111 protein-coding genes and 2 pseudogenes (1 of these 113 running past the window's edge) are annotated in these 115343 nt (G+C 42.6%); 25 read left to right on the top strand and 88 right to left on the bottom strand.

Annotation, left to right across the window (positions count from 1 at the left end; translation table 11 throughout):
* A protein-coding gene (locus tag ACFP56_RS14655) for an S-layer homology domain-containing protein (RefSeq protein WP_379235765.1) crosses the window boundary here: on the bottom strand, positions 1-69 show its 5' portion. It extends 3651 nt beyond the left edge of the window; the window shows 69 of its 3720 coding nt (coding positions 1-69); its start codon is at positions 67-69; its stop codon lies beyond the left edge, outside the window.
* Between the two features lie 293 nt (positions 70-362).
* Between ACFP56_RS14655 and ACFP56_RS14650 the strand changes: the two genes are divergently transcribed.
* Positions 363-1160, top strand: a complete 798-nt coding sequence (locus tag ACFP56_RS14650) for a DUF2935 domain-containing protein (protein ID WP_379235915.1) — start codon at positions 363-365, stop codon at positions 1158-1160.
* 119 nt (positions 1161-1279) lie between these two features.
* Here ACFP56_RS14650 and ACFP56_RS14645 read toward each other — a convergent pair whose 3' ends face one another.
* Entirely contained in the window at positions 1280-1561 is a 282-nt protein-coding gene (locus tag ACFP56_RS14645) for a CD3324 family protein (RefSeq protein WP_379235763.1), read from the bottom strand.
* 434 nt (positions 1562-1995) lie between these two features.
* Between ACFP56_RS14645 and ACFP56_RS14640 the strand changes: the two genes are divergently transcribed.
* A complete protein-coding gene (locus tag ACFP56_RS14640; RefSeq protein WP_379235761.1) occupies positions 1996-2475 on the top strand; it encodes a pyridoxamine 5'-phosphate oxidase family protein in 480 nt (159 codons plus the stop codon).
* 821 nt (positions 2476-3296) lie between these two features.
* Here ACFP56_RS14640 and ACFP56_RS14635 read toward each other — a convergent pair.
* From ACFP56_RS14635 to ACFP56_RS14590, 10 genes are all read right to left on the bottom strand, one after another.
* Positions 3297-3671, bottom strand: a complete 375-nt coding sequence (locus tag ACFP56_RS14635) for a permease (protein WP_379235913.1) — start codon at positions 3669-3671, stop codon at positions 3297-3299.
* 25 nt (positions 3672-3696) lie between these two features.
* On the bottom strand, positions 3697-3957 hold the full coding sequence (locus tag ACFP56_RS14630; RefSeq protein ID WP_379235759.1) for a helix-turn-helix transcriptional regulator: 261 nt from the start codon (positions 3955-3957) through the stop codon (positions 3697-3699).
* A gap of 97 nt (positions 3958-4054) precedes the next feature.
* Positions 4055-4420 carry a hypothetical protein gene (locus ACFP56_RS14625; protein WP_379235757.1) on the bottom strand — a complete coding sequence of 122 codons (366 nt, stop codon included), beginning with the start codon at positions 4418-4420 and terminating at the stop codon, positions 4055-4057.
* Positions 4421-4519: 99 nt separating this feature from the next.
* On the bottom strand, positions 4520-5059 hold the full coding sequence (locus ACFP56_RS14620; RefSeq protein ID WP_379235755.1) for a hypothetical protein: 540 nt from the start codon (positions 5057-5059) through the stop codon (positions 4520-4522).
* Between the two features lie 150 nt (positions 5060-5209).
* Positions 5210-5926, bottom strand: a complete 717-nt coding sequence (locus tag ACFP56_RS14615) for a glycerophosphodiester phosphodiesterase (RefSeq protein ID WP_379235753.1) — start codon at positions 5924-5926, stop codon at positions 5210-5212.
* Positions 5923-6738, bottom strand: coding sequence for an HAD family hydrolase (locus ACFP56_RS14610; RefSeq protein WP_379235751.1), 816 nt, complete (start codon positions 6736-6738; stop codon positions 5923-5925). Before ACFP56_RS14610 ends, ACFP56_RS14615 begins: the two co-directional genes overlap by 4 nt.
* A 75-nt stretch (positions 6739-6813) precedes the next feature.
* Positions 6814-7671: a carbohydrate ABC transporter permease gene (locus ACFP56_RS14605; RefSeq protein WP_379235749.1), complete on the bottom strand. Its 858-nt coding sequence runs from the start codon at positions 7669-7671 to the stop codon at positions 6814-6816.
* The gene (locus ACFP56_RS14600) at positions 7661-8602 is read right to left on the bottom strand and encodes a carbohydrate ABC transporter permease (RefSeq protein ID WP_379235911.1); all 942 of its coding nucleotides are present in this window, start codon (positions 8600-8602) and stop codon (positions 7661-7663) included. Before ACFP56_RS14600 ends, ACFP56_RS14605 begins: the two co-directional genes overlap by 11 nt.
* 13 nt (positions 8603-8615) lie before the next feature.
* Entirely contained in the window at positions 8616-9962 is a 1347-nt protein-coding gene (locus tag ACFP56_RS14595) for an ABC transporter substrate-binding protein (protein WP_379235747.1), read from the bottom strand.
* A 157-nt stretch (positions 9963-10119) separates the two neighbouring features.
* A complete protein-coding gene (locus tag ACFP56_RS14590; RefSeq protein ID WP_379235745.1) occupies positions 10120-10662 on the bottom strand; it encodes a glycerol-3-phosphate responsive antiterminator in 543 nt (180 codons plus the stop codon).
* A gap of 341 nt (positions 10663-11003) precedes the next feature.
* Between ACFP56_RS14590 and ACFP56_RS14585 the strand changes: the two genes are divergently transcribed.
* From ACFP56_RS14585 to ACFP56_RS14560, 6 genes are all read left to right on the top strand, one after another.
* Positions 11004-11618: a DJ-1/PfpI family protein gene (locus ACFP56_RS14585; RefSeq protein ID WP_379235743.1), complete on the top strand. Its 615-nt coding sequence runs from the start codon at positions 11004-11006 to the stop codon at positions 11616-11618.
* A 280-nt stretch (positions 11619-11898) separates the two neighbouring features.
* On the top strand, positions 11899-12948 hold the full coding sequence (locus ACFP56_RS14580; RefSeq protein ID WP_379235741.1) for an ABC transporter substrate-binding protein: 1050 nt from the start codon (positions 11899-11901) through the stop codon (positions 12946-12948).
* Between the two features lie 54 nt (positions 12949-13002).
* Positions 13003-14007 (top strand): FecCD family ABC transporter permease, encoded by a 1005-nt coding sequence (locus ACFP56_RS14575; RefSeq protein ID WP_379235739.1) that lies wholly within the window; start codon positions 13003-13005, stop codon positions 14005-14007.
* Entirely contained in the window at positions 14004-15038 is a 1035-nt protein-coding gene (locus ACFP56_RS14570; protein WP_379235737.1) for a FecCD family ABC transporter permease, read from the top strand. Before ACFP56_RS14575 ends, ACFP56_RS14570 begins: the two co-directional genes overlap by 4 nt.
* Before the next feature lie 11 nt (positions 15039-15049).
* Positions 15050-15844 carry an ABC transporter ATP-binding protein gene (locus tag ACFP56_RS14565; RefSeq protein WP_379235735.1) on the top strand — a complete coding sequence of 265 codons (795 nt, stop codon included), beginning with the start codon at positions 15050-15052 and terminating at the stop codon, positions 15842-15844.
* On the top strand, positions 15841-16500 hold the full coding sequence (locus ACFP56_RS14560) for an IucA/IucC family C-terminal-domain containing protein (protein WP_379235733.1): 660 nt from the start codon (positions 15841-15843) through the stop codon (positions 16498-16500). Before ACFP56_RS14565 ends, ACFP56_RS14560 begins: the two co-directional genes overlap by 4 nt.
* Before the next feature lie 163 nt (positions 16501-16663).
* Here ACFP56_RS14560 and ACFP56_RS14555 read toward each other — a convergent pair whose 3' ends face one another.
* On the bottom strand, positions 16664-16792 hold the full coding sequence (locus ACFP56_RS14555; protein ID WP_379235731.1) for a hypothetical protein: 129 nt from the start codon (positions 16790-16792) through the stop codon (positions 16664-16666).
* Positions 16793-16937: 145 nt separating this feature from the next.
* On the opposite strand from ACFP56_RS14555, the gene ACFP56_RS14550 reads away from it, so the two are divergent.
* Together ACFP56_RS14550 and ACFP56_RS14545 are read left to right on the top strand one after the other, a co-directional pair.
* The gene (locus ACFP56_RS14550) at positions 16938-17732 is read left to right on the top strand and encodes a MerR family transcriptional regulator (protein WP_379235729.1); all 795 of its coding nucleotides are present in this window, start codon (positions 16938-16940) and stop codon (positions 17730-17732) included.
* Between the two features lie 54 nt (positions 17733-17786).
* Complete coding sequence (locus tag ACFP56_RS14545; protein ID WP_379235727.1) at positions 17787-19118, top strand: alpha/beta hydrolase family protein; 1332 nt, start codon at positions 17787-17789, stop codon at positions 19116-19118.
* A gap of 12 nt (positions 19119-19130) precedes the next feature.
* Here ACFP56_RS14545 and ACFP56_RS14540 read toward each other — a convergent pair whose 3' ends face one another.
* The 12 genes from ACFP56_RS14540 to ehuB all read right to left on the bottom strand — a co-directional run bounded on the left by ACFP56_RS14540 (position 19131) and on the right by ehuB (position 28420).
* Positions 19131-19838, bottom strand: coding sequence for an MBL fold metallo-hydrolase (locus ACFP56_RS14540; protein ID WP_379235725.1), 708 nt, complete (start codon positions 19836-19838; stop codon positions 19131-19133).
* Between the two features lie 312 nt (positions 19839-20150).
* The gene (locus ACFP56_RS14535) at positions 20151-21017 is read right to left on the bottom strand and encodes a cell wall hydrolase (RefSeq protein ID WP_379235723.1); all 867 of its coding nucleotides are present in this window, start codon (positions 21015-21017) and stop codon (positions 20151-20153) included.
* Between the two features lie 326 nt (positions 21018-21343).
* The gene (locus ACFP56_RS14530) at positions 21344-21823 is read right to left on the bottom strand and encodes a hypothetical protein (protein WP_379235722.1); all 480 of its coding nucleotides are present in this window, start codon (positions 21821-21823) and stop codon (positions 21344-21346) included.
* A complete protein-coding gene (locus ACFP56_RS14525) occupies positions 21824-22027 on the bottom strand; it encodes a helix-turn-helix transcriptional regulator (protein WP_379235720.1) in 204 nt (67 codons plus the stop codon).
* Positions 22028-22209: 182 nt separating this feature from the next.
* Entirely contained in the window at positions 22210-23082 is an 873-nt protein-coding gene (thpD, locus tag ACFP56_RS14520; RefSeq protein WP_379235718.1) for an ectoine hydroxylase, read from the bottom strand.
* Positions 23083-23144: 62 nt separating this feature from the next.
* On the bottom strand, positions 23145-23531 hold the full coding sequence (locus tag ACFP56_RS14515; protein WP_379235716.1) for an ectoine synthase: 387 nt from the start codon (positions 23529-23531) through the stop codon (positions 23145-23147).
* Positions 23532-23546: 15 nt separating this feature from the next.
* Positions 23547-24845, bottom strand: coding sequence for a diaminobutyrate--2-oxoglutarate transaminase (ectB, locus tag ACFP56_RS14510; RefSeq protein WP_379235714.1), 1299 nt, complete (start codon positions 24843-24845; stop codon positions 23547-23549).
* Between the two features lie 3 nt (positions 24846-24848).
* Positions 24849-25370: a diaminobutyrate acetyltransferase gene (gene ectA / locus ACFP56_RS14505; RefSeq protein WP_379235712.1), complete on the bottom strand. Its 522-nt coding sequence runs from the start codon at positions 25368-25370 to the stop codon at positions 24849-24851.
* A complete protein-coding gene (gene ehuA, locus ACFP56_RS14500) occupies positions 25367-26209 on the bottom strand; it encodes an ectoine/hydroxyectoine ABC transporter ATP-binding protein EhuA (protein ID WP_379235710.1) in 843 nt (280 codons plus the stop codon). The genes ectA and ehuA overlap by 4 nt, the downstream gene beginning before the upstream one ends.
* Positions 26206-26880, bottom strand: a complete 675-nt coding sequence (gene ehuD, locus ACFP56_RS14495) for an ectoine/hydroxyectoine ABC transporter permease subunit EhuD (RefSeq protein ID WP_379235708.1) — start codon at positions 26878-26880, stop codon at positions 26206-26208. Before ehuD ends, ehuA begins: the two co-directional genes overlap by 4 nt.
* A 2-nt stretch (positions 26881-26882) precedes the next feature.
* Positions 26883-27539, bottom strand: coding sequence for an ectoine/hydroxyectoine ABC transporter permease subunit EhuC (gene ehuC, locus ACFP56_RS14490; RefSeq protein WP_379235706.1), 657 nt, complete (start codon positions 27537-27539; stop codon positions 26883-26885).
* Positions 27539-28420, bottom strand: a complete 882-nt coding sequence (gene ehuB / locus ACFP56_RS14485; RefSeq protein WP_379235704.1) for an ectoine/hydroxyectoine ABC transporter substrate-binding protein EhuB — start codon at positions 28418-28420, stop codon at positions 27539-27541. Before ehuB ends, ehuC begins: the two co-directional genes overlap by 1 nt.
* Before the next feature lie 505 nt (positions 28421-28925).
* Here ehuB and ACFP56_RS14480 point away from each other — a divergent pair.
* The gene (locus ACFP56_RS14480; protein ID WP_379235702.1) at positions 28926-29762 is read left to right on the top strand and encodes a patatin-like phospholipase family protein; all 837 of its coding nucleotides are present in this window, start codon (positions 28926-28928) and stop codon (positions 29760-29762) included.
* A gap of 109 nt (positions 29763-29871) precedes the next feature.
* Here ACFP56_RS14480 and ACFP56_RS14475 read toward each other — a convergent pair.
* A pseudogene (locus ACFP56_RS14475) lies at positions 29872-29982 on the bottom strand (ATP-binding protein); the annotation flags it as partial.
* Positions 29983-30085: 103 nt separating this feature from the next.
* Between ACFP56_RS14475 and ACFP56_RS14470 the strand changes: the two are divergent.
* A pseudogene (locus tag ACFP56_RS14470) lies at positions 30086-30378 on the top strand (IS3 family transposase); the annotation flags it as partial.
* 46 nt (positions 30379-30424) lie between these two features.
* Here ACFP56_RS14470 and ACFP56_RS14465 read toward each other — a convergent pair.
* The 10 genes from ACFP56_RS14465 to ACFP56_RS14420 form a co-directional block, all read right to left on the bottom strand.
* On the bottom strand, positions 30425-32167 hold the full coding sequence (locus ACFP56_RS14465; RefSeq protein ID WP_379235700.1) for an ABC transporter ATP-binding protein: 1743 nt from the start codon (positions 32165-32167) through the stop codon (positions 30425-30427).
* A gap of 3 nt (positions 32168-32170) precedes the next feature.
* Positions 32171-33949, bottom strand: coding sequence for an ABC transporter ATP-binding protein (locus ACFP56_RS14460; protein WP_379235697.1), 1779 nt, complete (start codon positions 33947-33949; stop codon positions 32171-32173).
* Between the two features lie 33 nt (positions 33950-33982).
* Positions 33983-34303, bottom strand: coding sequence for an acyl carrier protein (locus ACFP56_RS14455; protein WP_379235695.1), 321 nt, complete (start codon positions 34301-34303; stop codon positions 33983-33985).
* Positions 34304-35078: 775 nt separating this feature from the next.
* Positions 35079-36713, bottom strand: coding sequence for an alkaline phosphatase (locus ACFP56_RS14450; protein WP_379235692.1), 1635 nt, complete (start codon positions 36711-36713; stop codon positions 35079-35081).
* A gap of 186 nt (positions 36714-36899) precedes the next feature.
* Positions 36900-37163: an HPr family phosphocarrier protein gene (locus ACFP56_RS14445; RefSeq protein WP_379235690.1), complete on the bottom strand. Its 264-nt coding sequence runs from the start codon at positions 37161-37163 to the stop codon at positions 36900-36902.
* Positions 37160-38881 (bottom strand): phosphoenolpyruvate--protein phosphotransferase, encoded by a 1722-nt coding sequence (ptsP, locus tag ACFP56_RS14440; protein ID WP_379235688.1) that lies wholly within the window; start codon positions 38879-38881, stop codon positions 37160-37162. Before ptsP ends, ACFP56_RS14445 begins: the two co-directional genes overlap by 4 nt.
* Before the next feature lie 29 nt (positions 38882-38910).
* On the bottom strand, positions 38911-40059 hold the full coding sequence (locus ACFP56_RS14435) for a mannitol-1-phosphate 5-dehydrogenase (protein WP_379235686.1): 1149 nt from the start codon (positions 40057-40059) through the stop codon (positions 38911-38913).
* A 1-nt stretch (position 40060) separates the two neighbouring features.
* Positions 40061-40495, bottom strand: coding sequence for a PTS sugar transporter subunit IIA (locus tag ACFP56_RS14430; protein ID WP_379235684.1), 435 nt, complete (start codon positions 40493-40495; stop codon positions 40061-40063).
* Between the two features lie 6 nt (positions 40496-40501).
* Positions 40502-42580 carry a BglG family transcription antiterminator gene (locus tag ACFP56_RS14425; RefSeq protein WP_379235683.1) on the bottom strand — a complete coding sequence of 693 codons (2079 nt, stop codon included), beginning with the start codon at positions 42578-42580 and terminating at the stop codon, positions 40502-40504.
* An 81-nt stretch (positions 42581-42661) separates the two neighbouring features.
* Positions 42662-44128 (bottom strand): PTS mannitol transporter subunit IICB, encoded by a 1467-nt coding sequence (locus ACFP56_RS14420; protein WP_379235682.1) that lies wholly within the window; start codon positions 44126-44128, stop codon positions 42662-42664.
* Positions 44129-44455: 327 nt separating this feature from the next.
* Between ACFP56_RS14420 and ACFP56_RS14415 the strand changes: the two genes are divergently transcribed.
* The gene (locus ACFP56_RS14415) at positions 44456-45142 is read left to right on the top strand and encodes a metal-dependent hydrolase (protein ID WP_379235680.1); all 687 of its coding nucleotides are present in this window, start codon (positions 44456-44458) and stop codon (positions 45140-45142) included.
* A 70-nt stretch (positions 45143-45212) separates the two neighbouring features.
* Here ACFP56_RS14415 and ACFP56_RS14410 read toward each other — a convergent pair whose 3' ends face one another.
* The 5 genes from ACFP56_RS14410 to ACFP56_RS14390 form a co-directional block, all read right to left on the bottom strand.
* Positions 45213-45491, bottom strand: a complete 279-nt coding sequence (locus ACFP56_RS14410; RefSeq protein WP_379235678.1) for a YfzA family protein — start codon at positions 45489-45491, stop codon at positions 45213-45215.
* Between the two features lie 51 nt (positions 45492-45542).
* Positions 45543-46034: a PCYCGC motif-containing (lipo)protein gene (locus ACFP56_RS14405; RefSeq protein ID WP_379235676.1), complete on the bottom strand. Its 492-nt coding sequence runs from the start codon at positions 46032-46034 to the stop codon at positions 45543-45545.
* Positions 46035-46121: 87 nt separating this feature from the next.
* Entirely contained in the window at positions 46122-46730 is a 609-nt protein-coding gene (locus tag ACFP56_RS14400) for an ABC-2 transporter permease (protein ID WP_379235674.1), read from the bottom strand.
* Positions 46711-47592, bottom strand: a complete 882-nt coding sequence (locus ACFP56_RS14395; protein ID WP_379235671.1) for an ABC transporter ATP-binding protein — start codon at positions 47590-47592, stop codon at positions 46711-46713. Before ACFP56_RS14395 ends, ACFP56_RS14400 begins: the two co-directional genes overlap by 20 nt.
* The gene (locus ACFP56_RS14390; protein WP_379235669.1) at positions 47592-47969 is read right to left on the bottom strand and encodes a GntR family transcriptional regulator; all 378 of its coding nucleotides are present in this window, start codon (positions 47967-47969) and stop codon (positions 47592-47594) included. Before ACFP56_RS14390 ends, ACFP56_RS14395 begins: the two co-directional genes overlap by 1 nt.
* Before the next feature lie 259 nt (positions 47970-48228).
* Here ACFP56_RS14390 and ACFP56_RS14385 point away from each other — a divergent pair, with 259 nt between their 5' ends.
* Complete coding sequence (locus tag ACFP56_RS14385; protein WP_379235667.1) at positions 48229-48903, top strand: stalk domain-containing protein; 675 nt, start codon at positions 48229-48231, stop codon at positions 48901-48903.
* A gap of 125 nt (positions 48904-49028) precedes the next feature.
* Positions 49029-49475 carry a CHRD domain-containing protein gene (locus ACFP56_RS14380; RefSeq protein ID WP_379235664.1) on the top strand — a complete coding sequence of 149 codons (447 nt, stop codon included), beginning with the start codon at positions 49029-49031 and terminating at the stop codon, positions 49473-49475.
* 119 nt (positions 49476-49594) lie between these two features.
* Here ACFP56_RS14380 and ACFP56_RS14375 read toward each other — a convergent pair whose 3' ends face one another.
* Positions 49595-50029, bottom strand: a complete 435-nt coding sequence (locus ACFP56_RS14375) for a CBS domain-containing protein (RefSeq protein WP_379235662.1) — start codon at positions 50027-50029, stop codon at positions 49595-49597.
* A 136-nt stretch (positions 50030-50165) separates the two neighbouring features.
* Between ACFP56_RS14375 and ACFP56_RS14370 the strand changes: the two genes are divergently transcribed.
* Entirely contained in the window at positions 50166-51668 is a 1503-nt protein-coding gene (locus tag ACFP56_RS14370) for an FAD-dependent oxidoreductase (protein ID WP_379235660.1), read from the top strand.
* An 85-nt stretch (positions 51669-51753) separates the two neighbouring features.
* On the opposite strand, the gene glpX is transcribed toward ACFP56_RS14370, so the two are convergent.
* The 3 genes from glpX to ACFP56_RS14355 form a co-directional block, all read right to left on the bottom strand.
* Entirely contained in the window at positions 51754-52764 is a 1011-nt protein-coding gene (glpX, locus tag ACFP56_RS14365) for a class II fructose-bisphosphatase (protein WP_379235909.1), read from the bottom strand.
* 221 nt (positions 52765-52985) lie between these two features.
* A complete protein-coding gene (locus ACFP56_RS14360; protein WP_379235658.1) occupies positions 52986-54125 on the bottom strand; it encodes an ABC transporter permease in 1140 nt (379 codons plus the stop codon).
* Entirely contained in the window at positions 54119-54856 is a 738-nt protein-coding gene (locus tag ACFP56_RS14355) for an ABC transporter ATP-binding protein (RefSeq protein WP_379235656.1), read from the bottom strand. The genes ACFP56_RS14360 and ACFP56_RS14355 overlap by 7 nt, the downstream gene beginning before the upstream one ends.
* 702 nt (positions 54857-55558) lie before the next feature.
* On the opposite strand from ACFP56_RS14355, the gene ACFP56_RS14350 reads away from it, so the two are divergent.
* From ACFP56_RS14350 to ACFP56_RS14335, 4 genes are all read left to right on the top strand, one after another.
* Entirely contained in the window at positions 55559-55954 is a 396-nt protein-coding gene (locus ACFP56_RS14350; RefSeq protein WP_379235654.1) for a hypothetical protein, read from the top strand.
* 83 nt (positions 55955-56037) lie between these two features.
* The gene (locus ACFP56_RS14345) at positions 56038-57264 is read left to right on the top strand and encodes a hypothetical protein (protein ID WP_379235652.1); all 1227 of its coding nucleotides are present in this window, start codon (positions 56038-56040) and stop codon (positions 57262-57264) included.
* 37 nt (positions 57265-57301) lie between these two features.
* Positions 57302-59764 (top strand): hypothetical protein, encoded by a 2463-nt coding sequence (locus tag ACFP56_RS14340; RefSeq protein WP_379235650.1) that lies wholly within the window; start codon positions 57302-57304, stop codon positions 59762-59764.
* Positions 59761-60630, top strand: a complete 870-nt coding sequence (locus ACFP56_RS14335) for an ATP-binding cassette domain-containing protein (RefSeq protein ID WP_379235648.1) — start codon at positions 59761-59763, stop codon at positions 60628-60630. The genes ACFP56_RS14340 and ACFP56_RS14335 overlap by 4 nt, the downstream gene beginning before the upstream one ends.
* A 135-nt stretch (positions 60631-60765) precedes the next feature.
* Here ACFP56_RS14335 and ACFP56_RS14330 read toward each other — a convergent pair whose 3' ends face one another.
* From ACFP56_RS14330 to ACFP56_RS14295, 8 genes are all read right to left on the bottom strand, one after another.
* Positions 60766-61485 (bottom strand): YwaF family protein, encoded by a 720-nt coding sequence (locus ACFP56_RS14330; protein WP_379235646.1) that lies wholly within the window; start codon positions 61483-61485, stop codon positions 60766-60768.
* An 89-nt stretch (positions 61486-61574) separates the two neighbouring features.
* Entirely contained in the window at positions 61575-62186 is a 612-nt protein-coding gene (locus tag ACFP56_RS14325) for a response regulator transcription factor (RefSeq protein WP_379235644.1), read from the bottom strand.
* A gap of 1 nt (position 62187) precedes the next feature.
* On the bottom strand, positions 62188-63279 hold the full coding sequence (locus ACFP56_RS14320) for a sensor histidine kinase (protein WP_379235642.1): 1092 nt from the start codon (positions 63277-63279) through the stop codon (positions 62188-62190).
* A gap of 16 nt (positions 63280-63295) precedes the next feature.
* Complete coding sequence (locus ACFP56_RS14315; protein ID WP_379235640.1) at positions 63296-63982, bottom strand: ABC transporter permease; 687 nt, start codon at positions 63980-63982, stop codon at positions 63296-63298.
* Positions 63969-64712 (bottom strand): ABC transporter permease, encoded by a 744-nt coding sequence (locus ACFP56_RS14310; protein ID WP_379235638.1) that lies wholly within the window; start codon positions 64710-64712, stop codon positions 63969-63971. Before ACFP56_RS14310 ends, ACFP56_RS14315 begins: the two co-directional genes overlap by 14 nt.
* A complete protein-coding gene (locus tag ACFP56_RS14305; RefSeq protein WP_379235636.1) occupies positions 64712-65656 on the bottom strand; it encodes an ABC transporter ATP-binding protein in 945 nt (314 codons plus the stop codon). The genes ACFP56_RS14310 and ACFP56_RS14305 overlap by 1 nt, the downstream gene beginning before the upstream one ends.
* Positions 65657-65929: 273 nt before the next feature.
* Complete coding sequence (locus ACFP56_RS14300; RefSeq protein WP_379235634.1) at positions 65930-66970, bottom strand: FecCD family ABC transporter permease; 1041 nt, start codon at positions 66968-66970, stop codon at positions 65930-65932.
* Positions 66970-68010: a FecCD family ABC transporter permease gene (locus ACFP56_RS14295; protein WP_379235632.1), complete on the bottom strand. Its 1041-nt coding sequence runs from the start codon at positions 68008-68010 to the stop codon at positions 66970-66972. Before ACFP56_RS14295 ends, ACFP56_RS14300 begins: the two co-directional genes overlap by 1 nt.
* Positions 68011-68197: 187 nt before the next feature.
* On the opposite strand from ACFP56_RS14295, the gene ACFP56_RS14290 reads away from it, so the two are divergent.
* Positions 68198-69799, top strand: a complete 1602-nt coding sequence (locus ACFP56_RS14290; RefSeq protein WP_379235630.1) for a helix-turn-helix domain-containing protein — start codon at positions 68198-68200, stop codon at positions 69797-69799.
* A gap of 135 nt (positions 69800-69934) precedes the next feature.
* Complete coding sequence (locus tag ACFP56_RS14285; protein ID WP_379235628.1) at positions 69935-70936, top strand: ABC transporter substrate-binding protein; 1002 nt, start codon at positions 69935-69937, stop codon at positions 70934-70936.
* Positions 70937-71118: 182 nt separating this feature from the next.
* Here ACFP56_RS14285 and ACFP56_RS14280 read toward each other — a convergent pair whose 3' ends face one another.
* Positions 71119-71553: a GNAT family N-acetyltransferase gene (locus tag ACFP56_RS14280; protein WP_379235626.1), complete on the bottom strand. Its 435-nt coding sequence runs from the start codon at positions 71551-71553 to the stop codon at positions 71119-71121.
* A 282-nt stretch (positions 71554-71835) separates the two neighbouring features.
* Between ACFP56_RS14280 and ACFP56_RS14275 the strand changes: the two genes are divergently transcribed.
* Entirely contained in the window at positions 71836-73029 is a 1194-nt protein-coding gene (locus ACFP56_RS14275) for a lysophospholipid acyltransferase family protein (RefSeq protein WP_379235624.1), read from the top strand.
* 322 nt (positions 73030-73351) lie between these two features.
* Here ACFP56_RS14275 and ACFP56_RS14270 read toward each other — a convergent pair whose 3' ends face one another.
* Positions 73352-74344, bottom strand: coding sequence for a cell wall hydrolase (locus ACFP56_RS14270; RefSeq protein WP_379235622.1), 993 nt, complete (start codon positions 74342-74344; stop codon positions 73352-73354).
* A 111-nt stretch (positions 74345-74455) separates the two neighbouring features.
* Here ACFP56_RS14270 and ACFP56_RS14265 point away from each other — a divergent pair, with 111 nt between their 5' ends.
* Both ACFP56_RS14265 and ACFP56_RS14260 read left to right on the top strand, forming a co-directional pair.
* On the top strand, positions 74456-74695 hold the full coding sequence (locus tag ACFP56_RS14265) for a hypothetical protein (protein WP_379235620.1): 240 nt from the start codon (positions 74456-74458) through the stop codon (positions 74693-74695).
* A gap of 144 nt (positions 74696-74839) precedes the next feature.
* Positions 74840-75271: a GreA/GreB family elongation factor gene (locus ACFP56_RS14260; RefSeq protein ID WP_379235618.1), complete on the top strand. Its 432-nt coding sequence runs from the start codon at positions 74840-74842 to the stop codon at positions 75269-75271.
* 148 nt (positions 75272-75419) lie between these two features.
* Here the strand turns inward: ACFP56_RS14260 and ACFP56_RS14255 are convergent, their stop codons facing one another.
* From ACFP56_RS14255 to ACFP56_RS14095, 33 genes are all read right to left on the bottom strand, one after another.
* Positions 75420-76016 (bottom strand): hypothetical protein, encoded by a 597-nt coding sequence (locus ACFP56_RS14255; RefSeq protein WP_379235616.1) that lies wholly within the window; start codon positions 76014-76016, stop codon positions 75420-75422.
* A 684-nt stretch (positions 76017-76700) separates the two neighbouring features.
* Positions 76701-78896 carry an alpha-galactosidase gene (locus tag ACFP56_RS14250; RefSeq protein ID WP_379235614.1) on the bottom strand — a complete coding sequence of 732 codons (2196 nt, stop codon included), beginning with the start codon at positions 78894-78896 and terminating at the stop codon, positions 76701-76703.
* Between the two features lie 20 nt (positions 78897-78916).
* Positions 78917-79948, bottom strand: coding sequence for a LacI family DNA-binding transcriptional regulator (locus ACFP56_RS14245; protein WP_379235612.1), 1032 nt, complete (start codon positions 79946-79948; stop codon positions 78917-78919).
* A gap of 325 nt (positions 79949-80273) precedes the next feature.
* The gene (locus ACFP56_RS14240) at positions 80274-81161 is read right to left on the bottom strand and encodes a DUF6612 family protein (RefSeq protein ID WP_379235610.1); all 888 of its coding nucleotides are present in this window, start codon (positions 81159-81161) and stop codon (positions 80274-80276) included.
* 278 nt (positions 81162-81439) lie between these two features.
* Entirely contained in the window at positions 81440-81907 is a 468-nt protein-coding gene (locus tag ACFP56_RS14235) for a hypothetical protein (RefSeq protein WP_379235608.1), read from the bottom strand.
* 64 nt (positions 81908-81971) lie between these two features.
* Positions 81972-83003, bottom strand: coding sequence for a CobW family GTP-binding protein (locus ACFP56_RS14230; RefSeq protein WP_379235606.1), 1032 nt, complete (start codon positions 83001-83003; stop codon positions 81972-81974).
* Between the two features lie 110 nt (positions 83004-83113).
* Positions 83114-83248: a sporulation protein YjcZ gene (locus ACFP56_RS14225; protein WP_379235604.1), complete on the bottom strand. Its 135-nt coding sequence runs from the start codon at positions 83246-83248 to the stop codon at positions 83114-83116.
* A 382-nt stretch (positions 83249-83630) separates the two neighbouring features.
* Positions 83631-85160, bottom strand: coding sequence for a methyl-accepting chemotaxis protein (locus ACFP56_RS14220; protein ID WP_379235602.1), 1530 nt, complete (start codon positions 85158-85160; stop codon positions 83631-83633).
* A gap of 140 nt (positions 85161-85300) precedes the next feature.
* Positions 85301-86011 carry a hypothetical protein gene (locus ACFP56_RS14215; RefSeq protein ID WP_379235600.1) on the bottom strand — a complete coding sequence of 237 codons (711 nt, stop codon included), beginning with the start codon at positions 86009-86011 and terminating at the stop codon, positions 85301-85303.
* Positions 86011-86463 carry a VanZ family protein gene (locus ACFP56_RS14210; RefSeq protein ID WP_379235598.1) on the bottom strand — a complete coding sequence of 151 codons (453 nt, stop codon included), beginning with the start codon at positions 86461-86463 and terminating at the stop codon, positions 86011-86013. The genes ACFP56_RS14215 and ACFP56_RS14210 overlap by 1 nt, the downstream gene beginning before the upstream one ends.
* Positions 86463-87338, bottom strand: coding sequence for a UTP--glucose-1-phosphate uridylyltransferase GalU (gene galU / locus ACFP56_RS14205; protein ID WP_379235596.1), 876 nt, complete (start codon positions 87336-87338; stop codon positions 86463-86465). The genes ACFP56_RS14210 and galU overlap by 1 nt, the downstream gene beginning before the upstream one ends.
* 11 nt (positions 87339-87349) lie before the next feature.
* Entirely contained in the window at positions 87350-88351 is a 1002-nt protein-coding gene (gene galE, locus ACFP56_RS14200; RefSeq protein ID WP_379235594.1) for a UDP-glucose 4-epimerase GalE, read from the bottom strand.
* A gap of 23 nt (positions 88352-88374) precedes the next feature.
* On the bottom strand, positions 88375-89613 hold the full coding sequence (locus ACFP56_RS14195; RefSeq protein ID WP_379235592.1) for an O-antigen ligase family protein: 1239 nt from the start codon (positions 89611-89613) through the stop codon (positions 88375-88377).
* A gap of 25 nt (positions 89614-89638) precedes the next feature.
* Positions 89639-90841 carry a glycosyltransferase family 4 protein gene (locus tag ACFP56_RS14190; protein WP_379235590.1) on the bottom strand — a complete coding sequence of 401 codons (1203 nt, stop codon included), beginning with the start codon at positions 90839-90841 and terminating at the stop codon, positions 89639-89641.
* 45 nt (positions 90842-90886) lie between these two features.
* Positions 90887-92056 carry a hypothetical protein gene (locus tag ACFP56_RS14185; RefSeq protein ID WP_379235588.1) on the bottom strand — a complete coding sequence of 390 codons (1170 nt, stop codon included), beginning with the start codon at positions 92054-92056 and terminating at the stop codon, positions 90887-90889.
* Between the two features lie 68 nt (positions 92057-92124).
* Positions 92125-92649: an acyltransferase gene (locus ACFP56_RS14180; RefSeq protein WP_379235586.1), complete on the bottom strand. Its 525-nt coding sequence runs from the start codon at positions 92647-92649 to the stop codon at positions 92125-92127.
* 21 nt (positions 92650-92670) lie between these two features.
* Entirely contained in the window at positions 92671-94068 is a 1398-nt protein-coding gene (locus ACFP56_RS14175; protein ID WP_379235584.1) for an oligosaccharide flippase family protein, read from the bottom strand.
* Entirely contained in the window at positions 94055-95038 is a 984-nt protein-coding gene (locus tag ACFP56_RS14170; RefSeq protein ID WP_379235582.1) for a glycosyltransferase family 2 protein, read from the bottom strand. Before ACFP56_RS14170 ends, ACFP56_RS14175 begins: the two co-directional genes overlap by 14 nt.
* 1 nt (position 95039) lies before the next feature.
* Positions 95040-96359, bottom strand: coding sequence for a nucleotide sugar dehydrogenase (locus ACFP56_RS14165; RefSeq protein ID WP_379235580.1), 1320 nt, complete (start codon positions 96357-96359; stop codon positions 95040-95042).
* 2 nt (positions 96360-96361) lie between these two features.
* The gene (locus tag ACFP56_RS14160; RefSeq protein WP_379235578.1) at positions 96362-97537 is read right to left on the bottom strand and encodes a glycosyltransferase family 4 protein; all 1176 of its coding nucleotides are present in this window, start codon (positions 97535-97537) and stop codon (positions 96362-96364) included.
* Positions 97537-98436 (bottom strand): NAD-dependent epimerase/dehydratase family protein, encoded by a 900-nt coding sequence (locus ACFP56_RS14155; RefSeq protein ID WP_379235576.1) that lies wholly within the window; start codon positions 98434-98436, stop codon positions 97537-97539. Before ACFP56_RS14155 ends, ACFP56_RS14160 begins: the two co-directional genes overlap by 1 nt.
* Positions 98437-99021, bottom strand: a complete 585-nt coding sequence (locus ACFP56_RS14150; RefSeq protein ID WP_379235574.1) for a sugar transferase — start codon at positions 99019-99021, stop codon at positions 98437-98439.
* Positions 99022-99091: 70 nt separating this feature from the next.
* Complete coding sequence (locus tag ACFP56_RS14145) at positions 99092-100945, bottom strand: polysaccharide biosynthesis protein (protein WP_379235572.1); 1854 nt, start codon at positions 100943-100945, stop codon at positions 99092-99094.
* 22 nt (positions 100946-100967) lie between these two features.
* Positions 100968-101666 (bottom strand): CpsD/CapB family tyrosine-protein kinase, encoded by a 699-nt coding sequence (locus ACFP56_RS14140; protein ID WP_379235570.1) that lies wholly within the window; start codon positions 101664-101666, stop codon positions 100968-100970.
* Positions 101647-102393 carry a YveK family protein gene (locus ACFP56_RS14135; RefSeq protein ID WP_379235568.1) on the bottom strand — a complete coding sequence of 249 codons (747 nt, stop codon included), beginning with the start codon at positions 102391-102393 and terminating at the stop codon, positions 101647-101649. Before ACFP56_RS14135 ends, ACFP56_RS14140 begins: the two co-directional genes overlap by 20 nt.
* Positions 102394-102509: 116 nt before the next feature.
* On the bottom strand, positions 102510-104930 hold the full coding sequence (locus ACFP56_RS14130) for an S-layer homology domain-containing protein (protein WP_379235566.1): 2421 nt from the start codon (positions 104928-104930) through the stop codon (positions 102510-102512).
* Positions 104931-104963: 33 nt separating this feature from the next.
* Positions 104964-105959 (bottom strand): stalk domain-containing protein, encoded by a 996-nt coding sequence (locus ACFP56_RS14125; protein ID WP_379235564.1) that lies wholly within the window; start codon positions 105957-105959, stop codon positions 104964-104966.
* Between the two features lie 24 nt (positions 105960-105983).
* Positions 105984-106739 carry a tyrosine-protein phosphatase gene (locus ACFP56_RS14120; protein WP_379235562.1) on the bottom strand — a complete coding sequence of 252 codons (756 nt, stop codon included), beginning with the start codon at positions 106737-106739 and terminating at the stop codon, positions 105984-105986.
* Positions 106740-107061: 322 nt separating this feature from the next.
* Positions 107062-108015, bottom strand: a complete 954-nt coding sequence (gene trhO / locus ACFP56_RS14115; protein ID WP_379235560.1) for an oxygen-dependent tRNA uridine(34) hydroxylase TrhO — start codon at positions 108013-108015, stop codon at positions 107062-107064.
* A gap of 151 nt (positions 108016-108166) precedes the next feature.
* Complete coding sequence (locus ACFP56_RS14110) at positions 108167-111220, bottom strand: hybrid sensor histidine kinase/response regulator (protein ID WP_379235558.1); 3054 nt, start codon at positions 111218-111220, stop codon at positions 108167-108169.
* Positions 111221-111371: 151 nt separating this feature from the next.
* The gene (locus ACFP56_RS14105) at positions 111372-112004 is read right to left on the bottom strand and encodes an FMN-dependent NADH-azoreductase (protein WP_379235556.1); all 633 of its coding nucleotides are present in this window, start codon (positions 112002-112004) and stop codon (positions 111372-111374) included.
* Positions 112005-112142: 138 nt separating this feature from the next.
* Positions 112143-113180 carry a Gfo/Idh/MocA family protein gene (locus ACFP56_RS14100; protein WP_379235554.1) on the bottom strand — a complete coding sequence of 346 codons (1038 nt, stop codon included), beginning with the start codon at positions 113178-113180 and terminating at the stop codon, positions 112143-112145.
* Between the two features lie 260 nt (positions 113181-113440).
* Complete coding sequence (locus tag ACFP56_RS14095) at positions 113441-114994, bottom strand: glycoside hydrolase family 43 protein (RefSeq protein ID WP_379235552.1); 1554 nt, start codon at positions 114992-114994, stop codon at positions 113441-113443.
* Positions 114995-115343: the final 349 nt, after the last annotated feature.

The raw sequence follows: 115343 nt of genomic DNA, 5'->3' as shown, positions 1-115343 counted from the left end.
TACTACCATGAAGCATATCAAAAACATAGCCACGTTTCTTTTTACGATTAATCCAAATCTACTATTCACTCTGCTTTCATCTCCTCTAAATAAATTAAAAAATACTAAATTGTGACAATATACCCCGTCAATAATACCTAATAACCCAAGTTTTGTAAATCAAAAGATAAAACTATCAGAAAGTATAAGGAAGGACTCCTTATCCGATGAGGGTACAACTGCCTATCTCAAATGTGCGATATCTAAACGCCAACTACGCTGTCGCCTAGTCAAGCACAGCAGCATATAGTAAAAAAACGGTAAGTTGGGCATTTGTCTTATAAGATCATCTTGCCATCGTCATGGAGGGAAAAGAAGTGAATATGTCACAGTCTGCATTATTTGAGCATCGATTTTGGCTGCAAATTTTAGGGGATCATGCACGGTTTATTTTCAATACGCTATCACCGTTGGAAAAACAAGACATACAAGCAGCAGCCTCGTATATCGAAGCATTTGATCAGCTGCTTGGCACTGCCAGAAATATTCAGATGGAGGCAGAATTACAGGAGCTGGCTACTCAAGCACATACGCTGACAGAACAGTTCAGAGCATTTAAGCTTGATCTATTAAGCAGAGCTTTGCTTGGAAAAGTGAAGATTGGCTTGACACCTACCTTTATTAATCACATGGTCAACGAGCTTGAGGAGTATTTACGTATACTAAATGAGCTCGTACAGGGTAAGCCTGTGCCTGTTTTCGATCCTTTACATCATGATTTTTTGTGGCTTCCTGATGCGGCTGGCCACGCAGCAGCTATTGCAAGTGATTTGGATAGTGTGGAGAAACGGTTAATCAAGCAAAGTGAAGCCTTCCAAAAGCATTTTGAGCAGCTCTATATGAAAAGTATTGAAATGGCAGGATACATGAGAACGAACCTTAAGGATTTCCCAGCATTCCGAAGACTCCATCATGAGGTTGATATTGAGATGAAACTATTTGTAGGTTTCCTCAATGAATTGGAGGAAATGCAATTCTCAGCTGAGGTGTTAGACAGAATTAGTCCTTTAATGCCCGACCATATGATGCGAGAGGAATGCTATTATTTAACGAAGTTAGCGCAGCATGGTTTAGTTTCATCTCCTGATTGCCAAGCAAATAAACCACGGGTAGAGGATTAATGAAAGTAGTAATTTTGTAGGTATGAACGTTTGAAAAAAAATCCCCCTACATGAACGAGCGCTCGCGCTGTAGGGGGATTTGTCATCCTATATAATCGCATTACAGCTGTCAGGAAAGCTCAGCTCGTAACGCGAGAACATTTACTAATAATTTTCCGAATGCTTTCGCCGGAAAGATAATACATACGTTCTAGCTCAACCGTTGACGTTCCGCTGCAATAAGCCCGGTAGATCGCTTCATTGCGATCCTTGAGCCGTTCCTTGGAGCCACTTAGCTCTCCCCAGCTTGCCCGTTGCTCATCCTGCTTCGGAATGTACAGAAGCTCACCGTCAATGTATTTCTGAACCTGCTTCAATAACGTGGGGGGTAGCACATCTTTTCCATTTTTGTAGATCCCCATCGATGCCCTCCTTACTCTTTTTTGTTGTCAAGCAATCGCTGGTTTTCAATGCAATCTGCATGTACATGGCTTACCCGCCTCCTTTCAATTAATTGAATATCAATCATTAGCACTTGAGACAACTGCACTCATGAGAATTACGAAGTGGGGAGCCAAACTTGGCTCCCCTTTATGAACGGGTACTCGTTAAACGAGTACCACCTCTTGGTTCTGAATCATTTCACTCAGCCTCCCTTCCACACATTTCGTCGGCCCGACATCTATATTAAGCCATAAAAGGAAGCATTTGTGCAAGTGATAGAACAGATTAAATTGTTTTTTACCATTTACTAACCACAAACTCAACGAATCATTTGTAGATAAGCATAATTTATATGTCCTATGGTCAACCTAATGTACAAGAAAATATTAGAAATGGAGTGCGATTACCAATCATGAATGAACACGATAAAGCTCTGGAAACGGTACGCAGCTTAATTAAGGGAATCGAAATCGCAATGTTAACTACTGTAACAAGTGAAGGATTAGTGTCTCGTCCAATGAAAACACAAGAGGTTGAGTTTGATGGGGATCTATATTTCTTAACCATGAAAAGCACTGGAAAATATGAAGAGCTACAGCAAAATCCACATGTTAATGTCGTCTATGCTGGTGCATCCTACGTTTCAATCCGAGGTACTGCACAACTACTCGATGATCGAGAAAAAATAAAAACTTATTGGAATACTGCCTATGAAAAAATGCTTAAAACGACGAGCGATGACCCTAATCTAATTTTAATAAAAGTTCATGCAGAAACAGCAGAATATTGGGAAACTGGCAATTGGATGAAATCGATATTAGAATTAGTTTACCAGCTAACAGGTAAAGAATCCAAAGAAACTAACATTAACAATCAAATTAATTTGGACTAGGACCAATATAATCCCCTTTTTAAAGATTTTCTGACAACCTCACGTTTTTATTAGCTTAAAGATTCTGCGCTCGAATAAGATTTGCCCGTAGATGCTGTGCCATTTTAGCTTTAGTTCCTGATTCATTGTCTTCTGTCCCACCTTTACTGCGTTCTTCCGGCTCCGTTTTTACCGAAGTAACGTAAGCCATTCGCTTCTCGCTGCATTCAAGTGTTCACACCACGAGGTCGCTCCGCCCATGTTTGGTCATGAACATACTCCCAGCGTCTGACTTCTAAGTAACGTGACTGCTGTCTGTATTTATAGCTCATGCGATTATGAGCATAGATACGACTGCCTATTTCATACAAAAAATGCCCCTGCAATAAGCAGAGCACGAGTGAAAATTTTCATCTCATTATGATATTTGTACTATTCCCTGAAAAACTGCATTTGCTTACGGTCCGCACTGACCTAAGCAATAATCAATCGTAGTTGCAAATACAAGACCGCTTCCTCGAATGCAAATTACACAACTTGTTCCAAATGTCACAGCACAAAGGGCTCCAGAAAGAATTCCCAGGCCTGCTAATGCCCAAGCGGCAATTCCTTGATCAGCTAAACAATCATTCATACAGCTCCAGAAAGAATAGGTTTGAAATTGGGATGCTTTTTCTATTCGTTCTTCAACAAGCAAATTACCATCTAACTATGCTTTTACATTCCCAAATTCCTCATCGACATCAATGAACTGTGTTTCGATTGTTCTTACTAAATCTTCATCAGTTGAGTAAACAAGGCTATAAGAACTACCTTTCTAAAGCTGTAGCATAACTAAAAGTTTATATCTGCCTTGCTAGTATTACCCAAGAAAGAAAAACAGTGATGATTGTTAGTGAACATAAAATGTAGAGGACATCCATGGCGGTTAAAGTGAGGAGCTCAAATTGTATAATCGTCATTAATATAAAATAATAAAATAAAAGAGCAAAGTACGAAATGAACATCCCCTTTTGACGGATATATGTTGTTCGCTCGTCTTTTTGTTTAAATTGAGGATACAAGTATGCCAAACAAAAGCACATTACAGTAAGAGAGAGTATAATATAAACCATAGGAGCAGGAGCGGCTTTGGCCATAACTGCAAGCAAAATCATCCCCCCAGTAAGAAGAAGCCCTAAAACACCCATAACAATGTACATTCTTTTTAGCACCATCAATACATACCTCCTTGATGTTTTCTTATCTTTCTTCTTCAAAAAAAAATATACTTTCTACATTCGTTTCAAATAATTTTGCTATCTGTAACGCTAATGGAAGTGAAGGGTTATACTTACCTTTTTCAATTGAAATAACAGTCTGTCTGGAAACTCCAAGCGCTTCCGCCAAACTCTCTTGGGAATATCCGTGTAGTTTTCTAAACTCAGGTAATCTATTCTTAAGCAGCGTACGTCCCTCCAATTTATTTAAAGTATACTGTAAAGGAAGTTTTACGTAAAGCATCCTTTACGTAATATTATCCGTAAAATAAAGCGATTGATATTAATAAGCACAAGGAATAATAAAATCAATCTAAAGGGATCCATCCAAGCCATGATCATTAAAAGCCATACTCAAATCGACAGTTCTTTTCCAAATCATGCAGAGTATAATTCCAAGACTCCAAGACGCTGTTATATAATTCAAGACCTGTTCCATTACCAGTTGCTATATGATCAAGTAAAAATATATATCCTTCCAGATTGTGCGTTGATTTGCTTTTATCTTCGGAGAGATAGCAAAAGTTTCTGAATTCGTTATTCCGCATTGAATACCCCAAGTCTTTAAATACCTTTAATACCAACTCAATTTTTACTAACTCATTTTCACTTACCAGCTGCCTCAACTGTATCCCAGATGATTGAACTAAAGCTACACTAGCTACTATTTGTTCTCTATTGGTTTGTAGAATGGCAGATTCAGTCATAATATTATCACTTGCTAATGTCCTCGCCTATATCCTTAAAAAATAACCAAAACAAAAAGCCCACCAACCAAAAGGCTGGTGAGCTTTGCAGTAACTGAATTATTGTTGTTGCTTCTCAATTAAAGCAGCAACATCGTCTCCGAAGGCTTCACTGTATTGTTTAAACAAACCTGTGTCAAAGCCAGAATCACCAGATTTTGCTTCTGGCTTGTTTTGGCTAGCATATTCATACAAGCTATCAATCTCTCCTGAAAGCTTGGACCAAATGTCCTTGATTTGTGCATAGTCATCACCTAGCTCATTAATAACCGTGTCATACTCTCGCTTTTTCTCTATGGACTGTCCAAGACGCTCCAGTGTCAAGTCAATGTCTATCGTTGCCCCTGTGCTGCTGGTGCCTGAATTAATGTACCAAGAAATATCTACAAACCCCTTATTCCAAATGTCTCTTGTAATAAAATTGTCAATTTCTTGCAAAGTTGCTTCTGGTGTTCCTTCTTCAACAGTCGTAATGCTTGAACCAAAAACATTTTCTAATTCCTCGAGCAGTTTCTCTTCCTCGCTTTTCCCGCATCCAGCAAGCAAAGCTGATAATGCCCCCGCAATTACTAACAGTACTAGCCATTTTTTCTTAAACATCTTCTCCTGACTCCCTTTCTATTTTTTACATCATATTACAATTTACTAGAAATATTATCCAATTGCAAATCTACCTGCAAATAAAAAACAGATGGAAAGGACTGACTGCTCGTCCCCCTTTCCATCTGTTCCATTACAGCTTCAAACCTATTAACCTAGCTTGCCGCTTTTATACACTTCAGCCCAGCCTTCAAGATTGTTCGTGCATACCAGCACATCGGGATAAGTCGCTTTCAGGTAATGCAGCTCTTCCTCACGGTCTGGCGTCCAGGCAATAAGCTGGATGCTGCGCCTCTTGGCCTCAGTTGCAAACTCAGGCGTCAGATACACGTATTTAAGCGACAAATACTTAGCGCCCAGCTCTTCCATATAAGGAAAAATAGCTGGCGTCGCTCCATAGATGACAAGCCCCATTTCAATATCCGCACTCAGCTCACGCGATCGAGCGATCGAATAGTGATCGAAGGAAGTTAAAAATATCTGATCCTTCATGTCTACGCGATCAATAACATCAATAACTGCTGCTTCAAGACCTGGATAAGTGTTTCCTATTTGCTTGAGCTCAATATCAACCTGCATGCGATCCTTAACCAGCAGCAGCACTTCCTCAAGCGTAGGAATGAATTCACCGCCGCCAGCATCCAGCTTTAGCAGCTCATCCAGCGTATATTCCTTCACCGCACCTGTTCCATTCGTCGTACGATTTACTGTTGGATCATGAATAACAACGGGAACACCGTCCTCCGTCAGATGAACATCAAGTTCAATATGACTAAAGCCTAGCTCGATAGCAGCTCGAAAGCCGCGAAGCGTATTCTCTGGATGCTTTAATGGATAACCTCGATGGGCTAAGCCTCGTATTGTCATAAATTCGTGCTCCTTCCGTAAGCTAACTGATTTATGGCCTCTATAACGCCCGTACCGTATGATGCCGTGCACACATAATGTGCAGCAGACTTGAGCTCATCAGGACTATTGGCAACTGCGACACCAACGCCCGCAGCCTGCAGCATCGGCAGATCGTTCATCTGATTGCCAATCGCCATCATGCTTTGGCGATCAATGCCTAGCAGTTCCGACAAACGCTCTAACGCCTTCCCTTTACTTGCCTCTGCCGATATAAGCTCTACATAATGCGGCTCGGATTGAAACTTCTCCACGACGTTGTGGAGCTGAGAGGCCCAGTGACTCCATAGCGCCTCAATTCTATCCAGCTCGCCTAACAGGATCACCTTTTCCAGCTCTCCTGTCCTCCAGTCTGAGTCTGTAATCGAGACAAGCGTGCAAGTTACAGATTCCTTATGCTCGAACGCCTCAATATCCTCGTTTCTAGCAAACACTTCAATACTAGCTTCACGAAAAAGCAACACCATAAGCCCACGTTCATGAGCTTCAACCAGCATATCAGCCAGCACTGCCGTATCCAGGCTTTTCCGCTCAATAACTTCGCCTGAGGTTGCAAGTACGGCTCCATTGCACAATATAACCGGCAGTTCTATGCCAATTTGGTCAATAATCGATTGTGCTGTGAATAGAGGGCGGCCAGTTGCGATCGTAAACAGGCCACCCTCCTCTGTATATCTTCTAATAGCCGTAACGACTTCGTTAGACAACGAATGATCTGGCATCAGCAAGGTGCCGTCCAGATCGCTGACAATACAACGAATGTTGCTGATCATCATATCCTCCTCGGCCCGCTGCCAAGGAACACAGGCTTTCTCCAGTACTCAACCTACTCCCTATTCTGCGGTGTTTTATTTAAATGTTGAGTTAGCCATTGCAGATACAATGTGCTTCTGCATAAAGCTGTAGACGATAATAATCGGCAGAACCGCCATGACGCTCGCTGCCATAATAATGTGGAAATACATTGCCTCATCACCTGCGATAGAGTCGCGAAGGAATGCAATTCCGATCGTCAAAACACGCATATCGCTCGAATTGGTCATAATAAGCGGCCAGAAATACGAGTTCCAGGACGATATGAAAATCAGTACGACTAGCGTCACGACTGTAGGCAGCGCCATCGGCAAGAGCATTCTATAAATGATTGCAAATCTGCCTGCGCCATCGACACGCGCTGCTTCAAGCACATCATTATTCAATGATTTGAACGCCTGTCGCAGCAGGAAGATACCAAAGGCGGATGCTCCGTTCGGTACAATCAGTGCCCAGAATGTGTCCAGCCAGGAAAGATTGGACATCATGACATATACCGGAATGAACGTCACCTGATCCGGCACGATTAACGCTGCAAGAATAAGCAAAAACAATACTTCCTTGCCCCAGAAGCGTCCCTTCGCGAAGGCATAAGCCGCCCATAGTGCGACGTTAATTTGCAATAAAATCAAACCAGCAGACATAATTAGCGTGTTGGCAAAATACCTGGCATACGGAATAACGCGAAATGCCTCCTTGTAGTTCTCCCACGCCAACCCCTCAGGCCATAAGGTAGGAACAGCCAAGCGCATCTCAGACTGTGTCTTGAGCGAGCTGACAACCATCCAATACACAGGAAACAGAACAATCAGGGTCACTACTGCGGCAATTATAAACCGTAACGCACTAAGGAAATTATTGTTTTTATGTCCAGCCATTCTGTTATCCCTCATAATGCACCTTCTTCCTGCTGATCAGCCACTGCAAGGCTGTAAGCAGCAATATGATGACGAAGAAAATCATAATAAGCGCCGAAGCTCTGCCCGTTCTGAACTGAGAGAATGCCATCGTGTAGATCCAATACACAACTGCATTCGAGGATTGCAACGGTCCACCGTTCGTCATAATATCAATCGATTGGAACACCTGCATCGAAGATATAAAGGTTGTAATAACAAGGAATAATGTCATTGGCGACAATAATGGCAGTGAAATATAACGGAATAACGTCCATCGGTTCGCCCCATCAATTGCAGCAGCCTCATAATAGTCGGTTGGAATGCTGCGCAGACCTGCAATGAACAGGATCATGGCAAAGCCGACTCCCTTCCAGACGGACACCACGACAAGCGCTGGCAATACCGTTTGCGGATTAATGAGCCATTCCACTGGATCAATGCCGAACAAGGACACAACGCGATTAAGCAAGCCGTATTTACCGTTATATATCCATACAAACACCATCGCTGCAATAACCATGGAAATATAGTACGGCATAAAGATGATGCCGCGCATAAAAGCATACATACGGGTTGATACGTTAAACATCAACGCGAGCAGTAGTCCGATTGCCAATGTCAACACGACATCCATGACCGTATAGGTGAACGTTATTCTGAGCGATTGATAAAAATCCTCATGGCCTAATAAATACGTGTAGTTATCGAGCCCCACAAATTTTTTATCGGGTCTTGTCATGTTCCAGTTTGTTAAACTAATGTACATCGAATTTCCAAGCGGATAATACAAAAACACGCCTAGCAATGCTAATGCGGGAAAAGCGAACATAAAATCCTTCCACTTTTCCACTACCGTTCTCCAGCTTCTTACAGAAGCAGGCGTCCGCGAGGACGCCGCCTGTTTAAGTTTCTGTTGATCGCTCATACTCATAGGTCGATCACTCATAATCCGCTAATACTTCGTTAATTTTCTCCGCTGCCTGCGGCATTAACGTCGTAGGGTCCACATTATTAAGTGCAAGCTCGCCCACTACCTCGATATAATGGCTTCTGAATTCTGGATAGGCTATATGCTGCAAACGAGGGGTCACATCATCGAAATGCTCCAGAACAGCACGGTATTGCGGCCATCTTTCAAAGTACTGCTCGCCGTCTGCTGATTCGATTGCAGATTTGCGTGTTGGCAGGTAGCCTACAGATTCTGCCCACTTGATGTTGTGTTCAGCCGATGTCATAAACTCGATAAACTTCCAAGCTGCTTCTTTTTCTTTTTCGTTCGCGCCTTCCATCATCACGATACCTGCACCGCCAATGTTGGAAATTCGCTTCACATCGCCAGGGATAAAGGAAACACCGATTTCGAAGTCCGCATTTTCTCTGTACATCTTGATGTTGGCAGATGTATGCTGAACCATTGCGATTTCACCATCCAGGAACATTTGGCGCATCGTGTTGGAAGCGCCTTTACCGTACCCAATATGCATCGCACCATCAGTTTTCCACTTATAGAAGTTCTCGATATAGCGCATCGATTCCGGAGTTTCAACCGCTGACGCAGATAGATCGTCTGTTAGAATCTGTCCGCCGCCGTTGATCATCCATGGATCAAAGTACCAAGCGTCCCAGCCTGGAACAGAGAAAGCATAGCGCTTCGTCTGACCGTTTTCCTTCACCGTTACCGCCTCGTTGAACGCTTCGATATCATCCCATGTTTGTGGCGGCTGTACGCCTAGCTCGTCCAGCAATGTTTTGTTGTATACGAACACGCTCGTACTGACGATTAGAGGAAAGCCGTATTGCTTGCCGTTGAACGCATAAGAATTGATCATACCTTCCGAGAAATCATCGATTGCTACTTCATCGCGCAGGATCCACGGCGTCAAGTCTGCAAATACGCCGCCTTCACCAAAGGTTGGCAAAGAAGAAACCTCAACATTGGTCACTGCTGGAACATCTTTTGCTGCTACTGCTGCTTGAAGCTTTTTGTGAAGATCGTCATATCCGCCTTGGAAAATAGCTTCGACTGTAATATGAGGATATTTCTTCGTGAACTCCTCAATCATGTAGTTCAAGCCTTCCATTTGCGCTTCTGCATGGGCGTGCCAATATTGAATCGTAATTGGCGACGTATCCTCCACCACTTTAGCTGGTTCTACTGCTACAGGCTCATTGTTAGCACCTGTATCTGACTGACTTCCGTTAGATGCTTGACCTCCGCCGCATGCCGTTACGACAACTGCCAGCGCACCTGCCATTAAGGTTGCAGCTGCTTGTTTCTTGTTCATTGCTTGTCATGCTCCTCTCACGTTTATTGAATGGTTTGGTGTTAATTTGTGGGTTTTCTCATCATCTCCACCCGTATTTGAACCGTTCCACCCTGTTCTTGATGTGAACTTCCTACCTCATCCCTGCCTGTTCAATTAGCTTGTTCCTCTAATTTCCCTACCAGTAACGCTTATCTCCGATGGACACATAATCTGCGCCATTTGCCAACGCTTCGCGAATTTCTTCCTCATGCCGAATTAGGCCGCCTACAATCAACGGGCTGTTGATCTTTTGCTTCAAGTCCCGTATTACCCTTGGCATCAACCCTGGCATCAGTTCAACCTCATCAGGCTGAACTTGTCCGATCATTTTAATCGCTGTCTCAATCGCAGCAGTATCGATGCCAAATATGCGCTGAATCGAACGAATGCCAGCTTGCCTTGCTGCTGCTATCATGTTTGATTTCGTAGAAACAATTCCATCTATACTGAATGTTTTACTTAGATATTGGACGGCAGAAAGATCTCTTCCAAGACCATTGACCATTTCAACATGCACATGCACCTGTTTGCCGGACTTGTGCAGGTCTGCGATGATTGAAGCTAGTGTCATCATATCTCCCGTCATCAGGTTTACTCTCTTCACCTTGCTCTCTAGTACCGCTTCAATCTGCTCTGGCTTCGTAATTGAAGCTATAATCGGAAGCTCGCCATTTGTCACGTTATCTCCCCCTTCGCTTCTCTTACTCTACAGCGGTCATATTTTTTCGATGTTAACGTGGTATGAATTTTGTGTAAATAAAAAGCCCAGCTAGAACAAAACATTTACAACTCGCATATGTACAGCACATGCGTGTAACGTTTAGCTAGTTTGGGTTTTCTCATCGTCTCTACCCGAATATTTGATTAGTTATACAATAATGTCCAAGTATTCACGCAGTATTAATGGTACGTGAATATATTGTAAAGCGATGTCAGAATGCATTGGTGTGGGTTTGTGAAAAGGAGTACTTGCATTTTATACCTTACGGGGGTATAGTATATTTATCAAGGAGGTGTAACATGCTTAAGCAATATAAGGTTGGAATTTTATTATTTGATTATGTAGATGCGTTGGATTTTGCTGGTCCCTATGAAGTATTCAACTTAACGACTTACAGCAGTAACGATGTAAAAAAGCTTTTTACTAACCAATTAAAGGACAAACCGTTTTCGGTTAGCACGGTCTCTCAAGATGGTAGGCAAATAACTGTACATAACGGGTTGCAAGTAACTCCCGATTACAGCTTTTCTAATGCACCACTTTACGACATTGTCATTATTCCAGGAGGCCCCTTAAAAGCATTGAAGCTGGTCGAAGGTAATAAGGAAATCATCGCCTGGATACAAAGCTACAGTGATAAACTTATCGCCTCGGTATGTACGGGAGCATTTTTCTTGGCACAGGCAGGCATCCTTAATGGAAAAAAAGCGACTACCAATCGTGTAGCCTTAAATCTGTTAGCGAGAAGCTTCCCGGAAGTAGAAGTGATTAGCGGAGTTAAATTTGTGGATGAAGGAAATGTGATTACTGCAGCAGGTATATCTGCAGGAATTCAGATGGCTTTGCATGTTGTTAGCAAATTATTTGATGAAGAGACCGCGAAACGAACGGCTCATACAATCGAGTTAGATTGAGACTACGAACAAAGGAAAAATGAACAAAAAAAGTTAGGCTGCGTGGGACTGCCCCGTTTTGCCTAACTTTTTTTTGAAATGGAGTTATTCGATAGCCCTACTTAAATCTCAACCGTTCACTGCAGCTTCAATCGCACGCTTCGTATCCGCACTTGGTGTCACGTTATAGAATCGTTTCTCAAGATGGAAAGCAAATAATTGTACATCAAAAGCTATTGAGAATAATTTTCAATAAACCTATTGCTAAATAACGGTTTCTATACTAAAATCTTAAATGATAATGATAATTGTTATTAATAGAGGAGAGAGAATATTGAAGAATAAGACACCGCTTGTTTTACTAGTAATGTTAACCGTAATTTTACTATTGGCAGCGTGCGGTAACGCTGGGAGCAATACACCTGCGAACGCTGATTCATCTAATGCGCAATCAGCTGCTAATACGAGCAACAATACAGAAACAGCTGCAAGCAATGAGCAGTTCGCTACTAGAGAAATTACACACGCGCTTGGAAAAACAACAATTGAAGGTGCACCTGAACGTATTGTCACGCTATTCCAAGGTGCTACAGATACATTGGTACAGTTTGGTGTAACACCAGTTGGCGTAGTAGAATCATGGGCGCAGCAGCCAATGTATGAATATCTGATCGACAAATTGCCAGATGTAACGTATGTCGGCTTGGAAACTCAGCCGAACCTAGAGGAAATCTCTAAGCTGAATCCGGATCTAATCATCGCAACACTGATTCGTCATGAGGAAATATATGAGCAGCTTTCTCTAATCGCACCAACTGTTGTGACCGAGATACTTTACGATTTCCACGAGACCGCCGATATCATTGGTCAATCTATTGGAGCAGAGGAACAAGCGGAAAGCCTTATTGCGGATTGGGAAGCTCGCGTAGCAGATTTCAACTCGAAAATGGCACAGGTCGAGGGCTGGCCGCTTAGCGCTTCCGTTGTTAATTTCCGTGAGGATCATGCACGTATTTACTTTACCGGCTTTGCTGGCTCCATTCTGAAGGAGCTTGGGTTTAGAGGACCGAAAAATATCGAGGGTGACGATCAGGACATTATTAGACTGACAGATAAGGAAAGCATCCCTTCAATGAATGCCGACGTTACCTTTGAATTTTTCGAGGATAACGAAGCAGTGAAAAAAACACATGAAGAATGGACCAGTCATCCGCTTTACCAAAACCTGGACTCTGTTAAAAACAATCAAGTAACTGTCGTAGACCAAATCACGTGGAACTACGCCGGGGGGCTGCAATCAGCACATATGATGCTGGATAGCCTTTACACCCATTTCGGACTCGAACAGTAAATAAGCGAGGGGGGCGCTGCGCTCCCCTTTGTCTATGGAAGTTGAGGATATGCTATGCTTAAAACATCATTTTCTAAAGCAATCGGATTAGGCGTGCTGCTCCTTTCCATCATTGGTTTAGTTTATTGCAGCTTGGCGATGGGACAATTGTCGATCTCCTTTCGTGCCGTATGGCAAGTCATAACGAATTATGATCCTAACAATACAGAACATATGGTTATTGCAACAAGCAGATTGACTCGAGCGATCATTGCCGTCGTCGTAGGTATGACGTTCGCAGTGGCGGGTGTTTTAGTACAAGCTCTGACAAGAAATCCTTTAGCTGCTCCAGACTTGATTGGCGTAAATGCAGGAGCCATTTTTTTTATTGTCGTTGCCATTACATGGCTTAATCTTCAATCGTTAGACCAGTATATGTGGTTTGCCTTTCTGGGAGCTGCCATATCAGGAGCTGCAGTGTTTTTTCTGAGCAGTATTGGTAGAGATGGCTTGACGCCAATAAAAATTATTATTGCGGGCACAGCGCTGTCGGCTCTATTTGTTTCCTTTACTCAAGGCTTGCTTGTTATTGATGAGCAATCGCTTCAAACCGTGCTGTTCTGGATTTCAGGTTCGATAGCAGGACGAGATATGACGTTGCTCACTTCTGTATTGCCGTTTCTGCTGGCTGCTCTAGTTGTAAGTCTGTTTATCGGCAAATCTATGAACGTCTTCAGCTCGGGAGATGATATTGCCAAAAGTGTTGGGCAAAACGTCGGGCTGCTTAAAATCGTGCTGGGTGTGCTTATTATTGTTCTGGCAGGAGGCTCGGTGGCAGTTGTCGGCTCTGTCGGATTTGTCGGACTTATTGTTCCCCATATTGCGAAGCGACTGGTCGGGACAGACTATCGGTGGGTGCTGCCTTATGGAGCACTTATCGGGTCCTGCTTGCTGCTGACAGCAGATATTTCTGCACGCTTCATCATTATTCCCCAGGAAATGCCGATTGGTGTAATGACAGCGATGATTGGTGGTCCTTTCTTTGTTTACTTAGTTAAAAAAGGAGTGAGGAAACAATGAGGACGTGGACCATTCGATTGCTTCGCGGAAAGCTGTCATTCCAGCTTTCCGTAAAATGGCTCCTAACAACGACAAGCTTATTTGTCGTGCTGCTGCTGCTGTTTATCCTAAGCCTGGCTTCAGGCAGCACATGGGTCCCGCCATCTCAGGTAGCGCTGCAACTGCTGGGGAAAATCGACGATTATACCTTTATCGTGGAAACACTGCGCTTGCCTCGTGTGCTGCTGGCTATTCTTGTCGGTGCGAGTCTAGGGATTGCCGGACTTATTTTGCAAACGATGGTACGCAACCCGCTTGCGTCGCCAGACATTATTGGAATAACAAGCGGAGCATCACTTGGTGCAGTTACGTTTATTACATCAGCTACTGGCGTTATTAGCATGAGCTTCCTTCCTGTTGCTGCTATTGTAGGCGGTCTTCTGACCGCATTGCTCATCTACATCATATCGTGGAATAAAGGGGTTACGCCGATTCGTCTTATTTTGATTGGGATTGGCATATCTGCAATTCTTAAAGCCGGCATTACGTTTATGCTCGTGTTTAGCAACTCCTTTATTACAACAAAAGCCTATACTTGGCTGACTGGCAGTATTTATGCCGCAAAATGGTCTGAAGTAACGGCGATGTCGCTATGGATGCTAATTCCATTGCCGATTCTGCTAATTTTGGGCAGAGGCATGAATGTTACCGAGCTGGGCGACGAAGCGGCTGTCAATGCTGGAATACGCGTTCAGCTCCAACGCTTTGTCTTCTTAATGTGCAGTGTGGTGCTTGCGGGAACAGCCGCAGCTTATGCTGGCGGTATCGAATTTGTTGGATTAATGGCACCGCATATCGCGAGAAGGATTGCAGGAAGGTCGTTTCTTGGACTTATTCCGATAACGGCTATTATTGGAGCTGGTCTCGTTTTAATTGCAGATCTTATTGCCCGAACGATGTTTTTGCCGTTGGATATTCCAGCAGGCGTGTTTACAGCAGCGATTGGCGCACCGTTTTTTATTTATCTGCTGTTTCACAATAGAAATCGCTAGGAGAGATGATGATGAGCGGATTACAAACACAAAATTTGACGCTAAATTATGGAGAACAGCCTATCATTCATAATTTAAACCTCGATATCCCTCTTAATAAAATAACGGTGCTGGTTGGAGCTAACGGCAGCGGGAAATCCACACTGCTGCGCTCCCTCGCTCGACTGCTGAAGCCTTCTTCAGGACAAGTACTGCTCGATGAGAAGGCGCTTCACACCATTCCTACCAAGGAGGTAGCCAAGCGTATCTCCATATTGCCGCAAGGTCCTGTGGCTCCAGAAGGAGTTACGGTGCAGCAATTGGTCAAGCAGGGACGCTATCCATACCAGCGATGGTATCAGCAATGGTCGGTAGAGGATGAGCGTCTTGTCGAGCAGTCGCTTGCTGCTACAGGGCTATTAGAATTGAAAGATAAGCCGCTGGACTCCTTGTCCGGAGGGCAGCGGCAGCGTGCATGGATTGCGATGACGCTGGCTCAGGAAACGCCAATTATTCTGCTTGATGAACCAACCACCTTTCTCGATATGACGCATCAAATCGAGCTGCTTGATTTTATGTTTGAGCTGAATCGAAACGAGAAACGAACCATCGTCATGGTGCTGCATGATCTCAATCTGGCATGTCGCTATGCTGATAACCTAGTAGCCGTTCACAACCGGACCGTCGTCTATCAGGGCGCACCAGAGAGCATTGTTACGACGGATATGGTAAAGCGCATATTTGGCATGGAGGCAATAATTGATAGAGATCCGTTGTTCGGCACTCCGCTATGTATTCCAAAAGGAAAGGGACGAGTAATAAAATGATTCTCGAAGACTACGGCGTTAAACCTCGTACCGATGGTGGGGGCATCCCTGTTGCTAGTTTGTTAGAGAAGGACGTTTTACTTTCCTGTATTACTCAATATGCACAGTATGTTGACACCGCATCACTCCCTATTGCATGCTCCCTTTTTATTAAGCGCTATGCGGTTCTAACAGCAGCGGCCGCACTAGACTATTATGGCTTTCATCAGCAGAAGAAGGATTGGCTGTCGAACGCTTACTTTGATGTGAGCAGCTTCAAGCTGCTCGTAGAGGAGTACTCATCTGAAGAGGTGGATTTGTGCTGGAAAACAGAAATATTCGCCAACCATTTAACACCAATCATCAAGCTGGCAGCGAAGATATGCAAAGTTCCTGAAGCGATGCTATGGGAAAATGTTGCCGTGCGCTTGAACTCCGTATTTCGCAGCTATGATAGCAGCAGTCATTTGCAGCAACTGCATGCCCTTCATGCTGAGCTGTGCAGTGAGGAAAGCGACTGGCTTGGACTAGCGAATAATCCATTCCGTCGTTATCTTCACTGCACCTTTCCCGATCCTGAAAATCCGAAGCGCAAGACCTGCTGCCGGTATTACGAGGTAAGCAAGCCCGGAGAGCTTCCATATTGCAATGTATGCCCGTTGAAAAAATCAGGATAAGTGACGATATCTAGGGCGTGTCTGACAGTGAACACGCCTTTTCCCCCCTGCTTCGCTTTTGTTTGCTTGACGTGCCTCAGTTACGTCTTCACAACCATGCCTTGGTTAATCTTCGGCAGCATTGGCTCTCCTCTTAGACAAGCCATAAATTGCTTATCGTTTTTTACTGGTTCGTCGTTAATGGTCCAATCCATTCCATAATTGCAGATACGACAGCATTAAGCTGCACCTGCTCGTCAACAGCAGCCTCGTTATCCCCCTTTTTGCATCCCATACGATCCATACTGCCCATGATTGCTCCCATCAATGCTCACAAAAACAACATCTTCAGGTAAATTTGTGTCACTCTCTTCCCGAACTCCCTGATTTCTTGGTTATGTAGCGCTTGATCCTACAGCTACTGTAGGATGTACAATAACAGTAAAGGAGGAAGTTACATGCTGCAAGAAACGTATTCGATTGGTGCGTTTTCCAAAATGACGGGCTTATCTATCAGAACGTTACATTATTACGATGAAATTGGGCTGTTAAAACCTCAGCGACAAGGGGGCGGCCACCGACGTTATGAAACAAAGGATGCGTTAATCTTACAAAAAATTGTAAGCTTGAAAACACTAGGGTTTAATCTTGAACGGATTAAACAATTGCTGCAACAGCAAAAATACGATCTTACTATGGTTGAAATGCTCAGGTTGCAACAGCAAACGCTGGAGCACACACGAGCAGAATTAGACAAATCGCTGGAGATGATTGCTCGCATGATCACGATCGTCGAGCGCGAAGGGGAGCTAGATCATCAATTGCTGTTCAATTTAATTCGCAATATGAGCCAAGAAAACAATCAGCGCAAATGGGTAGAAGAGCATCTTTCGGAGCATACTGCAGAGCTAATCTTTGATGGTTCTGCGGATAGAATGAAAAAAATGGACGAGGATACGGTTCGGTTGATCAATGATGTCAAACGACTGGCGCATGGTCCAACGAACTCTCCTGAGGTTGAGGAAATCATTGGCGGCTACATTAAGCAAGTTACTGATTATCTTGATACGGAATCCATCCATAAAATAAGCAATTTAAACGAAGCGGATTATGGCAGTCTGGAGCAATTAGTTGATTTACCGTTTAGTGAAGAAGAGCTGCTGTGGCTTGATGAAGCATTGGCCCACTGCCTGACCAACGACCCATTATTAGCTAATACTCGTTCAGCCGCAAGCAAACGAAAGGAAGATTAATATATTTAGCCATGTGATGGAACATGCATTCTAAGGCTTTGAGGAGAAAACACAGTGCAAATCATTGAAATTATGATACTGCTTGTCACCACGATCTGCTGGGGCATGCAAATCTGGGCTAGTCATCGTCAGCGCTTTGTAAAAAATATAGAGCATGTATTAATAGCTGCTTTACTAGCTATGTTATTGCTTCATTTCCTAATGGAAGGCTATCGTTGGATGAGCATTCCAATCTATATCCTACTATTATTAGTTATCGCCAACTATTTGTTCAGAAACAAAAACCGTCAGCTCACACGTCTGAGATCTGTTCTGTTCAGCATCTTGATCGTTTTTGCAACGGCCCTCGCATGGGCAGCCTCAGCTATACTGCCTGTCTTTCATTTTGAAAAGCCGAGCGGACAATATGCTGTTGGTGTGATCGATTATACCTGGACCGATTCTTCTCGCACCTTGAATAATGGGGATGCTCGTAAACTCAATGTCCGTATATGGTATCCCGCAGCTAGTCCATCAAAGCTGCCTGTCAGCTACATTCCCTCGCCCGATGCATTCATTGGAGCATTAGAGCAGCAATATGGGGCGTGGTTGAAACTGCTGAAGGACTATCGCCTAGTGCACATTCCTGCGAGCTACGCCCCATCCTTTAGCGTGCAGGCTAGTCCTGCTCCAGTCGTTGTTTATTTGCATGGCAATCATCTAGGAACTGGATTCACCGGCACTTTTCAGGCGTTGGAATTAGCCAGTCATGGTTATATTGTGATGGCGGTTGAGCACCCTGGAACTGCTTTTATTAGTGCCTTTAGTGAAAAAGAGTATGTGCTTTTCCATAATGAATTCCAGGATCTTGCTGAAAGCTTCTCAGCCCATAATGCTGCTGCTATTCCTATTATTAACGAGCAGCAGGCAGATGTTGAATTCACACTACATTATTTGCTAAATATTAAGGAATACGAGCCTGACTCACCGCTTTCACAGCAAATGGACAGTAATCGGATTGCAATAATGGGACATTCCTTTGGAGGTGCGACCGCTGCTAATATGCTTGTCCACTCACCTATAATCAAGGCGGCCATTAATCTGGATGGTTACTTGTACGGTGAATATCCGGCTACTCCAAAAAACAAGCCGCTGCTCATTATAAACGGCGGGCTACAATTAGAAGAGCTGGAAGAAACGATGACAGATCTTGAGGTGGAACGCAAGCTGCGTGAGCAATTATTAGCTGCAGGCGGTATTGAGCTGGAGCTGCCCGAAGCAGGTCATCTCAGCTTTACTGACTTGCCGCTCTATTCTCCATTGCTTATGCCGCTTGCTCCTAACATTAAAGAGCAGCATCGCTTAATTAATCAACATACATTGCAATTTTTGCACAAGCATCTATGACAGACAGGCAGATTAAATAATTTGGACGATATGCTCGGAAATGTTAGGATATCGATTGAATAGTTCTATATCATGAAAAGGCAATGGTTCCAGTCCTTGCTTCAATCCTTGTGCCAGAAACGCCGCATTGTGATGCGTATTGTAAAACACCCCGATTGGACGCTGATCGGTTAAATTATTACATGTATAGCACTCGTCTCCAGTGATCACATATTTTTTGCCTTGATGCTGAAAATAAATGACTGAGGAACCAATCGTATGTCCGCCAATTACCTTGTAGGTAAATCGATTATAAAAAACAGCCTCATCCTTAATTGTGCTTACATTGTTGCTGAGCAGCCTTTCCTTAACTGATGGACTCGCATCGTTCATGGCACGCTCATATTCTTTCTCGCTTATTATGACAGGCACTGAATTCGGAAATAAATCAAGGTTATCAATATGGTCAAAATCACTATGTGTTATGACAACAAGCGAATGCTGCGCTTCTCCTATTAGCGCAGCAAGCTCCTCATTAATATCGAATAATGTTATGCCCCATTGCTTAGCCAAGGCTTGATCGCGAAAGCCAACATCGAAAAAAATAACATCAGTGCCAAGCTTCGCTACATAAAATGACCATGATATACGCAAGCTGTCTTCACAGTCAGGCTGAAGATCCTGATATATATACTTTGACTTTAACGACGATTCACCAAACCGCACAGCAAATAGCTGCATGAGCTTCCCCCCAGGATATCATAATAAATGAACAGAATTCGCTTACAATCTTTGCGTTGTTTGCGTCCTTGTCCACACTAGACTCTCTGACGATCATTCTAGGCTCGAACTGAACTCTCTCGTATAGGTACAAAATCGCTCTCCCAATAACCAGCTTGCCTTCTTGCGTAGACATGCTTACGATATCAGCCCTTACATCAACAACCATCTTTTTTCCATCATTAATGATGGAAAAAAGATGGTTGCTTTTATTAATTAACTCCTTCAAAGTCTTTGAGTAGGCTAATGGTAATAATACGCACTGCTCTTATTTTATTTTGCAAATACATGATTGCCAATTTTCGTTGTAACCGGACGGCTTCTTACCCAAGCATTATCTGTTTTACCCGGATTGTAAAAAACAACAGCTCCAAGGCTTGGATCTGAACCGTTCACCGCTGCTTCGACAGCACGTTTTGTCTCTTTACTTGGTTTTACGTTATAAATCCGTTTATCAAGAACAGGCGAAAATTGATAGTATGACTTTCCATTGTAAACCTCGACTTGAAAAATTGTATCAATAATCGTTTGGGGCCATTCTGGATCAGCAACTCGGTTCAAGATTGCCGCCGCAACGGCTACCTTTCCATTAAAGCTCTCTCCCCCTGCCTCAGCTTCTGTAATCTGATACAGCCAGTACATTTCTTCCGAAGTTGGCTTAGTTTGTTTTGGCTGTGCTAAGGCAGTCATACTTCCAGTCGAAATCTTCGCTGCGCGAGCCTTGGCATCGTATTGAACATTGAAGCCAAGCTTATTCGCTGTATAAGAAAGTGGGACATAGCTCACTCCGCCTATCAATGTTGTACGAGTATCCACATTATCTCTAGACCATGTCTCTCTGGTTATCCAACGGTAATCCGTATGACGTTCACCTACAGGAAATCCAATCTCTACCGATCCATTTCTCAATACTGCAGCCCGGTAACGTGTACTCCACTCAACAGATACGCCCATTTGACGAAAAAATGAAGCGGGTACTAGCTGATAACCGTTCTGATTAATCGCAGTTGTCGTGATCGGTTGACCGTTAATATATACGGTCGTGCTTCCAGGCGTCTGTGCTGAAGCGCTAAGGCTTGGCCAAGCCAGAACCAACATCATCAGAAGCGCCACAGACACTTTCCAACGTTTGCCTAACATCTACTCTCCTCCTTCACTTGCATCATTATACGATAATCATGCAGAACAAAAGTGTGGAAAATCAAGGAAAATGAGAGACATAGATTCGCAGCAAAAGTATAAACGTTGAAAATATGCGGTTTACTAGATAGTAGTTAGTTGAATTATGATAATAATGAGAGGTTTTTAATGGTTATAAGGGAGTTTTTTTCCTGCAAAGTAATGGCCTACACCGTAAAAGGCTGGATAAAAGCGAGCTAGTTAGAATAACGTTCTCGCTCGAAAATAGCGGTCACCAGAAACCCAAAGTCATCGGTGACCGCTAACGAGCTGCAATAAGCACAACATCAGGTCTTAGGCTCTGCATTCTTCGCTCTGTGCATCTGAGTTGCCGTAATCACAATATTCATCACGATTGGCGGTATAGCTGCCAGAAGGAACTTCCAATTATCCGTAAGCAGTGAAACGATAATAAAAAACACGATAAAAAATGCCGCAATAATCGTAGATAACACAAAGGATTGGTTTACCGTGCTGTTGGTCGTAAGCTTGCTAGCATACACAGCACCAGTAATTGCCCAGCTGGATAATTGAACGAACAGCAGAATCGATAAGGCAGGCATCAAGTTAATGGTAATGCCTGACACGTGCAGCGTCATAAGCAAGTAAATAGCCGTAATTACAGCATACCAGGAGGCAGAGCGTGCCTTGTTCCAAATGTAATCATGCATTTCATCCAGGCCTCTGTTTTTACGCGCTGCTCTTCGTCCAAAGTACCATCCCAATAACCCAAAGATTAACCCACCGTAAATGCCTACGTACACCATCTATGATCCCTCCTCATCAAATATAAAAACGTCCTCAATGCTTTTGTGAAAAGCTTTAGAAATTTTATACGCTAGTTCCAGAGAAGGGTTATATTTCTGACTTTCTATAGCAATGATGGATTGGCGCGATACGCCAACCATTTCTGCAAGCTGTTCCTGCGTCATCTTGAATTCAACCCGCAGCTCCCTGATATGATTATTCATACCATTCCCCTTCCATGTAAAGCTAACTTTACATAGAGTTTAGTATACATCCAGTTCAATGTCAAGCGCACTTTACATAAAATCTCACGATTTAACAATAAAAAAAGATGAGAACCATCACGGTTTTCATCTTTTTCATTTCGATAGAACAGTTATCGCTGTACAATTAAAGTCGATCGGAGTTACCGTGCTGCGATATAATTCGGTCTAGGTTTACTGCTTGAGAATGGCTCCTGAAGCTTGTTTTCTACGCTATTGTACACGAAGAAGGCATTGCTGCGCGGATAAGGTGAAATATTCGCACTAGAGCCATGCATCGTATTGCAGTCGAATAATAGCACAGAGCCAGCTTTGCCAACGGGCATCTCTATACGGCTCTGGTTTACAAGCTTGGTTAAGCTTTCTTGATCTGGCACACCATACTCCTGACGACGAAGCGATTCCTTGTAATGATCCTCTGGCGTTTCGCCGACACAGCTTACAAACCAGCGGTGAGAACCCGGGATGACCATTAATGAGCCATTATAATAGTTGTTGTCCTCAAGCGCGATTGAGCAGCTGAGTGCTCGCATGCGCGGCATGCCATCCTCTGCATGCCACGTCTCAAAATCCGAATGCCAGTAGAACTCCTTGCCCGTAAAACCCGGCTTGAAGTTGATTCTGGATTGGTGCACGTATACATCACTGCCTAGAATTTGCTTGACGATCGCTAATAATCGCGGTGAATTTGCCAGCTGCTGAAAAAAAGCATCCTCGCTATGAACGGAGAAGATTGATCTAACCTCTTCACTTTCGGGCTCTAGTATAACCTCTGGACGCTTGGAACCATGCGCCTCTGTCAGCAGACGTTTCGTTTCTGTCTTGAAACGCGCAACCTCCTCATCTGCAAAGAATGACTCTAAAAACAAGAATCCGTTTTGCTCATAAAAATCAAGCTCTAACGATCCAATCTCGCTTTGATTCAGCGTTTTTTCATATACGACAGGGTCCTTGCGCTCCAAAAGTGCAGGCACCGCTTGCTTACGAGTAGGATAATCATCGACTAATTGCTTCATTAGGCAAAACTCCTCTATTCGAATATTTTATAACATTTATATACGTGTTCAAGCTTTCCTCTTTACGAATGAGTAGAGACGTAGGCCCCCTCCTCATCATGAACCTCGAAACCCGTGCAAGCCGGGTTAAATACACATATCATTCGCATATCCGTCGTTCCTCTAAGCAGGTGCTTTTCATGTCCATTGAGTACATACATCATACCCGGTTCAATGCGGTATATCTCGTTGCTGTCAACAAGCTCAATTTCTCCCTCGCCTTCGATGCAGTACACGGCCTCCACATGATGCTTATACCAAATTTGTGTTTCGGTGCCTGCTTTAATGATCGTATCGTGCAAGGAGAAGCCAACATCATCCTTCTTGAGCAGTAGTCTTCTGCTGTTCCAATTTGGCGTGTCTACATCATAATCAGTACCAATAATGTCGTGTAAATGTCTTACAATCATCGCTTTCGCCCTCCTCTACACTTTCACTGGCTTTCGCGTCTCGCTCATCACTTCATTCACACATTCCTCAAATCGTTGAAATCCAGCTTCCAGACCCTCGTTATCAATCGTTAGCGGAGGCATGACTTTAATAACCTCGCTATTGGTCCCGGATGTTTCCATAATGAGACCTTTTTCAAATGCAAGCTGCGAAATCCGTTCTGCCTTCCCTTGCTCCAAGGCAATGCCCTGCATCAAACCAATTCCTCGATGCTCGCCATCCAGCTCGGGGTAGGCTTGAATAATATGATCAAGCGCTGTCTTCACCTTATCAGCCTTAGCCGCGATCTCTTCCATGAATTGCGAGCTTTCCCAATAGCGCAGCGCTTCAGTTGCTGTCACAAATGCTAGATTGTTCCCTCGGAAGGTCCCGTTATGCTCTCCCGGTGACCATTGATCAAGCTCAGGCTTCATCAAGGTAATCGCCATCGGCAGCCCATAGCCGCCAATGGATTTGGACATGCAAACTATATCTGGTTGGATGCCGCTGCGCTCAAAGCTGAAAAAGCTTCCCGTGCGTCCGCAGCCCATTTGCACATCATCCACAATAAGCAGCATCCCATAACGTCGGCATAATTGCTCTAACCCCTGAAGCCAGGCTGTGCTCGCAACATTAATGCCGCCTTCTCCTTGAACCGTTTCAACAATCACTGCTGCAGGCAGGGATACGCCGCTTCCGCTGTCTTTCACATAATTCTCGATAAACTCCAGTGTATTGATGTCTTTTCCCATATAACCGTCAAATGGCATCGAGATCGCATGATTCAATGGTACGCCTGCGCCAGCTCGCTTGAATTTATTGCCTGTCACAGCAAGTGCGCCCAGCGTCATGCCGTGAAACGCATTGGTAAAGCTCATAATCGTTTGCCGTCCTGTTACCTTGCGTGCCAGCTTCAATGCACTCTCCACCGAATTTGTGCCTGTCGGACCAGGAAACATCACTTTATAATTCATATTTCTTGGCTTCAGTATGATTTCATTGAAGTCGGTCAAAAAACGCTCCTTCGCTTCTGTTGCCATGTCCAGACTATGCGCAACCCCGTTGCCAGATAAGTACTGAATGAGTGCTTGCTTCATACGCGGCTCATTATGTCCGTAGTTTAAAGCGCCCGCTCCAGCGAAAAAATCAATATAGACGCTGCCCTTCGTGTCCCATAATTGATAGCCGGAGGCTTTCTGAAACTTTGTCGGAAATGATCTGCAATAGCTTCTAACCTCGGATTCTAATGCTTCGAATACATGGAGCTCATGGTTAAGACCTGTCAGATTGGACATGTATTATTTCTCTCCCTTACTCTCTTTTAGAGGACCGATCAGGTACAGATCCTCCTGTTCGTGCACATGATCGGGGAAATCAGCTTTCCCAAAGCATTCTGATTGAACAATGTCAACGTTATTCGCAGCTGCCCACTTTTCAAATAAGCGTCGTGAGGAGTGGTTGGATGGTGAGATCGTTGCCTCAAGATAATCAATATCTGTTGATTGATCTGCCAATTGATCGAGCAGTTTCAGCGCAACGCCCTGTCCTCTATATTGCTCATGAACAGCTATCTGCCAAATAAAAAGCGTATGTGGGCGCGATGGCTTGCGAAATCCGATCACCATGCCTACAAGTTGATCCGTTGTTATATCCTCTGCCAGCATGCAGCTCTCGGAAAACCAATGACTCATCGCCAGGTAAAAATACGAAGAATTCAAATCAAGCTTGCCGCTATCCCTTACCATTTCCCACAGCTTGGCACCGTCTGATTTGCATGGTGTGCGATATCGCAGCTTTTCCTTCAACGTGGCACGCATCATTGCACACCTGCTGCAGCGGTTTCCGAGGCAAGCTCGTATTGGCGTTCCTTCAAAAACCTTGTTAGAAATGCTCGAAGTCTGGGGCTTTGCGGATTTTCGAATATTTGCTCAGGCGTTCCTTGCTCTACAATGACTCCGCCATCTGTAAACAGAATTCGATCCGCCACATCTCTTGCAAAGTCCATTTCATGCGTAATCAGCAGCATGGCAGTATCCTTTTTGTCTGCAATTCCTTTTATTACATCCAGCACTTCCCCTACCAGCTCAGGATCAAGGGCAGAGGTTACTTCATCGAACAATAAAATTTGCGGCTGCATCACAAGTGCTCTGGCAATGGCGACTCGCTGCTTCTGACCTCCAGACAACTGAGCAGGATAATGCTTCGTATGGTGCTGCAATCCTACTTGATGCAACAATTCCAATGCCCGCTCCTTCGCTTGCTGCTTTGGCATTTTTCGTACATGTACGAGCGCCTCCATTACATTGCGCAAAATCGTCATATGAGGAAACAGATTAAAATGCTGGAAAACCATTCCGATGCTGCTTCTCATACGATGCAGATGCTTCTCGTTTGCTGGAACAAGCTTGCCTTTATGCTCCATATGCCACAGCATTTCTCCGTTCACTTCAATGGTTCCAGAGGTTGGCTGCTCAAGCGTCATCAGCAGACGAGCAATTGTCGTTTTGCCCGATCCGCTTGGACCGATAAGCGCAATTTTCTCGCCCGGCATAATATCGAGATCCAATTGCTTCAGTACTACTCGATTGTCAAATGCTTTCGTTACGTTGCGATAACGAACGATTGGCTCTGGTAAAGAAGTTTGAATATTCTGACTCATTTTACTGCTGTACTCCCTTCTCTTGCTTGCATTCTTCTTTCTAAAGCTCGCACCATCAAAGCCGATGGATAGCTAAGTGCTAAAAAGATCGCCCCCACTAATGTAAGTACTTCAACATATTGGAAGGAGGTTGAGCCTAGCGTTTTAGCGGTCATCAGCAGCTCGACCAGCGTGATCGCTGATAGGGTTGGGGTTTCCTTGAACATCACAATGAGATAATTACCCATAACCGGAATCGTAGGCGGTATTGATTGCGGCAAGATGATTCGCAGCCACGTATTGGCTTTCGTAAAGTTAAGCGCGATGGAGGCTTCCCATTGTCCTTTTGGCACTGCTTCGATGCCGGACCGATACACCTCCGACAAATACGTACTGTAATGAATGCCAAGCCCAATCATCCCGGCGACAAACGGTGATAAAGTCAGACCCAAACTCTTTGGCAGGACAAACACTAGCACAAACAGCTGAATGATAAGCGGTGTTTTTCGGATGAAGTCAGCAATCGCTGATACAGGTAGTGACAACCATCTGTTTTTGGATTGCTTAGCCAACGCTAGCGGCACACCTAGAACACTAGCAAGAATAAAAGCTGCTATCGTGACCGCGATTGTAATCGGAACGACCTTCAATAATTGCGGAAGTATCTCCCACGTGTAATTCCAATCCCACATGTTTATCCCCTCCCTACAGCAGCTTTACGCTCGGCTAGGCGGATCACACAGGTTAATAGTGAGGCTGCAGCATAATAAAGAATAAGAATCCATATAAAGATGGCGGTTGTTTGCGAGATATCATAGGTACGAAGCATCATACCCTGATACGTGAGGTCGGTTAATGTTATGAGATAGACAAGCGATGTTCCTTTCAGCAGCTCAATCTGCAAGTTGCCGAAGCTGGGAAGCATCATTGCCCAAGCCTGTGGAAGAATAATATTTTTCATACGTTGAAACGGTGTAAAGTTGAGAGCAATAGAAGCTTCTACCTGGCCTTTTGGGATCGCAACGACGGTGCTCCTAACAACCTCGGAGCCATATGCGCCATAATTGAGTCCAATCGCAATGACAGCTGCTGTCATGGCAGGTACGCGAATATCCAGCAATATAGGCAGTGCAAAGTACATCCAGAATAACTGCACAAGCAAGGACGTTCCCCGAAACACCTCAACGTAAATCGCTGCAGTGCTTCGTATAATGCGAAAACGTGATAGTCTGGCAAAGCCCGCTATAAAAGCCAGAGCTAAGGCGAGCAGCGTGCTGTAGATCGTGATCAGAAGCGTAACCTGAAGTCCTTTAAGCAGCGGAGGCAATAATTCAAGTGAAAAGAAATCCATCAGTTCAACAGCTCTTCCGTCGTCATGTCACCAGGAAGCTCCTGTTCAGTGAATCCAAACGACATTAGGATGTCAAGCAGCTCTCCAGAATCTTGGAGCTTCTGCAGTTCCTGATTAAAGGCTTCACGAAACTCGTCATCGTCCTGTCTGAAGACAGCTGCGCCATAGCCGCGAACACTTTCTCCATCTATAATTGGCTGTTCAAAGTCCATTACACGCTCGATATCGCTATCCTTAGCCGAATCCAGCACCGCCTGCAGCGAAGGCCCCGTCATCGTAATGACATCAGCACGACCGGATTGCAAGGCAGATATGGCAGATGGCTGATCAGGCACCGTAACAATTTGACCTTCTGCAACTCCAACACTTTTCAGATAATCAACCTCGATCGCTCCCACCATTACAGCTACCTTTACATCCGGATTATTTTTAATATCTTCATAGCTGTGAATGTTGAGAGGATTCCCCTTTATGACCGCAATTGCTTCACCAATACTATATTCAGGATTCGCAAAGTCAACCTGCTCTGCTCGCTCCTTTGTTATGAACATTCCCGCAGTAATCAAGTCAAAGCGCTGTGCCTGCAAGCCGGGAATGAGAGAGCCGAATTCTGTAAGTACACCATCCATTTGCTCAATGCCCAAATTCGTCAACACTTTACGTGCTACCTCTACTGAAGCTCCGGTCAGCTTGCCATCAGGTGTTGCATAAGCATACGGCATTTCATTGGCAAATCCTACAGTAATGAATCCTTGACGCTTGGCTTTGTCCAGTGTTGTCTCAGGAGACTCTGCTTGATTAACGTTATTCCCTCCATTACTGCAACCAGCCAGCAGCAGTAGTGCAATCAAGCAAAGTCCAACGTACTTCATCCATTTCATTTCATGTTCTCCCTTCCGTTTTTTGAATACGGTTATTAGGGTAACATACTGCTGGAATCGTCTCACCCCTGATATATTCCCATATCCTGGGTTCTCCTTTGCTAAGCTAGTAAGAGAAGAGGTGACCTGAGCGATTCAGTATTATCCTTCCACATCCTCCCAAATGCTACAGGATACAAATTATTGAAAAATCGCTTCTTATATAGAGAAATAAAGAGAACGTAAGATAATAAGTTTAATTTTAATTAAAACAGCCCAAATTAGCCTAAAACCACTAAAAACCTACGAAAAACGACAAAATTATAATCATGTCGAATCGTGTAAATTCGCATTAGATTCCATAGAGGCCGTCCCCTTTTCAGAAACACAAGCATACACTACTTTTCGATCCCTTGATGAATTTACACGCTGGGACTTCCTCTAAAATGATCTCTGCTATCATTCAATTCAATCGATTTGTCATGGGATAACGTGTTATCCTTATATTAGGAAAGGAGATTTTAGCATGCCAAGTTTGATTTTAGAAGGCGGAACATTAAGACCTATCTTCAGTTCTGGCGTTATGGACGCTTTGCTTGATCACGATATTATGTTTCCCTATGTCATAGGAGTTTCTGCCGGAATTAGCAATGGGATCTCTTATGTATCCAAACAAAAACAACGCAACCTGCAAATTATGAAGCAATTCCGCAATGATCCGCGTTATATTGGATATCGCAATTTCTTGCGCAATCGCAGTTTGTTCGGGCTAGACTTTATATTTGATGAAATTCCTAACCAGCATATTCCCTTTGATACAGATACGTTTCATCGCTACACGGGACAAGTCCTGGTCGGAGTTACGAATGCGCATACAGGCTTGACAGAATATATGGATGGCCAGAAAGCGGATCGTGCCTGGACGATGATGCGCGCTACTTGCGCGATACCCGTTTACTTCCCTGCGATTGAGATCAATGGCAATCACTACTATGACGGCGGAATTACAGATCCAATTCCGATTCGCAAGGCAATAGCGGATGGCCATGAAAAGCATCTTATCGTATTAACGCAGCCAAAAGGCTATATTAAGCCCGCCAGCAAGGCGAATAAAGCCGTTGCACAGTTGTTAAAACGCAAGTATCCGATGCTCGTAGAACCACTGCTTACCAGACATCTCAAATACAACGAAACGGTCGCCTTTTGCGAGCAGCTGGAGCGTGAAGGGAAGGCTGTTCTCATTCGACCAGAATATAAGCTGAACAGCTTTGAGAAGGACTACGCCAAGCTGGAAGCTAGCTGTAATCATGGCTATGAGCTTGCTCAAAACAAAATAGAGGACATTCGCTCGTTGTTTCAGTAATTCGAAGAAAACAACCATAACCGTGACATTGAATGTAAATAGACCGCCAAGTTGTAATCATATCGAAAGACAAGATTACAACTTGGCGGTATTTTGATGGTTCACATAGTTTCTTGGCAGCTGCGATGCCAATGGCTGTAGCTAGATGGGTCTTACCAGCCCCACTAGGGCCTAAGAATACGATGTTTTCGTTCCTTTCAATAAAACGTAAGGTCGTAAATCTTGCATTTACTGCTTGATGTAGGCTCTAAAGGTGGAACTACCACAGCTCAAACCATGGTTATCCGTGAGATATTGCCACAGTACACGTTTGTAGTAAAATACTTGCGTACAGTGATCAAGGCCCGGTCTATACTTCTCATATGTATCAAGAGACCGTGAAACGAAAAGGCATTATCATGAGCATGTCCCGTAAAGGCACACCCGCTAATAATGCCCCCATCGAATCGTTTCACGCCTCTCTTAAGAGCGAAACATTCTATCTCGACCAACCTGTTCGACGACGGCAATCGTTGAACAGACAGTCAGAGATTACATGGATTATCATAACAAGTTTCGTATTCAAGCGAAACTAAAATACCAGTCCCCGATTGAATATCGAGAACTGGCTTGTTAGAAGGTGTTTTGATCCCTGTCTCAAAAATGGGGGGCAGTCCCCTTAACTACTCACTTTTTTCTTGCGCGCTGTGCAAGCGGCTATAAATTCCACATTGCGCGAGCAATTCATTATGATTTCCTTGTTCCAAGACTTTGCCGCCGTCAATGACGTAAATTTTATCTGCTTGCTGGATAGTGGAGAGTCTGTGTGCAATGGCTATCGTTGTCTTACCCTCCATTAAGCGCTGCAGTCCTCGTTGTACGGCTAATTCTGAATTCGAATCAAGCGCCGAGGTTGCTTCATCAAGCAGTAAAATTTGAGCGTCCTTTAACAATGAGCGTGCAATAGCAATTCTTTGCTTTTGTCCTCCGGATAGCCTTGCTCCTCGCTCACCGACTATTGTTTGGTATCCATCTGGCAACTCGCAAATAAATTGATGAGCATTTGCCACTTTGGCGGCTTCAACGATTTCCTCTAACGTTGCATTTAGCCTGCCATAACGGATGTTTTCTTCAATCGTCCCTGAAAATAAGTACGAATCTTGGGAAACGTAGGCAATGCGATCGCGTAGTTGTTCTAATGAGTATTCTGAGATATTTCTACCTTCAACTATTATTTCGCCTTGCTCAAAAGGATAATATCCTAGCAATAACTTAAAAATGGTGCTTTTTCCTCCGCCACTAGGTCCTACAAAAGCAACCATCTGTCCTTGTTCTACACGGAAATCTAGCCCGTCAATGATTTTCTTCTGCTTGTAACCAAAAACAACATTTCGAAACTCAATCGTTGCTTGTTCAGTTTCGATTTTCTCATCTGGTGCCTGAAGTAAATATCTCTCAGGTTCCTTCTGATGATCCATAAGCTCAAATATTCTAGAAGCACCTGCAAGTGATGATTGCAAGTTTGCCCACATACTCCCCATGTTACGGAATAAATTAGCAACATGATCTAGTAATAAAACGAGTGATAGCAGTGTTCCCAGAGTCGTTTGACCATTTAGGAGCATAAAGGACCCTAATGCAAACGCGCCCATATTGTTAATCCAAATCAATATATAGTTAGTTCCATTTAGGGCTGCATATCTCTTCGTACGTGCGATTTCTAATTTTGCTAGAAGATGATTCGTATCCCTAAACTTCTCATTCATTTTGTCAGTTAATTGGAACATGCGACTTACATGCATTCCAGCTATCAAATCAGTTAATCGTTCTGACTGGACCGCTGTATGTTTTTGAATCTGATTACTTATTACTCTTAATGGCTTTGCAAATTTAGAATTAATAAATGTGCTCAAGATTCCCATCGCTATCAATGCTAATGCGAGTCGCCAATCGAGAAAAAACATAATGATTGCCGAGCCCCCTCCAGTTATAGCCTGGGTTACAATGGGACGTATGTCTCCGGTAAACGCATGCTCAACAACCGATAAATCGGTGTTTATTCTTGATAGGCTATCTGCACTATGCGTGTTCTCGTAATATGAAACAGGAAGTCGAATCATATGACGAAAAACCATCATCCGAAAGTCAACCATTATTTCTTGAACTGTCTTACCAAACCAATACTGGAAAACACGCGTCAATATAAACAAGCAAATAATCATGAGCGCCAATACGATGCATAACTTTAATATTTGACTCATGCTTTCCTCAACAACAGAATCGAGAATAAACTTTAACATGACAGCCATCACAATTGGTACGCTTGATTCGACCAAACTGCTGCTGAATAAAGAAACCAGATAAGAAGCTCGCCTTTGCTTAATATAACTGGCAAGTCTTGCAACTTCCGAATTCCGTAAATTCATCGATTATGGCACTTCCCCTCTCAACTGCAATAAATCGTCGTCTTCTCCAAGAAGTTCTTTCTTAAACAATTGAAAATAAGCACCTTTCTTTTCCAATAACTGTTTATGATTACCCCTCTCAGCGATCTTCCCTTTGTCTAGTACGATGATTTCATCTGCTTCCACAACGGTAGAAAGTCGGTGAGCAATAATTAATACTGACTTCTCTAACGAGATTTTATGGATGGACTCCTGAATCAATGCTTCTGATTCGGTATCCAAAGCTGACGTTGCTTCATCTAACAAAAAAATAGGTGCATTGTTCATAATTGCACGTGCAATAGATATCCTTTGCTTTTGTCCTCCAGATAGCTTTCCACCACGTTCTCCTACAAGCGTTTGATAGCCATCAGGCATGGATTCTATTGCTTGGTCAATATTTGCAATCTTCGCTGCTCTATACACCTCATCCATGCTGTAATCCGTTTTTCCGCATGCAATATTTTCCTCAATAGAGTTAGGAAATAAGAACGTTTCCTGCGATACAAAAGACATTAATTTCCGAGAAGATGATAATTTCCAGCTTGATAACGAATGGTCAAATAATTTAATATCTCCCTCTTGAACTTCATAGAAGCCTGTGAGCAATTTAAAAATTGTTGATTTACCTGATCCACTTGGTCCAACTATAGCAATCGTCTTCCCCTGCGGTAACGCAAAGCTAATGTTATCCAGTATCTTGGTATTGCCATCATACGAGAAAGTAACGTCTCTAAACTCAAGAGCAGGTGCTGTTTTAGAAATTGTGTAGTCACTCCCGTTTGTGCGTTCCGTTGGCTCGTCAAGCACTTCATATAGATGGTCTGTTACACCAGCAGCAATACTAAATTTATTAATGTGGCCAGGCAAAGCCCCTAAACTTTGAACAAGAAAATTTATCAGTTGCGCAAAAGCAACTAAACCACCGGCCGTAAAATCACCATATATAACGAAATATCCACCGATAAGAAAGAAGATGAGGAACGGCCACGTCTTAGCCAATACGTTCACTGCACCTGTCATTGCCTTCTTCTTCTCAACAGCTAATGAATCGGTGAATAAACGATGAAGAACGGCATCAAATTTTTTCTCAATTGCTCTTATAAGATTGTATGGACGAATAACATGTATGCCATTTAGAGTATCCTGTACAATCGAATAAGTAGCAGCTATACTTTGCTGAAGTTTAGAGGAATACTTTATTAATGGACGATTCACTATATTCGTTAATATGAACATGATTGGAAGAATGATCATAATATAGAGAGTCAGCTGCCAATTTAAAAACAGCATGACAATTACACATAGAATAAGGCGAATAAAATGAAAGAGTATGCCTACAAGATCATTTTTCAAGAAATCATGTATGGAATTCATCCCGTTTGTCATCCTGGACACTAAATCACCCGAATGATGAGTTTCCAAATAAGAAACAGGTAAACGATTCATATGATCACTTAGTTTATCTTTCATATCTCGAACCGTATACGCACTAAAACGACCAGAAGAGTAAGACTCTAAGAGATTAGCTATTATGCCAAAAACAACAAAACACCCCATTAAGGAAATTGTTTTCAGTAACTGATCCTTATCTCCAGTCAGAGAAAAATCAACCAATTGATTGAGCAAGTAAACTAAATAAATATCATTAACTGCATTAAGTACTGTGCTCAATAACCGGACCATAACCCAAAAGCGGTAAGGCTTCAGATATGGGAATAATCGCCGTACACTAGCATATGAAGACTTGCGCAATTCTCTCAAAAAAACACCTTCCATCAATACAGCTTAGGGTATCTAGCCATTGTTAGCCCTCGATTCATACACCATTCTCTCCGTATACTCTCTTAACTGTCTTAATGACGAAAAGTTTTCTACATCCAAACCCATGTCACCAAATTCTATGTTAAACTCATTTTCAAGAGCTATAATCATTTTTACGAATGCGATGGAGTTGATTCCAATTTCCTTAAATTCTGAATCCAATATATGCTCTCTACTTGGATTCATCATAGTTTCTGCTAGATTATCACCGGTGTACTCTCTGAAAAATGCGATCAAAACACGATAAAAAGAATCGTCGAATTCTTTTACTGCTACAGCGTTTTGTTCATTCACTACAATCTCATCCTTCCTAATCATAGGTCTAATACTGAAACTAGTTTTAAATCATGCCTCCATCGACGACTATTGTCGAGACATTAACACGAACAATTAACAATTAAATACAAAAATAAAATAATGTAAATAAAATATAGTCTAAAGACCACCGTAAAAAACTTACCTATGTAGCTGCTGTAATCAATAAAGAGGATAATTATATATCTTTCTAGCTTTTGTTATTATCAAAGTTCTAAACAGACTTATGTGTGAAATTGACTTGGATGGAATACATGTAACTTTATGTAGAGTATTGGAGTTATTCTTTTTCTTGGAGGATGGATTTTATGAATAAGTTGTTCAAATTACATGCTTATTCTTTGAATAGGAATTAATATTGTAGTATTATTCTAAGGAATCCAATCAAACGCTGATTATTTTAGTCACGTCATAGTATATATAAAATTTTTAGTAAAGAATCGACCCCCATTTAAAGCATTATATAGATAATAATTTTAACTAACACAAAAAAAGGATAATCTACTATCATTGGTGCTCATTCCAGTTTAAATGAATGCTGCAAAAGAGTAACATAAGAAAGTATAGGTTTTACTTCAAAAATTAAACAATTCTGTTTTTTTGACGCAATATTTGTCAAATGAAAAAATATGCAAGCGCTACTCTTTTAAAAAGATTATTAGCAAAACGAGCTGGCCTCGGTTCATTCCCGGCACCAGCTCGTTCTCTTTCACTACGGCATAAAAAAGATCACACTATTCTTAACGTTATAACGTTATGGAAGCAGATCAACAGCAGATTGCGGAACGTACGTTTTTTCTCCGTTAAACACGACAACCCCATCCAGCTGATGCTCCTTGCCATTTAAGATCGCGATGCTTTTGTAGATTGGCAGCTCCAGCGTATCGTTTCCTTTCGTAATCACAACGATAGGATTGTACAGATCCTTATTATTCCACGATACTTCTGCACCTTTTTGCTCAAAAGCTTCACGTGCCGATACAAACAGCTTTTTGGAAGCTTCATTAAGATCAACGCCAAGCTTGCGCGCCATATAGAAGGCTACATCTGTATTTTCAACGACGCCAGTCAGATTATCTCCATCTGGTGACCATGAGTACAGTACAACATCCTCTCCTGTGTGACCGCCAGTTGTCCAGCCAATGCCTGAACGCTTAGAGATCATTGGCCCAACCGTGTAGTTCATAGAGCGCGATGGCGTGCTCTTAATCGCAGCCACCTCTTCATCTGTTAGATCTGTAATGCCGTAATATTGTGCCATAACCTCATTCACATTGGAAAAATCTTCATTGAACTTTCTCGCTACCCCTTCACCCGTTAAAGAAGCTTTCTTTAGCGGATCAATAAAATAGGACAACGGCAGCTTATCATAATTGCTAGACGTCGCAGCATTCCCAATCGTTATGCCGCCATTGCCGTGGTCCGTTACGGAGATAACCGCTGTATCTTGGTGCTTCTTCGCATAATCGAGTGCAACTCCTACAGCTTTATCGAACGCAGCTACATCACTAATAATACCGATTGGATCATTGGCATGAGCTGCCCAATCAATCTTGGAGCCTTCAACCATAAGGAAGAAGCCCTCTTCATTACGTGATAGAACGTCAAGCGCCTTAGCCGTCATTTCTGCAATGCTTGGCTGTTTTGATGGATCACGATCCATATCGTAATCCAGAGCAGCAGGAGCAAACAATCCCCATAGCTTGTCGCTTGTCGATCCGCGCATTGCTGCCGGTGTAGTTACATAATCGTAGCCACGATCCTTTAGAACCTGGATTAAATCCTCTTTATCCTTGCGAGCATCCGGCTGCAGATACTGGTAACCAGAACCTAGAACAACATCCAGGTTAGCATACACCTGCTGCTCACTAAGCGCATCATAATTGCTGCGACCAGGATAATGTGCTGTGAAATCCGCAGGGGTCGCATGCATCACCTCTGACGTTGAAATAATTCCTGTTGATTTGCCAGCAAGTCTAGCTGCCTCCAACACGGAAGCAACAGGCTTGCGGCGATCCTCTTCAGCAATAATAGGAAGGCCGGGCATTGTATATTCATCAGGCAGAACACCTACGAATCCTGTATGGCTTTTGTGTCCTGTCGCAAATGCTGTACCAGCTGGTGCAGAGTCTGCAATCGGCGCATCAGCAGAATATGTACGTACGAGGCCTGAAGCCATCTCATCAAGCGCTAACGGCTCTCCTCCTTGATACCAGCGCGTCAGTGTCGTAGCACCAACACTCATGCCATCCGGGATTAATATAATTACATTTTTGACTTGACCTCCACTCGTCTCCTCTGCAGAGGTCTGTGGAACTGCTAAACCAACCGCTAAGGCAAGAGTTGAAAGCCAAAGCACTGCTTTTTTACCTGCTTTTTTAATTGTCATTAAACGATCCCTCCAATTCGTTATTTACAATTGAAGTTTAGATACATAGTGTTAACACAATTCATAGAATTCATGGATATTTTGTAAATGAATGATTTGTAATGTTATGGAAAAGAAAACACATAAGGCCGATTATGGAGGCTTTCCCTCCACAACCGGCCTTATTCGCCATAGAAATAATGTTAGCTATTCTTCAAAAATTTGCGTCAGCAGACCGCCAAGCTCCTTTAGCGCTTCTTCCTCGCGCTCGCCATCAACCTCTAGAAGCACCTCATCGCCTTGAGCCAGACCTAACGTCAGCAGGCTCAACGAGCTCTTGCCATTCACTTTTTTCTCGCCTTTGGTCAAACTTACTTTGCATGGATACTGAGATGCCGCTTGAACGAAAATTTTCGTTGGACGCGCATGAAAGCCTTGCGGGTGAATAATCGTATACGTTTGTGATATCATCGGGAAGCACTCCTTTGTTCGACTAATTGTTTTACTTCTTCCTGTGTGCCTAATTGCAACGCTTCTTCAGCAATCGACTTCCACTCTGCCTGTGACAGCCGACTAATTTGCTCGCGTGCAGGGAGAACGGAGCTTGCGCTCATGCTGAACTCATCTAGCCCAAGCCCTAGCAGCAGCGGAATCGCGATCTGATCGCCAGCCATCTCGCCGCACATGCCGCTCCACTTGCCAGCACGCTTAGCTGCCGAGATCACCATCTGAACAAGACGCAATATACTCGGATGATAAGGCTGGTACAGATAGGAGACCGATTCATTCATGCGATCAGCTGCCATCGTGTACTGAATGAGATCGTTCGTGCCGATGCTGAAGAAATCCACTTCCTTGGCAAATGCATCCGCATTAAGCGCAGCTGCAGGAATCTCGATCATCATGCCTACCTCGATATCGTCGGATACAGCTATTCCCTCTGCGATCAGCTTTGCTCTTTCCTCTTCCAGTATACGCTTCGCTTCGCGAAGCTCGCTTAGGACAGCAATCATCGGGAACATGATGTTCAGCTTGCCTGCTGTACTTGCACGCAATAGCGCACGAAGCTGCGTGCGGAATACATCCTCACGCGTTAAGCAGAAGCGAAGCGCTCGCAAGCCCAAGAACGGATTGCTTTCCTTCGGCAGCTCCAGGTAGTCTAGCTCCTTATCGCCGCCAATGTCGAGTGTACGAATGACGACACGCTTGCCGTCCAGCTTCTCTAGCACATGCTTATAAATCTGAACCTGCTCTTCCTCTGTCGGGAAGCTTTTACGACCCATATAGATAAATTCTGTACGGAAAAGTCCTACGCCGTCGGCACCATTCTCAAGCACCTTGGCCACATCCTCTACGCTTCCAATATTGGCAGCAAGCTCGACATGCACGCCATCTGCTGATACTGACGCTTGTGTAGCAAGCTTCTTCAGCTGCGCTTTGCGCTCTTCATAGCGAATTTTCTTCTCCTGATACGCTGCAAGCTCCTGCTCACTTGGGTCGATAATGACTTTCCCTTCGTTCGCATCCATAATGATGATCGCACCGTCCGTAACGCGATCAAGAAATGCCTGAGCGCCAACGACAGCCGGCAGCTCCAAGGAGCGCGCCATAATCGCGGAATGCGAGGTGCGGCTTCCAATTTCGGTAACAAAGCCGCGTACATATTGAAGATCAAGCTGAGCCGTGTCCGATGGCGTCAGATCGTTAGCTACAATAATCGTTTCTTCCGAAATACCGCTAAGCGTTGCATAAGGCTTGCCTGTCAGATGCGCCATAACACGGCCTGACACATCCTTCACGTCTGCTGCTCGCTCGCGCAGCATTTCATTATCCATTTCCTGCAGCATTTCAACTATGGCAACCGTAATCTCATGCAGCGCATATTCTGCATTAATCTGCTCATCTGCAATTTTATCAATCGTATTATCAATCAAGTCAGGGTCCATTAGCAAAAACAAATGCGCTTCAAATATTTCAGCCTTTTGCGCCCCTAGCTTCTCTTCTGTCATCTGACGAATGGCTTCAATCTCTTGCTTGGCTTTTTCTACAGCCTGACGAAAACGGTCTGTCTCTGCTTCAATATCCGTGATCGATTCTTTTATCGGACTATAATTCACACTAGCAAATTTGAATGCTTTAGCGATCGCTATACCCGGAGATGCTGCCACACCTGTTAAGTATTGAGTCATGATTTCTCTTCCTCCTCCGTCCACTTCGCTTATTTTGCAGAAGCGGCCTCGTAGCTTGCTACTACCATACGATGAATAGGATGGTCTGCCTCCAGCGAAGTAACCTTTGCAACCGTCTCGCTGACACCTGCCTGCTGCATTAGCTGCTGCAGCTCAACAGATTCAGGATCATCCTTCACATCAAAGCGCAATGCTGCTGCCATAACCTTTGCCAGCTGCTTCGGCTCAATCCCCGCCTCATAAGCGAGCAATGCAGGGCGAACCAAGCGATCATTCGGAGAAAGCTTGCGCAGCGGAGAACGACCGACACGTGAAATTTCGTCTGTCAGCTCCGTATTGCGAAAACGCTCAATAATCGTATCGATATAGCGCTGATGCTCTGCCTCATCGAACTGATATCGCGCAATCAATGCACCACCAGATTCAGCGAGTGCCGCCCTTACTTGATCTACAACCTGCTCGTCAGCCATCGCTTGCTGAATCGTTTCATAGCCAAGCAGATTGCCAATATACGCTGCGGATGCATGACCGGTATTTACCGTAAACAGCTTGCGCTCAATGTACGGCTGCAGCTCCTGCACATAATGAACGCCTTCAATGACGCGATAGCCCTTAAGCATCTTCGATTCATCAACAACCCATTCATGGAAAGGCTCAACCGTTACGGCTAGACGGTCCTCATGGTGCTGGATCGGCACGATGCGGTCAACCGCGGCGTCAGGAAACGCAGCAAATTGATCCAGCTTGGCCTTCGCTTCGTCTGACAAATGCTCCAGCACATGCGCTTTCAGCTGCGAGCTGCCGCCGATCGCATTTTCACATGCGATTACATGTAACGGCGCTGCTCCTGCCGCAATACGCTGCTCAATGCCTTGCGCAATACCTTTGGCGATATGCTTTAATATGTTTACGCCTACTGCTGTTGTGACAAGCTCCGCCTTGGCAACTGTGCTGGCTACCTGCTCAAGATCTGTTCCATCTATTGCCGAAACGCCAGTTACAACAACTTGATCGTGGGTTTCATTGGCAAGCGTTACGGTATATTCACCACGCTTTTGCAGCTCTTGGACAAGCTCTTGATTCACATCAGAGAATATGACATCGTACCCAGCCTCAGATAGCAGCAAGCCAATAAATCCGCGCCCGATGTTCCCTGCTCCAAAATGCAAAGCGATCATATTATTCCATCTCGCTTTCAAAAATATCGATTAGTTGTTGAGGCGTTTCTGCTTTCACAATCCGATCCAGATTTTCTTCATCTGAGCATACCATTGCCACACTCGTCAGAATATCCATATGGTCATCACCTACTGCTGCAATGCCGATGACTACATAAGCGGTATCTCCATCACCAAACGCTACACCATCAGGAATTTGTACGATGGATAGACCAGTGCTTTTAATTTTGCCTTTGGCTTCATTCGTACCGTGCGGAATCGCAAGGCCACCGCCCATATAAGTAGACAGAACCTGTTCGCGCTCAATCATGCTTTCCACATAATCCGCTTCTGCGTGTCCAGCTTGCACAAGCAGCTCGCCTGCGATGCGGATCGCTTCGAATTTGTCGCTAGCCTTAACATTCAATTTCACTTTATCCGTTGATAGTATACTCATCTGATGTCACTCACCTTTTTGTTTAGTTTTATAAAATGCGTGCAGTTTTGTCGTTAGATAATGCCTAATTGACTGCTCTTCTCCGCGATGCAGCAGCTCAATCAACTCGTCCTCAAGCAGCAAAGCGCTAATTTCACTTAGAACCTCAAGGCTTTCCCACGGAAGGCTTTGTGGCGCCAGCATTAACAGGAACTGATCCAGGCGGCTCTGCTGCTGCTTATCGACCTCGATAGGCTTGCTCAGTCGATACAGCGTCAAGGAAGAGGTAAGTATCGAAGTACTGCGAGTATGGAACAATGCTAGATTCGTGCCCGGGATCATCTGTGTTCCTTTTTTTTCTCGATCAAGCAAGCGTTGCTTGACCAGATCAGGCTCTACGATCAGCTCCTTCTGCTGCACATCAAAACAGGCAGCCTCCAGTACTGAAGGTAAATTCTCATATTCCGCCTCAAGCTGAACAACCTCAAATTGCTCTAGTATCCACAGAATTTGATCAAGCGTTATTTTATGGCTCATAAGCTGGTCAAGCTCGGCTTCTGCACTATGAGCAGAATTGGCATGGAGTTCGTCAGCATCCGCATAAGGCTTGCTTGCAATAGCAGTAGTTCGAATATAGGCTAACAGGTGATCGGCATCCTCCTGTGTTATTAAGGGACTAACCTTCAAATAAGAGGATGGATTGATCGGCAGATCAATCGTCGATATGATCATGTCGTACCGTTCCTTCGGTATACGAGAAGCCTCATACCATGAGACACGATCTACAATGCGTATTTGAGGAAATTCCTTTTGCAGCCGCACCTGCAGCAGCTTGGATGATCCGATTCCCGTGCTGCATACCAATATCGCATGCACATCAGGCTGGAGCTGCTTCGAGCGCTCCAGTGCAGCGCCAAAATGAGTGACGATGAAGCCAATCTCCTCATTTGGAATATCAATATTGGGCAAATGTCTGGCTGCTGCCGTTCGTACCGTAGCAAACAGCTCGTCATAATCCTTCATAATATGCTCCAGCAATGGGTTTCGTATCACATGCCCGTCGCTAAGTCGCTGCAGCGACACCTTCATATGATGAAACAACCCGTCGCGCAACGATCGATCCTCACTAAAATCAACCTTGAACGTGCGTTCTACCTCTTGCGTGATTTGCCCGATTGCCTGTGTAAGCATCAGATCATCACCAAGCAATGATTGCAAATACTCCTCATGAACCTTCGCAATAATGAAATAAATGTATGTTTTTTCTTCATTCGTAAATTCAATAGCAAAATGCTTTGACAGCAGCTCAATTAATAGCTCGGTTGTAGACTCATGAAGGTCATGGCGAAACCTAAGCTTCTTCCATTCCCCTTGTTGAATGCTTCGCCGAGACCGTATTCTGTTTATGGCAATTGACAATCTAAGCAACAGGTCGGTATACGCCTCTTCACTTAAGTGGCTTTCCCACTGCTCCTCCCATAGCCACAAGGTGCTCTCAACATCAGACATGATGGACTTGCCAGCAAGCTGAAACAATCGTTGATACAGCGGATGCTCCTCTAATCGAAGAGGATCGGTAATGAGCTCTGTTGGATCTAGACGCAGCTTGATAAGCTGACGGATCAACTCTCTTAGCTGTGTTTCGGTGCCAGATAATACGACGCCAAGACCTCTTTTTCGAACGAGCATGACACGCCATTTCTTGACCCACTTTTCAAGCATGTTCAAATCATTTGTGATCGTCGAGACCGCAACCTTAAGATCGTAGCCCAGCGCGAAAAGCTTGATTGGTTCATCTGCCGTCAGCAGTAAACACAAGATAAGCAGCTGTCGATCCTCAGCGGTATAGTCCACTTCCTTTATGGACGACAGGCTTTCCACCAGCGCCTTCTGCTGCTCTGGGCTGCCGCTTAGCTTAATGCCAGAACCAGATTTTCGGATTAGCTCCATATGAAATGCTGTTAAGTATTGTTCGACATTCGTTAATTCCCGATGGATCGTTCTCGCGCTAACATCAATCTGCTGGGCAATCTCACCAACCGTTAGTTCACCTTCTGCCTGCAACAGAATTTCAATGATCTGACGAGTGCGATTGGACATATTCATCTTATTACCCGCCTATCCATAGAATGACCACCTTGCTGCAGGAAAGTCCTTCAGCAAGAGTGGCCTAGTAAAAAACATAACTTATTTGGTTAAGCGTTCGATGAGCTGATCATATTCAGGAGCTTTAAGGAAGTTGTCGATTGAAATATGCTCGGCTTCAGGCTGCTTTTGTTTCGCACGGTCAGTTAACGTTTTATGTGTAATGACGATATCCGCATCATTAGGAATGTCACTGATCGCCGTATTCGTAACTGTAATATCAGACCCTGCCGCCTTCATTTTCTTGCGTAGAATCGAAGCGCCCATTGCGCTTGAGCCCATTCCGGCATCACAAGCAAATACGATTTTGTGCACATCCTCAGCCGTTTTTCCAGCACCCTGCTCAATGATGTCAGCAGCCTGTTGAACCGCGTTAGCGTTAGATGATGGATTGGAGTGTTGTGCCGTTTCAATCTTTCCTGCAGCCTTCATTTCCTTCATTTTTTCAGCTGCAGCTTCCAGATCCTCTTCCTCCGCCTTGTCCTTTGTTGTTTTCAACAGAAGAACGGAAATCACAAAGGATACTACCGTTGCAACAATGAAGCCGGCAAGCACTGGGAACAAGCCGCCTTTTGGCGCCATTGCAATCAAGGCAACAATACTACCCGGTGAAGGCGTTGCCACCAAGCCAGCACCTAGTATAGAAAATGTAAATGTACCCGCTACACCACCAGCAATAACCGATACGATCAGCTTCGGATTCATCAGGACATACGGGAAGTAGATCTCATGAATACCACCGACAGCATGAATCAACACCGCACCTGGTGCTGTGTTTCGCGCAGAACCGCGACCCACAATCATATAAGCAAGCAGTATGCCCAAACCAGGACCTGGATTCGATTCAAGCAAGAATAGAATCGATTGACCGAGCTGAGAGGCTTCATTCAGTCCGATTGGACCAAGCACCCCATGGTTGATCGCATTGTTCAAAAATAAAATTTTCGCCGGCTCAATAATGATATTGGCAAGCGGTATAAGATTATGGTTGACTAAGAATTCAACACCTGTTGTTAAAACTGCTGTTATTTTCTCAATCAGCGGACCGATTCCTAAGTAAGAGACGATCGTTAAAATTCCCCCAATGATACCTAGCGAGAAGTTATTAACGAGCATTTCAAAACCTGATTTAATTTTGCCTTCAATCAGCGCGTCAAATTTTTTCAAGATCCATGCTGCCAACGGACCACACACCATTGCGCCTAGCAGCATTGGGATTTCAGCACCAATGATAACACCCATCGTCATTAATGCCCCAATTACGCCACCGCGTTGTTTGTGAACCATCGTACCGCCTGTATAACCGATAAGTAGCGGTAATAGATATTTAAGGGTTGGACCAACAAGCTCTGCCAAACTCTCATTCGGCCACCATCCTGTTGGAATAAATAAAGCGGTTAACAGCCCCCACGCAATAAATGCGCCGATATTGGGCATGACCATACCGCTTAAGAAACGACCGAACTTCTGAACGGCAACACGAACGCCATTCTGCTGCTCCATTTCCATACCTCCTAATTTTCAAATGGAATATCGTATTTGATACGTTTACATCCTAATCCATTCCCTTAATATCAAGCAACAAAAGGAAAATGACATTTTGTCAGTCGTATTGTTGCCACAAATGAATTTAATTATTTACAAATCGCCTATAGCCCTTGATAGTAAAGCGCTTTCATAGATACGTGTATTTTCGACCACTGATTCAATAAAGCAAAAATTTTCTCTTTTACATGCCTGTTTTTGCGTATCGAGAATTGTTATTTAGGTTCACCTGCATGATATACTTAAAGGCGGCAAGGCTATCTCAATCGTATTGAAAGGAGTTCATCTTCTATGAAAATCACGTTTTTAGGTCATGCCTGTTTATTGGTGGAGGGCTCGGGAAAACGAATCATTATCGATCCTTTTCTTAGCGGGAACCCTGTTGCGCCGTTGAAGCCAGAAGAGATTCAAGTCGATGCTGTTGTGCTAACGCACGGTCATCAGGATCATTCCAGTGATGCGGCCTCTATCGCACTTTCCAATGAATGCCCGGTTGTTGCAGTAGTTGAGCTCGCTTCATTAGTAGGTCTGTCCGGCGCTCAAACGATCGGAGTAAATACCGGAGGCAGATATCAGCTTGGTGATGGGGTATCTGTGAAATTCACTCAAGCCTTCCACAGCTCATCATATGAGGTTGATGGTGTTGCACATTATGCTGGACAAGCTCAAGGTGTGATCGTCTCGATGGGAGATAAGGTCCTGTATCATATGGGGGACACTGCGTTATTTTCCGACATTAAATTAATTGGCGAGCTACATAAAATTGATATTGCAGCCGTACCAATTGGAGATCATTTTACGATGGGACCAGATGAAGCGTTGCTGGCTGCACAATGGACTGGCGCTGAACACATTATTCCGATACACTTCAATACATTTCCGCCAATTAAACAAAGCGGTGAAACCTTCGTTGCTCAGTTGGAAAAGCAACATCAGCAAGGACACGAGCTGGCTCCCGGACAGTCCATTACAATCTAAAATACAGCAGATAGAACAAGCCTAAGCCGGCATAGGATAACAGAAAGCTATCCATGCCGGCTTTAATCGTTTATTTTTCACGTTTTGATTGTATAACACTCATCATTGCAGACAGAAAAAAAATAACAAAGAGAAGCACGGTAAGCAAATTGAATTCAGGCGTTTCATATAGTGCAAACCTCTCGGTAAACCATTGTGATTCAGCAAGACGAGTAAACAGGGTTCCCTCTCTAAATTTTGGAGGGAATCGATCAAAAATAATAAAAAACAGGTGAATAATTGCATAAGCACCAAGGTAATGGACCCAAGACTGCTTTAAGATTGTCGGCTTACGATTAGTCGTCTCCATATCTTCAACTCCTTACCATAGCTTTCGAATTAGCCATTCATGTTGTTCAGGCTAGGATAACGGTGTAGGTTCACCAAAGCCTTCTCCATACATCTCTTCGATGATGCTGCGAATTTCATCTGGCTCGTAGCCTTGCTTCACAAGACTTGCAGTTGTTAATGCGGTATCGACACAAATGCCGCAACGTGTTCCGTGGTCATCCCATATCACTTCATCTTCCCTCATCTCGGCAATAAAGCAGTTGAAATTGTTTTTATGTCCTATTTCACTGCAGCCGCAATAGCAGGGTACTTGCTTCAAGGCTTCAGGCAGCAGTGCAGCTGCTTGATAGGCTACAATTGTCTTTTCTGAAGCTCCATCCAAAAAGGAAGGCAGTATCGCTCCGGACGATGTGCTTTCTTGAATATCTGCGCTTGACGTAATATGATGGCCGTGATCATGATCGACTTCATTATGATTTTGATTCATTGCATTTGTTCCACAGCCAGTCAGCAGTACGCCTGCAAGCACTACGTGTGCTGCTAGTGTTAGGGTTCGTTTCACTGCGAGTTCGCTCCTTTATGTTCACTTTATATCACAATACCCCTTCTGCCTGTCATTTGTCCATATTACGCCAATTTCCCAAAAAGATTACGCTGCTTTCTTATAATAAATACGCAAGGATAACAGCCATGACAGCACATACACCCCAAACACAATACAGCCAGCCATCGTGTAAAGTTGACCTGCCTGCATCGCAAGCAGCTTGCCTACCAGTTCTCTAATCAGATCATTCAAATTTGGAACGAACAGATTGATGACGACAAGATAGGCTGCAAATGCTGCAAAAAAAGCAATCATTAGGTAGCTGCTTTTGAATTTATAGGATACCGGAAAGCTAAAGGAAACGTACAGCATCACCAAGTACAGCATAAGCAATAGCTCTTTCCATGAGAAAAGCTCGCCGTGTATGATGAGATGTCCCAGCACCACTGTAAGTGCGATAATTATCGTAATGACCAATGCTCCCAGATATTTCGCGCTAACGATTTCTTTTTTCGTATAGGGCAATGAATTAAGCAATAAATGAATTTGCGACTTCTCGTCTGCTGCAAAAGCTTGCATCGTAAAGGCGATGCAAAATATAATGCCAATAAAGAGGGAAGGTGAATTCAATAGCATATAGACGACCAAAAGTGGCAGTAAAATGAAAAATGTATTTCTTTGCAACACAATATCCTTAACAATTAAATGAAGCAACCGACCCAGCTCCTTTCTTTGTGTAGAACATGATGTCCTCCAGTGTAGCCTTCTCCATCAATACCATATCTCCAAATGTCTGGACTACGCGCGCTTTGTTGGCTGTTAACGCCTCAAAGCCATGATTGGATCTACGTATGGAGATAAACTCCTTCTCAGTGTCTCGATCCAATAGCTCCACTCCGCCCTTTACAATTGCGTACTCCTCTTCAATCTGAGTCAATTCCTTCGTAAACATAAGCTTGCCGTTGTGAATAAATGCGATATAGTCGGCGATACGATCCAGATCCGTCGTAATATGTGTAGAAAAGAAGATCGTTTTATCTCCGTCCTCCATAATATCGTGCAAGATGTCAAGCAGCTCTCTGCGAAATATTGGATCCAGTCCTGACGTAGGCTCATCCATAATAATCAGTTCTGCATGATGCGACAGCGCCATCGTTAAAGATGCCTTCATCATCATTCCTTTTGAAAACGACTTGATCTTTTGCTTTAGTGGCAGCTCGAACAGCTGCACGTAATGATGGAATAGCTGATCATCCCACTTCTTATAAGCAGACTTAATAATTTGCTTCATCTCCGCCAGCGTCAGCTGCTCATAAAACACATTCTCATCATATACGAAGCCGATACGCTGCTTAATCTCCTTTTCATGCTTTGCATAATCCAACCCGAACAATGAGATCGTTCCGGAATCAGGCTGAAGCAAATTCATCATCATTTTAATTGTCGTAGATTTTCCCACGCCATTTCCTCCGATAAAACCGGTTACGAAGCCTTTTTTGACAGACATGGAAAGATCCTTTATCTGAAACCTTTCAAATGATTTATTAACGTTATTCAGCTCTATGACGTTTACCATCATGCTTCCTCCTTATACAGCAGCGCTAGCAGCTCCAGGCACTCGCTTAAGCTCAGTCCAATTTCCTTACTATTCTGAACAGCGGCCAGCAGTTGCTCTTCAATCACCTTCATTTTTCTTTCCTTAATCATTTCATTGTTTTGCTCTGAGACAAAGGAGCCCTTACCGACAACAGAATATATAAACCCATTCCGCTCCAGCTCCTCATAAGCCCGCTTCGTTGTAATTACGCTAATATCAAGCTCCTTCGCCAATTGACGCATGGAAGGAAGTGCTTGACCCGGCTGCAGCTCATTCATCAGTATCTGCTTTTTTATTTGGCTGTAAATTTGCTCATAGATCGGTTCATTCGAATGATTCGAGATAATAATTTGCATGCATGATCCTCACCCAACGAAATATTGTATATATACTCTATATACTTTATATACAATATACACAATCCATATGTCATTCGCAACCTTTTTTTGAACATAGACTGATCGAGTTTCTTCGACAAGCTAATATTCAAGCTATATCTATTAAAATAACCGTTTATGAATTGCGAGAATTTTCTCATAAAAAATAGGAAATCGGGGTTATATGTTATGATTAGACCAAGCAAGGGGACTATCTATCGTAAGGAGTGAAGCAAGCTTGAAGAAAAAAATGTTCGCCACTGTTCTTATAGGTACTATCATTGCAAGTATGGCTACAGGTGCATATGGAGCAACGAAGCTTCAGGAAATAAAGGCATATCTGAATGCCGGAATTTCCCTAAAAGTAGACGGCAATCCATCCAAGCTTCAAGACAGCAACGGCAATCCTGTACTGCCGATCACTTACAATCATACAACCTATCTTCCAGTCCGCGCTGTGTCCGATGTACTAGGTGTTGCTGTGAATTATGACAGCAAAACAGACACGGTGCACCTCGGTGAAAGGATCGAAGGCGTTGCGATTACGAGTCAATTTAACAGCGTCTATCATACGAAGGACCCGGATAGTACCGTTTACAAAGGCAAGGATTATAAAGAAGTATTCTACGATGATGGCCTGCCTGACCGTCCTTCTGGCTTCATGCTGTTTCCAAAAGGACAGTATCAAACCTTAAGTCTGCAAATTGCAGCGATCAACGAGCCGATTCAGCAGCTCACAATAAAAGACTCTGACAAGAATATTATATTGAAGCGAGTAGCAAGCATTGCTCCTGATGACGGATTAATGACGATAGAGGTCGATATCGGCGGTGTAGACAGTATTTATGTTTCGGGAGACGTGAAAAAGGGTGGACAAGTGTTTGTTCCCTTGACCACTTCTTATTACAAATAATTCTAACTATTGAATCTAGCTTGTCGCGTTGATTAACCTAATTTTCATAGAAATAGACTTGCATACACGCTCCTTTCTTTGGATTGAATACATTAACGTATCTTCCAAATAAAGGAGTGGTTTCATTGAGTAAGTGGTTATTCAAAGCTAAATTAAGAGGTTCTCATGAGGTGCCATCTGTAGAAACTGATGCAAGAGGTCTTGCTCTATTGAAATTCAAACGTCATAACAACCATCTAAAGCTTGCTTACCTGGTTAAAATACGTGACATTGAGAGCTTAAGAAAAATCGATCTACATCTCGGCAGAAGAGGTCAGGTAGGCCCAGTTGTTGCAACACTGTATGGTCCAACAACTCCTGGAATATCTGTTTCAAGAGGTAAAGTGTTTGGCGTTCTTCGCAGCAGCGACCTTGTAGGCCCACTACGCGGTCATTCCCTTATCAAGCTTCTTAAGCTTATTCTTAAGGGCAAAATCTACGTTAATGTTCATACAACAGAGCATCCAAGAGGCGAAATTCGTGGTCAAGTTCACAAAAAGCACCGTCATCATTGTGGCTGCAACGAAGCTTAAAGCAAATTAAATAAACACAAATGAATGAAGCAGCCGGTCACGAGGACCGGCTGCTTTTTAGTTGATGATAAAGCATGTATCTGATTGTTAATTGATACATGGGCTAATGAATCATCTGGCTATTGCAAATACTGCTGCTCATGTTTTGAAATATCATGAAGCGCATGAGTGGCATCCGAAGTATTTTTCAATGCCATGTCTCCAAGTGCTACAACACCAACCAGCTTTCCTTGTTCTACAACTGGCAAGCGGCGCACCTGATAATGGGCCATTAAATCCGTTGCTTCATCAGCGAGCTCCTCAGGTGAAACCGTAATCAATTGATCGCTCATAACCTCCGTCACCGCAGTAGAGCCTGGTTTCTTCTGAGCATAGCCGCGTCTAACAAGATCTCGGTCCGTTACGACACCGATCAGCTTCGTACGATCCTGCTCATCTACGACCGGTATAAACCCTACCTCATGCTTCGCCATAAGCACTGCAATTTCATAGATGTTATCTTGTGGTGTAACTGTTAATGGGTCCGTCGTCATCATATCTTTTACTTTTTTCATGCTTTTACCACCTTTATTATGTTGTGCAACGCACTTATCATATACGGCGGCATCTACTTTTATCCCTTATTATCATACATAAATGAACACACGGAGGATAATGCTAACAAAAAAAGCAAAGAAAGGTGCTCCAGTGATGAATCTTCCACAATTTCCACAATCCTATTGGCTTAACTCTGCCGAACTTCCTCAGTTTCCTTCTTTAAAAGAGGATACCAAGTCCGATGTTGTAATCGTCGGTGCCGGAATAACAGGCATTACACTTGCTTATTTACTTGCTAAGCGCGGCAAATCAGTCATTATAATCGAGGCTGGCGAGGTTCTAAGCGGAACAACGGGCCATACTACTGCAAAAATAACGTGTCAGCACGACGTTATTTATGATGAGTTTATCTCTCATTTTGGCAAGGAACGAACCAAGCAATACTATGAAGCCAATAAGGAAGCCTTGCATTTCGTCAAGCAGCTGATTGATGAACACTCGATTGAGTGTGATTATAAGGAGCAGGATGCATGGCTGTATACAAAATCGGTAGACGAAATCCCAAAGCTGAAGCAGGAATATAGCGCTTATGAAGCACTTGGCATTGACGGCGAATTAACCGACAGCTCTCCCCTTCCTTTTACCGTTCGAGCGGGGCTTAAGATGCCGAAGCAGGCTCAGTTTAACCCAGTGCAGTACTTAGTGAAGCTGCTTGATCTTGCCATTCAACAAGGGGTTAAGGTTTACGAGCACACAACAGCTGCTACAGTAGATAAACCCTCGTATGTAATAACTAAGGAAGGCAAAAAAATTGAAAGCGAGCATATCGTCAGCTGCTCTCACTTTCCATTCTATGATGACCAGCAATTTTTCTTCGCCAGAATGTATTCAGAACGCTCCTACGCCATCTGCTTCAAGCCGAAGCAGCCTTATCCAGGAGGCATGTATCTTGGCATTGATGATCCGAAGCGCTCCCTTCGTTCGGTTACGATTGACGGAGAAGAATACGTGATCGCTGGCGGTGAAAACCACCCAACTGGACAAGGCATATGCACCATCAAGCACTATGAAGCGGTAGAACAATTCGCGGAACAAGCCTTTGGTATCGAAAAGATCATGTATCGCTGGTCTGCTCAAGATTATACGACGCTAGACAAGCTGCCGTTTATAGGTGCCACTGACCATAATCCAAAGCTCTATGTAGCTTCCGGTTATAAAAAATGGGGGATGACGACAGGAACGCTTGCCGCACTATTGCTGGACAAGACGATAAGCGGTGAGCAATCTCCTTACGAGGAGCTGTTTAGCCCGAAACGATTCTATGCTGATCCGACAGTAAAAACCTTCCTCACTTATGCGGGCAATATGGTCAAGCATATGGTCAAAGGCAAGCTGGAAGCTGTTACTAGGCAGCCAGAAGAGCTGGAGGCTGGTCAAGGCTCAGTCGTATCGGTAGATGGTAAACGAGCTGGGGCTTATCGCGATCATGAAGGACAGCTGCATATTGTCGATACGACCTGCACGCATATGGGGTGCGAGGTCGAATGGAATAGCGGAGATTTGTCTTGGGACTGTCCATGTCACGGCTCACGTTTCTCTTATCTAGGAGAAGTGCTCGATGGACCAGCCGACAAACCGTTGAAACGAATTCAATAATTGCTTCGATCCGACATTACGCAAACTCCCCTTCTGCCACGATGACGAAGGGGAGTTTGCCTTATCATAATTAGTCTGTTACATGCTATAGCAGATGCTCGATTGCCGCAGACTGAACCGCAGCTGGTTGAGCTGCAGAAACAAGCGGTTTATTCGGCAAGTAATGTGATGTTTTGATATAACGAATCGTTTTTGTTTTCGCACGCATGACAATCGAATCTGTCTCCGCGCGTTGATCGCCCAAATAACGTACGCCGCCTAGAAATTCACCAGGCGTTACGCCAGTTGCCGCAAAAATAACATCCTTCGTTCCAACCATATCATCCATCGTCAGCACGCGGTAAGGATCTGATATGCCCATAGCAATGCAACGCTCGTACTCTGTTGCATCTGCCGGCATCAAGCGACCTTGAATTTCACCGCCCAGACATTTCAACGCAGCCGCGGCAAGTACACCCTCAGGCGCACCGCCAGAACCGACATATAGATCGATCCCTGTTTCAGGGAATGCAGGAGCCATCGCACCAGCTACATCGCCATCTGGAAGAAATTTAATACGTACGCCTGTTTTGCGAAGAATTTTATTCAAGGATTCATGTCGTGCTCGATCCAGAATCATAACTGTTAGATCAGATACCTTTTTGTTAAGCGCGGAGGCAGCCTTTTGCAGCGTAATCTCCATCGGATCTGTAATGCTGACTTTTCCAACCAGCTCAGGACCGTATGCCAGCTTTTCCATATACATATCTGGCGCATGAAGCAATTGACCGCGATCGGCTACCGCAATAACTGAAAGCGCATTGTTTAAGCCTTTGGCCACGATCTCTGTGCCTTCCAGAGGATCAACTGCAACATCTACTTCTGGTCCTTGAAAGCTACCGACCTCTTCTCCTATGAACAGCATCGGTGCTTCGTCCATTTCTCCTTCACCAATGACTACTGTACCGTGTATGGATACCGAATCGAACATCTTTCTCATCGCGGTAGTCGCAGCGCCGTCTGCGCTGTTTTTATCTCCACGACCCATCCAAGGCGCAGAAGCAAGTGCAGCCATTTCCGTAACACGAACGATCTCCAATGCAAGTTCTCTCTCCATCATTAGCTCCCCCATCAATAGAATTATTGCAATTTTCCTTTCCTCTTCATATGTAACATAGATTGGAAATAAACCGCAATACGTCCGGAGCTATAAACCACATAAAGATATTAGATGTTACTTCTAAAAACTTTTTATACCTCTTATTTTTTGTTGTTTTGCACTTGAAATCTCCTATATTTTGTGATCTTACTGCCATACGCTTCCTAATCCGAGCTGAATTATAAACTGCAGATGAGGGCAACGATAATCCAGACAAGAAGATCAGGCACGGTTAGCACATGCTGAGAAAGCTTATACGCACCACTCTGATTCTTCACATATAATGCTAGATATTCGCTGCTCACCCATTGCTCCCATTGCAGCTTAAGCCACGTTCGCTTTAGAATTAAAAGTCCCGCTACTACTACCCATCCGCCAGAGCCACCAACCAGGATGATCGCATAGCTTCCTGCTGCAAGCATCAGCAGCCAAACTTGAAGCAGGGGCAACGATCGCAGCAGCGCCTTTACGCGCAGCTCCGTTATTACAGCAGCAGCATGTGATGACTTGAATAAGCGCTGAGATGAACGAAATACCCACGGGCGCTTCAAGCGCTTCGATGCTCGTTTCTCCTCTACCTGGCTCAGCAGAATTCCAGTAAATCCAGCACGCTTGGACTGTTCCTCCTGCAGCTGCTGCGGATAATGAAAGGGAGTAGTCATATAGCGATAGAGCATAAGTAGTGTTAGAATCAATAACGCAGCAAAAACTGCGAGCATATAGGTCTGGCCCCAAAACAGTGCGATGTAACCATATACGGGAAGCACATAGACAGCTCCAAGCAGCATGGACCGCTGAAGGGCTCGTACTAATTTGCGCCGCCATTTACCAGCTTGTACGAAATAGTGATTCAACGTCAGCAGCAAGAAACCAGCCACTGCGCTATAGAGAAGCAGCAACAGCATGTCCGTTTGCTGAATAGCAGATGTACCGAGCAAAAATGGCAACAGCAGCAAAAACACCAGCAATAGTCGTATCATCATAATTAGTGCACTGTACATATAGCCATATCGCTTCAACCGAATCATCCAGCTTCGATGCTGAAGAAGAACGAGACGGTCTGCTTCATCCACTCCAATATGCACCTGAGCGCTAAAAATGAAGCTGAACATAGCAATTAATATGAAGTCCCACCGCAAGGAGTATGACCAGTTCGGCAGCTTCGTCCACAACTCAATGTATAAGCCAGAAAAAATAAATAGTGCTGGAACAATAATATACAGCCATACGGTCCAATCCGTCGTCGTACGCAGAGACTTTCCTATGTACACATAATGCTGCTTCAAGCGAATCCAAAACAGCTTGGCGGGCGTTAGCATTCGATCACATCCACAGCTTCAGTCGTAAACACATGGAAGCAGTCAAATAACGTATGATCTTCGGTAAGCCCTGCTTGTTCACGCAGCTGCTCTATATTGCCTGCCGCGACAATTGTACCTTTGTGCAGACAGATAAAGGTATCGCACAAACGCTCAGCACTATCCAGTACATGCGTGCTCATTAGCACCGCTGCACCACCAGAGCGCGCTTCATTCAGCAAACTGATGAAATCAAGTGTAGCCTGCGGGTCCAAGCCAATAAACGGCTCGTCTACAATGTACAGATCCGGCTCCAGCATAAATGCGATAATCAGCATCAGCTTCTGCTGCATCCCTTTGGAAAAGCTGCTCGGGTAATGATGCTTTTGCTCCGTCAGCTTGAACTTTTCCAGCAAGCGATCAGCACGCTGTTCAAACTGTTGCTTATCAATCCCGTTCACAGAAGCGGCAAGCCATAAATGCTCCCAAAGCGTGAAATAATCATAATAGACTGGCTGCTCTGGCACATATGCGTAAGTGCCATTGTTGCCTTCTGTCCCTAGCTTTACTTCTCCTTTTCGATACGGCGTTAGCGACATGATTGATTTGATCGTCGTGCTTTTTCCAGCTCCATTCGGTCCAATTAGCCCGACCAGCTTTCCCTTTTCGACGCTGAAGAAAATATCGCGTATTGAAACCTCGTCAGTTTTATAGCCTGCCTCCTCGAGCTGAACCTCAAGCTGCTTTTCCATGTTTTCCACATCCCCTGTCTGTTCTAGTTGTTCAATTTCTACGTGTTAGCTTGTTAAATGTTCCAGCCTTCCCTTGCTATTCATAAAAAGCTATGCTATTATTGTGATAATGATTCTCAATATCAGGTGTGAGGCACTCACCTCCTTCATGATAACGCTATGTCTTTCATGCACGTCAACTCGTATTGTGAACAATGAATGGTGCGCTGCTGCTCTTGTTTACATCGTGCTGGAATGAATAAGCTGTGTTATGAAGAAGCTAACTCACAGATGTGCAGTAGTTGTATCAAGGGCCGCCAACTCTTGAGCTAGCTGCCATCACAAACCATGTTTCAGCTCATATCTAACCCCATAGCATGATGAGCCAAAAAACTCTTGCATTGGAGCCGCTAGTACAAGCGTCCCCTGCAAGAGTTTTTTGTTTCTCTCTTTCCCCAAATGAACTATATTTCATAGGGTTGTAGGAAATTGGCAAAAAAGTTAATTTATTTAATAGAAAGCAGAACTTGAATGGAACGAGCATTCAGTAGCATTTGCTGACCTCAGAGTTCTCAGACACCTACAAAAATGATAATACCCTACTATAAAATTTAATCACTCAAATAATTTACAATACTTTACATCAAAACCTTTAAATGGTATATTTTGATAGTACATAACACTTATGTACTATCAAACAAGCTGAGATTGGAGGTGAATTCAATGAAGAAATCGAAGAAATTATTCGTTTCATCCATGCTATCTCTTAGTCTAGCAATGCTGCTTGCAGTATCCGTTAGTGCCGCTCCTTCTTCAATCAGTGGAGGAGTTGCCGGATATAACACAAGCGGAAGCATTTCGATGGGCTCATCATCTGCAACAGGAACCACTGGCACGCATGCACCAAATGGCATTGTTAGTGTTAGTGTATCTTATACGTATGCATGGGGATTGGTAACTGATTATTACACAGTAACAGGTGGAAACGGCAACGCAAATAGCGGTGTATCCTTTACTGCAAGCGCGAGTCATGTGAATCCTAAATCAGTCCGTGCCTCCGCTTCTCATTCCGTGTCCTACAATGGACAAACATGGACAGGCTCTACTTCAACACCTTAAGCAATGATTTTTTTATTGGCAGGAGAAAACAACTCGTTTTCTCCTGTTAGTCTTTTCATATATGAGTTATGGGGGAATAGAATATGAAGCTAAAATTAAAATCTATCATGATATTCGCCTGTATGATCGTCCTGACAACAGGATGTACAGCCAAAAATAATGAATTAATAATAGAAAACCCAACACAATACAATCACGGAACAGATTATCAATATTATTGGCATCAACAGGGCCAAGGACAAGGGATTACGGAGTCCGAGGATGGCTATTATTTTATTAACGGTTCGTATTTATACTATATGGACAAGCATTCGATGGAGCCTGTTTTATTAGATAACAACCCAAGTAATGACTGTTCTCCAGATAAGGAAGACAGCATTCCGCAAAACTGCAATGCGTATATTAACAACAGTTTTATACATTTTCAAGGAACGATTACCTATTACGATAATCATTTATATGTTTTGCATACAAGTGAACGAACAGAAAAGGACGTATTTGGAACGAATCAATATGAACTAATTCGAATGAACAAAGATGGTACTGGGCGTAAAATGGTTAGACAATTTGATACGAAGCCTACTGTCGTTATACATCGGAATCATATTTATTTTACTAAAAACCCGATGAAGGAGATAAATGCCGAAAACCCATCTATTCTTTCTGTACCGCTAGCTAATCCTAAGCAAAAACCGACTACACTGTACACAATTGATTTGTCGGATCTACACTTTATTGATCTAATCGCATATGGCGATCATTTGTATGCTGTTGAATCCGGAAGAAATATGTATCGCACCATCAAGCATAATTTGAGTTCAGGTGAAAACGAAATCATGTATAGCGAATATGAAGGGAATGCCTATATTACTGGCATGTTAAAGGATAGCTTAGTTTTTAACATTTTCACTGGTGATCCTGAGGACGAGAAATCATGGGATCAATATCGCTCTAATTTGGAAGGAACAGATGTCTCTTTACTGCCAATAAAGCTCCCAGTTCTTAGCAAACTATATGTTGATGAAAACTATTATTATCTTAACCCGTTAAGTATGTATATTAAGGAATATCAATTAGATCATCTGAAGGATGAAATGATTATATATGATTTGAACTATGAAGAAGTAGAACGTGTGGATATGTCGATGAGAGAATTATACGCGGTAGAAATTGTAGGAAACAGTCAGCATATGTTTCTTCGAACAACTGCCGGTTCTAACTATGAGCGGCTCTATTATCTGGACAAATCAACTATTGGCAGCGGCAATGCCAAGCTCGAGCTATTGGTAGAATCAGCTGCTCCTCAGTGATGACAGATTGCAATCTATGATGAAGTAGGGATATCCAATGAAGCTACTACTTTATGAGCTATTAAAGCTAGGCAAGAAGAAGATTATTCTTGTGCTTATTCCGATTCTACTATTTAGCAATTGCTTGATTTATGTTCAGCAGGAGTTGAAAATGAATCGAGCGATTATTGAGCATCGTGAAGAGTATACAACCTTCGAGGCACAATTCCGTGATCTTCCGCTCGAACAGGCCTACATTCAAGCGACAGAGAATCGTGCTAAGCTAAGCGGCTTTCAGTCTTATCTCGCGATTCAGCAAGCGAACGATCCAGAGCTGGCGCGCATATTTGAAGCCGATATCAATTATCAACAATATGGTTCGTTATTTCCTGAAAGCGAGTATTGGAATGATGAGGCGAAGCTGCTTCGTCACACTGCATTCAACTATACCATCCTTGAGCATCTCGAAGCGCTTATCGAGCATCCGGAATATGTCACGCAAATAGAAGTTCAGGCTGAAAACATGCTCAAGCACTCGATATTTAACAAGCCGGATAGCTTTTCATATCGCAATATCGTGAAAACCCCGAAGGATTTTGCTGATGTTAAAAATCTGCCGCTGCAGCTTAGCCTGGATTACGGTGTAGTTTCCAGTACGAAGTTTCGCAATACAGACGTAATTATGCTTACTATCGTGCTTATGCTAAGCATCTTTCTATTCAGCACCGAGCGTGAACAAGGCCAGCTTATGCTGCTGCGCAGTATGAAGCGCGGTCGAGCACAATTGTTCACAGCTAAAATTCAAGTACTAACAGGTGTTACGCTAGTCCTTTCATTCTTGTTTTATGGCTCAATTATGCTGCTTGCTCATACGTTGTATGGCTTTGGCGATGACTCACGCTATATTCAATCAATTGGCGCCTTCAAGTTTGCACATCTGCCCTTAACGGTTCATGAATATTTAATATCGTTTCTCATTGGCAAATTAATAATATGTATCATGCTATCCTTATTGGTCGCGATGTTCTTCCTTCTGTTTCAGAATCTTAGCCAATCCGTTCTCATTCTAGCTCTAGTGTTTAGCTTCAGCTATATGGCCTACCGATTCATTCATCCTGCATCCTACTTGAATGGGTTGAAGTACATTAATATCGTTTCATTTCTGGATATTTCACATATGCTCACGAGCTATGTGAATTTAAACGTATGGGGATATCCTGTGAAGCGCGAGGTTGTGGCTATTGCTGTAGTCGGATTAGCAATCATCCTGTTCACGTTTGCTTCTTACGTCGCTTTTGTAAGGATGAATGTCCAGCTAGGCAGCGGCTTCTTATTCGTGAGAACCATACTAGAGAAAATCACGAAGCTGACGGATCGCAGCAATCGAAGTGTTTCAAATAGCTGGCATGAAATGAAGAAGCAGCTGCTGTCTGCTAGAGGCTGGGTGATCGTGGCTGTCGCCATATTCATATGTATACAGGATATGAACGGCGCAAAAATGACTATGACTCATGACCAGTACTACTACAACGAATATATGAAGCAATTAGGCGGCCCGCTTACAGAAGAGAAGATCACGTTTATTGAGCAGGAAATGCATCGTTTGCAAACGACTGGGCTAGAGTCAGAGCGAATCAAGAAGCAGTATGAAGCTGGTGAAATCAGTTTTGAGCACTATCTGGACGCACAATACGAGCTGGATCAGCTTTCATTAAAAGAACGAGCCTTCTCTGACATCTATTCTCAGTATCGCTATTTACTCACCCTAGAACAGACGAAGGATATCGAAGGCTATTTGGTTAATCTGATCTCTGCTGACTATTTATTCAAAAATGTAAATCGCGATCAAATCAATGCCATGATTGTCGTCCTGCTGCTAACCTTGTATCTGGCAAGCAGCTATACAATCGATCAACGCAATCAAGTCGTGAACCTGCTCAAAACAACCAAGCGAGGGAAAAAACAATGGTTTCATCTCGTTTGGTTGTATGGACTAGCTATTTCAAGCATACTGCTGGCATGTATTTATATTCCCCAATATGTAAATACATGGCGTCATTATCCACAGATCGATTGGCAAGCTCCGATTCAGAGCTTAAGACAATATGGTGAATTAGATATAGCGATCACCTTAAAGCAATTAGCAATTTTAACAAGCATTACGCAATGGTTAAGCGTTGTTGCAATTAGTCTGGTCGTGCTGCTTCTTTCCCATTTACTTAAAAAATTTTCTCTCACCTTGCTCGCTGGTCTCGTTCTCGTGCTTTGTCCGACCTTCGCTACTTGGCTTGGCTATTACGAGGTTGCAACGTATACCCTGCATTACCCGCAGGTTTTATATGTTACGCTACCTTATCAGCAAATCGGTGAGTTGGTTGGGTATATGGCAGCACTCGTTCTGTTCATCACGCTTTGCTATGCAGCAGCTTGGAATTATTATGTAGATGGTAAACTGTGGAACAGCAGATTATTCAGTAAACATATAAACAAGCATACCGTGAAGGAGGCTGAGCTGGATTGAAGCTGCATATTGACGAGGTAAGCAAAAGCTATCAAAAAGGAAAGATTAAGGCGCTTGATGGCATTGAGCTGGAGCTGACACCTGGGGTTTACGGCTTGCTCGGCCCTAATGGTGCTGGAAAATCAACGTTAATCAATTTACTAGTTGGAAATTTGAAGGCTGACCGCGGGACCATCTCTTATAACGATGTCGATATTACGAAGCTTGGACGGCAATACCGTGAGGTGCTTGGCTATATGCCACAGCAACAGCAGCTGTATGATGATTTTACCGGAACAAGATTTTTATGGTATATGGCTGCGATGAAAGGGTTGTCTAGAAAGCAAGCTCAAGCCTCTATCACTACCCTGCTGAACGTTGTAAATTTGCAGGAGCATGCACATAAACGGCTGTCTTCTTATTCTGGCGGGATGAAGCAGCGAATACTCATCGCCCAGGCTTTGCTTAATGATCCGGCGATACTCATTTTAGATGAACCAACAGCAGGGCTTGATCCGAAAGAGCGTATTAACATTCGCAACTTTATCGCTACCATTGCACTCAATAAAATTGTACTCGTAGCCACACACGTTGTGACGGATATTGAATGTATTGCGAAGGAAGTCATTTTATTAAAAAAAGGCAAGCTGATTATGAAGGATGAGCCTACGCATTTGCTGAAATCGATGGAAGGGCATGTGTTTGAGGTGAATGTGACAGATTCCGAGGCAATCAACAAGCTGCAGGAAAAGTACCGCATCAGCAATATTTCCAACGACAGCCGCGGCATTTGGGCCAGAGTGGTAAGCGATCAGGCGCCAGAGGGCTACCAGGTGCAAGAGGCGAGACCTAATTTGGAAGACTTGTATCTGTATCATTTTGATTAAAGCTTATTTCAACTAGCCGTGATCACAACGTTCACCCTATCATTACAATTGATTCGATTGACGTAAGAAGCGTTCATATCGGATCAATTCGAGCAATAATGATTCATAACGTGACGATTAAAAACTGTCGATCGCCTAGCTATTCGACAGTTTTCGTCTATGTTTATACGCTGCTCGTACCATCGCATAACCGCCGTACAGAATAACCCACATTATAGCAGCTACAAGCACCAACCCCCATATATAGCCGCGCTCTCCGAACGTTTCATAGATGAGCATAAGCGGTGAATTGGCAATCGGACGGTTTAGAAACATATAGTTCGTGCCGACAGCGGCATTAAACTGGTACGTTAGCGGAATGACAACGAGCAGAAATAGGCCGACCTTCCACAGCTGCCTTGCCTGCGGCTTCAGCTCGCCAGATGCAAGCAGCATAATCGGGTATGCCGTAATAATGCCATGATACACAAACGAGTGAATATGCAGAAAGCCCATTGCAGTCTCGTCGGTCCAGCCTGGAAACAGCAGTGCAATCAGTGCACCAGGCAGCGTCAGGCTGAACAAGATTTCATTAACCAGGGCAAATGGACGATAAGCATGAAGCATAAGCAAGACAATCGCAAGACCGCAAAGATGGATCGGAATGTAAAACAGCAGCGGCTTGCCGAGCTGCCATACAACAAGCAGCTTCACCCCTTCTGCAAGGAGAATTGAATAAGCTAATACTCGCTTGATCCAAGCGCGTGCTGATTCCAATGCCTTCACATAGCCATATGTTACAGCAGCTACTCCTATGGCAATCGCAAGCAACCAGCTCACATGCAAGGCATCAAATGCGATAAACCCTTGATCCATCCTATCTCCCCCTTTTATCCCCTATGATGCAGGCTACTTTCTCCTTAACGGCATGCCCTCACATTGAACGCGTTAAGCCGCAATGCAATCTATGCTTCATGCCTCTGCCAATAATAGATGGCGAGCTGCGTCCGATCCCGAAGCTCTAATTTATCCAAAATAACGGTTAGCATATTGCGTACCGTGCCATCGCTTAAGGCGAGCTGCTCTCCGATTTCTTTATTGGACAAGCCCTGTGCTACGCACTCCACGATATCCAGCTCTCTTTTGGTCAGTCCTTCAATCATCTTTCGCTCAGGCTCAATAATTGTTTTCAAAACATCTGGATGCAATACCATCATCCCCGACATTAATGCTCTAATCTGAGCAGCCATCTTATCAATCGAAGAAGACTTAAGCAAGTAGCCTTCGGCGCCCGCCTGCAAGGCTAGTCGAATATTTTTTTCATCCTTGAACGTCGTTAGCATTAAAATGTGAACGGAGGGCTGCTCGTGTTTAATTATTTTCGTGCTTTCGATACCGTCCATCACGGGCATTTGAATATCCATTAATACGATGTCTGGCGATTCTCTTCTGCAAAACGCAACTGCTTCTTCTCCGTTTCGTGCAGCACCAATCACCTCGAAATCTTCTTCCTTGCCCAGCAATAGCCTCAAGCTTTGGCAAACAAGCGGATCATCATCGACGATTAACAGCTTCATACTACCCCCCCTTTTCTAAAGGTATAACCATGACGAGCATGAAGCCATCCTCTTGATTAATCGATAAACTGCCACCCATCGCACGCGCCCTCATCTTCAGACCTCTCAGCCCGCTTCCCGTATGATTGCGTGTCGCGGCAGAACCATTATCGTGAATCAGCAGTCTTGCAATCGATTCTGTTACCTGCAAATTTATTTTGACGCTCGTCGCATTGCTATGTCTCGCCACATTCGTCAGCGCTTCCTTCAAGCAAGCCTCAAGCAGCGCCCATATATGCGCTGAAATAAGCAGCATGTCGCCTGACTTCTGAAACCCGATATCCAGCGGCTGAAAGTTTCGAATAATATGTTCCAGCCGTTCTATGCCAATGTATGCTGTAGGCGTTACGTTATGCACGGCTTCCCGCAAGCTGACCGTACTACGCTCCAGACGATGCTTCACATCATGCAGAAGCTGCTTGCCTTCCTCCGAATCCTGTGCATATTCATAGGCCTGCAAGGCAAGCAATGCACCTGTTAAGTCATGCCCGAGATGATCATGAAGCTGCCTCGATATCCGATATCGTTCCATTAGTTCTGCATGCTGAACAGCCGTATGATTGGCCTCAAGCAGATCCAGCTTAATCCGCTCCTGTTCTGCCCGCGCTTTGCGCTGTTCATCAGCCTCAGCCAAATACATGTGCCGAGCCTTTAGCATGCTGCAGGAAAACATGCCAAAAAAGAACGCTGTTACATATACCCATATAACCAAGCTTGTTGATGAGGCAGGATAAGGAAACGACAGGTACAAGAGCATGGAAGCGATGGCAAAGATCCACCTGCCTCTTACGGCAAGCTCGAAGATAGGCAGCGCCAAGCCATAAGCATGAATGTCTGTATAGGGGAGCAATAATAAGCAGACCAGCATGTCCAGCAAAACCGTCCATATCGGTAGACTGAAACGCCAGCGCAGGCTCGCCATCACGAGCAGCACGAGAATCAATATAAAGGAGCTGATTGACGATTGACCGACGCTCCAGAAATAAACAAGCAGACCGATAGATAGAAAGCGCCAGCCATGTATATAGAAGTTAGGTTCCTTGATCGTCTTCATCAGCTCCTTCTCATTATTAATGGATTTTTCTTGTACTTCCCAGTATAAAAAAAACAATAGCGTATAACCATAGCACGCCATTAATCAACATAAATTCGCTAATCTGCTCGCCGCGGGCCACCCATGCAAGTCCTTGATCAAGCCAATAGGTGGGAAACAGAATCGCAATACGCTGCAACGCTTCAGGAAACATGTATAGCGGAATGAGCTGCCCGCCTAATAGAGCGAGGAGCACAACCGTAGACATATAGACAAGAAATGCCGCTTCCTTACTACGATAAACAGAAATCCAAGCCAACGCAATAGCTATCGAGGTCACACTATAGGAGACATAGAGCAGCATAAGCCAGTTCGGCTTATATAGCTCTACACCGATTAGTACGCCGCCATATACGACGATTGCACATTGAATCACCATAATCACGGCATAAGCTGCAAGATTTTGAGACAAGTACTGCCAGTGGCTGAGCGGCGCAACAGCGAGGCGTTTCACCACGCCTTTGGCCCGATCCTCAAGTATAACGGAGGCTAACCGAATCCCAACGAATAATAGCAGTATGCCAAAGTATTGATAGCCATAAGGAAGCAACGGCCAATACTCTCCTTTAGGCAACCATAAACAGGCTAATGGGAGCAGCGTGAGGAAGATTATATTCGTTTTATTGCTAAAGCTTCTTTTTAATGCAAACCTAAAAATGGTCACGCGCCATTCTCCTCCTCCCAACAACGAGCATGACGATGAACAGCACAACGATGGTGATCAGCAAAATATTAGCTTGAAGCCACGCCTCTCCTGTATGGCTGCGACTCATTTCACGAATGGCTCCTGTTGATAGCGTTAGAGGATTTCCATACGAGCCCAGGAAGTTAAACACAGGATGATCCGGCAGCGGGAAAAACAATCCCGCCAGCACAACAAAGCCAACCCCGTAGATTTCGCTTAATCGTTCCGCGAGTTTGAAGCTTTTGACCATAAATGTGAAGATTAAGCACACAATGCTAGATAGCAGCGACATCAGTGTGATCAGGTACACCATCCACAGCCAGCTATGCCACTGGACGCCTAGAACAAACTCGGTATACGCCATCTGAATTACGCCAAGCATAACCGAATATAGCGTTCCGCATAGCATGATAGAAAAGGCATATAGCGTATGATTGAAGGGCAGCACATGTATTCTGATTCTATTCTCCGTGAAGAAGTCACTATGGATCATAGACATCACCACAGAGCCGCCAAACAGTTGAAAGCAAAGCACCAGACTGAGCGCTGTATCATTGATATAAGGCTCTCCATTATCCATGACAGCTCCCGAGAGAATCCAAGAAAAGAACGTAAGAAGCGCAATCGGAACGACCAGCAGCAGCAATAACACGATATAATATCTCATCATTCTAAGCAGTGTAAATCTAACCGTAGATAGAACGCGCATTACGCCCCCTCCTTATCTCTAAGCCTTTTGCCAGTTAGCGTGAAAAACACATCCTCCAAATTAGGTCGATCTGCCTGTATGCCCATTACACCCGCATGCTCCTTCACAAGCGAGAGAATGCGATCCAAATTACCCGAGCCCGCTGCTGAAATGATCGTTACGCTGTTGCCCGTTGCAATCACCTTTTTCACGCCAGCTATGTTCTCCAGGCTTGCTACAGGAATTTTATCTGGATCCGTTACGTCGATTTTCAGTTTTTCCTCATGCTGAATCGTCTGGATAAGCTCCTCGATTGTACCCTCCTTAATAATTTGGCCTTGGTCCATAATGATTACTCTCGAAGCAATCGCCTGAACCTCCTCCATGTAGTGGGTCGTATATAAGATGGTTGTGCCCTGATCGCGCAGTGTCTTCACGCCTTCGAGTATATGATTGCGAGACTGCGGATCGATCCCAACGGTAGGCTCATCCATAATGAGAAACTGAGGGCGATGCGTTAGCGCACAGGCAATGTTCAGCCTGCGCTTCATTCCCCCAGAAAACTTGGCAGGCAGCTTGTTCGCCTGATCTGACAAGCCCACAAACTCCAGCGCTTCAGCAACTCTCTGCTTCTTCTGCGTTCCTTTGAGCCCGTACACACCAGCAAAAAACTCAAGATTTTCTTTTGCGGTCAACTCGTCATAAACCGTGATCTCCTGCGTCACGAGTCCGAGCTTTTCCTTATTCTGATTGGAAAAAGGATTTTTCGACTGACCAAAAAGCTCCACGCTCCCACGATCAAAAGCCTTCATGCCTGTAAGCGTTTGGATCAAGGTGGTTTTACCTGCCCCGTTAGGACCAAGCAACCCGATCACTTCGCCTTTCTTTATGTCAAGATCAATACAATCAAGCGCTACATATGAGCCATATCGTTTCACTACATCTCGCATCGCTGCAATCGTCATCGTACACACCCTTTCCTTTTGCTACCATTATGCCATACTCATTGTTCAAAAATAGTTACATTTGTCATTCAACATAAAAACCCCTGAAGCACGAACGCTATCCGCTTGTTGGACTCTCACCCAACTCATAGATTCGTTCTGTGCCCAGAGGCTTTATACGGGTTTTTATACTGGTTTTATACGCGCAAGTGCACGTTTATTCACGAATTAAATTCACAAGTTAAGTCGCGTTGATGTAAGCGTCGAGCTATAGAGGCTTGTAATCTATGCCGCTTATACTCTGGTTTTCGCAAGCAAATACAAGAAATAAGGCGCACCAATGATCGCCACAACAACACCTGTTGCCAGCTCAGTTGGCTGTAAAATCCAGCGTGCAAGCATATCTGCTGTCAGAACGAGCAGTGCGCCGATACATGCTGCAACAGGAAGCTGCAGCTGATGTCTCGGTCCTACGAGCTGCCGGGCTAGATGCGGAGCAACCAGACCGACAAAGCCTATTCCGCCGCTCACTGAAACCGAAGATGCTGCAAGTCCTACGGCCGCGGCAAGCAGCATTATCTGCTCCCGCGTAACAGAAGCACCAAGACCGGTTGCCATCTGCTCCCCCAGTGACAGGATATTCAACGTTTGTGATTTGCTATACACATATGGCAGTAAAATCAGCAGCCACGGCAGCAAGGCTAGCACAAAGGTCCAGTTCGTTCCCCAGATGCTGCCAGCGAGCCATGACACGACAAATTGATATTTATCCGGATGCATGCCAAGCGTTAGAAGAAGCATAACCGCACTAATTGCAGCAGCAACGCCAATCCCGACAAGCAGCATGCGCGTGGTCAGCAATCCTTCGCTTCTTGAATAAGACAGCCCAAATATAATAGCAGCTGTCACGCCACCACCAGTCAGTGCCAATAATGGCAGTGCGTAGATCGGCATGCCGCTGGCAACAGGAAAGAATGCTACGAATAACGTCACCATTAGGCCTGCTCCTGCATTGATCCCTAGAATCGCAGGCTCAGCCAGCGGGTTGCGCGTAATGCCTTGCAGCACCCCTCCCGATACAGCGAGTCCAGCACCTACGAGCATAGCAATGACGATGCGCGGCAAGCGAAACTGGAACAGCACAAGCTCTTGTCTGTCCGTTCCTTGTCCAAGCAGAGTTTTCAGCACTTCCACTGGTGTCAGCGTTACAATGCCCGTGTTGATGCTGGTTAGCAGCATAACGACAATGAGCGCAAGTACTGTAAACAGAACAATCATAAATCGACGCTCTATGCCTGGTGATGATGGATCTTGCTTATTCAGTCCATGCTTCATTACAGCCCTCTCCTTTCCTTACGTGCTAAGTACAGGAAGAAAGGGACGCCAAGCAGCGCAGTAATCGCGCCAATTGGTGTTTCGTAAGGAGGATGAATAAGCCGGGCAGCAAGGTCGCTGCCGACCACCAGCACTCCGCCCAGTATTGCGGAGCAAGGGATAATGAGACGATAATCCACCCCAACGAGCGCGCGGGTCACGTGCGGAATAATCAGCCCGATAAAGCCTATTGCACCAACGATAGATACGGATGCCCCTGCCAATATGAGCACAAGCAGCATCGCAACCAGCTTGATCCGCTGCGTATTGACGCCAAGTCCTGCTGCAACATCCTCTCCCATGCTCAGAATCGTAATGGAGCGCGACAGCACAATGGAAGCCAGTAAGGCTCCTATCATCCACGGCGCCATGTGCACAAGCTTCTCCCAGCTTGTATTAGCCAGCCCACCAGCATACCAATAGGATATATTTTGGCCGATCTGAAAATATAACGACACCCCTTCGCCAAGCGCCCCGAATAAGGCGCTGATCGTCGTCCCTGCCAGCACCATACGCGCCGGGGTCAGACCTCCAAGCGAAACGTTGCCAATGCCATATACGATAGCAACACTGATCGCTGCTCCTGCGAAAGAAAACAGCATAATGAGAAAGGAGGAAGTCGCTGGAAAGAAGGCAAAGCATAGCGTGAGCATAAATGCCGCTCCGGCATTTATGCCTAAAATGCCCGAATCTGCCAACGGATTTCGCGACATTCCTTGCATAAGCGCCCCCGCTACTGCGAAGCTTGCGCCAATCAACGCCCCTGCAAGCACACGCGGAATGCGAAGCTCACGGATAATTTGATGATGGTTGTTTTCTGGTTGAAAATGAAATATTGCATCCCATACGCCTTGCAGCGTAATATTCGCTACTCCAAGCGATATGGAGCTTATTAATAGAACAATCAATAGAAAAAATCCGCCCAGCATGACAAGAGCCGCTGCCCTTGGTCGGCGCTTAAGCTGCTGCTGAGCCTGATGCAATGCCTTATAATCTGACATCTCTTGTTCTCCAATTCGTTAACAACTTAATCAATCTAGCAATATGTACAGTCGTTTAATTGTGTTATACTCTATTTGAGAATAATTATCAATACAATTTTAGGTAGCTGAACGCCAAACCGCAATACACAAAAGTGCTGTGCATGATGCACAAACGATCATGAATGAATATAAGAAGGAGATTACTATGAAAACGCTGCTGTATTCTTATGACAAGATTGAGCAAATTACGCTGCTTGCCGCGGACAAGCATCTTCGCCGCTGGCTTGATGCCTACCATATCCTGCACGTGATTGAAGGCAAGGGAGAGCTAAGCATTAATGAGCAGAAGGTTATGCTTGAGGCTGGAGCCATCTATGTCATCAATAGCGGTCAATTAATTGAAATCCACAGCATCGCACATGCGGATCTGTATTTTTATCTGCTATCGTTTCACATGATCGAGCGAATCAAGGATCAGGAGCACGGCACGCGTTACCTGGACTACGATCAGGTTTGGCTTCCCGATGGTGAAATATACCCTTTCTCCTATTTGCCAATCAATAGCATTATGAAGAAGCTGTGCGCACTAGAAGATCAAACCTATGAACAGGAGTGGAAAGAACTAGAGCAGCAGCGTCTCTTGTACGAGCTCCTTCCTGCCTTAATGCATCAGCAGTCAGAGCAAACCAGCTCGCCAGCCGATCATCGCAATCGGATTGCGTATGTGATCAGCTACATGCAGGAGCATTATAAGGGAGAGCTTTCTCGCGATGCAATGGCGAAGCTGGCTGGCTTCCACCCTCGCTTTTTTACGAAGGTGTTCAAGGGAGAAACAGGCGAAAATTTCATTGAATACCTGACGAATATACGTATCCGCAAGGCCAAGGAGCTATTGCTGCTGACTACGATGAATCTCGATGCGATCGCGCAGCAAATCGGCTATTCGAACGGCTTGTACTTAAGCCGCAAATTCAAACAGCACACGGGTATGTCACCAACGCAATATGCGAAATCCATTAAACGAATCGTCGTCTATGATTGGGTAGGTAACGTCCTTGCACTCGGAATCAAGCCGATTGGCGCCTCTTACTTTTACAGCCTCGGTCAATTGGAGCTGCTGCAGCATCAGCTCGGCGGTGTCACGGACGTTGGGCGCAGCAATATTGATGCTGTCATTGCACTGGAGCCCGAGCTCATTATTGTACCGAAATGGCTAGAGCCTGGCATAATCAATGAGCTGCAGAAGGTCGCACCAACTATTATTGTGCCGTACGGCAACCCCTTCGAACGCTTCAAGCATCTTGCTGAGCTGCTTGATCGACGCCAGGAGGCCGATGCTTTTATGATGAAGTATAATCAGCGCGCAGCAGCGATTAAAAAAGAGCTGGCCACTATCATTAAGCCCCACGAAACGGTAGGCCTGTATGAATTGTCTGAGCAGCATATTTGGGTGTTTAACGAGTTTCATGGTAGGGGAGGATATAATTTATATGAAGGAATGGGCTTCAGCCCCCCTCCTTCTGTGCAGCAGGAAGTGATCGGCAAAGGACATATCCTTCGAATCAATCCTGACCAGCTCCCTGATTATGCTGCTGATCATATGATTATAAGCTATAACTTTGATGAAGAAGGTCAAGCGCTTGCTCATCGCTGGCTTGCTCATCCGATCTGGTCGGAGCTTGCAGCTTATACGAACAACCGGATCTATATGATTGATCGCCGTGTCTTTCACGCCAACGACGTATACTCTCTATATCAGCAGCTTGAGCTTCAGCGTCACATGTTCTTATCACAGCAAGTGAAATGATGCGAAGATGTCTAATTGTGCATGAAACTTATGACTATATGACATAGACATCTACCTGCTGCAATACTATGATGTTTGTGATAATGATAATCCTTATCACTTGTATCAACAACACAATAGGGGGAAATAAAGAAAATGCATGCTCAACGTTTACTCATTACACTTAGTCTCGTTCTTATGCTGTCATTGCTTGCTGCATGCGGCAGCACGAACGATACGAATAACGCTACCAATGGTGGAGCGAACAACTCCACAGGACAAGAAGCAACACAAGCTCCAGATGCTAATTCTGACGAAGCAACAGAACGCACACTTACCGATCCGCTTGGACATACGGTAACCGTGCCTGCGCAGCCACAGCGCATTATTGCTACATATTTGGAGGATTACCTTGTCGCATTAGGCATTAAGCCAGTCGCGCAATGGTCTGTATCAAACTCACCGATGAGATATCTGCAATATGAGCTTGAAGGCCTGCCGCTCGTGCCGCATGATATTCCTTTTGAGGTCGTAACAAGCCATGATCCTGACCTGATCATTATTGGCGATGAAAGCTTGATTGCCAGTGATAAATACAATTCCTACAATATGATTGCTCCAACCTATGCGCTTGGTGCGGAAATCAACGCGGATTGGAGAAAGGCTCTGCTTGAAATCGGTAAGGTTGTCGGCAAAGAAGCCGAGGCTGAAGCCGTACTTGCAGATTACGAGAACAAGGCTAAGGCTGCAAAAGAAAAGCTGGCTGCGGCTGGTGGAGCGCCATCTGCTGCCGCGATATGGCTAGTTGGCGGTACATTCTGGATGGTTAGCGAAGGCGAATCCAGCGGTGCGGTGCTGTATAACGAGCTGGGCTTTGCAGTACCAGAGCTTGTAAAAACAATATCACAAAGTGAGGGCGGCATCTGGAAATCTGTATCTATGGAGGCTTTGGCAGAGCTTGATGCTGATCATATTTTCTTAGTTAATAGCGATGTGCAAGCAGGCTCCGAAGCGCTTAAAGATCCGATCTGGCAAACTATCGAGGCTGTTAAAAATGGCAACGTACACGAGTTTGGTCCAGAAAAAAGCTGGCTCTATACAGGTCCTATTGCCAATAGTCAAATTATTGATGATGTGCTGGAAAGCCTAAAGCTGTAATTAAGCTCGCCTTGTACTGCATGAGCAGTAGACAGTAAAAAACAAGAGCCTAAGCGTGAATCCTATCGCTTGGGCTCTTGTTTGTAATTCATTCAGAGTTATTCACTCCAATTTATACAGAGTATTCCTCTCAGCACAGCACTTAGACTACCTGCTTAAGCTGCGTTAGACCTATGCTCGGTTTACAACGTCTTGCTCATCATCACATGCATAATGCCAGCATCCTCGAAAGGCTCAGATATTTGCTTATAGCCGAGCTTTTCATAGAAGCCCTGTGCCTGAACCTGAGCACCCAGCTTCACCGTTTGCAATCCTTGCTGCTTCGCTAGTGCTTCCAGCCCGTGCATAATAATGGCGCCCGCTCCTTTTCCTCTCGCTTCCTCCAGTACGCAGATCCGCTCAAGCTTGCCAACCTCCTCGCTAACGATGCGGATTCGACCTGTACCGACGAATGTATCATCATCACGCAGTAGAATATGTACACATTGATCTGAAAGTGTGTCATACTGGTCGTGCTCGAGCTCCTCGCTTACGCCCTGCTCCAATACAAATACTTGATGACGAATAGCCTTCGCTTGCTTCAGCTCGTCCATCGTCGTTACTTTTATCCAGTCCATGCTGCTATGTGACTCCCTTCAATGGTCATACGAAAACAAAATGCTTACGTTTAGACTTGCTAATCAATGATCAGAATATGCGCCGCTCGAATAGCAATGTGGTGGTTGGATACGCTGATCTTAACTTCTATCTGCATGTAATGGTAATATTAACATAATACCGCATTAGAAATTGAAGCGAGCAGCTTGTTTCACAAAAATAAGTTTCGAGGTTTCTCGACACAGCATCAATTTGTTTGATATCATCTTAGCTAGTTGATTCCAAATATCAGTGGTGATGACATGAGTATAAAACGAAAACCAAGCTGGCTTGAACGGATGTTGGTTTTATCGCCAATTAAAGCTTATCTCAGGCGTAAGTATCGAATCGAGGTTGTTCGCAACGATACCCTTCATCTAAAGCCCCCTTACATGATTCTATCCAACCATACAAATCATTGGGACCCCCTCATTATAAACAGCTATGTTAAGGAGCCTATATGCTTTGTTGCAGCAGCTCCATTATTTAAGCACCCGCTGCTAAAAAAAGTACTGAATTACACTGGCGCTATCCCAAAAACAAAAGCAAGAAACGATACAAGCACGATGCTTGAAGCTAAAAATCATAATCGCGTAATCGGTATTTTCCCCGAAGGCAACCGCTGCTGGGATGGACAAACCGAGTCGATCGTATACGCTACAGCCAAGCTTGTCAAGCTGCTCAATATTCCGGTTGTAATCGGGATGATAAAGGGCGGCTATCTGACTCATCCCAGGTGGGCAGATTCAGACCGTATCGGTAAAATTACGCTGTCTCTCGAAAAAAAGTGGGATGTCGATGACTTCAAGGATGTTTCCATCGAATCGGTTCATCAACACATTACGGCAGCACTTGCCCATGACGAAATGGCTTGGCAGCAAAAACACAAGCTGGCATTCCAAGGCGAGCGTCTTGCCAACTATCTGGAACGGCTCCTCTATGTATGCCCGTCCTGCAAAGCGATTGGCAGAATGTACTCAGAAGCTTCCAGCTTTAGCTGCAAGGCCTGCGGTTACAGCGTCATTTATAATGAATTCGGATTTTTTGAGCCAAGCCATAAGCCGCTTTACTTTCAATATGTGCATGAATGGAATATATGGCAGCTTCAATTCACGAAAAAAAATCTGCTTGAACCAGCCGTTCAGACTGCTTGGCATAAGGCGCTCAGAACAGAGGTTAAGCTGCTTGTGTCCGACGAGCATGACAATCCGTTCATGAAGCTGTCTCGCGGATATATTACCTGGCATAAAAGCTATATGCTCTACACCCCTAGCGAGGACAGCGATCCGATTTCATTCACGATTGATAGAATTGAAGAGCTTAACATTCATATGAACAACAAGCTTGATTTTCGTTACGATGATCATATGATTCGTATGGAATTCTTCCGTCCAAGGACATCCGTCTACATGTGGTACCACATCTTGAAATTTTCCAATGCGCACACTGAAGGCTAACTGTGACAGCTTGTGATGGATTTTGTCATAAGTTTCTACGAACAAGGAACCTGACACTACATTGTCCCGCAATGATCAGATCCGTATCCGATCATTGCTTTTTTCTATTTCCACTCACTTGTACGATTACACATGAGCTAAGAGACGCTATAAGGCGATTCTAGACATTGTACACTTGTTGCCGCATTGTTTTACGGACATCTGGTTCTGCGTCTTAAAACGGCGTATAACGACTCCGATCCATGAACAACAAAAAAGCAGCATCGCAGATATGATTCAACATACCGCGATCCTGCTAGATTATCATTGCAAATGCGTATCATTACTTGGCAAAACGATGATTGCCGATCGTTGCGACAACCGTCAGGCTGTTCCAGAACGAGCCTGTAGAGTATTTCGGATTGAAGAAATATACCGCACCCTCAACGTTGTTTTTGCCATTGAGTGCATCCTTCGTTGCTTTTAATACACTTTTGTTCGGAGTACTGCGATCTAGCAGACCATTGTGAGCTGGCGGGAATTGCTTGCCCGAATAGATCACATCCCGAATCGTATTTGGAAAACCAGAGTGTGCGACACGATTCAAAATAACATTGGCTACAGCCAATTGACCTTCATAGGATTCATAGCCTGATTCAACCTGAACGAGCTTAGCAAGCAGCTGATATTCTGCATCTGAAAAAGGCTTAGCCTTGTTTTCGAGCACAGACGGTATAATAACAGCCAGCTTCATCCCATTATTAATCGATTCCTTCGAAGAGAAACCGTTGCGTTTCACGACCTGAGCCTGCGACAAGCCATGTCTAGCGGCAATGTCGGCTAATGTGTTATCCTCACTAACCTCTTCAAGCGGTACGCTATTCAAGGTCAATGTTTGCGTCTCTGAATCCCAAGCGAATTCTGCATGTAGAAACTCAGCTACATAACGGACTGGCACATACAATCTACCATCTACCAAATAAGGCACCGCTTCTAAAACATAACGTTGATCATTGAAATATACAGTCGGTACACCGTCACCTAAAATGACCGTATCTGAGCTTTTGGTTGTAATCACAGCTTCTTGCGCTGCTGCATCCCATTCAACAGATGCACTCAATGCTTTAGCAACCACGCTCACTGGTATAAACAATCTACCGTTCACCATATGTAGTGGTGAGCTAAGCTCAATTGAGTTATTGTCTAGTACAACTTTGGAATTATCAACTTCACGTGATGCCGTTGCGAATGCTGATAACGGAACTACGGTAAGTAGAGTCATCACTAGCACCGCTAGCACGCTAAATCTGCTTACTTTCATCATCATTTTTAACATAAGTCCTCCCGATCATTTTACTTGAAATTGCTCGAGGTCTAGGTCTGTTAAGCATTATAGCACAGCATTTTTGCTAATTTTCATTAGGGTTATCTCATAGATGAAGTTTTCATGAATTTTTCAAAGTGTTACAATCGCTATATTTTTTGCTTGGGAATTTCAGGATTAGTATTGCAATCCCTTGATAGAATTGAGTTTGTCGCCATTCATCCATGGCTAAAAAGGACTAATTTTCTGCTTGTACAAAATCCCGAAAAAAATTTCGAAAAATTGAGCGTTTTCATAAAAATTAGAGGGGATTTTAGCCTTTCTGAGAAAAAAATGAGAAAAACATTGGATAATGCTGGATGAGATGGACTTATTTTTTTTCCATGTTAAGATGATGAGAGACCCAGTCGTTCGGCCAGGGTCTATTATGCTAAGGAGGGATTTCTATGACAGTATGCAATCCAAGCTTCATCCTCTATCGGGTAGAGATCGGGGGTGAAATCTACTATGAGCCATAGTTCCGATTGGAATGTAGAGAAGCGCCATATGCATGAGCAGCTCCTTCAACTGGAGGAGATTCGAAGCCATCACGTGGAGCAATATATGCTTATGCATGATATCGAGCACAAGCGGCTGGAGCAGCTGCTTGATCAATATATTCGGCACATTAAAAGCCTTCTTGCACTGCATGAACCGCCGAGTCAGCAGCATGTCCTGCTGCATCATATGATAGAAATTGAGTACGTAGATGATGGTTTCATTGATCAGTATTGCATCGTCCTGCCGCACGAAGCGAACCCTGAGCAGGGAAAAATTTCACTGTTATCGCCAGTCGGTCGCCAGCTGCTGCTCACTTCACTACACAGCGAGCTTGATCTGGAGACTCCTGCTGGAACGGTCCGTATTAGGATTGTTTCGATTCAGCAAGCGGCGGCTTAGCTCTTGAACCACTAAAAACTAAAAGGGATCACAGTGATTGTGTCCCTTTTAGTTTTTAGAGTCCACTATCGTGCTGGCCCCCAAAAGTTAGTTTTATTGCTCTAACTTTTGGGGGCCAGCACGTAATAAGGGCGTTTTTTTCCAACTACTACAATTGCACAATGTGCTGTTCATTAGTTTTAATCATGGGCTGCAGTAATCTGATCAATTTTCGTGTGTGCCCATTTGAAATATCATCTTGGAATACAATGGCCGCTATTTCCCCTGATGAGTTTTTGAAATTGAGAATTAAGTAATTTTCGACAGTTCTGACCTTTTTACTAGTTGCGCGCGAGCCAACGACTGCACCCACTGAACCAAACAAAAGCCCTCCAGCAATACCTTTTGCTGCACTACTATGAACTTGATGTGCAATTTCTATGTCTGTTTTAATTTCAACAGCCAATAGTTGGGATAGCAGGATATTAAATGTTGTCCCCCCACCCTCTATTGACACGCGGTCATTATACAGTGTAATAACACATTGTGACTTTTCGGCTATAGGCAATCCATGTAAATGGTGCGCACTGCTCGTCTCCAGTATTCCTCTTTCAGAATAAAATTGTTGCCGTTTCTTTTTCGCATTTATGGAAATTCTTATTCCAAAAAAAATTATTAATACAACCACAGCTAAAAATCCGAGCCCTAGAGGCAAACCGATTGATATATCCAATTCACTTGAGCCGTTAGATGCCACCACCCACAAAGCACGTCCCCTCCACACCACATTTTAACATAGTTTACCATAATTTTAGGGATACGGACTATTCATTTCCCTTAATTCTGACGGTGATAGCTCCATTGTCTCACATCAGCCATGTTCCTATTGGAAAGTGGTACACCTGCTAAAGCAGTTGCCGAACGCTTAGGCAACAAAAATGAAAAAATGCTCCAGACCACGCATAGCCACGTGATCGAGAGCATGTCAGAGCAGGTAGCCTCAGAATTTGATCGATTAGGAGATCGACCAAAAACCATATCTAGAAACCGTCCACATTTCGTCCCCAAGATGATCTCGGGACGTTAACTAACCCTTTAAAAACCCCATTCTATCAAGGCTTTCTACTCATAGTAAACCATAACATTGGCACTCGCTTGGAGTGCGACATCAAACACACCGTCATGACTAAACACTCGAAGCCTTTCAAACCACGCACTCGCATGGAGTGCGACTGCCCGCACATTTCGCCCTGTTCTAGCAAGCATTTGCAAACGCTTTAGTGCGGATCGTTTTAAATATACCATATTTTAGGGTAAATAACGCTTCAATTATGCAGAAATCCCTTATTTTATACGGGGTGCGGATCTCCTAGGGATTTTATATTCACTTCCGATCCGCACCAATTTGAGAATTAATTTTGCTAATGCTATAAGGAGTAAACTACAACAATTACTCAACAGCCTTCAAGCGATAGATGCAGCTTTGGAAGTCGCCATAGATGGGAGGTATCGCTAGTCCTGCATACATTAGCTGATCTCCGCTGCACTCGCCAGTCCTACCTCCAGCGCTAACCTCATACAGTACACTCGGATCAAGCCCTTGCAGACGGAAGCGACCAATCGCTTCATTCGGCTCCTGCAGCACTTTTGCATACATCACAACGGCTTCCTTCTTATCCTGCGAAACGAACATCCACGCTGTCTCATTGCCTTCGAACGGGCTAAGCAAACGGTAGAAATCGCCAAACTGTACAATATGACGAATTTCCTTGTACAACGCCACTTGCTGCTTAACCAGCTCTTCCTCCTTATCAGTAAACCCGGAAAGATCAAGCTCATAGCCAAAATTGCCAGACATTGCGACGTTGCCGCGCGTTTCGAGCGACGTTACACGATTAACCTGATGGTTTGGTACAGCGGATACATGCGCTCCCATCGAGCTAACCGGGTACACGATGCTAGTGCCGTACTGAATCTTCAAACGAGAGATCGCATCACTGTTGTCACTGGTCCATGTCTGCGGCATGTAATGCAGCATGCCTGCATCGAAGCGTCCGCCACCGCCAGAGCATGATTCGAACAAGATGTGCGGGAAGCTCGAAGTAATTGTTTCAAGCACGCGATACAAGCCAAGCATATAGCGATGAGCAGTTTCACGCTGACGATCCGCTGGCAGCAAGGCAGAGCCGATTTCCGTCATATTGCGGTTCATATCCCATTTGACATACGTAATTGGTGCGCTGGACAGCACATCTGATATTGTCGAAATAATGTATTCCTGCACATCTTCGCGAGAAAGGTCGAGAATTAGCTGCTGCCTTGCTTGTGTACGACGACGCCCTTCGACATGCAGACACCAATCTGGATGCTTGCGATACAGCTCGCTATCAGGAGAGATCATTTCCGGTTCAAACCACAGTCCGAACTGCAAGCCAAGATCACGCACCTTTTGCACTACGCCCTCGAGTCCATTCGGAAGCTTATGACGATCCACGAACCAGTCTCCCAGCGAAGTCGTATCATCGTTGCGCTTGCCGAACCATCCGTCATCCAACACAAACAGCTCAATGCCAAGCTCCTTGCCTGATTGCGCGATGTTCATAATTTTTTCTTCATTAAAGCTGAAGTATGTCGCTTCCCAGTTGTTAACCAGAATTGGACGCACCTTGTCACGGAACTCCCCACGTGCCAAACGACTGCGGTACAAACGATGAAAACGGCGAGACATACCGCCAATTCCTTCATATGAATGAACAAGCACGACCTCAGGCGCCTGGAATACCTCTCCCGCTTCCAGCTTCCAGCTAAAGTCAAACGGATTGATCCCCATGAACAGGCGGGCATGCAGATACGGATCAACCTCGACTCCTGCGATAAAGTTTCCGCTGTATACGAAGTTAATGCCATATACATCCCCATGCTCCTCGGTTGCTCCCTCGCTTACAAGTGCAAGGAAAGGATTTTGCGCATGACTGCTTGCGCCGCGGCGGCTTTCAATCGACTGCATCCCTGGCTCTAGCTTGCGGCGATGCACGTAGCGCTCGCGTGCCCATGAACCGGATAGATGCAGCATGTCATACTTATAGCTTGGCAGATCCACACTCATGCTTAGCGCACGATTCAACGTCAGCACGTTACTACCCTCGTTGCGGTATTGAACAGATCGCGTAATGGCAGCATAATCCCGAAACACAGTGTAAGACAGGACAATTGCCGCATTCGTTAGTTCATCGCGCAGCGTAATCAGCAGCGTCTGTGCTTCCGCATCCTCCTCCACATAGACGGATGGTAATCCATCCAGCTTAGGCTTCCCAGCTACGATCTCGTGTGATTCATAGACAAAATTCGTGACTGTACTTCCATTAGGCAGCTGAAACTGGTAAGCAGGCGATCGGAAATCTGAATCTCCATAAGCAGGAAGCTCTTGCTGCAACGTATCCAGAGAGTACTCCAGTTGTTGAAGATCCGTGCTTGGCGTAAAGGAAGGCCGGTTAGACAGCTTATATAGATGCTGCAAGTGCTCTCCGCTAATGGCGCGTCCCCAATATAAATGCGCCAGATGCCCCTGATCGGTTACCTTTAACGCATAGCTCGTATCTACAGCCTTCAAATGGAAAATTCGTGTTTCTTCATTATAAGTAATCATGTACATGCCTCCCAAATGAGTTATTGAATCGCTTGACAGCTTTCGCGTTCAACTAAAGATGTCCCGATTTTAATCTGCAGTGGTGCTACACGTCCTTCCAGCCTTTCCACCAGCATATTAACTGCCGTTTTGCCAAGCAGCTCCGTATAAGCATGAACGGTCGTAAGCGGTGGCAGTACGAAAGCAGCCAGCTCAATGTCGTTAAAGCCAACGATGGACATTTGTGCTGGCACCTGTACACCCGCTTCATGGAGTGCCCGAAGCGCTCCAACCGCCATATGATCACTTGCCACGATACAAGCAGTTGGCTGATGCGGCTTGGCCAATATCCGCTTCATCGCTTCATAGCCGCCTTGTGATGACCAATCCTCTACCCATTCCACAGCTTCATAGCTATGATGGTAACGGCTTTGCATCTTTACATAAGCGCGGTAGCGATGCTCTTCTGAGCGGCGAAACTCTCCTGGCTGACGCAAGGAATGAATCGATTCCACCCCGCCAATAAATCCGATGTGCTCATGCCCCAGCTGCACCAAATGCTCATAAGCAGACTGGATCGCTCCCTCAAAATTAAGATGCACAGAATCATACGCATGCTGATCCTCGCCATGATTGACGAATACAACACGCTCTGGATTCGGATAAGCTTCGAGAACGTCTCCAACCTCTATAGAGCCAACAACGAGCAATCCATCCAAGCCTGATACTTCAGCAAGATCCGAGAATTGATCGCCGCGAATGACCTTGCTTATCTTGAGTCCGAGCGCTTCGCATTGGAGCTCAATCCCTCGTCGCACAGACTTAAAGTAAGGATCTTGGTTCTCCTCATCTGCTGTTGCCAAAAACAGCAGCCCGATCTCTGCTTCAGCCCGCTGCATTTCCTGCTTCTGTCTGCGCAAGCGCTGCCGCTTATAGCCAAGCTGCTCAGCAATCGCAAAAATTCGCTCCTTCGTCTCAGCACTTGTGCTAAGCGTTGGGTCATTGTTGAGCACGCGCGATACTGTCGCTGTAGATACTTGTGCAAGCTCTGCAATCTGGCGAATCGTAGCCATTTTGCCCTCTCCTTCCTTGTGGCAACATAAGCGATGCCGTTTTATTATGTGTATCACCAGTTAATGTTTACTTAATATATTTACTTAACAAATACAGTGCTATCATAACCTATAACTCCCCCCCAAAGCAAGCCTAGATATGAATACACTCTACGATTATATGGAACCCGATAGCAGAAATTTCCTTTTTCTTTTTCTTGATTTAATTCAGGTCTATCAACAAAAAACTGCACCTTGATTCGTTAGATATACCTAACCAATCAAGATGCAGTCCACAATGTGCAATCTGTCTTCTTTAATGCTATTCAATTATATTATTCACTAATTATAGCGCAATTTCCTCAGCACTCAGAGCTTCCTCTGGTACTTCAATGGCATCAATCGCATTATGATTCGAGTATTCCGTTGTTACCGTAGAAACAATAGATAGTTTCTGTCCCTCAGCACTGATGTTCATGTCTGTGAAAACATCCATTTTCAGCAGCTTGTTACTGCTCTTTTCAACCTCAATCACGTATTCTGCTGCATTCACTTCGAAATCACCAAGCTGTGCGAACTCGTCACCTAGCTGTTCAGTAAGCAGGTTGTTGAACTCCTCACCTTTTGCATTTAACGTAAATACATAGATGCCGTCTTGCTCCTCGACAGAAAAGCTTTCAGAGAAGTCTACAAGCTTAGCTAGCTGTGCAGAAGGATCCAGAGAGGCTTCATCTACACCTTGAAGGATTTGGTCCATCATATCCGTTGGCAGCTTCATCCACTGACCAGAGGTTGCTTCTTTCACGAAGAAGCCATCAGAAAGCATGTAGGATTCAATCTCCTGTTTCTGACCAGCAGCTTCAACAATTGTCAGCTGCTTGAATGCAAGCTCTGGCTTCATTGTAACGTCCATTTCACTAGTCGTTTTTGTATCCATTACATTGCCATCCATATCTATCTTTTGATCAGCAGTCATCGTTGCCGAAAAGCTGTCAAGGTTATTAGCTTCACTTACAACTGTAACGAATAATTCCTTATCCGCATCTCCAGTGGATGGAGTCTCTGCCTCATTAGAGCCTTGATCGTTTTGTTCACTCTCGCCTTGTGAAGCAGATACAGGCGATTCATTGTTGGCAGGCGTGGTTGCACCTTCACCACAAGCTGACAGTAGCACCAAGCTCATAACCAATACCAACGCTAATCCATACTTTTTCATTAATAACTTCAAATTCATACCCCTCTCCTTTTCTCTAGCTGCACGTCACTACATACCGTGAATTGCAGCCATCGCAAACATCCAGTTAAAAACTGGGTGTTTTACAACAATACGGGAAATTATACCATAATCGATTGTTTCGTCAACCATTCTTTAGTCTTAGGTCAAAAGTTCGCACTGACCAAAAACAGCGTAACGGCGCATGTTCTGCTCCACAATCCAACCCTAGTACAGCCAATAAAAAAAAAGCATTACGAGTTATCGCAATGCTTTTCGTCTGTTAATTCGACAGCTATTTATCGATGGTTGCTGCGTTCCTCCAGCTCATGAAGCTCGTCATGAAGCTGTTCAAGCGTCTTGCCTTCTACATCGATTCCTTTTTGCTTGGCATACTCACGGATTTTCTCGAGCTTCTTCGCACGGAATTCCTGCTTGAATGCTTCCCATTTTTCCGGCTGCTCACGTTTGGCTTGATCAACTTCCTTTTTTAACTGATCTAGCGTTTTACCTTCTGTCTCGATATCGAAGTACGCTGCCAAACGCTTCAGCTTCTCAAGACGCATCTGCTTAATCTCTTCACTGGTCATCTTTTTATGTGAGTGCTTATGAGCGTGTTTGTGGTTCAAATGCTCCTGCTTCGCTTGTTGTTGGCTAGAGCGTTCTGCATCACGTTCAGGCGCAGCTCCTGTTGCGATTGGCGCCATCAAGCTGCATGCAAGCAGCGCACTTGTTAACCATACTCCAACTGTTTTCTGTTTACTCATCCAATAACCTCCAAGATGTATCATCTCGTCTAGTATGACCCAGGCTATGGGAGAGTATTCCTGCTTATGCTTGCTCGAGCTTTTCCAGCTCTTGTTTCAACCAATTGGCATCAAAGTGTTCGCCGATGAATACCGCTACATCATGAACCTCGCCTTGCGGCTCAATCCGCATAAAATCTGATTCGCGATAAGCATATTGAAATAAAAACCTGCTCGGCACATCACGAAAGGTGACAATTCCCTTTGCACGATATATTTGCTCGGGCAGCTGCTTCAGCCATGCTTCGAACTGCTCGCTATGAGGCGGCTGTTTCCAGTAATGGGTATAGGCCATCACATGCTCATGGTGCTCATGATCATGATAGGCGTGATCATGAGCCTCTTTATGATTAGCTCCCTGCACATGGGCTTCTTTGTGTGAGGTATGATCTGCTTCGGCCTGGTCATTCGGTCGGTCAGCTCCTTCATATGTGCTTACTGTCGCTGAAGGAAGCTCTGGCTGGAGCAGCCAGCTCCAATCGTCCAACTGGCATTGCGTCGTAGTGACCATCTGGGCATGCTCGTTTTCCTCTCTGACCAACTGCTCAAGCTCTACCAATTGCTCTGGGTGCAAGCGATCGGCTTTATTTAACACCAGCCTTGTAGCACAGCGAATTTGGTCAAGCATTAAACGGTACGTTTTGTCCTTTTTCGCCTTAGCCCTAGCCAACACATGCTCGCCATCTACAACGGTTACGATTTCCTGTAACACTGCGTGCTTGTACATTGAGGTTTCTGTTATCGCATCAATGCTTTCCATCGGATGGGCTGCACCAGTTGATTCAACAATAATAAGATCAGGCTTGTACTGCTGAAGAAGCTGATTGAGCTCAAGCGACAAGTCACCGCGCATGCTGCAGCAGATGCAGCCTCCCAGCACCTCTGCCATGGCAACATCCTTTTTCACAAGCTGTCCATCCAGGTTTACTTCTCCAAGCTCATTCATAAGTACAGCAGGAACCAGACCAGCTGATTGCGCTTGTTCAATCATTTGCTGAAGCAGCGTCGTTTTACCGCTTCCTAAAAATCCGGATAATAAATAGATTGGTACCATCATGCAACAAGCCCTTCTGCTTCGTAGTATATAGTCTCTATTATAGCGCAAGCCTTTAAAAACGAGAAAGCCCTTGAGCACTCTCGCTCAAGGGCTTCTCTGATCCGGTCAGATTAACAAAAGCAAACAAGCAGAACTAGCAGGATAAATAGTACTAAAATCCAACCAGCATTAACACCAGCGAAACCTCCGACACCTTTACCTCCGTAAGCCTGGTTAGCACCAGAAACCTTTGCAGCGTAGTTCATAACTGTCATCTCCTTTTCGATAAGGTACAACATATCATATGATTATTTGGACGAAAGGTTTGGGCACAGGCCTAACCTTTACGCAAATACCCTACAATTCCACATACGCCCAACTTGCCTTATCACTAGACATTCGTCCATCCCTCTTAGGGTAGATAAGCATATAGTATGGTGTAGTCACTTACTTGAGGAGGTGCATGTTGCTATGAAAGGTTACGCTGGTGGATACTCAGGTTACTCTAGCGGTGCTTTTATTCTTGTGTTATTCATCCTCTTAGTACTTCTTCTCATCTGCTTCGTTTAATTGGATCGGTAACATGAGTAAAATAGCATGGCGCGGAGAAAGGAAGCGATAAACAGATCGCTTCCTTTTTTTGCGTATTTATGTTTTGAGCTGCTTCGTAAGCTTCATCGCAAGCTGCGATACTTGCTCGATCTCATCGTGAATGCTTGCTGTAGCCACTTGCTGCTGCTCTGTACTTGCCAGCAGCTGTTCTACTGAAGCTACTCCTTCCTCCGTCAATGCAGACATGCTCATCATCTCATCTGCCATCAGATCTGATTTATGCTGAAGCTCCTGCACGCTTTCATACAGCTGCTTAATAATGCTCTGCATAAGTTCGCTAGCCAGCTTCATTTGCTCGTATTGATCGGCTGCATCTTTTGCCAGGGCGACAGATTGCTGAGATTCCTGCTCACCCTGCTTCATATGTGTAAGGGTACGATCCGTTTCCACTACTACCTGAGAGAGGATACCGCCTATTCCTTCTGAAGCAGCCTTGGATTCATCCGCTAAGCGCTGTATCTCTTTCGCCACGACAGCAAAGCCTCGTCCATGCTCGCCAGCATGTGAAGCCTCAATCGCCGCATTTATCGCGAGCAGCTTCGTTTGATTGGACACTTGTGTAATTAGATTCATTGCTTGATGAATTTGACTTGTTGCCGTGTATAGCGCTTCTGTAGTCATGCTTGCTTCCGCCATCGTATCAGATACACGTTCAATCCGATCATTTAGCTTGTCCAATGCTTTCTCACTATGCTCCGCCGTTGCCGTTGTTTCGAGCATGTGACGGTGAAGCTGCTGAAATGCTGCAGAATTTGCATTGACAAGCCGCTTAACAGCATCCAGTGCTAGATGAACAGAGGCTATCGATTGGTGCTGCTGTTCGAATCCTTTCGTCACTTCTTGGAAGGATTGAACCATTTCTCGTGATGTACGTACGTGATACTCTGATTGCTCCCGCATAGCTTGGGACGATTGATCGAGCTCGCGTGACATCCGCTCCACGTTCTGCATTAAAAGTTGTAGCTGCTGATCCTTTTCTCGCTTTTCCTCTTCAACCACCGCAAGAACACGCTGCTTTTGATAAATCTGTCTAATCGTAGCAAGTGAGGTTAGGACTAAAAACAACGCATGAAGCAGAAACATTCCGAACGAATAGGAGTCTGCGCCAAACACTAATCTCGGGAACCAGATTAAACCAATTAGATGCTGTATTGCAAATATAATCGTGCTAATTGAAATTAGTTTAATCTGTTCGTAATATGCGATCGCTGCAACTACCATGAATATTGAAAAGTGAAGCTCAACCATCCCTCCACCACCAGCAATAAGCGAGACGCTGGATAGTGTTAACGATAGCGTGGTGAGCAGCGGAATCATCGGATGGTCATGATTTTTCTTCAATAGAATAAAAGCAGCAAGCCACAGCACAATCGGGAGCATAAGCAAGGCATTCAGGGCAATTCCATACTGCACTTCTACATTAAGAGCTAATGAGTGCATACCACCATGATGATGACTTAGCTCCTCAAGTATTTGAAATTTTCGTTGCATTACGTGGATGATGATACTTAGTATTACGCTAAAACATGCATACCAAGACATTAAACGATTCTTGTTGCTGTTCATAGAAGCGATTCCCTCCTACAGCATTCATTTTTTCCCATCCTGGTAGTTTAACGCCTCAGTCTGAACAAAAAATGAACAATATGGAGATTATGTAAAGCAAAAAAAAACCGGTAGGATTCAATCCTACCGACTTATATGTGCTATTCGTCTTTCACTTCGGAATATGATCTTCCTTGGCTTAAACCATGCTTAGCCGCAATTGCAATCAGATCGTTGTATTGATCTTCAGAGAGCTTTTCCAGAAGTATTGCTCTAGCTTCCTTTTTTTCTTCAACACTCAGGCCTCCACTTGCAAGCTTTTGAAGTGTAGAGATATCTGAAGCAGACAAGCTGCCCATTAGCGTCGTAACGACCTTCGCCTTTTCACCTACTGTAATGTTCTCTTCTACTTCCTTGGCTTTGTCAGTAGAAATTTCAGGCGTATAACCGCCGCTGGAATTGCCAGGAGTAGGCTTCGGTGTCGCGGCTGGTGTGTCACTCCCTCCGTTAGAACCTGTGGAAGAGTTCTGTCCTCCTCCGTTGGAGCTGCTAGATTGACCTGAATTCGAGTTACTTTTTTGATCTGTATCATCGGCTTGCGTACCTTGACCAGCATTAGCAGAATCCTGTTCATCAGAATCAGTTGACTCATTTGGGTCAGTTGCATCTGATGGCTCATCCGGAACGGATACAGTATCATCTGGCTGAACATCCAATGCTCCATCTTCTTCTCCCATTAGATCATCCACACTCATGCCAACCATGGAATCAAGCACTTTATCCACCGCATAATTGGCAGCAAATAAGCCTCCTACAACAAGTACAACTAATATGCTTGCAATCCAAATCGTAACCTTTTTCCATGTTTTCATTACAACCATCTCCGTCCAACTAAATATACTACTGTAATTCCTAGCATTGCGCCCGCACTATCGATTGCTACATCTCTAATACTAGCTCCTCTGCCATCAACAAACAGTTGATGAGTCTCGTCAATAATGGCATATGCTACCGATACAGATAGAGATATAAATAACGCTTTTCTCCAGCTGCAGCGATTTACACGACATAGCACCATCAAAATCGAGGCTAACAAGAAGTAAAGTGAGAAATGAGCAAGTTTGCGCAATGTGTGGTTCCACTGTGCCAGGCCAATATCATAGCCTGTCCACTTCTCAACATAAGGCAAGGAATACGTCGCGACTGTCTTGCTTAACTCATTTGAATGAGCGGCAGGCTGGTTCGACAATCTAAATATTCCCGCAATGAGAAGGATCGTGCCCACTACTAAAATTAGACGCAGTATACTAGACTTTTGTTTCATTAATTCGGGAAATCCTTCGTGATCTTGTTCAGATAAGCTAAGAAGGAATCTCTAAGTTCCTCACGACGAAGTGCGTATTCTACTGTTGCTTCTAGAAAGCCCTGCTTGTCTCCTACATCGTATCTTCGTCCACTGAATTCATAAGCGTAGACAGCTTCAGAACGTGACAATTGATTCAGTGCATCCGTTAATTGGATCTCACCGTTGGCTCCAGGTGGTGTGTTCTCAAGTATGTTGAAAATCTCAGGTGTAATAATATATCGTCCCAGTATCGCAATATTCGATGGGGCATCTTCTGTTTTAGGTTTCTCCACCAGCTTATTAACACGAGACACCGTGGTATCAATCTTGTGACCATCGACTATCCCATATTTGTGTACGTCCTTCTGCTCGACCTGCTGTACACCAAGCACGGAGCTATTATAGTATTGATACACATCAATAAGCTGCTTTAAGCATGGCTTGTCTGAGTAAACAATGTCATCGCCAAGCAATACCGCGAACGGTTCGTTGCCGATAAAGCTTTTCGCGCAATAGATCGCATGACCAAGCCCTTTCGGTTCCTTCTGACGGATATAATGAATATTGACCATATTAGAGATTTTACGAACCTCTTCAAGCAGCTCATTTTTCCCTTTTGCTTCAAGCTCGAGTTCAAGCTCTACGGATTTATCGAAATGATCCTCGATTGATTTCTTGTTGCGGCCTGTAATGATGAGGATCTCATCAATTCCTGATTCAACCGCTTCTTCTATAATATATTGCAGCGTTGGCTTGTCCACAATCGGCAGCATTTCCTTCGGTTGTGCCTTTGTCGCTGGTAAAAAGCGTGTACCTAGCCCAGCTGCGGGGATTATTGCTTTTCGGATAGACATTAAAGAGCCTCCTAACAATTTTCACCTTTTTTTATTTCGAACCTCCACGCATCACGACACATAGTTATTAGATCTCTTTTCGCTTCCCAACCAAGTTCATTTTTTGCTTTTGTTACATCAGCATAAGCAACAGCAATATCTCCGGGTCTTCGATCTACTATTCGATATGGAACCTTAACCTCATTAGCCTTTTCAAATGTTTGGATTAGTTCCAAGACGCTTGTTCCATATCCAGTTCCTAAATTATATATTTGAACCCCCTCTGATATTTGTTCTACTGCCGCTACATGTCCTTCAGCCAAATCCATAACATGAATGTAGTCTCTTACTCCTGTACCATCTATTGTTGGGTAGTCATCTCCAAAAATCTTTAAATGACTAATTTTCCCCTTTGCCACTTGAGTAATGTAAGGCATTATATTATTAGGAGTTCCATTAGATTTTTCACCGATTAAACCACTTTCATGTGCTCCTATGGGATTAAAGTATCTTAATATGGAAACACCAGTATTATTTATTGCGTTGAAGGTATCTATTAACATCCTTTCACACATAACCTTTGTTTGACCATATGGATTTGTTGCAGGTAAAAGTTTCATCGACTCTTTAAATGGTACTTCATTCTCACCATATACTGTAGCAGACGAACTGAATACTAATTTACTTATACTGTATTTTTGACAAGCTTGCATAAGTACAATCGTACTGACTAAATTATTATAGTAATATTCAAGAGGTTTTGAAATAGACTCACCTACCGCTTTAAATCCAGCAAAATGGATTACGCCATCTATACGATGCTTCTTAAACACTAAATTTAATTTAGTATTGTCAGTCACATCAAACTCGTAAAAAGTTATTTTGTTCTCAGATAATTTTTCAATCATATCTACCATTTTTCGATCACTGTTATTAAAATTATCTATTACAATAACTGAATGTCCTGCTTTAAGTAAAGCAATACAAGTATGAGAGCCGATATATCCAGCACCTCCAGTTACTAAAATGTTCAATTCAACTCCTCTTTTCTAACAATTTAATTGTGTATGTGTTCGTCGCGCTCATATAAACGTAAATAATCTAAATAAGCTAGGCCCATAATATAAAAGAATGTTATTTGTAGTACATCAAATATTTGTATGGTAAAGGATGAAAAAATAAAAATAAGTTGCATTCCTAAAACAAAGATTAGTAAGTTGTCTTTTTTTCTTAGAAGAAGTAATTTTATGTTAGATCCTAAATTTCTACAGAAGAATAATAATAAGAATATCACACCAAATACCCCATAAAAATACATATACTGTAAAAAGAGGTTATCAAAAACTATATCATCACCTTTATTAATTCCTACACCAAAAATTATATTCCGCTTGATTTCTTCTAGATACATTCCCCAAATTTCTGTACGACCGCCTAATGTAAGAATATCTGTTAAATTCCAATTAAAACGTACTGAATAAAACAAGGTTTCATAATTTGTATATATAATAACAAAAGTCAAAGTTACTAACCCTATTATTGCTATAGAATAAATTTTCTTTCCTTTTTTCAAAAAAAGTTGTATTAAAACAACAATAGCAAGAGATACTACAGCTAGCACCCAAGATGTCCTTGAACCAGTGAAAAACAAGTAAATTAAGGGTATTACTAATAGAACTAATCTCCAAATTATTTTTAAATTTACTGTATAAAAGAAAACTATTGTTATTGCTAACCATATCCCGAAAAAATTAGGGTTTCTCAAAGTTCCTACTATGCGATTATAATGCTGATATATATTACCCGACTTTCCCATTTCATATAAATTCCTTAATAATTCTTTTAATGGGAAATTAAATAATTCTATAAATGAAATAAAAAACACACAACTACTGACTATAATTAAATTTGATTTAATTACATTTTCGATAGTTGCTCTATTTTCTTTTAGAATTCTGAACAGATTAATAAAATAAATATAAATCAAAAAGAATTCAAAAGTTCTTACTAACTCTGACAACACTCGCAAACTAGAAATGTTACCTCTTATTATAGAATTGATTATGCCTACTATGTTCAATATTACCAATAAACATAACCATACAATTGTCATTTTTTTTCTCGGTACTTTAAATTTTTTTGTAACAATCAAGAATATTAGATATCCCATCAAAATAAAATCATTAATCCATAAAGCAACTGAATACCCTACCAAACTAGAAGGAAACGGTAGAAGAAGGAGCAAATATAAAGGGATAAAGTACGTTAGATAATATTTCTCTTCTCTTATTTTCAAGTTACAAATTCCTTTCTAAATTCAATCAGTCACTTTCTTCGGTAAACACTTCTCTTATGTTCTTAAAGTGCTGCATCCAGGTAAAATTACCCTCTACGTAATCTCTACGGTAGCCTTTATTTACTTCCGCATTTTCGAAACAGTATTTTACTGCATTTATAACCTCTTCTTCTTTATTACAATTAACTAAAACACCTAATAAATTATTTGTTATTATTTCAGCGCTTGCTGTTACTGTATCTGGTGGATTTGATTCTACTGCTATACAAGGTAATCCACATGCTAAAGCTTCTATATATACATGACCAAATCCTTCATATTTACTAAGCAACGCAAATACATCCGCCATTTTATAAAACTCTTCAATGTTATTTCTAGCCCCCCAAAGCTTTACATTGTTATGTAGCTTATATTTGGCTATAATATTTTCTATACGGTTACGAGCTTCTCCCTCGCCAACAATAGCTAATTTCACATCTTTATCTTCAGTTATTATCTTATTCATAACATCAACTAGCATTTCGATATTTTTTTCTGAAGATAGTCTACTGACACATAACAATATCTTGTCACTCTCATTGTATTCATATTTTAATCTTAGAGCTTTTTTTTCATCACTAGTGGCTACATTAAATCTTTCAATATCTACTCCTGGTGGGATAACATTTACTTCAGTATTCGTTATATTAAACCCTTCTGTTATCTCATCCTTTTTTGAATGACTAAGTACACCAAGGTAAGGAGTTGATTTTATAGCGAGTTTATCGAGATAATGTATCTGAGGAAGCAGTAAATAATAATATATTTTTTTAAGGCCTTTTACCTTTTGAGCTTCTATATGTTGTAACTTTGATGCAATTAATGGGGATATAAAAATATGTTTTTTTATGTTCTTTGATTTTGCAACAGCTAATGCAAAAGTGTAGAATCTTGATATAACAATATCGTTCTCTTCAATGCTATACTTTTGGAAGAATTTTAGTGTTTTGCGATAAAAAATAAATGGAGTAAATGGTTTCAGAAAAATAGGAATATTAGAATAGTCGATTCTAGTAACTTTAATCCCTTCAATAATTTCAACAGGAGCAAGATCTCTATTCTTCAAGTTAGATGTAATAATTTCTACATTAATTCCTTGTTTTAATATCTCTTTTGCCAAGTTTCTAGTATATGATACTAATCCACCATGTTCAGGTAAATATGCATTAGTAACAATCCACACTTTCATGAAAGTCATTCCCCTCAATTTCTTCTATAGATTGCTCTATAGGAATCATCGTCTCATAGTTATTTTTTTATATAAAGCAACTGCATTATTAAAAAGTATCTTTCTATATGTTAGGACGTGGTTTTCAGCTCCAATATAATTACATGCCTTTAGCCTGTCTAGTCCAATATCAATTAATTCTCTTATCTCTTCATCATTATTATAGATAGTTAAATAATCACTCATAGAATGTAAGATCCATGCATCTGATCTCGGGTAATATTCATTCTCTACTATAATTCCATTGCCTTTAATAACAGGATAAAAATACGTTTGGTTCCACATATACTTATACATATAATCTCTTATTTCAATAGTCTTACTTCGATCATTCCAATATAAAGAACATGATAACAATGCACAATATCCCCATGTGTGAATATCTGTTGATTTTTTTTCTTTAACTTCTATATAAGGAACATTTAGTGAATGATTTAATTTCTCTTTAAGATAGTTAGAAACATATTCTATTGTTTCATAATTATCTGCATTATTATAAAATTTATTTGCCTGAATATGATAATATAGCTGTTGAGCAATATGGTAGTTATCTATTTTTATATAATAAGGATCCTTCATTAAATCTTTTTCGAAATAATTCCAATACCCAACTTCATTGTGACAAATCAATTCCTCTCGCATATATCTAAACATTCCATCACATATCCCCTTAACGCTAGAATCTTGAAAAACTGCCATATAATACGTTAATGTGGAGACCGCAAAAGATATTCCGTTAGTTATATGTACTTGTGTATAAGAACAAGGAGCATAGGGGATTACCCAGCACATTTTATTAGTTTTGTAAGAATTATTTTTAATCCAATCTATCCCTTTTTTAATTGATGGGATTACAAACTCTTCATGATATGTATCATAAAACTTAATTAATGCGTAGATAGATAAGATTTCTGGAGTAGTTGACTCCTTGTCGTTCATTTTCTTCATATTTTTCCCAAATGAGAAATTATAACCTATGTCAAATCCCCCATCCTCGAGTTGATTTTTGATTATTAATTGAGCAATGGAATAAGACATTTCTCTATATTTTTTATCATTAAATAAAGAATCCATATTAATCACAGTTAATAATGTCTCGTACAATGTCTGCGAGCTTTGAATATTGTCCACTGGCTTATTTACAAATCTTAACAATCCATCCTTAACCATATTCATAATTACCTTCCTCACTTATTATAGTATTTGTTATCATGCAATAAGAAAAACAGTAACTACTATTCTTCTTATTCGTAAACTTTACCTATTATTTGATTTTGCAAAATAACTTTACTATTATCAGGTATATTTCTAGTAATCGTAGCATTGGCAGCTATGAGACAGTAGTTTCCTATACATCCATTGGAAGTAACAACAACTCTAGTTCCTAACCAACTACCTTCTCCAATACTAATGTGATTTCCTTGGCTCTTAGAAAAAAAAGACATATCCGTCTTACAGAACTCATGATTTGATGATGCTATAACTACGTACGGTCCCAACATCGTATTTGAAGAAATACTTACTCCGTATTGAGCATTAACCCATGCTCCGTATCCAAGATAAACATTATCACCCACAACTAATTTTTTTGGATGTAAAACCTTAACGTATCTAGACACTTTCAGTTTTTTCCCTTTTTGTTTAAGTTGTAAACCTAAGAAGTATCCTCTTGCTAAATCTCCATAAGCCCCTTCAGGAAGAAAATTCAAGAAACTCTCTACGATTGATAAAAAAGTGATTTTTATTATCCATAAAACTCTTTTAATCATTATACTTCTCCTCTCATATTCTCACTTCAAAAGTAATATTTTATATTCATTTTTCTTAAAAATAATATATAGAATGATAAAAAATAACGATGCTAAAAACTTAAATAAATTAGGTATAGTTAAAAATAGGTCTAATAGAAAAACAAAAACTACAATTAGAGTTGAATAAAAATAGCTTGCATTAAACTCAACATGATATTTTATTTTCTTTATATAGATGCGACACATAATAATCGTTATAATCATAGTAATTACTTTAGCAATAACAGCACCAATAACCCCAAAAAAGTTAATAAACGGTAATATTAAAATAATTTGCAACAAGACTGATACACTACTGATTAAAAAATATTGTTTAGTTTTCCCCAAGGCAAATAGGAAATTATTCAAAATAATCGCCGGGGAACCTAGTAACACTGAACACATAAATAATTGAAATATGCCCGAGTACTCGAGATAAGTTTCATCAAAAAGTAACCTTATAATTAAGTCAGAATTAAATATTGAAAAAACAACAATAGGTATAATTACTAATAAGTTACGATTTAATAGCATCTTAAAAATATCATTAGAATTATCTTCTTTTAAATTTTTACAAAGATAAGGGTAAAAAGTTGAGTTGTATATATTCGGAATCAATTTAGCCATGTTCACAATTTTTAGTACTATATAATAACCACCTAATGTTGCTAGCCCAAACTGATTTAATAGAATAATTTGGTCAATTTTATCGTATAAGAATGCTACAATTGTTGATGCATATAAAAATAGTACATATCCAAATATTTTATTGTTCTTATTCTGAATTACTGTATATAAATTTGAAAAGTTAAAATTAATGTTTTTTATACTAAGAACTACAACCACAAAGTATCCTGCTAAGATGAAATAAAAAAATACCTTTATAGTTTCTAATTCACCATTATATAATATTAGAATTGTCGCTAAAAAACAGACTATATTAAATACTTTTGTGCCTATTGCGTATTTTAGAAAACGTCCTTGTTCTTTATAGAAAGACAATATAATATGATATATAATTATTAATCCTCCCGAAGCATACATTAATATATTAGTATTTTCATTGGAAGAGGTTATAACTTTTATAATATCAATATTTATCATCTTCATTAGGAATACAACAATAAAGTAAAAAAATAAACACAGTAATAAATAATATAAAAGAAATGATCTTTTATTATTCTCAGTACCTGTATCGGATATTATTTTTACTAATGCTGTTTCACCACCAAATAAAAAAAAAGTTATAATGGATAAGTAAAATAGCTCTACTATCCCTAATAGCCCTACAGCTTCAGGTGATACCCTACTTATTAACATCGAAGTAATTAATTGTATTGGGATTGCTAACATTGATATGAACAAAACAGCTTTAGCACCGTTATTATATTTTTTCACTACATTTTCCTGAATAATAACGCCTCCTTAATTTGAACAATAAAAATATAAATCTATCTAATTTAAATTTCATCGCATAATAAATATATCGATATCTTTTATCAAGGTAACGAATATCAACCTTTTTTAGTATGCTACCAATTTCCACTTTTTTCTTAAACACCTTATAACTTATGTTTTGCTCAGCAAATAACTTAAGAAATTGAACTATTGAAGCAAATTCATAATTCACCACGCCATCATCATACTTACCTGTATATTCTTTCTTAAGTAAATTAATCATGTTATATCTTTTATTATACAAAGAAAAAGCATCGTGACTTGTAGATAATGAGCCCTCTCTTTTCACATAATTATATACTATTGAATCAATAAAAATCACTTGACTAGACTGCTCCAAACAAGAGATCGTTAAGATCAATTCTTCTGATTCATTGCTATTTTCATTGAAAGTAATATCACCATCTTCTAATAATCCCCTTCTGATTATTTTAAATTGTCCCCAAGGCAGTCTCCAAGATAGGGTATTATTTATTAGTTGAATAGTTTTTAAATTACTAAACGCATTTAATTTATAGCTTTTTATTAAGTTCCCCTTATCATCTACTTGTCTAAAATTAAAATATAATAAGTCGTGGTGCTGATAGAGATACGTATCAAGAATGTTTTTTAGTTGTTTACTTTCTATGAAATCATCAGAATCCACAAACATAACATATTTTCCTTTTGCAAGATGTATTCCCTTATTTCTTGCTGCTCCAGGACCTTTGTTATTCTGGTAGTAATATCTTAAATTTGGACAACTACGCATATATGATTCACATATTTCTCTAGTATTATCGATAGATCCATCATCTATAAGTAGGATTTCAACTTCCATTCCAATATTCACTGAATCTATACATTTTCTTATTGTTTGTTCAGAGTTATACATTGGAATAATAATCGATAGAATTACCTCGTTATTCAAACTATAGCCTCCAATAATTATATCCATACGACTCTAATTCTCTTTTTTGTAATATTCCTTTGATATCAACAATTATTTTATTTGAGTTGTCACCAGTAATAAAAAAATCATTAATTTGATTCCAGCTTATTTTCTTAAACTCGTCATGTGCGACAGCAAGTACTAGGCAATCTATATCCCTAACTTCATCTATATTAGTAAGTGTAATTCCATAAACTTCTTTAGATTCATCTTTATTGGCATATGGGTCTACTATAATGGGTTCTACCCCGTAATCTCGTAAACTATTAATAATATCTAGCACCTTGGAATTTCTTATATCAGGTGTATTTTCTTTAAACGTTAGGCCGAAGATAGCAACTTTTGATTTTTTAATTAGTTTATCAGCTAATATCATTTTTTTAATTATAGCCTCGGAGATAAATTGCCCCATACCATCATTTACTTTTCTTCCTGAAAGAATTATCTGGCTGTGGTAACCTAACTTTTCTGCTTCATATATAAAATAATAAGGATCAACTCCAATACAATGACCGCCGACTAATCCTGGATAGAACCTTAAAGCATTCCATTTCGTATTCATAGCTTCAATAACTTGTAAAGTATCTATCCCCATTCTATCAAAAACCATTGCAAGCTCATTCATAAAAGCTATATTAATATCCCTTTGACTATTTTCAACAACTTTCGCTGCTTCAGCAATTTTAATAGATTGAGCTTTATGAACACCGGCATCAATAACTAATTCATATACTTTTGCAATTTCATTCAGAGATTCATCATCAATTCCCGATACAATTTTCACTATATTTTCTAACCTATGGACCTTATCACCTGGATTTATTCTCTCTGGTGAATATCCAACCTTAAAATCTATTCCACATTTTAACCCAGATTCTCTTTCTAATATTGGAATACAAATATCCTCTGTAACACCAGGGTAAACTGTAGATTCATATACAACAATAGAACCTTTTTGTAGATTTCGTCCAATTATTTTACTTGCAAATTCAACAGGATCCAAATTCGGAGTTTTATCTGAATTTATAGGTGTTGGTACTGCTACAATGAAAAAGTTTGCTGTTTTTAATAAGTTTTCGTCAGCAGTAAATTCTACGTTAGATTTTTTAATTTCATCACCACCTACTTCATTAGTAGGATCGATTCCTGACTTATAAAGTTCAATTTTTTTTTCATTCAGATCAAATCCTATTACCTCAACTTTTTTTCCAAATGCCACAGCAATGGGCATACCTACATAACCTAAACCAATTACCGCCAATTTAGCTTTTCTATCTTTTAAATTCTCATATAAGCTCATAGTTATGTCCTCTCTTCATTTATCTTATATACATTAGATAATTTTTGGGAGATTAATTTTCGTGAATAGTTCTTTATTTTCTTTTTATTATTCAAACTAAATTTCTCCATAATTTGTCTATTGTTATAAAGATAGTTGATTTTCTGTGCGATACCATTTAAATCATTGGCATTTACTAAAAATCCACCTACATCTTCTTCTATTAGATCCATATTCCCTCTAATATTAGAGCAAATTACTGGCAGCCCTGTTGTCATAGCTTCCATTAGGGCAACTGAAAGACCTTCTCTATACGAAGGAAATACAAACAAATCAGAAATGTTACAAATCTCTATCACATTTTCTCTATATCCAAGTAACCTTACTTGTCCCTGTAAATTGAGCTCTTTAATTAACTTCTCCAATTCTTCTTTCATAGTTCCCTGTCCACATATCAAATAAACAATATTTGGGTTATTCAATTTAGCAATTGCACGTATTACAATTTCATGGTTCTTATTTCTATTTAGTTCGCCTATAGATAAAATGACAAAATCTTGGGCCTGTATCTCCAACTCCTGTCGGATATTATTCTTGTTACACGAACTTAAAATATCATTAATTTTTTCAATATTTACTCCAATACCTGGTATATACTCAACTTTTCGAGATCTAAATTTTTTATATACCCTTTGATAATCTTCTTTGTTTATAGTTATTAAAACATCTGTAAATTTGGAAAGATAAAATTCAATGGGATAATAAAGTAACCAATTTTTAAGTGGCGCTCCTGTATAAAAGTGAAAACCGTGTGCAGTATAGATCACTTTTAATCCATCATATCTATATTTTCTTGCAATAAAACGTGTTACCATTGCTGCAACTGGAGTATGACAATGAATTATCTTATAGTTATATTTTTTTATTAGTTTATTTAAATGTAATCCTGCTTTAAAATTATCTATATCAATTGGATTCCTTTTCATAGATATATGATGATACTCTATTCCTTTTGCGGTTATTTCCTCTTTAAATAGTTCTAGCCTTGTTGTTGATGTATTGTTACCTTGTTCAAAATTAGCAGCAATGTGCACATTATATTTTTCTTGTAAAATTTCAATATCTTGCATACAAAATTGATCAATAGTTGATGCGACAGTAGAGATAACAAGAACATTTTCTTTCATTCTAGTAACCATTATATTCTCCTATTTTTACTTTTAATATATTGATTTACTTCAATTTCTAATCCTTTCTGAAAATTAATAGGGGAGTAATTAAAATCATTTTTTGCTAGATTATGTGGATAGCTACGATCTTCAGTCATTCTTTGAACTTTTTCTACAAAATCAATTTTATTAAAAGAAAATAACTTCATAATTTTTGCTACTATTATTCCTAATCTAAGAGGAACGTTAATGAAATACACCCTTTTCCCTAATTCAGAAGCTATTAGCTTATACATATCTTTCACTGAGATTGGATCTTTACCAGATAAAATATACTCTTTACCAACTGTTTTGTCAGGAGATATTAACACGTTGTAGTAAGCTTTTCCCAAATCTCTTGCATTAACAGGCTGAATCAAACTTTTTCCATTGTTAATTACCGGTACTAATCTCAATCTATCTACTATTTTGATAAACTTACTTACATTATGGTCACATATATCTCCATAAATCATAGTAGGTCTTAAAATTGTTATTTTAACATCATTATTTTTATTTAGTTCTTTTATTTCTGCTTCTATTTTTTCATACTCATTAGATGCTGATTTAAATTTCGAATAAATACCTGTAGTATGCACAAGAATAACCCAATTCACTTTATTGGCAATAGCAGTTTGAACAATCGCTTTTGAATGGTGAATATTATATATGTGTAAAACTGTATCAACATTATTCATCGCTTTATTTATAGTATCTATATCATTTAGATCACCAATAATAAAATCAATCTCTAGTTCACTATTTTCCAACTTCTGTTTTTTTAGATTATCTTTGATAAAACATTTTATTTTCCCTTTAAATTTTGCTTTTACTAATTCTTCAAAAAAATATGTACCTGTATGTCCTGTTATACCTGTGACTAGAAGCATTTACTTATTTCCCTCCACAACCCCGTCTTTTTTAATAACAGATATAAAAGTCAAAACTATACATTTAAGATCAAAAATTACACTTCTTTTTTTTACATACTCCCCATCTAATCTTGCCTTTACATCAATGGGCAGTTCATCTCTTCCATTTATTTGAGCCCATCCAGACAACCCTGGCAATATATCATTAGCACCATATTTATCTCTTTCTTCTATAAGATCATATTGGTTCCAGAGTGCTGGTCTAGGTCCTATAATGCTCATTTCCCCTTTGATAATATTTATTAATTGAGGTAGTTCATCCAAACTAGATTTCCTTAAAAATCTACCTGTTTTTGTAATATATTGATCTGCATTCTCCAACAAGTGAGTTGGAGAATTTTTAGGTGCATCCGTGTACATTGTCCTAAACTTATATATTTGAAAATACTCCTTCCCTTTTGTTACACGCTTTTGCTTAAAGAACACTGGGCCTTTTGACTCTAGCTTAATAATTAACGCAAGGATAATAAAAATTGGAGATAAAATAATTAGTGCAATCAAAGATATCATAAAATCAGATAACCTCTTAACATATGTATACAAATATGATCACCAACTTCGTCATAAAATAAAAACTGGAGAAGCAGAGACAAGCTCCACTTCTCCTCATGAATTAACTACTTGGTACAAGCACTTTATTAGTTTCACGTTTTCCTCCACTGTATGTAGGGACAATACGAGATAACAGCTCTTGTATCATTTCCTTGTCTTGACCAAGTATACGTTCCAATCGGCGAAGCTCCAGCTCTATACTCTCGCGATCGAAGTTGGCAGGTTTGCCTATAAATATTCGATCATGTCTAGTATCCGTCATGCCTTCTTCGTTAAGAAGCAGCTCTTCGTACAATTTCTCTCCCGTACGAATCCCCGTATATTCGATCATAATATCAACATTAGGTTCTAAGCCAGATAGCTTAATAAGATCATGCGCTAGATCCGCTATTCGGACTGGCTCGCCCATGTCCAGTATAAAAATCTCTCCTCCTGTTGCATAAGCTCCAGCTTGTAGTACAAGTCGAGATGCTTCAGGAATAGTCATAAAGTACCGTATCATTTCAGGATGTGTCACTGTTACAGGACCACCCTTGGCAATTTGTTCCTTGAACAATGGAATTACACTACCTCGACTGCCTAGTACATTACCAAATCGTACTGCGCTAAAACTCGTTTTAGATTGCTTCGCAAGGCATTGAATATACATCTCTGCAATTCGCTTTGTAGTTCCCATTATACTAGTAGGATTAACAGCTTTATCTGTAGATACAAGCACGAACTTTTCCGTATGGTAGCGATCCGCAAGGTCTGCTACGTTGCGAGTACCAAACACATTGTTTTTAATCGCTTCTGAAGGATTTTCCTCCATAAGTGGAACATGCTTATGTGCTGCCGCATGGAATACAACCTGAGGCTGGTGCTTACGGAATACATCCTCCATACGTCCGCGATCCTGAACATCTGCTATTACCGGAATAAGCTTAATACCTGTGGAAGAAAGCTCTCTATGAATTTGATAGATGCTATTTTCTCCATGACCGAGCAGTAGAAGCTGTCCAGGGTTGAAGCTTACGAGCTGACGACACAGCTCTGAACCAATAGATCCTCCAGCTCCGGTAACAAGCACAATTTTACCTTCGACATATTCTTTAATCCCATCACTTTCCAGTACGACGGGATCTCGCCCTAGCAAGTCTTCTACTTCAACATTGCGCAGCGATTTCATCGAAATTTTTCCTTCTAGCAAGTCATTAATATGAGGGATAATTTTCATGTTTGCATTTGTTTTTTTGCAGATTGATATCACTTCGGATACTTCTCTACGCGAAGCGGAAGGTAAGGCAATAATAATTTCACTTACTTCATGCTGCAATACAATCTCTTGGATGTGCGAACGATTACCTAGAACCGGCAATCCAACTACGGATTGATGTAATTTCAATGGATCATCATCAATAAAACCTATAGCAAGCAGATTAGAGTTCGCATTCGTTTTTAGCTCACGCGCTACAATAACTCCGCATTGCCCTGCTCCAATTATGAGCGTTCTCTTAAATCCACTCAAATCCTGCTTCACATAATGATCCTTAACGACACGTATCGCAAAGCGAACCGCACCAACTCCAAGCATCACCAGCAGATAGCTATTAAAAGCTACTGATAGCGGTACGTGCATGTTTGGCCATACTAAGGAAAGAATGTAAGCCAAAGCCATGCTAATGGTGACTGCTTTGAAGATGAGTATCATTTCCCCTACGCTGGCAAATTGCCATACACGCTTGTACAAGGAACCAAAATAAAAGGTCACAAAGCTAATAAGAAGACAGAATAAACCAAATGTCAAAGCACTTGAAGCTGAGATCACCAATAAGTTTCCATTGACGTATAGGATAAATGATAAAGCTACACATCCAGCAATAATGATACAATCTATGATCATGAGCAGAATCATATTTTTTCTTACTTTACTCATGTTAGTCCCCCATTATTGATGACTATTTTTCCTCTTCACCATAATAATAGTAATAATAGTCATCTTTTGCTTTTCGCTTCGCGTTGTTAATTACAACGCCAACAATTCTTGCTTTTACAATTTGCAATCTTTCCTTCGCATCAAGCAAAGCACTGCGCTTAACTTTACCTGCTTCTGCGACAAGCACTACACCGTCGCAATGCGTAGAAATTAATTGAGCATCTGTAAGTGCCAGAACGGGAGGGGTATCAATAATGATCTGGTCGAACTGCTCTTTTAACTGGTCAAGAATGCTGCCAAGTGCCTTGGAGCCAACAAGCTCAGAAGGGTTCGGCGGAATAATTCCTGCAGTAATCGCACTTAAATTAGGAATAGCTGTATCTTGTATGACTTCTTCCAGAGCCGCCTGCTTAGTAAGCACATGGCTGATGCCTACACGATTAGATAGATTAAAGGTCTTATGAACAGTTGGTTTACGTAAATCTAGCTCAATCAATACGGTACGTTTTTCACTTTGTGCATAGGTAACCGCCAAATTAGCAACTGTTGTAGATTTTCCTTCGCCTGGTCCAGATGAGGTAACCATAATTACTTTCAAATCCTCATCAATAGCAGAAAAGCTAATATTGGTACGCAGCGTACGATATGCTTCGCTAATTGGAGATTTTGGATTTGTAACGGAGATTAGATGTCTAGCTTGATTATTTGGTGACTGTGACATTACTCCCTACCTCCGTCCTTACTGTTTTTACTTTAGCTTTTCCGATTTCCATATCTTCTTGCGTAATACGAGGAATACTCATTAATACTGGAAGATCAACGTACTGGGCCACATCTTGTTCGTCCTTGATTGTATCGTCAAGATACTCAAGTAATAGAGCTAGTCCTACACCAAGCATTAATGCTACGATGATGCTTAACGCTATATTCAAAATTGGATTTGGCGCAACTGGTGATGGATTATCTACTAGTTTAGCCTCATTCAATATACTTACGTTGTTAACGGTCATAATAGTTGGAATTTGTTCAACAAACATTTTCGCTACTTCATTTGCTACTGTTACGGTTGTTACATAGTCATTATTCCTTGCTGATATCGTAATAACCTGTGTATTGCTTACAGAGGACACTGTAATCATATTACTAATCTGATCGCCATTGAGACCAAGCTCAGGATTTCGTTCTGCGACCTTATCTGTTATTGCTGCTGTTTTAATAATTTGCTTATACGTATCTACTAGTCTGATGTCAAGATTCACACTATTAATATCTAGCGCTCTCGTATCCTGAGAGTTATTCACGATTAGACTCGTAGATGATTCATATACGGGTTTCATAAATCCATAACTGTATACAGCTGTTATGATTGCTAATAGAACAACTAATGCTACTATTAATTTTATTCTTTTTACTATAATCCTGACGTAGTCTCTAAGTTCTAGCTCCATTGACTTTTAGTACCCCCATATACATGATCTTCGGTCTAGCAAGCAGTAAGAGTCTTTACCCCAACTGCTAAGGGATAAAAACTCTTACACCTTTCACTATCTATTATGCGTAATGCTTATCTAAGATCAAAAAGTTTAGCAATAATAACTGCAGATTCAGCTCTTGTTGCAGTACCTTTTGGATCGTAGTTGTTTTTGCCTTTACCTTGAACGATGCCTTCGTTAGCAAGTAGCGCTACATTAGCACGATGAACCGCTACAACGTTAGCAGCATCTACGAATCCATTTAGAATTTCTTCTGCATTAGCAGGAGCCTCGAAATCTAGTACAGTTTTTAGTGCGTTGGAAGCAATAGAAGCCATTTCTTCACGAGAAATTTGTGCATTCGGATCGAACTCAGATGCACTGCGACCATTGATAATACCGTATGCTCTAGCAGCTGCGATGGAATCGTAGTACCATGCATTTTCACTTACATCATTGAAAGTAATATTAGTTGTTGCATTCAAGTTAAGAGTACGTACTAGCATTGCTGTAAATTCAGCACGTGTAACATTGCCATGCGGATCGAATTTGCCATTGCCTTTACCTAGCAACAGACCTTTGTCAGCAAGAAGCTTGATTTTATCGTTAGCCCAAGTGATGTTTGCAGTATCATTGAAGGAAGCACTGTTTTCAACAACTACGAAATCACCAAGTACATTTGTAAAGAATGTAATTGTACGAGTTTTGGAATCGTATTGACCACCGATCAAGCTTTGAGTACCGTCACCAAGTTTCGCAACTGTTACATTGGAACCAGTTCCGCTAACAGGAAGCGTTACACGGTATTGCTTTTCAAAGCCAGTGATGTCGCCGTTTGTGTTTGTAATTGCAATGCTGTAAGTGTCAGACTTCGCACCAGCTACAGTAGAAGCTGCTTTTTTGATTGATACTTTGCTTGCTGCAGTAAGCTGATCAAGAGAAGCTTCAACTGAAGCATCGCCAGTTTTAACGCCTACATAAGCGATTTCTTTAGATGTTAGAGAATCGATAAGATCTTTGTTCAAGTTCACTTCACCATTGGAAGTAGCACCAATGTTGTAAGTTAGTACTGGAGAAATGTTAAGATCAAGCTTTTGCTCTTCTAGAGCAGCTTTAAGTGCATTAAGTACCGTATTAAGCTGTGTATCATAAATAGTAGTCATTTGCGCTGGCGTAATGTTCAGCGTTGATACACCATTGCTTACAGTTACTGAGTTAGCAGCCTGTACTGTCAATGCTTGACGAAGTTGCTCTTCAAGTAGTTTGATTAGTGCACGCTTCAACGTATTGTTGTATAGATCAGGGTTAGCTTCCAAGTAGTCAGCTACTAGACCAGAAATTGCAGCTGCTTTTGCTTGATAATCGCTAACTAGACCAAGCTCAGGTGTTGGTACGAAAATACCACCGCCATCAGTGCCACCAACACTATATTTTGATGTATAGCTGAATAATGTAACACCATCAAAATCATCTAGTACAGATGGATAGCCCGGTGCAGTCTTATCAAGAACTGCCGAAACAGTTACATCATTATTCAAATTCACACCACTTAGATTAAGATCCAAATGAGGGTCAACATTAGCATTACCTGGATTAACTGTTACGGTTCCTTCTGATTTCCATTTAAAGAGGTCAAGAGGAATTACTTTACTTGTTCCAAAATTAACATTCAGCTTAAAATTACGACCGGAGCTTGTTCCTTTTGTAATAGGCTGATTTAACGAGTAATGATGTTTAGCATATGCAATCGCTACTGCAGCAGCACCTTTAGCATAAATATCCTTCTCATCATCAGTCAGATCAGCTTGAAATAGTGAATTGAATTTTTCTACATCTTCATCAAACTTTTCAAATTCTCCGCCATACAAATCAACAAAAGCAGCTACTAGTGAATTGTCGTTGGTATTCCATTCTTCTTCTATTACTGCTTTAATAGCATCTTTAGCCTCTTCGCTTAGATTGCCTTCATCAAACCAATCAAGATCTGCTTCATTGCTGAATTTTTCAAACAATTTTTCCTCGATCTCTTCCAAAAGCAGCGCTACATCATCACGAGTGATTTCCTCGCTTAGAACTGGGGCAAGTTTATCGTTTAAATTCTCGATAGCTGCTTCAAGGTCAGTTGAAAGATCTCCAAGGTTTTTGTTGAAATTTTCATTCTTAGTAGAGTAATCTTTGATCAACTGTTTAGCAATAGCAATAATCGCGTCTTTCACATCTTCTGCAACATCAGGATCCAGATTCTCTGAAATATTAAACTCTGCAATATCTAGTTCTGCTTCAACTTTTGCGATGTCTTTATCCGCTTGTTCTAGCAGGTCTTCATAAGCAGCAACAAGTGCATCCTCATCTTGCAATTGAGCAAAAACAGCTTTAATCTTATTAGATGCCTTTTCAACATTTTCTGTAGCAGCATAAGCTTTGTCAATCACCTTATAAGATACTGGTGCGAATGTCATAGCACTTGCTGTTACTAGAGCAACAACTGACGCTAATAATGCTTTTTTCTTCATTTTATACTCTCCCTCTTGTTTCATAATGATATATTAAAGAAATCTTGCAAACATCTCTTGCTTTTTAGCTTCATAGGTTTTCTGTAAGTTTTCAGCGTCATTGCCAATTTCATAGTCATATTTTGCTAGGTCTTTATTCAATTGGTCAACGATTGCCTTCACTTGCTCATCCGCCTCTTTCACAGCTTGCGAACCTTCAGCTAAATACATAAGTTTTTCTTCATCCGTGCTTGCTTTTTCATATTTACTGTACAGTGAATATGCACGATTCACAAGCGACGCTTCCATTCTCTTCAACTGAGCCTCAGCAGCACTCACAAGTTCAGCCCGTGTTGGTGGAGTGATCTCACCAGGAGCCCCAGGAATTACTCCTTCACCCGTATTATCTCCGCTGTTTCCTGTGCCAGGATTCGTTGGTGTACCGTCAGTGCCGTTATTGCCATTGTCGCTGTCGTTACGCGCGTTCATGGTAATAGTCTTGGTTGCAGAGTTGTAAGAAATATCATGTTGAATCAATTCCGCAAAGTAACGAAGCGGTACATAAAGTGTTCCTTTATGCATGAATGTCGTTACATCCTCAGGAATCGCTTGCTCTCTCCCGAAGAAGTTGTAGCCTGCCGCGTCAACCAAAGCATATATCGTTTCTTTTTTCAAAGAAGAAGCTGGTTTTTTCACGTCGACATTGGGCATCAAATACTGTTTCTTGTAATTTTGCAGCTGCTTAAGCTGGTTCTCGGATGGCAGTTTTACAGAAACGGTTGAAGTCGCCTGATTCCATTCAACCCACTTTTCCAGCATGTAACTGGCAAAGCGAACTGGCACATATGTACGGTTATTGTAGAGAAATCCTTGCGTATCTTTCGGCGCATGGTAAACCTTTCCGTCTACAACAAAGTGAAAATCAGCCTTATACACGACGACATTCTTCTGCACAGAAACGGCATTAGCTGGTGTAGCTCCTATGGTGATCATAAGCACACATACAACAGTTAAGATAATCGCCTTGATGCCTAATTTGTTAGCTTTCACAATACTCCTCCTTTTCCTAGAATTCTACCAGAATATTAATCTCCGCTTAGCGGCTGGAGCTTCTCTATTAATGAGTTCACTCCGTACTAGCCGCTCTGCATTGAGCTGATAGTAATCAACAAACGCTTGTCCCAGTTGCTTGCCAATCGCTTCATACCCCGAAGCAAGATCAAATGGACGATTAATGGCATGATGGGCATCCGATGCAACAAAATGCACGAGCCCCTTCTTGCACATTTCAAGCGATAGTTTTTGCAGCTTGCGTCCCATCTTCCCCGCAACAGAGGAACTGGTCAGCTGCGCCAATGCACCCGCCTCAACAAAGTCTTCCAGTAACCGCAGATTGCCAGCAAGCTCGCGATTGCGTTCAGGATGTGCAATAACAGGCGTTATATCAAGCAATCTAAGCTCATGAAACAGCTCATCAGCTTGCCTCGGCACATTGGATGAGGGAAATTCGATTAGCATGTACTGGGTAGATGCAAGTGTTGATAACAACCCACCTTCAAGGTCTGCAAGCAAGTCATCGTAGACGCGAACCTCCTGACCAATTAGAATCTCCAGCGGAATTCCGCGTTTGTCCAGCTCATCGTTAAGCTTGGCTGTTTCGATTTCAATTTGCTCAGCGTTCGTGTAATATCCTCTTGCATGATGATGAGGCGTTGCAACAACGGTTCGAATGCCGTCCTGCACAGCCTGCTTTGCTAATGCGATCGAATCCTCTAACGATCCTGCTCCATCATCTAACCCCGGAAGGATATGTGTATGTATATCAATCACTGTTAACCCTCTCATTCCCAAAAAACTACATCTTTACAGATGGCTACCTATAATTCTAGCATATTATACGATAGATTTGTAGGCAACTGCAGTAAAAATCCCAATAATTCCAAACCAAATCCTTACAATTGTGTGTCCGAAATCGTCTACTTGATTTGATTATCAACTAATTAAACGCAAAATGAAATAGTAAAGTTGCGCCATTTCTTGAAATAAAAAACCAATGATAGACGATAAATATGGGTATTTTTTCTTATTTTCCAAATATACCCTTCATTGCTCGTTTTGTCCATCATTGGTCACAAAATTATTCTATTCAATTTTAATGTACTGCTTCTGCCAATATAATTTCCATACGTGCGGCTATTTCCTCCGCGTTTAGTCCATGCTTGGCAACGTACATATTACGTGGATGCTCGCTGCAAGCTGGAGTACAGCCTCCCATATGCTTGTGCTCATTTTCCTCAGAGCATAGAATCTGCTTGTTGCACTCAGGATTCGCACAGTTGATATAACGCTCGCAAGGCTCACCAGTAAAATGGTCCTTTCCTACTATCGACGGATCTACCTGATTGATTGGCACCACCAGACGCTCATCGAATACGTAGCATTGCCCCTTCCATAGCTGTCCTTTCGCTACAGGGTCCTTGCCATACGTAACAATACCACCATGAAGCTGACCAACATCCTCGAAGCCTTCGCGAACGAGCCAGCCTGAGAATTTCTCACAGCGAATACCGCCCGTACAATACGTTAAAATACGCTTGCCTTCAAGCATGTCACGATTCTCTCGAATCCATTCCGGAAGCTCTCGGAACGATTCAATATCAGGGCGAATGGCCCCCTCAAAATGACCAACATCATACTCATACGTATTACGAGCATCGATCACAATCGTATCATCCTGCTGCATTTGCTCATAGAACTCTGCAGGCTCGACATAACGGCCTGTAAGCTCACGCGGATTTATATCATCCTCTAGACTAAGGTTGACAAGCTCTGCTCTGGGACGCACATGCATTTTCTTAAATGCGTGTGTTTCTGATTCATCAATTTTGAATACGATGCCTTGGAACAATGGATCAGCCTTCATTGCTTCCATATAAGCATTAGTTTGCTCAACTGTTCCCGATACCGTACCGTTAATTCCTTCACTAGCAACAAGAATGCGGCCTTTAAGCTGTAGCGATTTGCAGAAGGCAAGATGCTCCTTAGCAAATTCAGCTGGCTCAGCAATGCTTGTGTAGTGATAATACAATAAAATGCGATATTCCATTATTTTTACCACCTATCATGTATATTTCCAGGATATAACCTGATAGAGTGATTCTCATTAGGGCAAATGCAAAGCAAATTCAGCATGTCGCGACAATGTAGAATCATATCTGTAAATTATACCGAATTGCGCTCATGTAATGCAATGATAATTAATTGGTTATTTCGTGACGAATCATAAATCGGATTGTGACCTCCGTTCCCTTGCCTTGCTCGCTGTGCAGCGTCAATGAGGCGTGCTGCTGCTGTCGTATCCGCTTTTGCACATTGCCAAAGCCAACTCCTGTCTGATCATGAGACTCCAGCAGCTGCTTCAGCTGTGCTTCAGACATGCCGACGCCATCGTCCGATACCGTGATGGACAGCTCTCGGTCATGCAAGCGTACGGCAACCTTGATCGTCCCTCCCTCTTCCTTGCTATATAGGCCATGCTTGATCGCATTTTCTACAAGCGGCTGAATACACAGGCTCGGAATACGAACCTCCTGCAGCTGCTCTGGCACATCAAGCTCCAGCTTGTATTTATCGCCAAAACGCATTCGCTCAATTCCCACATACACCTGAATCAATTCCAGCTCCTTGCTTAGCGCAATCGCGTTGCCTGCATTGTCCACATCGAACACGAGACGTAGATATTGGCTAAAATCAGTAAGCAGCTTTGCAGCCTGCTCGGGATTCACATAGCACAAAGAGATCATCGTATTAATTGCATTATAGATAAAATGAGGCTTGATCTGTGCCTGTAAAAAAGAAAGCTCATGCTGCACTGCTAGACGCGATGCCTCCTGCAGCGACAACATCCCCTTTACTCTGGCAAGTACCTCTAGCTCGACAAACGGCTTATGAAGAAAATCATTTGCCCCAGCTTCAAAGCCACGCTCCAGCTCATCATACTCAACGCCAACCGCCATCAATATGACGGGAAGCTCAATCATTGAATATTGATTACGAATTTGTCTGCACAGCTCAATGCCCGATTGACCTTGAAGCGTCATATCCACCAGCACAAGATCAACAGAGCTCGCTGCGAGAATAGGCATTGCTTCTTCCCCAGAATAAGCATACAACACCACATACCCATTCTTCACCAGCATGTCCTGCAGCGTTTGAATGTTATAATACTGATCCTCTACAATCAAAACCGTCTGCTGCTTTGTTTCGTGGCTGCTAAGCTCATTCCACGCAGGCAGCAGCGATTCTGTTCGAATTTCAAGCTGCTGCTGTGAATCGTCTACTTGCAGCTCGTGTCTATTCATATAGCCTGGAAGCCTCAGTTTAAAGCAGTTGCCTTTTCCTTCTATCGACCAGTCCAGCTCCAATCTGCCATCCATGGCCTGAACAAGCGCTCTTGTCATATACATTGTTAGGCCTGCATCGGTATCATCTATTATATTGGGATCGAATAACTGAGACTGACGGCTGCTAGATATATAAGTGCCATCATCCTGAACCGAAATGCAAATCATGCTCCCAGATAAGCTTGCTGAGACCGAGACGGCGGTGGCTCCAGTCCTGTTTGCAGCCTGTCTAATCAACGCATACAGCACCTGATACATTCGTTCTTCATCTCCGATGATCTTCATGGTCGGATGAACATCAAGCTTTACTGCTATCCCCTTTTCCTTCCCAAACACGGTGATCGCTTCAACCGCGCGTGTTAGGCTTGCCTTTAGCGGGACAGATTCTCGGTTAAGCTTTAGTTCCTTATTTCGCAGCAAGGCAAGATCAATCGTAGCATTCACCTGATGAATAACTCGCCTTACAAGCTGATTCATCATTTTGTATTGTATATAAGCGTCAGATTCAATCAGCTGATTTTTGTTTTTTTCTCGTTCAATGCCGTTTGCCGTCATGCTTAGCATACTGTCCAATGGCCCTCGTAAATAATAAGCCGAGTTGACCAAAAAATCCTCCTTCACCTTATCCATCCGCTTGATTCGTTCTTCACTTCGGATATAACGTATCGCCAGAAGCAGCTGACTAATAAAGATAAAGCTTGCGACAGCCATTGATCCAATAGATTTATTAGAAATCAAGCCCAAGCTGTAAAGTGCAGTGTTGTAATAAGAAATCATCCAAAAAAACACGATTACCAAATAAATGAGTACGTCGTTCCGCAGGCTTCTATGATCAAGCTGCAACCATTTTCTAAACAGACGCCAAAACAGATACGTCATTATGCCTAGAAAATAAAGTGACATATACTCGATAATTTTCGTATAGACAACGCTATCGAATAACAAAATAAAGATAAGACTAAGCCAATAGGTGCTCATCGTAAATTTGTGGAAAGCTGGAGATAGCAGCCCCGCTACCTGGTGAACCAGATAAAGCTGCAGTAAAATTCTTAATCCAATTCTGCATATCCAGACCAGCTTTAGCAGAAGCTCGTAAGGAGCGTGCTGGAATATTCCTACCAGCATTAATTCACCCGAATTCAAAAACATAATCGTCAGGCATAAAAACATTAACGAAAAATACAGAGAGCCTATCACTCGTGTATGAACCGCAACGTATAAATGATAAATAAAAATAATAAAGCAGATTGCAGCCCCAGTAAGCTCAATCGCAAGACCAGAACTCGTTTGACTGGCAATACTATTGGCAGAACCTAGCCATATGGAATAATGATAAGGGAAATTATAATGCGAGTAATTAGCTACCTGCAGTACAATTTCTATCGAAGAGGAACCAGCTTCAAAATAAACCTCATACCCTCTGTTTCCTGCTTTTGCTTGTTTGGCATCAAGCGATACTTGTCCATGTCCGCCAACTTCTTGACCGTTTACATAAAGCTTGCTGCTTGTTTTTATGTTGGACAACTTCAGCGCTAATGCATGCTGCGGCTCTTCTCCTAGATGAATGTGAAGCTTGTAGGTTCTAGCTCCAATACCGCCTCCTCTAATATCCTCCAAGGAAAACAGCTGCTTCATGCTTCTGGTCGCTGATGGATCGAAATATTGTCTCACTTCTGCATACTCGTTATAACCAGCAAGCTCGCTGGGAGTCAACAGACGCTCCTTGTAAAGCTCCCACTCGCCTTCAAGCTTAATAGCGCCATTCTCCTTAAAGCTCCAATTCGTTAGGTCCAGCGTACCATTCTCTGCTTTAGGTGAATCAATCGCTTGAAAAGGATGCGCGATGGAAATAATAAAGGAAAAAAGCATTACCCCAATGACGATCATCACCATGATAAATTTTTTCATCTTGAATCTCCGTTACGGTTTAATGTTACTTCTCCTTTCAAGCTTACAGACTTGCCAAATGTTTTGTCCACAGAAAAATATAAAAGAGGCAATTATCCCCATTTACAATCGGAATAATTGCCTCTCTATGAGATCAAACTTATCGTTTTACTTATTTTGCAGCAACAAGAGATAGTTTTTCTGCAGCTGCTTTAACACGCTCTAGACCTTCAGCAATAATTGCTTCTGCTTGTGAAGGATTAGCGTTGTGACCTTCGATAACTACTTCATCGATCACTTCCATACCATATACGCCGCCGATAACATTGCGCATGTAGTTCAATGCCATTTCCATTGGAGCAGCTTCAGGAGTGGAGTAGATACCGCCACGTGCATTCAAGAAGATTGCTTTTTTGTCAGTTAGCAATGAAACAAGCTGACCTTGCTCATTGTACTTGAAGGAATAACCAGCTTGGTACGTGTAATCAATAAATGTTTGCAATGCTGCTGGAATAGTCAGATTCCATAGCGGGAAAGCAAATACAACAACATCTGCTGCACTTAGTGCATCCATTGCTTTTTGCTTCGCTGCAAGAAGACGTTGATCTTCAGCTGTCAATGCGCCTGCTTGTGCGCGACCGAAAGCATCAAAGAAATCTTGACCGAAATAAGGCATATCCTCTGCAAATACGTCAAATGTTGAAACCTCTACACCTTTAAGATTTGCCTCGAATGCTTCAAACATTTTTGAAGAAACCGCATCAGTAGCTGGGCGGTTATTAGCTTTTACCAATAGTACTTTCATTTCTCTCGATCTCCTTTATGACTGAATTTATTTTTATCTTTAAGTTAAGATGCCACTTCATTATACCCTGTTTTCTCGAGAAAATAAATAGCAACTATAAAAAATATAGTTACATATTTTTTACAGGATGGTCAGTCGCTAGCCCAGCTTGATTTCAGAGCCTTGTTCGGCAGATCGATAGATCGCATCCAGGATGTGAATCATATGAACACCTTCCTGAGGTGTAATCGTCGGCTCCTGCTCTCCACGAACACACGCGATAAAGTGCAAAATATTCTCAACATGCTGCGGTTTTGATGTATGCGATAGTTCAGGCTTTTCCGATACAACCTGTCCATCACGCTCCACATAAAGCGTCAGCTCATCATCGATAATTGAGAAGCCTGCTTCCGAACCACGCCATTCAATAAATTTTTTCTCCCGCTCAACATTCGATGCCCAGCTAAATTCAAGCTGCAGCGAGGCCCCATTCGTAAAGCGAATAAAACCCATTGCCATATCCTCTACGTCAAAGGTTCCTGCTGGAATCTGTCCGTTAGCATCTGGGCGATCAGCGAACTGACGATACGTCGTTCCACTCACCGTTGAAGGCACACTGTTGTCGCTCAACCACATCGCAAGATCAATCATATGTACCCCAAGATCGATTAGCGGGCCACCACCAGACAGCTCCTTCGTTGTAAACCAGCCGCCCCGCCCAGGGATGCCGCGTGTACGGACCCAACCGCAGCGTCCCGCATACAGCTCCCCGAAAAAACCTTCCTGCTGAAGCTTCTTCACATATTGTGCTGCTGCTGTAAAGCGGTTGTTGCGCATAACCATAAGCACCTTTCCAGTACGTGCAGCGATGTCTGCCATACGCTCAGCTTCCTGCGGATTGATCGCATCCGGCTTTTCACAGAACACATGCTTGCCGCTTTCAAGTGCAGCAATCGCAATAATCGAATGAAATTTGTTCGGGGTCGTTATACTAACGATATCGATATCATCACGCTCAAGCAACGCTTCATAATCTGTATAGATGCTGGCTCCAGGAAAATCCTTCTCTGCCTGTTCGGCAAGCTCCCGATTCGCATCACACACCGCAGCCACTTCTATGCCTTCAGCAGCTTTCCAGCCCTCCAAATGTGCATAGCGGTATATTCCCCCCGTACCGATAAGACCTACTTTTAGCATATAACGATAACCTCCTATAATGAGCAGCTTAGCTTAACCAAGCTCCTATATTGTTATCATTAGCATATCATAAATGTGCCGTTGATTAACAATTGATAAATGATAACAAAACAAGTACGCCATGCACAATAGCCCATACCACGCAGCTGCGAGGTATGGGCTATTGTGAGAACTACTCACATTCGGTTATGAAGGATATAATGAGATCTACTGATATGCGACATATGGACATATATAATAGAAGCGATTTTTTTATTATTCTATTCAGCAGCCGTTACAGCAGTGCCCCATAGCGAAACACCTTCCTCAGACAGCACGGAGAACGCCATGACATCCTGCTTCGTCAATTCATCATACTGACGTATAAACACACCACGATAAGCGATATCATCAACCGTAATCGCCGCAAAATGCTCGCCGCTTAGCTCCCAGCTTCCGCTCAATTCTCCTGCAAGCTGTCCGTCCGCTTGCAGCTCAACCACAATTGAGTGTTTTACCTCTGCAGAAATGTCTCTACCATGATTCACAAGCTTATAAGCTCCTGCCACTTCTTCCGTTGTATACGCGCCAATCGTTTCACCTGCATAACGGTGAGGAGCCATCACGAACCAGTTATCCTCGTTCAGAAACATCTGATGAACGCGAATTTCATGCTGCTCGCCGCGATAAGGAAAGCGCGTATGGAAGATGTTATAATACTTGCCGCTCGCTTCGTCATAATAGGTTGAGTTATGTCCAGGCGAGATGTAGCCTGCTCCCACACCGCCACCACTTTCACCCGGCTGACGTCGGAACATAAAATTACCTACAAGCTTCACACCATATGGCTCGATGGCCCGATCGTCAAAGAATGAACCTGCCGGACCTTGCGCATCAATCAGGTCATTGCCCATCGAATCCAGATAAGGACCATCAGGCTGCTTTGAGCGAGCAACGCGAAGATTGTAGCCGCCATTCACATCCAGCCCGCCAAATGATAAGAACAAATAGTAATAATCTGTCTCAGGGCTGTATTGAATGTAAGGCCCTTCTATACGAACATGATTTTTGCCTAGCAGCTTTTTGCCATAGCCTTGATCAGGCAGCGGCAGGCCAGTAGTAGGATCAAGCTCCATAATGAAAATCCCGCCTGAGTATGAGCCGTACACCATCCATAACACGCCTTCTTTATCAAAGAACACATGAGGATCAATTGCATTTGGATGCACAGTAGCGTCATAGATCGTGCCATCCTCACTCGGCTGTCCCCACATGCCGGACTTCAAAAACATGCCTAGATCCTTGAATGGACCCTCTGGAGAATCGGACACCGCCAGACCGATTGCAGCGCGCGGCGAATCTCCCTTGCACACACTATAATAGAAGTAATACTTCCCATCAGCAAGCTGAATCACATCGCCAGCCCAAAACGTATCTGTCTGTCCCCATTCTAGTGCTTCAGCCATTTCTTCCTTAACATTAGGAATAAGCGGGTTACCATCCACTACCCCTGTGCCAATCAGTGTCCAGTTCATAAGATCGGGACTTTTGGCAGCAGCCAAGTGAGACCCATATACATAAAACATTCCATCAGCAAAAATGACAGAGGGATCATGTACTGAAGCATTCGTAAACACTGTTCCTGAAGCTAGCTCATCGGGAGCAGGCTGCTCCGTCTGCTCCTCAAGCTGTCCTTCAATCACCTGCTTGCCCCCCTCCTCAACAGCAACGACCTGTTCAGGCGTCGCAGTAGGAACCGACTCCTCCTTGCTGCAGCCAGACACAATCAAAAGCGCCGCAGCAACGGTCAATACGATTATTAATTTTTTGTTCATCGGACCTCCTAAAAACGATTGGTAGCATTTTTTTCGCTACCAATAGTTACTTCGTAAGCATTAACCAGACTTTTGGTAGCATTTTTTTCGCTACCAAAAGTCACTTCGTAAGCATAATCCTAACTTTTCGTAGCTAACTTAATTTGCTTCTTCGCAACGAAAAGTTACTTCGTAAGCATTAGCTTAAACTTTTCGTAGCTTACTTGCTAAGCTTGCTAGAGCTTGAGTAGCGCAGCGTACGGTATTGGTACGTGAGCAACGGAGCTTTCGGTAGGACTTCATATTCGACGCCGAATCAACGACAACGAGTTACCTCGTCATCAAGCCTGAACGTTTTGAACTACCTCTA

It is taken from the genome of Paenibacillus septentrionalis (assembly GCF_042659865.1).
Classification (GTDB): Bacteria; Bacillota; Bacilli; order Paenibacillales; family Paenibacillaceae; genus Pristimantibacillus; species Pristimantibacillus septentrionalis.
Note: the sequence above shows the minus strand (reverse complement) of the source record. Positions and strands in the feature narration are given on the sequence as shown.

Coding starts and splice junctions, on each gene's coding strand:
- ACFP56_RS14605 (WP_379235749.1), bottom strand. CDS start 7,671: ATGAGGGATAACAGAATGGCTGGACATAAAAACAATAATTTCCTTAGT.
- ACFP56_RS14265 (WP_379235620.1), top strand. CDS start 74,456: ATGAATTTTTCAAAGTGTTACAATCGCTATATTTTTTGCTTGGGAATT.
- ACFP56_RS14190 (WP_379235590.1), bottom strand. CDS start 90,841: ATGAAAGTGTGGATTGTTACTAATGCATATTTACCTGAACATGGTGGA.
- ACFP56_RS14270 (WP_379235622.1), bottom strand. CDS start 74,344: ATGTTAAAAATGATGATGAAAGTAAGCAGATTTAGCGTGCTAGCGGTG.
- ACFP56_RS14645 (WP_379235763.1), bottom strand. CDS start 1,561: ATGGGGATCTACAAAAATGGAAAAGATGTGCTACCCCCCACGTTATTG.
- ehuA (WP_379235710.1), bottom strand. CDS start 26,209: ATGAGTCAGAATATTCAAACTTCTTTACCAGAGCCAATCGTTCGTTAT.
- ACFP56_RS14210 (WP_379235598.1), bottom strand. CDS start 86,463: ATGAAACAAAAGTCTAGTATACTGCGTCTAATTTTAGTAGTGGGCACG.
- galU (WP_379235596.1), bottom strand. CDS start 87,338: ATGTCTATCCGAAAAGCAATAATCCCCGCAGCTGGGCTAGGTACACGC.
- ACFP56_RS14155 (WP_379235576.1), bottom strand. CDS start 98,436: ATGCTTCTAGTCACAGGTATAACAGGACATACAGGTACATATTTTTTT.
- ptsP (WP_379235688.1), bottom strand. CDS start 38,881: ATGACTCAATACTTAACAGGTGTGGCAGCATCTCCGGGTATAGCGATC.
- ACFP56_RS14435 (WP_379235686.1), bottom strand. CDS start 40,059: ATGATCGCTTTGCATTTTGGAGCAGGGAACATCGGGCGCGGATTTATT.
- ACFP56_RS14345 (WP_379235652.1), top strand. CDS start 56,038: ATGAAGCTAAAATTAAAATCTATCATGATATTCGCCTGTATGATCGTC.
- ACFP56_RS14355 (WP_379235656.1), bottom strand. CDS start 54,856: ATGGAAAAGCAGCTTGAGGTTCAGCTCGAGGAGGCAGGCTATAAAACT.
- ehuB (WP_379235704.1), bottom strand. CDS start 28,420: ATGAAATGGATGAAGTACGTTGGACTTTGCTTGATTGCACTACTGCTG.
- ACFP56_RS14430 (WP_379235684.1), bottom strand. CDS start 40,495: ATGAGTATACTATCAACGGATAAAGTGAAATTGAATGTTAAGGCTAGC.
- ACFP56_RS14305 (WP_379235636.1), bottom strand. CDS start 65,656: ATGACGATTGCAGCGATGCGAGATGTAGTGAAACGATATGGCTCATAT.
- ACFP56_RS14630 (WP_379235759.1), bottom strand. CDS start 3,957: ATGCTTTACGTAAAACTTCCTTTACAGTATACTTTAAATAAATTGGAG.
- ACFP56_RS14370 (WP_379235660.1), top strand. CDS start 50,166: ATGAATCTTCCACAATTTCCACAATCCTATTGGCTTAACTCTGCCGAA.
- trhO (WP_379235560.1), bottom strand. CDS start 108,015: ATGGAATATCGCATTTTATTGTATTATCACTACACAAGCATTGCTGAG.
- ACFP56_RS14445 (WP_379235690.1), bottom strand. CDS start 37,163: ATGATATCACAAACGTATACGATTATTCACCCGCAAGGCTTTCATGCG.
- ACFP56_RS14555 (WP_379235731.1), bottom strand. CDS start 16,792: ATGGGCAGTATGGATCGTATGGGATGCAAAAAGGGGGATAACGAGGCT.
- ACFP56_RS14330 (WP_379235646.1), bottom strand. CDS start 61,485: ATGGATCAAGGGTTTATCGCATTTGATGCCTTGCATGTGAGCTGGTTG.
- ACFP56_RS14410 (WP_379235678.1), bottom strand. CDS start 45,491: ATGGAGACGACTAATCGTAAGCCGACAATCTTAAAGCAGTCTTGGGTC.
- ACFP56_RS14310 (WP_379235638.1), bottom strand. CDS start 64,712: ATGCGCGTTCTATCTACGGTTAGATTTACACTGCTTAGAATGATGAGA.
- ACFP56_RS14095 (WP_379235552.1), bottom strand. CDS start 114,994: ATGAACAAAAAATTAATAATCGTATTGACCGTTGCTGCGGCGCTTTTG.
- ehuD (WP_379235708.1), bottom strand. CDS start 26,880: ATGTGGGATTGGAATTACACGTGGGAGATACTTCCGCAATTATTGAAG.
- ACFP56_RS14595 (WP_379235747.1), bottom strand. CDS start 9,962: ATGAACAAGAAACAAGCAGCTGCAACCTTAATGGCAGGTGCGCTGGCA.
- ACFP56_RS14285 (WP_379235628.1), top strand. CDS start 69,935: ATGCATGCTCAACGTTTACTCATTACACTTAGTCTCGTTCTTATGCTG.
- ACFP56_RS14560 (WP_379235733.1), top strand. CDS start 15,841: ATGATTCTCGAAGACTACGGCGTTAAACCTCGTACCGATGGTGGGGGC.
- ACFP56_RS14550 (WP_379235729.1), top strand. CDS start 16,938: ATGCTGCAAGAAACGTATTCGATTGGTGCGTTTTCCAAAATGACGGGC.
- ACFP56_RS14235 (WP_379235608.1), bottom strand. CDS start 81,907: ATGAGTAAACAGAAAACAGTTGGAGTATGGTTAACAAGTGCGCTGCTT.
- ACFP56_RS14570 (WP_379235737.1), top strand. CDS start 14,004: ATGAGGACGTGGACCATTCGATTGCTTCGCGGAAAGCTGTCATTCCAG.
- ACFP56_RS14230 (WP_379235606.1), bottom strand. CDS start 83,003: ATGATGGTACCAATCTATTTATTATCCGGATTTTTAGGAAGCGGTAAA.
- ACFP56_RS14615 (WP_379235753.1), bottom strand. CDS start 5,926: ATGACAATACGAGGCTTAGCCCATCGAGGTTATCCATTAAAGCATCCA.
- ACFP56_RS14225 (WP_379235604.1), bottom strand. CDS start 83,248: ATGAACTACGCTGCAAAGGTTTCTGGTGCTAACCAGGCTTACGGAGGT.
- ACFP56_RS14635 (WP_379235913.1), bottom strand. CDS start 3,671: ATGGTGCTAAAAAGAATGTACATTGTTATGGGTGTTTTAGGGCTTCTT.
- ACFP56_RS14600 (WP_379235911.1), bottom strand. CDS start 8,602: ATGAGCGATCAACAGAAACTTAAACAGGCGGCGTCCTCGCGGACGCCT.
- ACFP56_RS14395 (WP_379235671.1), bottom strand. CDS start 47,592: ATGGTAAACGTCATAGAGCTGAATAACGTTAATAAATCATTTGAAAGG.
- ACFP56_RS14130 (WP_379235566.1), bottom strand. CDS start 104,930: ATGAAGAAAAAAGCATTATTAGCGTCAGTTGTTGCTCTAGTAACAGCA.
- ACFP56_RS14140 (WP_379235570.1), bottom strand. CDS start 101,666: ATGTCACAGTCACCAAATAATCAAGCTAGACATCTAATCTCCGTTACA.
- ACFP56_RS14275 (WP_379235624.1), top strand. CDS start 71,836: ATGAGTATAAAACGAAAACCAAGCTGGCTTGAACGGATGTTGGTTTTA.
- ACFP56_RS14350 (WP_379235654.1), top strand. CDS start 55,559: ATGAAGAAATCGAAGAAATTATTCGTTTCATCCATGCTATCTCTTAGT.
- ACFP56_RS14290 (WP_379235630.1), top strand. CDS start 68,198: ATGAAAACGCTGCTGTATTCTTATGACAAGATTGAGCAAATTACGCTG.
- glpX (WP_379235909.1), bottom strand. CDS start 52,764: ATGGAGAGAGAACTTGCATTGGAGATCGTTCGTGTTACGGAAATGGCT.
- ACFP56_RS14515 (WP_379235716.1), bottom strand. CDS start 23,531: ATGATTGTAAGACATTTACACGACATTATTGGTACTGATTATGATGTA.
- ACFP56_RS14180 (WP_379235586.1), bottom strand. CDS start 92,649: ATGATTAAAAGAGTTTTATGGATAATAAAAATCACTTTTTTATCAATC.
- ACFP56_RS14625 (WP_379235757.1), bottom strand. CDS start 4,420: ATGACTGAATCTGCCATTCTACAAACCAATAGAGAACAAATAGTAGCT.
- ACFP56_RS14100 (WP_379235554.1), bottom strand. CDS start 113,180: ATGCTAAAAGTAGGTCTTATCGGTACGGGGGGAATATACCGCTATGCA.
- ACFP56_RS14110 (WP_379235558.1), bottom strand. CDS start 111,220: ATGAAAAAATTTATCATGGTGATGATCGTCATTGGGGTAATGCTTTTT.
- ACFP56_RS14530 (WP_379235722.1), bottom strand. CDS start 21,823: ATGGTGTACGTAGGCATTTACGGTGGGTTAATCTTTGGGTTATTGGGA.
- ACFP56_RS14415 (WP_379235680.1), top strand. CDS start 44,456: ATGAAAATCACGTTTTTAGGTCATGCCTGTTTATTGGTGGAGGGCTCG.
- ACFP56_RS14480 (WP_379235702.1), top strand. CDS start 28,926: ATGCCAAGTTTGATTTTAGAAGGCGGAACATTAAGACCTATCTTCAGT.
- ACFP56_RS14620 (WP_379235755.1), bottom strand. CDS start 5,059: ATGTTTAAGAAAAAATGGCTAGTACTGTTAGTAATTGCGGGGGCATTA.
- ACFP56_RS14375 (WP_379235662.1), bottom strand. CDS start 50,029: ATGAAAAAAGTAAAAGATATGATGACGACGGACCCATTAACAGTTACA.
- ACFP56_RS14535 (WP_379235723.1), bottom strand. CDS start 21,017: ATGTTAGGCAAACGTTGGAAAGTGTCTGTGGCGCTTCTGATGATGTTG.
- ACFP56_RS14360 (WP_379235658.1), bottom strand. CDS start 54,125: ATGCTAACGCCCGCCAAGCTGTTTTGGATTCGCTTGAAGCAGCATTAT.
- ACFP56_RS14420 (WP_379235682.1), bottom strand. CDS start 44,128: ATGGAAATGGAGCAGCAGAATGGCGTTCGTGTTGCCGTTCAGAAGTTC.
- ACFP56_RS14105 (WP_379235556.1), bottom strand. CDS start 112,004: ATGAAAGTACTATTGGTAAAAGCTAATAACCGCCCAGCTACTGATGCG.
- ACFP56_RS14610 (WP_379235751.1), bottom strand. CDS start 6,738: ATGATCAGCAACATTCGTTGTATTGTCAGCGATCTGGACGGCACCTTG.
- ACFP56_RS14295 (WP_379235632.1), bottom strand. CDS start 68,010: ATGTCAGATTATAAGGCATTGCATCAGGCTCAGCAGCAGCTTAAGCGC.
- ACFP56_RS14650 (WP_379235915.1), top strand. CDS start 363: ATGTCACAGTCTGCATTATTTGAGCATCGATTTTGGCTGCAAATTTTA.
- ACFP56_RS14220 (WP_379235602.1), bottom strand. CDS start 85,160: ATGAACAGCAACAAGAATCGTTTAATGTCTTGGTATGCATGTTTTAGC.
- ehuC (WP_379235706.1), bottom strand. CDS start 27,539: ATGGATTTCTTTTCACTTGAATTATTGCCTCCGCTGCTTAAAGGACTT.
- ACFP56_RS14320 (WP_379235642.1), bottom strand. CDS start 63,279: ATGAAGACGATCAAGGAACCTAACTTCTATATACATGGCTGGCGCTTT.
- ACFP56_RS14165 (WP_379235580.1), bottom strand. CDS start 96,359: ATGAGCTTATATGAGAATTTAAAAGATAGAAAAGCTAAATTGGCGGTA.
- ACFP56_RS14185 (WP_379235588.1), bottom strand. CDS start 92,056: ATGAATATGGTTAAGGATGGATTGTTAAGATTTGTAAATAAGCCAGTG.
- ACFP56_RS14465 (WP_379235700.1), bottom strand. CDS start 32,167: ATGAATTTACGGAATTCGGAAGTTGCAAGACTTGCCAGTTATATTAAG.
- ACFP56_RS14340 (WP_379235650.1), top strand. CDS start 57,302: ATGAAGCTACTACTTTATGAGCTATTAAAGCTAGGCAAGAAGAAGATT.
- ACFP56_RS14580 (WP_379235741.1), top strand. CDS start 11,899: ATGATAATTGTTATTAATAGAGGAGAGAGAATATTGAAGAATAAGACA.
- ACFP56_RS14450 (WP_379235692.1), bottom strand. CDS start 36,713: ATGACAATTAAAAAAGCAGGTAAAAAAGCAGTGCTTTGGCTTTCAACT.
- ACFP56_RS14585 (WP_379235743.1), top strand. CDS start 11,004: ATGCTTAAGCAATATAAGGTTGGAATTTTATTATTTGATTATGTAGAT.
- ACFP56_RS14215 (WP_379235600.1), bottom strand. CDS start 86,011: ATGAAAACATGGAAAAAGGTTACGATTTGGATTGCAAGCATATTAGTT.
- ectB (WP_379235714.1), bottom strand. CDS start 24,845: ATGTCCAATCTGACAGGTCTTAACCATGAGCTCCATGTATTCGAAGCA.
- ACFP56_RS14575 (WP_379235739.1), top strand. CDS start 13,003: ATGCTTAAAACATCATTTTCTAAAGCAATCGGATTAGGCGTGCTGCTC.
- ACFP56_RS14525 (WP_379235720.1), bottom strand. CDS start 22,027: ATGAATAATCATATCAGGGAGCTGCGGGTTGAATTCAAGATGACGCAG.
- ACFP56_RS14640 (WP_379235761.1), top strand. CDS start 1,996: ATGAATGAACACGATAAAGCTCTGGAAACGGTACGCAGCTTAATTAAG.
- thpD (WP_379235718.1), bottom strand. CDS start 23,082: ATGAAGCAATTAGTCGATGATTATCCTACTCGTAAGCAAGCGGTGCCT.
- ACFP56_RS14260 (WP_379235618.1), top strand. CDS start 74,840: ATGAGCCATAGTTCCGATTGGAATGTAGAGAAGCGCCATATGCATGAG.
- ACFP56_RS14425 (WP_379235683.1), bottom strand. CDS start 42,580: ATGAATATGTCCAATCGCACTCGTCAGATCATTGAAATTCTGTTGCAG.
- ACFP56_RS14135 (WP_379235568.1), bottom strand. CDS start 102,393: ATGGAGCTAGAACTTAGAGACTACGTCAGGATTATAGTAAAAAGAATA.
- ACFP56_RS14565 (WP_379235735.1), top strand. CDS start 15,050: ATGAGCGGATTACAAACACAAAATTTGACGCTAAATTATGGAGAACAG.
- ACFP56_RS14325 (WP_379235644.1), bottom strand. CDS start 62,186: ATGAAGCTGTTAATCGTCGATGATGATCCGCTTGTTTGCCAAAGCTTG.
- ACFP56_RS14145 (WP_379235572.1), bottom strand. CDS start 100,945: ATGAGTAAAGTAAGAAAAAATATGATTCTGCTCATGATCATAGATTGT.
- ectA (WP_379235712.1), bottom strand. CDS start 25,370: ATGATGCGTGCCACGTTGAAGGAAAAGCTGCGATATCGCACACCATGC.
- ACFP56_RS14390 (WP_379235669.1), bottom strand. CDS start 47,969: ATGCAAATTATTATCTCGAATCATTCGAATGAACCGATCTATGAGCAA.
- ACFP56_RS14160 (WP_379235578.1), bottom strand. CDS start 97,537: ATGGTTACTAGAATGAAAGAAAATGTTCTTGTTATCTCTACTGTCGCA.
- ACFP56_RS14540 (WP_379235725.1), bottom strand. CDS start 19,838: ATGCAGCTATTTGCTGTGCGGTTTGGTGAATCGTCGTTAAAGTCAAAG.
- ACFP56_RS14250 (WP_379235614.1), bottom strand. CDS start 78,896: ATGATTACTTATAATGAAGAAACACGAATTTTCCATTTGAAGGCTGTA.
- ACFP56_RS14300 (WP_379235634.1), bottom strand. CDS start 66,970: ATGAAGCATGGACTGAATAAGCAAGATCCATCATCACCAGGCATAGAG.
- ACFP56_RS14280 (WP_379235626.1), bottom strand. CDS start 71,553: ATGGACTGGATAAAAGTAACGACGATGGACGAGCTGAAGCAAGCGAAG.
- ACFP56_RS14245 (WP_379235612.1), bottom strand. CDS start 79,948: ATGGCTACGATTCGCCAGATTGCAGAGCTTGCACAAGTATCTACAGCG.
- ACFP56_RS14240 (WP_379235610.1), bottom strand. CDS start 81,161: ATGAATTTGAAGTTATTAATGAAAAAGTATGGATTAGCGTTGGTATTG.